The organism is Pseudomonas sp. 18173 (genome assembly GCF_050432945.1).
Lineage (GTDB): Bacteria > Pseudomonadota > Gammaproteobacteria > Pseudomonadales > Pseudomonadaceae > Aquipseudomonas.
Map to the genome: position 1 here is coordinate 1 of NZ_JBKFTN010000006.1, position 115343 is coordinate 115343.

Here is a 115343-nt window from a genome sequence, read left to right on the forward strand (position 1 = left end):
AATGCCCCCGGATGAATGCCGGAGCGAAGGAACGCCGAGCCCAGGCGAGGGGCCGTATGGGCGAAACCCTAAGTCGCCGTTACCGCAGAAACGGATATGTACACAGTCAGCAAAATGCCAACGCGCAACAACAGATCAAAGCTCGAAACGCAATTCCGGCCAGATCGGCGAAGTCCCACGCTTCTGCGACTCAAGAATGGCCCGACACAACGAACACAGCCGCTGATCCTGAAACACCCGGCGATCAACACTCGACCACCGAGGCTGCGCCGGCAACAGGCTGCCACACAAGGTGCGATCCGCCGAGCCACCGAGCTCCAGCTGACGGGTCACCAGATGCACCCGCACTTCCTGGCAGGCGAACAGATCCAGCTGTTCGTCAGGCTCGATCAGTTGATAGGCAAAGAGTGACCAGGCGGGACGCGGCATCGGGGGCTCCAAATCGGGGGCGCCACCTTAGCCGAAAGCCTGCGTCTAGAAAAGTGTCATAACAGCGGTTTTAGGGTAGGCCAGACATTTTCCAGCAACTTGCTCTGGGCCCCGGCCGCCGGGTGTATGCCGTCTGCCTGCATCAAGTCCGGATGACCGCCCACGCCGTCGAGGAAAAACGGCACCAGCGGGATCTTTTTCTCATCGGCCAGGTTGCTGTAGACCTCGGCAAACGCCTTTGTGTAACGCGCACCGTAATTGGGGGGCAATTGCATGCCGAGCAGCAACACCCTGGCACCACTGGCCCGGGAGCTGTCGATCATCGACGCAAGATTTTGTTGCAATTGAGTTGGCTGCAATCCGCGCAGGCCGTCATTGCCGCCCAACTCGAGGATCACCAGTTCCGGTTTATGCTCTACAAGCAGCGCAGGCAGGCGCGCCTGGCCTCCGGCGCTGGTGTCGCCACTGATCGACGCATTGATCACCTTGTCGTCGAAACCTTCGCTCCTGAGCCGTTGCTCAAGCAGCGACACCCACCCCAGCCGGGTATCCAGCCCGAAACCGGCGCTGATACTATCGCCAACGATCAGGACAGTACCCGCCGCTGCGTTTTGGGCCATGCACAACAGGGCCAGGCCAGCACTCAAAAACCAGACACGCATCGGACTCTCCATGGGCGCAAGCATTCTCATCGCGAAGGACCTTAGCAAAGTGGTTCCCAGCGCGGAAGGTGAACTGACCATCCTGCACGAACTCAGCCTGGAACTGAACAAGGGCGACAGCCTGGCCATCGTCGGCGCTTCGGGTTCCGGCAAGTCCACCCTGCTGGGCCTGCTCGCCGGCCTCGACCTGCCGAGCAGCGGCGAAGTCACTCTCGCCGGGCAAGGCCTGAGCAACCTCGATGAAGACCAGCGCGCGCGCATCCGCGCCGAGCACGTGGGTTTTGTGTTCCAGTCATTCCAGTTGCTCGACAGCCTCAATGCCCTGGAAAACGTCATGCTGCCGCTGGAACTCGATGGCCGCAAGGACGCCCGCGAGCGCGCCACCCAATTACTGCAACGCGTGGGACTGGGCCAGCGCCTGACCCACTCGCCGCGCCAGCTTTCGGGGGGCGAGCAACAACGCGTAGCGATTGCCCGCGCATTTGCCGCCGAGCCCGACGTGCTGTTCGCCGATGAACCGACCGGCAACCTCGACAGCCACACCGGCGAGCGCATCAGCGACTTGCTGTTCGAGCTCAACAAGGAACGCGGCACGACCCTGGTGCTGGTGACTCACGATGAACGCCTGGCCCATCGCTGCCGGCGCCTGATCCGTCTTGAAGCCGGCCTGCTGGTCGCCCCTCTGGAGCCTTGATGGCACGTCTGCCGCTGTTGCGTCTGTTCAGTCTCGCCATCCGCCAATTGCTGCGCGACGCCCGCGCCGGTGAATTGCGCGTTTTGTTTTTCGCCTTGCTGGTGGCCGTGGCCGCCAGCACCGCCATCGGTTACTTTGGTGCGCGCCTGAACGGCGCCATGATGCTGCGCGCCACCGAATTCCTCGGTGCCGACCTGCTGCTCGAAGGCAGCTCGCCTGCGCGTCCCGAGCAAATGAAAAGCGGCATCGAACTGGGTCTTGAACACGCTCAAGTAGTGGAGTTTTCCAGCGTTATCGCCACCGACAACGGCATCCAGCTGTCCAGCATCAAGGCGGCCGATGACACCTACCCGCTACGTGGTGAACTGAAAAGCGCACCCGCGCCCTTTGCCGTGGAGGAACCCGGTGGAGGACCGAAACCCGGCGAAGCCTGGGTTGAGGCACGCCTGCTGACCGCCCTGGACCTGAAGATCGGCGACAGCATCGATGTCGGCATGAAAACCCTGAAACTGACGCGGGTGCTGACGTACGAACCCGACCGCGCCGGCAATTTCTACAGCCTGACGCCGCGAGTGCTGATCAATCTCGTCGACCTTGCGGCCACCGGTGTAGTGCAGCCCGGCAGCCGGGTCAGCTATCGGGAGTTGTGGCGCGGCGATGCCAAGGCGCTGGAATCCTATCGGCAACTGATAAAACCGGGCCTCGCCGCCAATCAGCGCCTGCAGGACGCCCGCGACGGCAACCGGCAGATCGGTGGCGCCCTGGGCAAAGCCGAACGCTACCTGAACATGGCCAGCCTGGTGGCGGTGTTGCTGTCCGGCGTGGCGGTGGCGCTGTCGGCCAACCGTTTCGCCAGCCGTCGATTCGATGCCAGTGCGCTGCTGCGTTGCCTCGGGCTGTCGCGCCGGGAAACCCTGGTGTTGTTCAGCCTGCAACTGAGCGTCCTCGGACTGCTGGCCAGCATCAGCGGCGCCCTCCTCGGCTGGTTCGCACAGTTGGGATTGTTTGCCCTGCTGCATGACTTGCTGCCAACCGACGTGCCTGCCGGCGGGCTGTTTCCGGCCGTTGCCGGGATCGGCACCGGGCTGGTTGCGCTGGCCGGTTTCGCCTTGCCGCCGCTGGCGGCTCTTGGCCGGGTTCCGCCATTGCGCGTATTGCGTCGGGACATGCTGCCCATCCCTTCCAGCACCTGGATGGTCTACGGTGCAGCACTGGGCGCCCTCGGCCTGATCATGTGGCGCCTGAGCCTGGACCTGCTGCTGACCTTTGCCCTGCTCGGCGGCGGCGTGATTGCAGCGCTGGTGCTGGGTGGATTGTTGCTGCTGCTGTTGAAGAGCCTGCGACGCATGCTCGCCCGTGCGTCCCTGCCCTGGCGCCTGGGACTCGGGCAATTGCTGCGCCACCCCCTCGCTGCCGCGGGCCAGTCCCTGGCGTTCGGCCTGATTCTGCTGTCGATGGCGCTGATTGCGCTGCTGCGCGGCGAGTTGCTGGATACCTGGCAAAACCAGTTGCCGAAAAACGCCCCCAATTACTTCGCCTTGAACATCTTGCCCGCGGATAAACAGGCCTTCACCGATCACCTGATCGCCGTGTCGGCGCAATCGGCACCGTTGTATCCGGTGGTGCCGGGGCGCTTGATCAGCATCAACGGCGAACCGGTGCAGCAGATCGTCACCAAGGAGTCGGCGGGCGATCGGGCAATCCAGCGCGACCTCAGCCTGACCTGGGCCGCGGACCTGCCAGCGGGCAACAAAATCACGAGCGGCCATTGGTGGAACGAACAGACGCCGGACGGCGTTCCCGGCGTATCGGTGGAAGGCAAGGTCGCTGAAAGCCTGAAAATCAAGCTCGGCGACCAACTGGTTTTCAGCGTTGGCGGGGTCAATCGCGAGGCGAAAGTCACCAGCCTGCGGGAGATCAACTGGGACAACTTCCAGCCGAACTTCTTCATGATCTTCCAGCCCGGCACCCTGAAGGATCTGCCGGCGACTTACCTGACCAGCTTCTATCTGGCACCGGGCCATGACCAACAGATCGTCGACCTGTCCCGTGCCTTCCCGGCGGTAACGATCCTGCAGGTCGAAGCCTTGCTGGAACAACTGCGCAGCATTCTCGCCCAGGTCACCCTGGCGGTGGAGTACGTGTTGCTGTTCGTATTGGCGGCGGGCATGGCGGTGCTGTTTTCCGGCCTGCAGGCGACGCTCGACGAACGCATTCGCCAGGGCGCATTGCTGCGAGCGCTGGGGGCCGAACGGCAATTGCTGGTCAAGGCGCGGCGCATCGAGTTCGGCTTGCTCGGTGCAGTCAGTGGTTTGCTGGCGACACTGGGATCGGAACTGGTGAGCCTGGTGCTCTACCGCTACGCCTTCGACCTGCCATGGCATCCGCATCCATGGCTGTTGCTGCTGCCACTGGCGGGTGGCGTGCTGATCGGTGGTGCCGGGGTGTTCGGCACCCGTCGGGCATTGAACGCCAGCCCGCTGACAGTCCTGCGCGAGGGTTGATAGACTCCTGCCATCCACACCACAAGAAGCTGTCATGAGCCGTTATCGCCCTCCCCGCACCGCCGGCACCGCGCTGATCACCCCCGAGGGTGAAGCGCGGATGCGTGCCGAGTTCCATGAACTGTGGCATGTACGCCGGCCCCAGGTCACCCAGGCTGTCAGCGAAGCCGCGGCCCAGGGTGATCGTTCGGAGAACGCCGAGTACACCTACGGCAAAAAGATGCTGCGAGAAATCGACAGCCGCGTGCGTTTTCTCACCAAGCGCCTGGAAGCGCTCAAGGTCGTCAGCGAAAAACCCAGCGATCCGAACAAGGTCTATTTCGGCGCCTGGGTCACGATCGAGGACGAGGACGGCAAGGAGTCGCGCTACCGCATTGTCGGGCCGGATGAACTGGACCTCAAACAAGGCCTGATCAGCATTGATTCGCCGCTGGCCCGCGCCCTGATCGGCAAGGCACTGGACGCCGAAGTTCGAGTCCAGACACCAACCGGTGAGCAGTGTGTTTATATCGTGGCGATCGATTACCCGTAAAACTCAACGGCGGGTGATCAGCCCTTGCCGGGCAACGCGGGTCAGTTGCCTGATCACTTCCGGCGCGTCTTCAGGGCTGGGGGATTGAATCACTGCCAGATCGAAACTGTCGTCGGCGAAACGAGCAAGCGACTCACCGTCTTCGACAAACTGGATCAGGAAGGCAGCGGGACCGCCGGTACGACGTGGCCAGCCATCGAGATAACGCAAGAGCGTCGGCTGATGTTTGCCGCCAAGCAGGATTTTTGGATTGCGCTGGGTGAGATGTGCCGTGATCGGCGCCGGACGTACAACGGGGTTTAGTGCATTCATTGTGTCGTGTCTCTGCCTCAAAAGTCTGCATGGCAGGTGAGAGGCAACACCGAACCAGCGCTTTAGCGGTATTTCGAAGCCTGTTCCGGCTTCTATCGGCAACTGGATGAGTCACCTGGCGCCCCGCAAGTAGCTGTTTAAATCGGCGCATGAGCAACATCCTAGAGAAGCTGACTGGACAGTGTCAAGAATGACGCTCAACAAAAAAGGCCCGCGCAATGCGGGCCTTTTCGTTGAGCCAGAGCGGTCAACCGGCGATGGCACGGTCCGCCGAGAGTTTGCCCGCACCTTCGATCAATACCGCGATACTGCCACCGAACAACACCAGGGCGAATTCATAACCATTGTTGGCCATGAACAGACCGTTGCCGATGTGCACCGTGAGAATCGCGACCAGCGACAGCAATGCCAGACCAAGTGCGGCCGGGCGAGCCAGCAAGCCGATGATCAGGGCCAGGCCGGCGAAGAATTCGATACCGCCGGCCATTGCCGCCATCAGGTAACCCGGCGTCAGCCCGACGCTTTCCATGTACTGCGCGGTTCCCGCCAGGCCATAACCACCGAATGCGCCGAAGAGTTTCTGCGAACCGTGAGCGGCGAAGACAACACCGACAACGATGCGCAGAACCGTCAGGCCGTAGCCTGCGCGGGTAGAAAGTACCTTGTTGATCAGAGTGCTCATGCTGTTTCATTCCTTGTTGGTCAGTGTTGGATGGCCGCTATATTAATCAACAATACATATGTTAAAAGCGCAAAAAACCCACCATACCAATCAGATTAGCTGATCATTTGCGTGAGACAATCTTTTGTCCCTGGGGCTCCAACGACTCCCGCTCCCGGTCGAACGCCAAGTAATACTTGTTCACGCTATTAACATAGCTGACCGGCCCCATACCCACTTGCTCCATGGCAATGCGTTCGACCTGGAAGAACCATTGGTTGGGATTCAACCCTCGCCGCCGGGCTTCGGCGCGCATGCCCTGAACCCGCTCCGGCCCGATGTTGTAGGCTGCCAGCACAAACGCCATGCGTTCGCGCTCGTTGAGTTTCGGGCTGGCAAAAAACTTGCGCCGGATCATCGCCAGGTACTTGGCCCCGGCCTGCACATTGCCGTCTACATCCTGAATATTGTTGACCCCCACCCGCTGCGCCGCAGACGGCGTGATCTGCATCAGGCCGGTCGGGCCACCGCCACTTCCGGCCGCAGGCTGCAGCGCTGATTCCTTGAACGCCAATGCCGCCAGGTTCAGCCAGTCCATGCCCTGGGCGTCGGCGTGTTTTTGCAGCACCGGGCGAAGTTTTTCCAGACGCTGCCGATCCGCCTTGGCCAGTGGGTAGTGCACTTGATAGAGACGCCGATAGATCCGCAGGAACGCGGCATCCTGATCCGACGGTTTTTTGTAACCGGTGAGGAAGCGATCGATGCTGGCCCGCAACATCGAGGCATCACGGCGCACGAACCAGAACTCCTCTCCCGGATCACTGATGAGTACCTGTTTGTCGAAACGCAGTTTGGGCAGGATCTTGCCCCAGCGTTCGGCGATCGGCTGTTCAACGATGGTCAGGTGGAAGATCCCGCCCTGCACCATCTCCAGCACATCCTCGACGGCAAGGCTCGGATCGACCCATTCGATTTTGACTGGTGGCAGTTTGTGCAAGGCGAGCTTTTGATTGATCTGGCTGACAGCATCCCCGGCGGCGCTGCCGGCAGGCAAGGCCAGGGTCTTGCCGGAGAGCTGTTCAAGCCGGGTGTAGCGGCGTTCGCCCTTGATACCCACCAGGACCAACGGGATGTTGCTGGCAATCGGCTCACTGGTGCTGACGGCGAAACCCGCTTGCAGGTCGAGCAACTCGCCTGGCGCCACCAGATCACCCTCCCCGCGCTGCAATGCGCCGAGCAGTTGATCCTTGGCCTTGGGAATGATCTTGAGGGTGATTTCCTGACCGTCACGGGCGTGGCCGTTGAGGTACTGCTCGAACGCCCTGAGGCGATGGTATTCGACCCCGATCGCCTGCCCCTGGACTTCGCCGGAACTGTTGCGGCTCTGGTTGACCAATACCCGCAGCACGCGGCTGCTGCGGATTTCCGCCAGATCGCGCACCTTGCTGGCCGGTACGGCTTGCAGCGGCCCGGGCAGACGCGCGACCGCCGACATCGGCAGTAGCAGCGAACAACACAGCAGTAGCAAAACCGAGGGACGAATCATCCACTCTCCGGAAAGAATATGAGGCCCGCTTCAATGACGAAAATCATCAAGCGCGGCGACAAAAACAGAGCGCCCAAGGCGCTGGCAAAGTGCGAAAGACTGGCACAATGATGGCAAAACTACCAACCCAGCTTGGTCCACGGCTCAAGAGACAGCGCTAACTCGTTGTAGTTCTTGGCTTTTCTTATAAATCCACGGCTCTGATATGCTTTCCGGCCTTTGGGCCGAGGTAGCACCATGCAACTCATCGATATCGGCGTCAACCTGACCAACGCCAGTTTTGCCGACAAACACCAGGCCGTACTCGATCGCGCCTACGCGGCCGGCGTGTGCCAACTGGTGCTGACCGGCACCAGCGTCGAGGGCAGTGAACAGGCCCTCGAACTGTGCCGGCAACTGGACGAAAGTGCCCTGCGCCTGTTCGCCACCGCCGGTATTCACCCTCACTGCGCCAGCGACTGGAACGCCGACAGCGCCCGGCGTTTGCGCAGCTTGCTCAAGGAGCCGAATGTGGTGGCCGTGGGCGAATGCGGGCTGGACTTCAACCGTGACTTCTCGCCACGTCCGCAGCAGGAAAAGGTCCTCGAAGAACATCTGGCCATGGCCGTTGAATTGCAACTGCCGGTCTTTCTGCACGAACGCGATGCCAGCCAGCGTTTGCTGGAAATCCTGCGCGACTTCCGCGACCGGCTGCCGGCTGCCGTGGTTCATTGTTTCACTGGCGAACAGAAGGCACTGTTCAGCTATCTCGACCTGGACTTGCACATCGGCATTACCGGCTGGATCTGCGACGAACGCCGGGGCACGCATTTGCATCCACTGGTCAAGGAGATCAAGCGCGGGCGCCTGATGCTCGAAAGCGATGCACCTTACCTGCTGCCGCGCAGCCTGCGCCCCAAGCCGAAAAACGGGCGAAACGAGCCGGCGTACCTGACCGAAGTATTGCGCGAAGTGGCGCTGCATCGCGGGGAAAGCCAGGAAGATCTGGCGGCGCACACGACAGCCTGTGCACGAGCGTTTTATAGGCTGCCCACCATCGCCCTGTAAACACTGCCCCTTGTGGGAGCGGGCTTGCTCGCGAAGGGGGACTATCAAACACCATTGATGTCGACTGATACCCTGCCTTCGCGAGCAAGCCCGCTCCCACATTGACCTGCATCAAAATCCGGATTCTGCATGACGGCACAATGCTGGCACCTTGCCAAAACTGTTTCCGCTATCAGAGAAGACCTCCATGGGTGCCTGGCTTAGCAATATCTCGCTGAAATACAAATTCTGGGCGGTCAACGCTGTCGCCTTCATCACCACGCTTTTGCTGGTGCTGTACGCCGTGCAGCTCGAACAACAGGCCCGCAGTCATGCATCCCGGGCTTCGGCTCAGTCACAGGCGCGATTGCTTGGCGCCTGGCCCGCCGGTCAACCCCTGCCCAAGACCGATAACCTGCTGACGTTCAATCGCGGGCAGGCGCCGACGCTGAATGGCCAGCCCGTGCTCGAACTTGCCGATGCAAACGGCTGGGTCGAGATCAACTCAATGCCGCTGCTGGGTGACAATCCGTTGATGGGTGCCGAAGTGTTCGCACGCGCCGACGACCAGCAGGTCGCCGTGATTGCCTACGGTCCAAGCCTGAGCCAGGTGTTCAACGAGCGCTTCACCAACTATGCGTTGGCGGTGTTCATCCTGATGCTGGCAATGCTCGGCGCATCGCAGTTATTGATCCGCTTCCTGCTCAGCCAGCTCAACACCTTGAAAGACGTCATGCTGCACGTAGAGAAAACCGGCGACCTGTCAGCTCGCGTGCCACTGGCCTGCAGCGACGAAGTCGGGCAAATGGCCAACGCCTTCAACGCCATGCAGGCCGGTTATCAACGGGTGGTCAATACCGTCGCCAGCACCGCCCGGCAACTGGACGTCGGTGCCGCACGGCTGGCAGCCAGCATGAATGAAGTGCGCCACGGCATGCTCGGTCAGCAAAGCGAAACCGATCAGGCCGCCACGGCGATCAATGAAATGACCGCAACGGTCTATCACATTGCTCAACATGCGGGTGCCACCCGTGACCTTTCGCAATCGGCCGATACCCTGGCCGGCAGCGGGCAGGAGGTCGTGACGCGGGTACAGCGCTCGATTGCCGGACTGTCCACCGGCGTCCAGCAGACCGCCGAGATGATTCAACGCCTGGCCGAGGACAGTCAGAAGATAAACGGCGTGGTCAACGTGATTCACAGCATCGCCGAACAGACCAATCTGTTGGCACTCAACGCCGCCATCGAAGCGGCCCGGGCCGGCGAGATGGGTCGCGGTTTTGCCGTGGTCGCCGATGAAGTGCGCAACCTTGCCAAACGCGTGCAGAGCTCTACGGACGAAATCACGCTCATGGTGTCAGCGTTGCAGGCCGGAACCCGTGACGCCGTGGATTTCATGCAGGAGAGCTCGTTCAAGGCCGACGATTGCGTGCAACAGGCGCAAGAGGCTGGTGTGGCACTGGCAGAGATTACCGGTGCGGTGGCGCAGATGCGTGAAAGCAATACACAGATCGCGGTGGCGGCCGAGCAGCAGAGCCAGGTGGCGGAAGAGATGAACCGGGCGGTGGTGAGCATCCGTGACGTGACCGAGAACACCGTGCAGCAGACGGTGACGTCGGCGACGACCAGCAATGAGCTGGCGGCATTGGCCGGGGAGTTGAGCAAGGCTATCGGTCAGCTCAAACTGTAAGGGCCCCATCGCGAGCAGGCTCGCTCCCACATTGGATTTTCAGTGGTCATCAGGTTGGGGTAAACACAGATCTACTGTGGGAGCGAGCCTGCTCGCGATAGCGTCAGAGCGGATAACATCAAATCCAGTCATGACACCTATCAAGCCAATAGCCAGCCTTGATTCGCCGCCAGCATTGACCGGGCCTATTCTTGATTACATGTACTCAACATGGATCGAGGATCAGCATCATGGGCAAACGTCACCCCAACCTTCCCGCCTGGCAATGGCGAGCGTACCCGGACAATCATCAGCACCCGACCAACCTGGTGTTGCACCTGATCGCGGTGCCGCTGTTCATCGTGGCGTTCCTGTTGATCGTGTCCGGGGTGTTCAGCCTGAGCCTGGCGAACATCGCCATTGGTGTGATCGGTGTGTTTGCCGCGCTGGCCTTGCAACGTCACGGCCACAGCCTGGAGACGCAAGCCGCCGAACCCTTCAGTGACCGCAAGGACGCGATATCGCGCTTGATGGTCGAGCAGTTCCTGACGTTTCCGCGGTTCTTCCTCAGCGGTGGCTGGTGGCGCGCCTGGCGGGAGCGCCACCGCCGTCACTGATCAGGCAAACACCGTCACTGTCTGCCGGCTCATGGCGATCAACCGACCATCCGCGCTCCACATTTTCGCGGCGGCGTGCCCGTAGCCGTCGGTGGCGTGCTCGGTTTCGACAAGGTATTTGCACCACTCCAGGGTGTTCAGTTCCAGCGACGGTTGCACGAATTCGATAGTCCAGGTCAATGTGCTGCCCATCGCCGGTTTCTTCAGAAATGGCATCAGGGCCGGCGGCCAGGCGTCCACCAGTGCCAGGATATGCGCCTCACTGACGGCCTCTTCTTTCACGTCGCCGCGCAAACGCACCCAGCCGCCCATTTGCCGGGACGTGCTACCGCTGAACGGCAGCCCGCCGACACTCCAGCGCATCGCCAGATGCCGCATGAATTCCGGGATGACGCCTTCGACAAAAGGCAATTCCTGGCACTCGTCCCAGTGCTTCATTTCAGGTGCCGGATCTGCGGCCACCGCCACTTCCGAAGGGCGTGAGGCACCAAAACTGCCCTGGATCAACGTCACCACCTGCCCCTTCTGCATCACCCGGCCCAACACCTGGCTGACCGCCTTGCCTTCGCGCAACACGTCGACTTCAAAACTGACCGGAACCTCGGGTTCAACCGGGCCGACAAAGGTGATTGCCAGCGAGCGCACCGGACGGTCCACCGGCACCCGGGCACGCATGGCTTCGTACTGCAAGGCGGCCACCAGTCCGCCGAAGCTGGCGCGCCCCTGGGCCCAGGAGGCCGGGATAGACAGCCCCAGCGGCTGGCTACGGACAGCGTCGAGCAGTTCGGAAAAACGCATGAAAACCTCAAGGATCGAAAAAAAGACAAAGGGATCTTAACCAGCTGGCGAAGGCTGCACAGTACCCATTCCGGCCAAATTGACTGACAGATAAGCCGCACAAGGCTCATGCCGAACATATAACCCTGTAGGAGCGAGCTTGCTCGCGATAGCGGTGTAACAGTCGCGATGTTGCCGAATGTTAATCCGTCATCGCGAGCAAGCTCGCTCCTACAGTTTGTCTCCGATAGTGATCTCAGGGTTTGAAACAGGCCTTGCTGAGTTTTTCCAGCACCCGGTCTGCACGGCTTTCGGCCTCGGCCATGGTGGCGGTCCAGACCGCAACACAGGGTTGCAAATCCGCTTCCTGTTCGGCCATGGCCAACCATTGCACGCAATCGTGCCAGTCACCCAGCGCGCCCTGGGCCGATTTCAACCGGGGCATGGCTGCTTTCGGCAAACGGTCCAGTTCGGGATAAGCGTCGATGCCATAGCGCACGCGCTTGATCAGCAAGCGCAAACGATGACGGTCGTGGGCCGGGTCATGCAGCGCCTCGTCGAGTATTTTCCACTGTTTGCCCAGGCGCTTTTCGATACGCTTGCGCAGGCCCTTGAGCAATCCCTGACGCTGGGCGGCCCGCAGAAAACGCGGAAACGCATCGAGGACGATCAACAATTGCGCGAGCTCCGGGCTGGCCGCCACGGCCGGATAGGCCTCGGTCATTTGCGCCATGCGCCACTGTGCGGCCTGGGGTTGATGGTGCTGTAGCAGGTACGCCGCCAGCACTTCGCGATCACGCAAGGGTGTGGTCAGCTCGCCCATCCGGGAGGCTGCCGCTTCCAGTTGCTCGACACCGGGCAGCCCGCGCAAGGGCCGCAACAGGCTGCGTAGCCGACGCATGGTGGTGCGCAGATCGTGTAACGCTTCAGGGTCAGTACGTTCTTTCAAGCGGGCCTGACAGGCCAGCAGACGAATTTCCAGGCCCAGAACCTGAGCCACCAACCGATCGATCATGGGGGTTTACTCCGTAAACAGCGCCAGGCTCCAGGCTACGAATTGCAAGCCCGATGAGTCTTGCAGTTGGTAGCTTAGAGCCTGACGCTGCTTTTTGCCTTCAACGCCCCGCGCGCGACTCGCGAATATAGAAACGGGCCTTCTCGGCCTTGTGGCTGCAGCCTTCGAACCCCTCGAATTGCTGCTGGGTCTTGGCCGCGGTCAACAGCGACAAGGCCTTGGAGTAGCTGACGGTCCCGGCGAAACCTTCGGCCTTGGCCAGGTCCAGCTCATGCCACGCGGCATCGAGCTGGCTGCCACAGCTGTCGCGGTAGGCGGTTTTGCCGGCACAGCCGGCGAGCGCCAGGGCAATCAATGGCACGCAGATCCAGGCTTTCATTACTCACTCCTCAAAAATAGGTCAACAGTCGTGCAGGTAAGACGGTGTGGCACCTGAAAAGTGCCGTTGGTCCACTGTGCAAACTATAGCGCCGGGGAGAATAACCATGTGCCGCCATGGAGTGTCGAAAATACGACGCTACTGCCTCATCGAACGACCATGGCGATTGAAGCATGACCCTCGATGGGTGCATTGTTGAACCATTCAAACGAGGGCGATTCATGAAAAAGCGTGTCGCACTGGTATTGGGCTCGGGTGGAGCCCGGGGTTATGCGCATATTGGGGTCATTGAAGAGATCGAACGGCGTGGCTATGACATCGCCTGTGTCGCCGGTTGCTCCATGGGCGCGGTGGTGGGCGGGATCTACGCCGCCGGCAAACTCAATGATTACCGCGACTGGATCGAGAGCCTGGACTATCTCGACGTGTTGCGTCTGGTGGATGTCAGTTTTCGTCTGGGGGCGATTCGTGGCGAGAAAGTCTTCGGGCAAATCCGCAAGATCGTCGGCGAAATCAACATCGAAGATTTGCGTATCCCCTACACGGCCGTTGCCGCCGACCTGACCAACCAGCAGGAGATCTGGTTCCAGGAAGGTTGCCTGCATCAGGCCATGCGCGCCTCGGCGGCGATCCCCAGCCTGTTTACCCCGGTGATGCAAGGCAACCGCATGCTGGTGGATGGCGGCATACTCAACCCGTTGCCGATCGTGCCGGTGGTGTCGAGCCATTGCGATCTGATCATCGCGGTCAACCTCAACTCCACCAACCAGCGCCACTATCAATTGCCGGTCATCCAGCGTCCCGCCGCCTTCAGGACCCGCTTCGACAGCCTGATCAACTCCCTCGGCTCGAAGCTGCCGTTCCGCCGCAAGCAGGCCGAGCAACTGTTGATCCTCGAACAGGAGGCCTTGAAGGCCGAAGGTGCGGACCTCAACTCGTGGATCGAATCCGCCGAGCCCGAGGGGCAGCAACCCGCGGCCGCTCCGGAAACCAGTGGTGCGCCCCGCTCCGCCACCGGCTCGTTCATCATCGACAACGTAGGACCGGCGTCCTTGCTGGATTTGATCAACCAGAGTTTCGAGGTGATGCAGACGTCGCTGGCACAGTACAAGATTGCCGGGTATCCGCCGGACATCCTGATCAACGTGCCTAAACGCGTGTGCCGGTTTTTCGAGTTCTACAAGGCGCCGGAGCTGATCGCGCTGGGACGGGAAATTGCGCGGGATACGCTGGATCGTTATGAGAATGAGCAGAACTGATCGTCTGAAAATTCTCGGGTGACTATCAGGGCCTCTTCGCGGGCAAGCCCGCTCCCACAGTGAATTTTTGGCGTTCACAAAATGTGTGTCTGACCTGGATCCCATGTAGGAGCGAGCCTGCTCGCGATGGGGCCAGATCAGTCACCACAAAATTTCAAAACTACTCACTCAACAACCGATACCCCACCCCCGCCTCGGTCACGATGAACCTGGGCCGGGTCGGGTCATCCGCCAGTTTCTGGCGCAAGTGCCCGACCACGATGCGCAGGTAATGAGTGTCTTCGGTGTGCGTCGGCCCCCAGATGTCCTTGAGCAATTGCTGCTGGGTGATCACCCGCCCGGGATGCCGCGCCAGTTGCGCCAGCACAGCGTATTCCTTGCGCGTCAGCGCGACCTCGATACCGTCGAGCAGCACCCGGCGATACGCCAGGTCGACCGTCAATGGACCGAAGGTGAGCGCCGCTTGCTGCACCTCGCCGACGGGTGCCTGGCGCAACAACGCGCGAATCCGCGCCAGGAATTCCTGAATGCCGAACGGCTTGGTCACGTAGTCATTGGCGCCGCCATCGAGGGCCTCGACTTTCTGCCCTTCACCGGCACGCACGGAAAGTACCAGCACGGGCACCGTCGACCACTCGCGAAATTCGCGTAATACCTGTTGGCCATCCATGTCCGGCAAGCCGAGGTCGAGCACCAGCAAGTCCGGTTTGTTCAACGCAGCCTGTGCCAATCCGTCATTGCCGGTGCCGGCCTCGAGCACCTTATAGCCCTGGGAGGCGAGGCTGATGCGCAGGAATTTGCGGATCTGCGGTTCGTCGTCGATGACCAAGATGGTCGCGGTCTGGCTCATGAATTCACATCAACACAATGAAGTGGCAAGAGAGTAGCGCAAGCACGATCAGGCTTCACTCTCGTATCCCGGTTGAGCCTGCAACGGCAAGTGCAAGGTGATGCAGGTGCCGCGCCCCTCGATGCCATCGGCAACGCTGATGCGCCCGCCATGGGCACCGACCATGCCCTGACAAATCGCCAGCCCCAGCCCGGTCCCCTGCCCGCCACGATCACCCCGCGCCGCGGTGTAGAACATGTCGAAAATCTTCGCCCGCTCCTCCTCCGGAATCCCCGGCCCCTCGTCGCTGACCGAGAAAAACAGCTCACTGTCATCCGCCCCGGCGCGCAATTGCAAACGCCCGTGGGACGGCGAAAACCGCGCGGCGTTTTCCAGCACGTTGACCAGTGCCTGTTCGATCAGCGCAGCATGCACGAACAGCAACGGTAACTCGGCCGGTACGTCGGTGCTGACCTGCAACGGCGCAAGGACTGCCCGCAGGCGGTTGAGCGCACTGCCGACGATGTCTGCCGGCGATACCCAGTCCCGCGCCAGCTTCAGGGCACCGTGGCCGAGACGGGTCATGTCGAGCAGGTTTTGAATGTAGCGGTCCAGGCGCTCGGCTTCATCGCGGGTGCCTTCGAGCAGTTCCCGTCGATCCTCCAGCGGGATCGCTTCACCCAGGGCCAGCAGGCTATCGATACTGCCGCGCATGGACGTCAACGGTGTGCGTAGATCGTGGGACACCGAAGCCAGCAAGGCACTGCGCAACTGCTCGGTTTCGCCGTGCAACCGCGCCGCTTCCAGATCGTCGGCCAGTTGCGCCCGGGCCAGCGCCTGGGCCAACGGTTGGGTCAGCGCGGTCAACAAGCGTCGGCGCTGGCCGCTCAGGGTCTGGCCTTCCCTGGCGCATACGCCGAGCAACGCCAGCGGGCCGTCCTCCACTGATAACGGCCACCACCACCAGCGTCCGAACGGCAAGGTACCGGTGCCCGCACCCGCCGGTTGATCGTGTTGCCAGGCCCAATCGGCGGCGGCGCGCTCGGCTTCGGTGAACGCCAGCGGGCCACCGGTTTCGATTTTCCATTCGCTTTGCCCGTCGCGATTGAGCAGGCACAGTTGCACATCGCTCCAACCGTTGAGGTGCTGGGCGGCCGCGCTGACCACCGCCTGGCGGTCGGTGGCGGCGGTCAGCTTGCGTGACAGGTCGAGCAATTCAGTGGTCTCTTCCTGAGTGTCGCGCAGTGCCTGCAATTGCCGACGCTGGCGCGCCGCGAGGTTACCGGTGAGGGCCGCCATCAACAGGAAGAACAGCAAGGTCAGCACGTCTTCTTCGCGCTGGATGCTGAAAGAAAAATTCGGTGGAATGAACAGAAAGTCGTAGGTCAGAAACGACAGAGCCGCACAGGCCAGGGCCGGCCCGAGACTGCTGCGCACCGCCACCAGCAACACGGCGGCGAGGAACACCAGTGAAATATTGGGCAGTGGCAATACACTCGCCACGGCCCAGGCCAGGGCACTGGCCAGAACCGTCGCGACCACAGCCAACGCGTAGTCGAACCAGACCAGTGAATGCATCGACCGCTGATGGGGTTGATGCGGTTGGTGATCGCTGTCGAGAACGTTGATTTCCAGTCCGCGGGCATTGCGCAGCAGCCGCGCTGCCAGCCCGCCACCGAACAGACGTCGGCGCAAACGCGGCCGGGACTGGCCGACCAGCACCAGGCTGGCACGGCGTTCGGCAGCGTGCTGGATCAAGGTCTTCGCCACCTCACCGGCCCGCAGCAGCACCACTTCGCCCCCCAGCCGTTCGGCCAGTTGCTGGGCGTTTTGCAGGCGCAGGCGCGACTGTTCGTCCCGCACGCGGCCGTTGTCCACGTGCACCAGGCTCCAGGGCAGGTGCCGCCGTTGGGCCACGCGACTGGCATGCCGTACCAGACGCTCAGCCTGGGCATCGCCGTCGACCCCTACCAGCAAACGCCCGCGTACCGCTGGCGCCGCTTGACCGAGTTGACGATAGCCTTGGGCCAGATCGTTATCGACCTGGGCCGCAGCAGTTTGCATCGCCAGTTCGCGCAGGGCCGTCAGGTTGGTCTGGGAAAAGAACGCGTCGATGGCCGCCCGCGCCTGCTCCGGTACATAGACCTTGCCGTCACGCAAGCGCTCCAGCAATTCCCGTGGCGGCAAGTCGATCAGCAGCAGTTCGTAGGCCTCCTGCAATACCCAGTCCGGCAGGGTTTCACGGACCTGCACGCCGGTAATGCCGCGCACCTGATCGTTGAGGCTTTCCAGATGCTGGACGTTGACCGTGGTGTACACGTCAATGCCGGCGGCGAGCAGTTCCTGAATGTCCTGCCAGCGCTTTTCGTGGCGGCTGCCGGGGGCGTTGGTGTGCGCCAGTTCGTCGACCAGCACCAGTTTCGGCTTGGCGACCAGCAGACCGTCGAGGTCCATTTCCTCAAGCAATACGCCACGGTATTCCGAGCGCAGCAACGGCTGCTGCGGCAAGCCGCCAAGCAGTGCTTCGGTTTCGGCCCGGCCGTGGGTTTCGACGACGCCGGCAATGACTTTCACCCCTTGGCGTAACTGGGTGTGGGCTGCCTGCAACATGGCGTAGGTCTTGCCCACCCCCGGCGCGGCGCCGAGAAATACCTTGAGCCGGCCACGGCCATCGCGGGGCAGGTCTGCTAACAGTGCATCGGCGCGGCCGGAGTTGCTCATGCCAGTGGGTCTCATTTTTCAGATGTTCATGTGGTGATGCCAAGGTGGTCTTCGCGAGCAGGCTCGCTCCCACAGAGGCATGCATTCCCATGTGGGAGCGAGCCTGTTCGCGAATGGCTGCGCCACCGATCTACAGTTTTTCCAGCGCCAGATTCAATTCCAGCACATTCACCACCGGCGGGCCTACCAATGGCTGCTCGATGTGGGCGTCCAGCAGTTGTTGCAGTGTCGCCACCGGCAGATTGCGCGCTGCCGCAACACGCGCCAGTTGATAGGCAATCGCCGCCGGTGGCAAGTGTGGATCCAGACCGCTGCCGGAGGTAGTGACCAGCGCCAATGGCACCGGCCCCTGGCCTGGTACCAACTGCTTGTTGGCGTCGTCGATCACACGAGTGGCCAAGGCCGGGTTGCTCGGTGACAGGTTGCTGGCACTGCTCGACACGGTAGCAAAGGCACCGGCCGATGGGCGCGGGTGAAACCAGGCGTCACCGACGAAATCCTGGGCGATCAGCGAGGAACCGCGGACCTTGCCCTCGGCATCACGCACCAGGCTGCCGTTGGCTTGATCCGGGAACGCGACCTGGGCCACGCCGGTGACCACCAGTGGATAGGCGACGCCGGTGATCAGCGTCATCAGGACCAGCAGGCTCAGGGCCGGGCGTATCAATGTGGACATTTCAAAATCCTCGAATTGCAGGAGCGAGCTCGCGATGTACCGCAGGGCACTGCGTTCATCCAGACAGAGCGCGTTATCGTTATCGCCCATCGCTGGCAAGCTGGCTCCTACAGTGGGTGTGGGGGTGTTCAGTCAAACCAGATGCAACGCCGTCAACAGCATGTCGATCGCCTTGATGCCCACGAACGGCACCAGGATCCCGCCCAGTCCATAGATCAGCAGATTGCGTCGCAACAACGCCGCCGCACTCGCCGCCTGCACGCGCACACCGCGCAATGCCAGCGGGATCAGCACCACGATGATCAGGGCGTTGAATACGATCGCCGAGAGAATCGCGCTCTGCGGACTGCTCAGGTGCATCACGTTGAGCACGCCCAGTTGCGGGTAGATCGCGGCGAACAGCGCCGGCAGGATCGCGAAGTACTTGGCCACGTCGTTGGCGATGGAAAAGGTCGTCAGCGCACCGCGGGTCACCAGCAACTCCTTGCCGATCTGCACCACGTCCAGCAGCTTGGTCGGGTCGCTGTCGAGGTCGACCATGTTGGCCGCTTCACGTGCCGCTTGCGTGCCGTCGTTCATCGCCATGCCGACATCCGCCTGGGCCAGTGCCGGGGCGTCGTTGGCGCCGTCGCCGCACATGGCGACCAGACGACCGTCGTTTTGCTCGTGACGAATGCGCGCCAATTTTTTCTCAGGCGTAGCTTCCGCCAGCACGTCATCCACACCCGCTTCGGCGGCGATGGCGGCGGCGGTCAACGGGTTGTCGCCGGTGACCATGACGGTGCGAATGCCCAGCTTGCGCAGTTCGGCGAAACGTTCGCGGATGCCGGGCTTGACCACGTCCTTGAGGTGGATTGCACCGAGCAGCTTGCCGTCGGCACACACCAGCAACGGCGTGCCGCCGCTTTGAGCGATCCTGTCGATCTCACGGGACAACGGCGAAGTCAGATCAGCCCGCTTGAGGTCCACGAACGCCAGCAACGAATCCACCGCGCCTTTGCGAAACACGCGCCCCTGATAGTCGACACCGGACAAGCGGGTTTCGGCACTGAATGGCACGGCGGTCAGCACATCGGCGGATGGCTCCGGCTGCGGATGAGTGCCACGCAGGTATTCGACGATCGACTTGCCTTCAGCGGTGTCGTCGGCCAGCGAAGCCAGCAATGCGCCTTCGGCCAGTTCCCTGGCGGTCACACCCGGGGCGGCATACACCGCCGAGCAACGACGGTTGCCGAAGGTGATGGTGCCGGTCTTGTCCAGCAGCAGGACGTGCACGTCGCCCGCCGCCTCCACCGCACGACCGGACTTGGCGATCACGTTCAGGCGTACCAGCCGGTCCATGCCGGCGATACCGATGGCCGACAGCAACCCGCCGATGGTGGTCGGAATCAACGTGACCAATAACGCCACCAGGAACACCAGCGGCAGGCTGCCATTGGCGAAGTGGGCGAACGGTTGCAGGGTCACGACCACCATCAGGAAGATCAGTGTCAGGCCGATCAGCAGGATGTCCAGCGCCACTTCGTTCGGGGTTTTCTGGCGTTTGGCGCCTTCGACCAGGGCGATCATGCGGTCCAGGGTCGACTCGCCAGGGTTGGCGGTGATCTTCACCAGCAACCAGTCGGACACCAGCCTTGTATTGCCGGTGACGGCCGAGCGGTCGCCACCGGACTCGCGGATCACCGGCGCCGATTCACCGGTAATCGCCGCTTCGTTGACCGCCGCGATGCCTTCGATCACTTCGCCGTCACCAGGGATCATCTCCCCTGCTTCGACGCGCACCACATCGCCCTTGCGCAGGCTGGTGGCCGGCACCACCTGGAAGGTGCCGTTGCTGGTCTTGCGCCGGGCGCTGAGACCTTCGCTACCGGCCTTGAGGCTGTCGGCACGGGCCTTGCCGCGACCTTCTGCCAGGGCTTCGGCGAAGTTGGCGAACAGCACGGTGAACCACAGCCACACCGCGATCTGCGCGGCGACGAAGGTCGGCACCGCCGTGTCCGGCACGAAGCACAGCACGGTGGTCAGGATCGCCGTCAGTTCGACCACCAGCATGACCGGCGCACGTTGCAATTGCCGTGGGTCGAGCTTGACGAAAGCTTGCACCAGCGCCGGACGCCACAGGGCCGAGATTGCGGTTTTCGGTTGTTCCGGCGCCTTGGCGGCGACGGTTTTAGTTACGGGCATATTCATCATTGATTCCTCAGAATCCCATGCTCAGGTGTTCGGCAATCGGACCCAACGCCAGCGTCGGCAAGAAGGTCAAACCACCCACCAGCAAAATGGTCACGGTCAGCAGGGTCACGAACAGCGGGCCGTGGGTCGGAAAGCTGTTCTGGCCGATCGGTGCGGTTTTCTTCATCGCCAGGCTGCCGGCCAGGGCCAGGACCGGGAGGATGTAACCGAAACGACCGATCAACATGCCCAGACCCAGCATCAAGTTGTGGAATGGGGTGTTGGCGCCAAAGCCACCAAAAGCGGAGCCGTTGTTGGCGCTGGCCGAGGTGTAGGCGTAGAGCAGTTGACTGAAACCGTGGGCGCCAGGGTTGCTCACGGCAGCCACCGGGCCTGGCAGGCTGGCGGCGATCGCGCCGAGCACCAGTACGCCGATTGGCATGACCATCAGGGTCACCACCAGCAATTGCACTTCTCTGGCCTGCAATTTCTTGCCGAGGTATTCCGGAGTACGGCCGATCATCAGGCCGGCGAGGAACACCGCGATCAACACGTTGAGCAACATGCCGTAGAGCCCGGCACCGACGCCGCCGAAGATCACTTCGCCGACCATCATGTTGACCAGCGCCACCATGCCGCTCAACGGGTTGAGGCTGTCGTGCATGCCGTTCACCGAACCGTTGGACGCGGCCGTGGTGGTCACCGACCACAGCACGGTAGCGGTGGTGCCAAAGCGTGCTTCCTTGCCTTCCAGCGGCGCGGCCTGTTCGACGGCGACATTGTTCAACGCCGGGTTCGGTTGGTATTCAGCCCACAGCGAGGTCGCGCCACCGATCAGGAACAGCGCCAGCATGCAGGCAATGATCGCGCGACTCTGACGCAGGTCCTTCACGTAGTGGCCGAAGGTAAACACCAGCGCCACCGGGATCAGGATGATCGATGCCATCTCGAACAGGTTGGACCAGGCGGTCGGGTTCTCGAACGGATGCGCCGAGTTCACGCCGAAGAAACCGCCACCGTTGGTGCCCAATTGCTTGATCGCAATCTGGCTGGCGGCCGGGCCCAGCGGGATCACTTGATCAGCGCCCTGCACGGTCAGCGCATTCACGTATTGCGCGAAGGTTTGTGGCACGCCCTGCCAGACCAGATACAGCGCCAGCAGCAGGCACAGCGGCAACAATCCGTAGAGGGTGGCGCGGGTCATGTCGACCCAGAAGTTGCCAAGCGATGAAGTGGATTTGCGACCGATGCCGCGGCACAACGCGACCAGAACGGCCAGGCCGGTGGCGGCGCTGACAAAGTTCTGCACGGTGAGGCCGACCATCTGGCTCAGATAGCTCAAGGACGCTTCGCCGCTGTAGGCCTGCCAGTTGGTGTTGGTCATGAAACTGACGGCGGTGTTGAACGCCAGCGTCCACTCCTGGCCCGGCAGGTTTTGCGGGTTCAGCGGCAAGTGGTCCTGGAACAACAGGATCGCGAACAGCAGCAGGAAACCCCCCAGGTTGAACGCAAGCAGAGCCAGCGTGTACTTCTGCCAGCTCTGTTCGGCCTGCGGATCGACGCCGGCCAGACGATAACAACCGCGTTCGACCGGGCCGAGAATCGGCGTCAGCCAGGTACGCTGCCCTTCCATCACCTTGTAGTAGAAGCGCCCGAGAAACGGTGCCGGGACCAATACCACCGCGAAAAACGCGAGGATCAGCCAATAATCATAACTGTGCATAGCCGCTCCTAGTTCCGGTCCGCGCGCAACAGCGCAACCAACAGATAAATGAACAGCCCCACTGCCAGCAGCAGTGACACCCCGTCCAGAACGCTCATGGAAGTTCTCCGTGTTACGGCTTATTGCCGCGTGTGGAGTCATTGTCGGAAAGGAGGCTGTAAAGGAACGAGACCGAGGGTGCGCGCAGGGCATAAAGAAAGCGTAAAGAGTGGGTTTACGCTGGGGTTACAGGGTGCGGGAAGGCGTTCCAGTACGGAGAAAAACGGGCGTATTGTGCTCAGTGCGCTAAATTGAACGCGAACCGGACAGAGCCCCCCCCAGAAGAAACGTTCTAAACCGGCTTGCGCAAAACCGTTCAACGGTATCTGGACATCATGCAATGGTGTCGCCGTGTTCAAGATGGCAGCTATCAGGGCGTACGCCTCAGTGCCATCAATTCCTGGGAGTTGCTGGCATGAACAAAGGCATCGTTTTGGCGGGTGGCTCGGGCACACGCCTGCATCCGATTACCCTCGGAGTGTCGAAACAGCTGTTGCCGGTCTACGACAAGCCGATGATCTACTATCCGATCTCGGTGCTGATGCTGGCCGGCATCAAGGATATTCTGCTGATCTCCACCCCGCAGGATCTACCTCAGTATCGCGATCTACTGGGTGACGGCAGCCAGTTCGGGGTGAACTTCAGCTTTGCCGAGCAGCCATCACCGGATGGCCTGGCCCAGGCTTTTCTGATTGGCGAAGCGTTCATTGGCAATGACCCGGTGTGCCTGATCCTGGGTGACAATATCTTTCATGGTCACCGCTTTGGCGAACAATTGCAGAACGCGGTAAAACGCGCCTCCGGTGCCACCGTGTTCGGTTACTGGGTCAAAGATCCCGAGCGCTTCGGTGTCATCGATTTCGACAGCAAAGGGCGTGCGCTTTCGATCGAAGAAAAACCGAAAAAGCCGAAGTCCGGTTATGCCGTTACCGGCCTGTACTTCTACGACAACGACGTGATCGAGATCGCCAGGTCAGTGAAGCCTTCGCCACGCGGCGAACTGGAGATCACCGACGTCAACAATGCCTATCTGCAACGTGGCGATCTGCAGGTCGAGCGTTTTGGTCGAGGTTTCGCCTGGCTCGACACCGGCACCCACGAAAGCTTGCTCGAAGCCTCTCAGTACGTGCAAACCATCGAACACCGCCAAGGCCTGAAGGTGGCGTGTCTGGAGGAAATCGCCTATGAAATTGGCTGGATCGATCGCGACCGGTTACTGGAACGTGCCCGGTACTTTGGCAACACCGGCTATGGCCGGTACCTGGCCAAAGTGGCGGGGGAACAGCAATGAGCCTGACGGCGGCAGGTTTCGTGTACTTCATGCTGACCGGACATTGAACGCGTTCGGGTGAACCTTCAACAACAGGCATAGAATGGGGGTGATAGCGATGGAACTGCGATGAAACCCCATCACTCAAAGTGATATGCACGAACGGTTGGCGAACCCTTGCCGACTGTCTGTTTTCAAGGAGAATCCTATGCCCTGGTATGCCTGGTTGATTCTGGTCGTTGCCATCGGCTCGATCGTTGGTGGTCTGATGATGCTGCGAGACACCGCCAACAAGGTCGAGCTGACCGAGGAGCAACGCAAGCGCGTCGCCGAACGCAATGCGGAAATGGATGCCAAGGAAGCCCAGGACCGCTGACTGAAAAACCCCGCCTTGATCGGCGGGGTTTGTTTTTGCGTGAAAGTCCCTGAAATCACACCGCTTTGTACCCAAATCGAAGCAACTGCATGCTTTTTAGAAATAGAAGTACAGTCACCATGCAATTTTCATTGGTTAATATGTGCCGCATTGATGCGGAGATATCAGATGCGTTACTCGCAGGACCATAAAGCCCAGACCCACCAACGCATAATCAAGGAAGCTTCAGCGCGATTTCGACGCGACGGTATCGGCGCGACCGGGCTACAACCCCTGATGAAAGCACTGGGCTTGACCCACGGTGGCTTTTACTCGCACTTCAAGTCCAAGGACGAACTGGTAGAGAAAGCCTTGCAGGAAGCTGGCGACCAAGTCGACGAGTTGTGCGCGCAAATCTTCGCCGAAGAGCACCCGCTCGAAACCTTCATCGACACCTACCTGTCCGAATGGCATCAAACCTCGCCTCACGAGGGTTGCCCGCTGCTGACCATTTCTTCGGAACTGGGGCTGCGTGGACAACCGAGCCCCACCAGCGACGTCGTGCTCCAGGCGCGACTCGATCAGATCCAGCACACCCTTGACGGAGAGCACACCGCTGAGCGCAGCATTGTCATAATGTCCACGCTGGTCGGCGCCTTGCTGCTATCGCGCAGCGTCGCCGACGCCGAGTTTGCCCAACGGATTCTCGACGTCGCGCGCGAACACCTCAAACGCTCACAGGATTAACCCTGCCAACGCTTGAACAGCACACTGGCATTGACCCCGCCAAAGCCGAAACCGTTGGACAACGCATAGTCGATGGCCATCGGCCGTGCGCTGCCATGAACGATATCCACACCTTCAGCGGCAGGGTCCGGGCTCTCGAAATTGAGCGTCGCTGGCACAATCTGGTCGCGAATCGCCAACAATGTAAAGATCGCTTCGAGTCCACCCGCTGCACCGAGTAAATGCCCGGTTGCCGATTTGGTTGATGTCACAGCGATGCCATTTTCTGCCCCGAACAATGCCTTGATTGCCGCCAGCTCACCCAGATCCCCCACCGGAGTCGAGGTTGCATGAGCATTCAGATGTTGAACCTGAGCCGGCAACACACCTGCCTGTGCCAATGCCAACGACATCGCTCGCCGCGCACCGCTGCCATCCTCGGGGCCGGCTGTCAGGTGATAGGCATCGGCACTGGTGCCATAGCCGACCAGTTCTGCCAGGGGCTGGGCGCCCCGGGCCAGCGCATGGTCCAGAGACTCGACCACCAGCAGCCCGGCGCCTTCTCCCATGACAAAGCCATCGCGACCACTGTCAAAAGGTCGAGAAGCACGCTCAGGCGTTTCGTTGTAAGCGCTGGACAAGGCGCGAGCAGCCGCAAACCCGGCAAGGCTGACCCGATCGATTGCCGCTTCCGCACCGCCGCATACCGCGATATCCGCCTCACCCGCGCGAATCAGCCGCGCTGCGTCGCCAATCGCCTGGACCCCGGCCGCGCATGCCGTGACTGGCGCGCCCAAGGGCCCCTTGAAGCCATGCTGGATCGACACATGACCTGCCGCGAGGTTGACCAGAAATGAAGGGATCGTGAAGGGAGACAAACGCCTCGGACCTCGGCTATCGGTGGTTCGCACCGCGTCGGCAATCGCACCGAAACCGCCCACACCAGAACCGATGATGGTGGCTGTGCGTTCCTGGGCATTGGCGTCCAGTGCTTGCCAGCCGGCTTGCTCCAGTGCCTGACGCGCCGCTTCCATGGCGAACAGAATAAAGCGGTCCATCTTCTTCTGTTCCTTGGGTGGCGTTGCCAGGTCCGGATCGAACCCCGCCTGCGGATCATCAGCCAGCGAAGGTACCGCACCTCCAACCTTGGCCGGCAGGTCGGCAACCACTTCCTGCGGCAGGTTGCGCAGTCCGGAACGTCCGGCCAGCAAACGCTCCCAGACCACCTCGACACCGCTTCCCAGCGGCGATACCAGGCCCATACCTGTTACTACCACGCGACGATCACTCATACCGCACACACCTCAAGCCGATTGATGACGCTTACCGATAACGGGCAGCGGCCTTGCTTTTGGAAAGGTTAGGCGCCATCACAAGACGCGCCGCCACGAACGCATCCCAATCGCCCGCATCCGGTAACGAAGGAATGGTGACCAACTCACCCTGGTCCAGACCCGACAATGCAGCATCGACCATCTCACCCGCCTCCATCACCATTTCCGCAGGAATCTGTGACGCATCGATTCCAGAGCGCTCCCAGATCTCGGTTCGTGTGACACCGGGCAGCACCGCCTGGACCTTCACCCCGGTGCCATTGAGTTCGGCATTCAACGATTGAGTCAGGCTCAATACATAGGCCTTGCTGGCGCTGTACGTCGCGTTGAAACGTTCGGGAAACAATGCCACCACCGATGCAATATTGATAATGGTGCCACGCCCCACTTTGGTAAAACTGGCCGCAGCCGCCGAGGCCAATCGCGTGACCGCGGTAATGTTCAACTGAATCATTCGCTCCAGTTGATCGGTATCGGCATTGGCCAATAGCCCGTCTGCCGCCACGCCGGCGTTATTGAGCAACAGGCTGATGCTCGAATCGCTGCGTAACCGCTGTTCAAGCTGCAGCACGTCTCCTTTTTGGGTCAGATCCGCCTTCAGCACTTCGACCTTGATCCCGTGCGCCGAGCGCAGCTTGCCAGCCGCCGCCTCCAGCCGCTGCTCGTCGCGAGCCACCAGCAACAAATCAAAACCACGGGCTGCCAACCGCTCAGCGTAAACCGCCCCGATACCGGAAGAAGCACCAGTGACGAGAGCCGTACCTTGTGACTGAACCGAATTCATGATTGCGCTCCTGAAGGATGCCGAGGGATGCCTGACGCCAAAGCACTGCGGCGCAGACGATTTATATTATAGGCATAATTCAAATTCAATATGATAGCCGTAATTTTTTATCCCCGAGGAACGGTCGGTTCTCGTCGGTAGTCCAGCCAGAATCAGAGTAGACCCGCAATGAACGTGAAACTGCGCTAAACCGCTGCGATGGAATGAACGGTCATGCCAATCGCCATCCCGTGTCCTGGAGCACGATAACCCTACAGCTCAGGCGAGTTTCCTGCGCCAGAGGCGGCGCAGACGAGCATGCGTTTTCGAAGGGCGACGGCTTCAACGACATCATCGACCGTTTCGGTGCCAGCGCCGATCAATCTGTTTTCCTCGGCGTCAGCAGTAACGGCGGTCAAGTCTTACTACAGAAAAAAGCCGATCAAATGATCGGCCTTTATCGTTCAATCACACCCTTAGTTAACCTCGATCCTTTCGCGGTTTTTATCCAGAATCGCTTTGCCGATACCCTTCACCTCCAGCAATTCGTCAATTGACGCAAACGCACCATTACTTTCACGATAAGCAACAATCGCCTTGGCTTTTTCCTCGCCCACTCCAGCCAGCTCACGTTGCAGCGTAGCTGCATCAGCGCTATTGAGATGGACTTTGCCGGATTGCACCTTGGTGGCCACATCCTGCACCAGCGGCGCACTGGTCGCCTCAGTTGCGTTGCCTGGCGCCGCGTTTGCTGCAAGAGAGAGACTGCCGAGAAGGGCGAAAACCAGAGAATGGAAACTGCTTGTACGCATTAGTGAATGCTCCATGCCATCGTTTGAGAAAGCAGCTTCTCCGAAGCTGCTCTCCAAACTTAGGCTATGCCACTGAGCTGTCAAAAATGTGTACGTTACTGGATATGAAACAATCAGGGCTCAAGGCGACGCTGCTGGTAGATCCAGTCGACAATCTCGCCGTCCGGGGTATAGCCGCTGACGGTGTCGCGCAACAGCTGGCGGACGCGCGTATAGTCGTCCTGATCCACCGCGCCAAGCAACTCGGTCAACTTGCCCTTCAACAAATCCCAGGGCAGGTGATCCTCGTTGGCCGTCATGATCATCGGGTGCTGTGTGGCCGCCACGTTGTCACCGATCAGTAGCTCTTCGTAAAGCTTCTCGCCCGGACGCAACCCGGTGAACTCGATGGCGATGTCGCCATGCAGGTTTCTTTCCGAGCGAACGCTCAGGCCGGACAAATGGATCATCTTCTCGGCCAGCTCGACGATTCTCACCGGCTCCCCCATGTCCAGGACAAAAACATCACCGCCCTGCCCCATGGAGCCCGCCTGGATCACCAGCTGCGCCGCTTCAGGGATGGTCATGAAGTATCGAGTGATCTTCGGATGCGTGACAGTCAGCGGACCGCCCGACTTGATCTGTTTGTGAAACAACGGAATGACCGAACCTGACGATCCCAGGACGTTACCAAACCGTACCATCGTGAAGCGCGTTTTGTTCACGCGCGAAACATTGCTCGTATCACCGAACAATACCGGAGCCAACTCACGACTCAGCGCTTGCAACGTCAGCTCGGCAAGGCGCTTGGTACTGCCCATGACATTGGTAGGTCGCACGGCCTTGTCCGTCGAAATCAACACGAAGTTGGCCACTCCCGCCTGGAGCGCAGCCTGGGCAGTATTGAGCGTGCCGATCACATTGTTGAGCACACCTTCGGCGATGTTATGTTCGACCATGGGGACATGCTTGTAGGCGGCAGCGTGATAAACCGTATCTACTCGCCAGGTTTTCATGACATCCAGCAACTTGTTCGGGTTGCGAACCGATCCAAGAATCGGCAAAAGGCGGATGGACAGAGACTCTCGAGCGACCCGCTGCTCCAGTTCGGACAAGATGGAGTAGAGATTGAACTCACTGTGCTCAAACAGCAGAAGCGTTGTCGGGCGCAGCGCCAGGATCTGCCGGCAAAGCTCGGAGCCAATGGAGCCCCCCGCCCCCGTGACCAACACGGACTGACCCTTGATGCAATGTTCGAGCAAGTCAGCCTGGGCCGGGACTGCGTCACGCCCAAGAAGATCGGCAATGTCCACTTCCTGGATATCGTCGACCTTGACCCGGCCGCTGGCCAGGTCCATGAAACCCGGGACACTTCGTACGTGCAACGGAAAGCCTTCGAGAAACCCGAGAATCTCTCGGCGGCGTCCACGGTTGGACGATGGGATGGCGAGGAGAATTTCCTGAGCCCCCGTGTTGTCGATCATCTGCTGGATGTGCTCGGGCTTATACACCTGCAATCCGGAGATCACCCTGTCGGCGATTCCGCTATCGTCGTCGATAAAAGCAACAGGCCGCATGACGCGCCCCATCCGCAAGGCGGCGACGAGTTGGTTACCTGCCGCCCCCGCGCCGTAAATAGCCACTTTCGGCAGACCATCGTCCCGGCTGGTGAACGGGACGTGCTGGGCAGCGCTGAACCAGTCCCCCATAAAGTACTGACGCATGGCCAGGCGCAGCCCGCCGATCATGATCAGGCTCAACCACCAATAGTTGAAAATGATCGAGCGAGGAACGACGTTTTGATGATTGCTGTACCAGTACACCACAACGCCAAGTATCAGGGAGGACAGTGTCACTGCCTTGATAATGGCAATGAGCGCGTCATTTCCAAAGTAGCGCATCACCGCACGGTACATGCCAAAGCGGATGAAAAGAGGAATGGCGATGACAGGTGCACTGACAAAAAGCCAGACGTGCTGAGTGAACGGGTTGATTAACTCGTCCAGTCCAAGGCGCACAACGAACGCCATCCACAGCGCAAACCAGACCAATGAAATATCAGTCAGAACCTGCAGAATGCGTTTATGTCGTCTTGGCAGACTTAACAACATTGCCCGAATCTTATCCATAACCCCTCTAAACACCTCTCGAAGCTCCTAGCATTGATACAGCAACTACAGCTGTCGGTAACTCACTTACCGACAAAGCAATACTCAAAAACCAATGCGTCCATCATGCCTTGCCAGCGATTTCCAACTCGCCTGCGTGAAACTTGATGGCCAGCAACACCAGAGGCACGTAGGCCAGGACCAATCCTGCCGCGCCATCGAGATATTGCATGACGATCAATATAGCCACTGGTACTAACCACAACAAATTGATCGCAGCTATTGCCAGGGTGACCGCCCGATGGCTGCCATATTTTCGTGAGGCAAACTGGTATCCGTGGCTGCGATGGGCCTCATAAACCTTATCCCCTCGCAACAGCCGACGAATGAGGGTAAAGGTGGCATCAACAATAAAGACGCCCAATAAAACGAGCCAGGCCCAGAGAAAAAGTGGATTGGTCCATGCCGCGTAAAGCGACATCACCGCCAATACGATGCCCAGAAAACCACTGCCTGCATCACCCATGAAAATTTTCGCTGGCGGGAAATTCCAGACAAGGAAGCCCAGTACGGCCATCGCCAGTACAAGTGGCGCAATGGCAAGGCTGGCATGGCCGGTGATCCAGTAGACCAGGCAGGCACCGACACAGGCACAAATCGCCTCGACGCTGGCCAGGCCATCAATACCATCCATGAAGTTGTAGAGGTTGAGCATCCAGACCAGATAGAACGCTCCGATAACATAACCGAACCAGCCGAGACTGAACTCGTGACCGAAGAGATTGATCGGTGCCATCCCGCCAATCCACGTCAACGCCCAGATGGCCCCCGCGAAATGCGCAAGCAGACGCCATCGCGCGGCAATATGTCCATGGTCGTCGAGAAAACCAATGATCGCGATCCAGCCGCCAGCCCCCAGCAGAGCCAGCGCCATGGGCCAGGCGATGGCATCTGTCCAGGCCAGGACAGGCAGCGCAAGCAGAAAACTCAGGACGATAGCCACACCACCACCCCGAGGAGTCGGGACCGAATGTGAACTACGCGCATTAGGAACATCAATCAGGCTGCGTGCCAACGCGTATTTGCGCAATGCACCAGTGCCCAAGAATGAAACACCCACCACCAACGCCAACAACCAAATTGTGTTCAAAGGTCAACTTCCTGAAACAGCCAAAATCAATCCGCAATTGAACCGACACTGACACAAGCCAGCTTAGCGCTGCCTTTCCTTGTAGTAGTTGGCAGCCGATACAAGCGCCTCATCGACGCTGACTGGAGGAGTCCAGCCCAGCAATTCCCGAGTTTTGCTTATATCGACTTGCAACGAGCCACACAGTCGTTGCGACAAGGCCCGCTTGCCCAGAAGCTGCGCCCCCCGCTCGAGCAATACGCTCGGCACAGGCAGCAAGCGTGCGGGTTTACCCAACGCCTGCGCCATCCGCGTCAACAATTGTGTCGTGGACAAATCTTCGCCATCACTGACGAGGAACGTCTGATTGGCGGCGGCCGGATGGCGGATGCAGGTCACGATCAAATCAGAAAGATTATCGAGCGCGACCAGGCTGCGCCGATTATGGATAGCCCCGAATGGCAGGGGAATTCCCTTGTCCAGCCAACGCATCATGCTCAGAAAATTGGCTCTCACACCCGGCCCGTATACCAGCACCGGACGGATGATCACCACTTCCATCCCGGTAACCTTCGCAATTTCGCGCAGCCCTTGCTCGGCCTCCATTTTCGAAATGCCATACGGATCGCCAGGTGCGGGGGTTGCATCGGCGAAGTAAGGCTGATTGAGCGGCGTACCTTCGCCATTCACCTTTATGGAACTGATGAACACAAAGCGCCGAACACCCAATGAGGCTGCTTGCCGAGCGAGACTTAGCGTGCCCTCGACATTCACCTTGCGAAACGCTTCCAGCGGATCGGACTCGGTGTCATTCATGACGTGAACGCGAGCCGCGCCATGAATGACAACCTCCACCTGGCCCAGCGCCTGCGACCAATCGGTATCAGCACTGAGCCCGGCAGTTCGAACGGTAGTAACGCGCGACGGACAATCAGGCAGGGCGTGCCCACGGATGGCTGCCACCGGTTCCAGATCGTCAGAGGCCGCCAAACGACCCAATACTGCGCGACCAACGAAACCTGTAGCGCCTGTCAATAAAACACGCATTTTTCAAACCTCGACGACGCTCAGGATTTCGACCAGACGGTACGATTGATGTAGTCGGTATAACTCAATACGACCCGAACTACCTGCTTCGACACAGGACCTGCCTGGTAATCCCTCACGACCGGGATAACGCGCTGACTACGGTCATGTTGGCTGGTTACCACACGTACGGCATCCAGAACGCCCTCCACTTTCAGGCCACTCATGATGAGCGTGCCCTCATCCATCCCTTCTGGACGCTCGTGCGCATTACGAATGGTAATGGCGGGCAAGTTCAGTAGAGAGGCTTCCTCGGTGATGGTGCCGCTATCGGACAGCACGCAAAACGCCGACATCTGCAACTTGATGTAGTCGAGCAGGCCGAATGGCTTCGAGAAACGAATCAGAGGATGGTCCAGTGATTCACCTGTCGCTTCCAGGCGCTTGCGGGTACGAGGATGCGTGGAAACGATAATCGGGTACTGGTATTTGTCGGCCAGGGCTCGCAGCGTTTTGAGCAAGTCGCGGAGGTTGTCCGGCGTATCGACGTTTTCCTCACGGTGGGCGCTGATGATGAAGAACTTGTCCTGCTCCAGGCCTTCACGCGCGAGCACGTCGGAATTGAGGATTTTCGGCATGTAATAGTCGAGCACCTCCTCCATGTGCGATCCGGTCTTGATAATGGTTTCAGGACGAATCCCTTCAGCGATCAGGTAACGCCGGGCATGCTCGGTCAGGACCATATTGATATCGCTGAGGTGATCGAGCACCTTGCGATTCAGTTCTTCAGGGACGCGCTGATCGAAACAGCGGTTGCCGGCTTCCATGTGGAATACCGGAATCTTGCGGCGCTTGGCGGCAATGACGGCCAGACAGGTATTGGTATCGCCGTAGAGCAGAAGTGCATCAGGCTTTTCGGCCTCAAATACTTCGTCCGCCTTTGAAATCACTTCCGCGATGGTCTTGGCTGCGGTATCGCCAGCGGCACCCAGGAAGTAATCAGGCTTGCGAATCTCAAGCTCATCGAAAAAAACCTGATTCAATTCGAAGTCGTAGTTTTGGCCTGAGTGAACCAACACATGATTGACCTGCTTATCAAGCTCGGCAATGACACGGCTCATCTTGATAAGTTCTGGTCGCGTACCAACCAGCGTCATGACCTTAAGCATCAAGTTGCTCCTGAATGTAATCCAGATTCAAAAGAACTTTCTTCACGCCTTCTACATCGAGTCGCTCTGTATTGTGGGATGTGTAGTCGTCGAGATCGGATATCACTTGCTCCCCCTCAACAAAAAACTTCTTGTAGTTAAGGTCGCGATTGTCCGAAGGAATACGGTAGTAGCGGCCCATGTCTTCGGCCTTGGCCATTTCTTCACGGGAAATCAGCGACTCGTAAAGTTTTTCGCCGTGGCGAGTACCGATGACCTTGACGGCATTGTCGCGAGCAAACAGTTCCTTGAGCGCTTGTGCCAGGTCCGCCACTGTCGAGGCAGGTGCCTTCTGGACGAAAATATCACCTTGCTTGGCATGCTCGAACGCATGCAGAACCAGATCGACAGAATCCTCGAGCGACATCAGGAAACGTGTCATGTTCGGGTCGGTGACAGTCAGCGGCTCGCCGCTCTGCAGCTGATTGATGAACAACGGGATCACCGAACCGCGCGATGCCATGACGTTACCGTAGCGGGTTGCGCAAATCACCGGGCCTGTTGCCGGAATCATCCGCGATTTGGCAACCATCAGCTTCTCAGCCATGGCTTTGGAAATACCCATGGCATTGATCGGGTAAACAGCTTTGTCGGTACTGAGGACAACAACGCGTTGCACACCCGAAGCAATGGCCGCATTCAACACGTTTTCGGTACCCATGACGTTGGTACGCACGGCTTCCATCGGGTAAAACTCGCACGATGGCACCTGTTTCAGCGCGGCGGCGTGGAAAATGTAATCGACTCCCACCATGGCCTGATCGAGGCTATCGCGATCGCGTACGTCTCCGATATAGAACTTCACTTTGTCATTCGACAAAGCAATGCGCATATCTTCCTGTTTTTTTTCGTCACGGCTGAATACGCGAATTTCCTTTACATCGGTATCCAGAAAACGCTTCAACACCGTATGGCCAAACGAGCCCGTACCACCCGTGATCATCAAAATCTTATTATCGAACATAACTACCTTCCAAAACCTGATTGAATTTAATGATCAACGCAACGCGCGCATCGATTTAACCAATTCCAACCACGAAGGTGGAACGTAACCAGTTGCTGCCTGAAACTTCGATGAGTTCAGTGAGCGATCTATGGCTACTTGACCATCCGCGATGATATCGATTTCCTTTTCGTAAACTTTCGCTACCAGCTTCAGAAGAGACAGCTTGTCGATCGGCGCCACCGAGACGTGATACAGGCCGTGTAGCTGTGGATTGGGGATCACGTAGTCTCGAATGACACGTGCCAGTTCCACGGTTGGAAGCCCGGAAAAAATGGCCTTTTCATAACCCTTGACCGATCCGTTCTGCGACAGGAACCAGTCCACCAGCGAATACTGGCTTCCCAGTTCGTGACCGATGATCGAGGTTCGTAGCGTGACGGCATTCAAGTCCGAGTGAAGCTCACCGATGTACTTGGACTTACCGTAGAGATCCTCTGCATCGGAGATATCCTCCTCGATGTACATGCCTTTACGCCCGGAAAACACGCAATCGGTGCTGATATGAATCAAGCGAGAAGCGGACAATTCGCACAACCTCGCAATACGATGCGGCAACATGGCATTGATAGGGAGCGCGGAAAGGGGGTCCTTGGCATCGGCCAATTGTTTGATCAGCCCGACGCAGTTGATGACGACATCCGGCTTGACCCGTGCCAGGACCGAAACCAGTGAGTCCTGGTCGAGCACGTCGACATTACTGATCAACGAACTGTGCATGCCTTCAGAAAAGTATTTGGCGCCACCCGGATTGCGCAAAGTGCCCCACACCTCGAAGTGCGGGTTTCCATGGAATTGCCTGAACACTGTGCTACCCAGCATTCCGGTGACCCCTAACACAAGAACCTTCATTTTGAGCTACCTTCCAATTCATTGATCCTGCTACCGAGGATTTCGACCAGGCGCCGGCTTTGCCGCTCCATCTCGAAATGCTCAAGGTAGTACGCCCGACCCGCCTGCCCCAACGATTCCCGCTCATCCGGAGTCATGCGGAAAAGTTGCTCAATACAGTTGGCCATACCTTCGGCATCTTGCGCCGCAGTGGTGAGACCGGCTCCCGCCTCTTGAATGACTCGCGCGCCCTCCCCGTCCAGCGCGGCGATGATCGGCCTACCCGCTGCCAGGTAAGCCTGGACTTTACTAGGGATGGTATAGGAGAACGTCTCATTCTGCTTCAACGTCACCAACAAACCCTTGGCCCGGCTGAAAAAGTGCGGCATTTCTGTGGCCGCAAAGCGTCCGGCAAGAATAAGGTTGTCCAATTCCCGGGTTTTCTTCTGGGCTTCAATCCAGCCCAACATACTGCCGCTTCCGACCAGAACGATCCTGAGTTCTGACAAATGGCGAAGCTTGCCAGCTACTTCAACGAGGGTTTCGACCGATTGCGCGGTCCCCAGGTTGCCGGCAAAAACAAGACAGAAATGGTCGTCGAGTTCTGCGAGCAAGGGCGCTGGAATCCGGGTCTCGTCGACACTCGGTGGTACGTCCTGAAAGGAGTTGGGGTAATACACGACTTTGCCGGAACTGGCATAACGGGCAACCGGCTCACGGAATGCCCGCGATTGAACGAGAAGCGTATCGGCGAAAGCGTAAATGCCCTTAACCAGCCAGCCCACAGTGCCCAATATTGCTTTGTTCTTTACGAATCCAGTTGCACTCAAGCTCTCCGGCCAGAGATCCTGAACCCATACGGCCAAGTGGCTCTTGAGTTTCCACTTCAAGTAAATTGCAGGAATTACCGAGGTAATAGGTGAAGGCGCAAACACAAAAATCGCGTCAAAATGCTCACCTTTTACGGCTCTCGGATAAAATTTAATGCCATTTAAAATAAACGACGAATAGTTCAACACAAGATTTTTTGCACCGGAAACACCACGAGGCCTGAGTGGCGCACGGCAAACACTGACACAAGACTCGAATTTTTCTTCCTGATATCCAGAAGCAGTGTAACCGCTAAAAACAACGCCATCGGGGTAGTTTGGCTTACCAGTAAGAACCTTGATGTCATGCCCTTGAGCCGTCAAAGCCTTGACCAAATCATTGATAATGAAAGACTCAGGCCAGAAATATTGTGTAACTACCAGGATTCTCATGTAGCAACCACCTTCTCTTGAGCGTTTGGCCAACGCCAGCAACTTGAAACAGGTCTTTCGAGGTATTTTCCAAATCGATTTTGTCACTCTGCACATCAGCTGCACAGGACAACCCTCTCGACAACCCGGGAATTGAAGCATCCCGGTCAGCACATCCCCCACACAACCAGCAAAAAATATTATGTAACAGGTGCGAAACCATCTGAATACAAAAATATATTAACAAGAAAATCCAACCCTTTGTACCCAAAATACAGCAACGTAAAAACCACCGGAACATTAATACCGCGTTTACTCTGGAGCCCGTAATACATAAATACAAAATACGAAAAAATCACCACCCGCTCGGCGCCAATATAATACGAAGCCAACACCATAGGAAGCGATGCAAGGACAGCCTCCACCTTGCGTGATCGTGCATAGCACATGGAAAGCGCGGTAAAAATGAGAGGCTTCAACATAGCCTCCAACCCACCCCACGTCCCGGCGTAGAACATTAACTTTGATTCAATATGCTCTTTAAGCAGCACCACAACGAGCAGAATTCCGACCATCAATAAAAACAACGAAATGAAACCAACCCCTATTTTCCCCACAAACAGACGGCGAACAATATGTAAAACCTCGCGGACTTGCGCAACAACGACCAACATTAGTGTTTGCACATGTGTCAATGTTGAAAATGCGTAAAGCGCATACCGAATCACCCCGGAACTGCAAGCCCCCATCAAGAATAGCAGCAACGAGAGCTTTAATCTTTCAGCGGAAAACGCCAAAACAAGGATATAAAAATTCAAATAAACCAGGGGAAAAAGCAATCGACTGACACCATTACGTATCAGCCACAAAAAAACATTATATGCAAACAAATAGTTAACAATAGAAAAAAGTATATCTTTATTAAAGTATGGCGCAAATATAAACGAAAACAGAAAATAGCCTGGCTCACTTGTACCTAAAGCGCCTCTGTAAAACTGGAATGCTTCAACCAGCGACAGGCCTACGACACCAGTATAAAAATTCCGGTAGAACTCCTGATCACCCAGCAGCGCATATGGAAAAATCAGAAGACTACCCAAAAAAAATGGAAGCCCCCAAAGAAGCGCCTGATATTTTTCCCGACTTATTTTCATTTATTATTGTACATAAAAATTTACTCTCGGCATCGATCGTACTAAAAAATCAACTACACTTTAAGCCAGGGTCCCCTGATCCCTTCGCCCAATGAACTCCTTATCAAAGCCAAGTTTATATTTTACTGCACACTTTACGAATGACAACCCAGCAAAAAAATTACTGTATTTTTCCGCTCGAAACAACTCAAGGTCCATCACACCTTCTTCAAGCTTTATAAACCCGTTTGCGGTATGCTCAATAGAGAATTCCTGCGCCTTGAATTTGCAAGAACTCGCAGCAAGCTGCCACTCCTCACTACTATTTATAATCGAAAGCAACTTATCGAGGATGAAATAAGTACTTTGATTCGCAGCTAACTCATTGTAAGAAAAGCCTTCAATATCACCTAAAAATCCATAGGTAACTGGATCAGGCGTCGACTCAATCCCAATGATCGATGGCAGGCCTAACGCAGACGACTCAACAATCGCAGTTCCACTTCCTACGAAGGCCAATCCACCTTTCAGTACATTTGGGATCTCTTCATATGCAATAGCCCCTTTGAAAATCACAGATGATTCGAGACCAAGCGAAGAAACGAGCTTTAATAACTCCGACTTGTAGGGTCCAGTACCGTAAATTTCATATATTAGATTTGGTCTGACTTTCTTAAGCTCAGGTAACAAACTTATGACATGCCGATTGTAAGCCTTGAATATGTGTAAATTACCTATAGAAATCAATCGATCAGAATCTGGATCCCCCAACAATCCAGTTTGCCTCTTTGGAATTTCGATACCGATGGGGACAAGAGTCGACCCGGAAAAGCTTTTATCATAGAAAGCCTGGTATGACTCAATGTTCTTCTCATTGAAAAATACTACACTTTCAGCAGGCAGCAACGAGAACAACTTTTTGGCCTTATTGGCAAAGTAATACTGAACACTATCGAACATAATTTCATTTTGATGATACACACCAAAAGAAACTTTAAATCTGAAATCAACAAGCGCACACAAGCGCTTTATGAACAACAAACCAAAAACACCCATGACATGAGCATGAGAGCCATACAACTCAATCAGTTTAATCAACTCAGCTTTATCGAGAGGAAGAAAACCACCTAAAGGCAACCTGAAGCCGGAAGATAATTTACGGCTAGAATAATCCTTTAAGTAATAGATATCAGCATACTGGCGAATTTTGCTCTCCAGGCCTTTATCTATAACATCAGACATCACCAACACGCCCAACTTTGCTTTTCTCTCGTTAAACTCACGGGCCAACCTTAGAATAAAAGTTGTACCTCCGTTCAACTCTAAAACATTAGCAATGAATAGCATGGGCTTTCTCACGCGCAGATATCAGCTTAAGATAAGTACAAAACGCAGCAACTGCAAAAACAAAATACACAATATAAGAAATCATATACCCGACCATAACTCCCTTTTCGCCAGGATAAGCCTTCAACATTACCACAGCACAACTCAGGAAAAGCACGTTCTGAAGCAATTCAGCGGCTATATACACCTTGGTTGCGGCCTTTGCAACCGCGACAAACCCCATCACATAAGAAGCAACTTTGAAAAAGTCACCTACCAGCTGATAAACAATCAAATCATCCAGTGATTTAAAGCTCGACGAAAGGATGAGCGGAATAAAAAAATCTCTGCCGCTATAAAGTATGCCCGCACCGACACCGAACGCCAGCATCATCATAGCCATGAATTTTAACGTTAGCAGTCCAATGTCCCTCCCCGTTATAAGACGGGAAATCATCGGCATAAAATAATATGCAAGGAAAACAGAGAAAAAACCCAAGTAGGCACTGGATAACTTAATCGCACCTTGCCAGACACCCGCCGCACTAAACCCCGCAGAGTCGATTAACATCTGCCGAATGATAATTTCTACAACGGGAAATGTTACCGCTGTAGTCAGCAACATCACGGTAAAGGACGACAATGAGGTTAGTTCTTTCCTCTTCAACCTGACAAATGCCACTCGAAATCTGAAATTAGATTTAAAGTAATAGTACAATGCCGGAACAAAAGGGCTTGCGTACATGGCAACTATCGACAGCGCAGCACCTACAATCCCAATTTTTGCAGTTAGCACCCACATCACGGGTAGAGCCAAAACGCTTCCAAGCACTTGAATTTTTGAGTAGATATGCGTTTGCATCAAGCCATTGCTAACACCTACCACCAAGTTCACAAAAGCAAACAACATTTGGACTACGGCCAATACGATAATGACCCAGTACAAGCCCGGATCTTTAAAAACCAGGGACGCAATGTACTTTGAGCCCAGCACGCCGACAAACATTATTACTGTGCTAAAAGCTGCGGAGTAGGTAGTTGACGCCGAAACAAAGCGCAGGAGCAGTCGAGGCTGCTTCGAATATTCGGCTGCATACTTTATCACAGCGTTTATCACCCCTCCTCCGGCAACCATATAAACCATCGTTGAGACACTCATAAAGTGTCCCACCGCCCCCATACCTTCGGCACCTAGATAATAGGCTATTATCTTCAACAGGATGAAGCCCATTACAATTCTAGAGAGATGAGCGCACCCCGTTAAGATGGCACCGCTTAATACTTTCATTCTTGGTTATATTCTTTCCAGTACAGAAATTACCGACTTAATAACTTGGTCGCGTTCTTCATTCGGCATTCCATACCAAATAGGCAATCGAACAAGCCTTTCGCTTTCGCTAGTAGTAAATTTGTCGCTTGCATGCATGCGGCCAAACACCTTGCCACAAGGAGACGAATGTAAAGGGACGTAATGAAAAACAGACATGACGTTATTTTCTTTAAGCCCGGCAATAAACTTCGTGCGACTCTCAAGCCCGTCAAGCTTCAGATAGAACATATGCGCATTGTGTTGGCACTCCTGCGGAACAAAAGGCAACCCGATCTTGCTTGAAAGGTCACCGAATGCCTTATGGTACTCATTCCAGGTATTAAGGCGATTAGCATTTATGTCGTCGGCAACCATCAATTGCCCATACAAATAGGCAGCCTGCAATTCGGATGGGAGATAACTACTGCCGATATCAACCCAGGTATACTTATCCACCATGCCACGCCAGAATTGACTTCGGTTGGTGCCTTTCTCTCTAATTATCTCAGCCCTACTGACAAATGCTTCTTCATTTATCAGCAGAAGCCCACCTTCACCGCCACTTGTATAGTTTTTCGTCTCATGAAAACTATAAGCGCCGAAGTGACCAATCGTTCCCAGAGGACGCCCCTTGTAAGTCGACATCATCCCTTGAGCTGCATCTTCTATGACATAAAGCTTATGCCGAGCCGCGATGTCCATGATCACGTCCATTTCACATGCCACTCCGGCATAATGAACAGGAACGATAGCTTTTGTCCTGGCGGTAATAGCTGCCTCTATCAGGGATTCATCTATATTCATCGTGTCCGGTCGAATATCGACAAATACAATCTTTGCTCCACGCAACACGAACGCATTTGCGGTACTGACAAAGGTATAGCTCGGCATGATAACTTCGTCACCAGGCTCAATGCCTACCAGCAACGCTGCCATTTCCAACGCTTGAGTACATGATGGTGTCAGCAAGGCTTTTTTGCAGGATAGCTTGGCTTCGAACCAGGTTTGGCAACGAACTGTGAAATCGCCATCCCCGGACATTTTTGCACTTCGCATGGCAGCAGTAACAAATTGATCTTCATTACCGGTGTAAGGCGGCCTATTAAATGGAATCATAATTTTGCTCCTCAAGAAATTTTGCTTCCAACTCCAAGAGATCCTTCTTCCTGTCTTTAATACGCTTGGCCGGGACGCCTGCATAGATTCCCCAGGACTCGGTACTTTTCGTCAATAGAGCCATGGCACCAATGGAACAACCCTCCTCGATCGTTACTCCAGGAAGTACAACAGACCCTGCCCCAACAATCACATGACGCTTAAAAAAAACCGAAGCAAACTTTTCATTTTTGAATTTCTTAGGCAGTAACGAATTGGTTAATGTCTCACCACTATAATCATCCGACTGCGAAAATACTTTTACTCCATATGCCAAAGTACAAAAATCTTCAAAGATAATGCCTGGGGTCCCACCTGCAACCAGGCACATCGGTGTAATATGATTATACTTACCCAGCGTTATCTTTCCCGACAGAACACAAAAATCATCAATTCGAGAGTAGTCACCGATCTCTATCTGATCGGCATTGTAAATACTGGCTTTATCGCTAACTTTAACTTCTCTACCGATTTTTTTGAAACCAGCTTCTTTAAGTTGCATTTCAGTTAAATAGGCCATTTTACTCACCCAAATTTTTCGTACCAGGGCACTGGTAGCCACACCAGCCATCACGGCTCAGTATCGGCCTATCTTACGACACGCAGAAAATATTGACCATTGCCGTTTTTTATTATTTTATTACACACTTTTAGCACCAGTCCCCCTGCCGAACAGCCTGATACCGTCACTACTGAGATGGTTTTTTATCAACGCGACCAGCACACCGAAAATCAGCCCCACCATCAAACCTATCAACACGTACAGGGACTTCAGAGGTTTGATCGGACTGTCCGGCAACTCTACCACCCCATCAGTTCTATATACTTTTACATCAAGAATACTGGATTCCAGGCTATTATAAAAATCGTATCTGGTCTGAAGCGTACGCAGCTTTTTGATAAATGGGTCATCAGAACTTCTGGATTCAAGGTTCTCAATCTCAGCTTTTAATGCCTTGGTACCACGCATATAAATAAGCTGCCCATCCAGATTCCCTGCAACCTCTACCGTTGAACTCCCGCTAATAATTGGAGGCCTTTCCAGTCCAATGGCTTCTGCGACCATCAAGGCTTCGCGCAGTTTGATTATTGAGTCTTCGCGATCCTTCAACCCTACATCCCTGAGCGATGCAATTTGCTGATGAATATTTCGCGCCAGAACCTGCGCCTCACTTCTTATATCATTCTTTATTTCTTTTTTTGCCAACTCACTTGCGCGCTCGATGTATTTATTAACTAACTCAACCCCTTTTTCCGCACTCTCGTCCTGCACTGCCACCATATATCTGTCCGACGACTCTTTGCTCACCAAAGAAACCATCAGTAACTTCGAGAACTCAGCGTACAATTTATCCTGCGAGCCGCTTCTTTCGCTCTCGGTGAGACTTGGCAAGTAGTAGCTATTAAAAAATTCGTGCTTCAAGGATTCAGCAGTGAGGTTCCTCGTAAAAACACTATAAACCTCTTTGACAGTATAAGGAGTTAGTTCGTTCTCAACCGTTCGACCATAATTATAATTGGCGATGTCATTTTGTGTGGGCGGAATTATGGACACCTTGGCTTCATAAATCGGTTTACTCACAAAAGCGAACAACACTGCCAGAATAGTCACCACCACTGCAATAGCAACAATAACAAATCGCTGACGCCAAAGAGCGAGTACCAAAACCTTCAAATCTATCTCATCAGTTCCAGTTGGCAAGCTTGATGTTTCCTGCATATGCATATGACCTTATCACTCTATTCAAATATCGCCCCATCTTGAATTACAACTGACAGGTTCCGATACTAAATTAACCTTTTGCTGCTTTGCACCACCCCATTTTGGCTCGCACAATTACAAACGCATCTATTTGATTCAAAAAAACCAGAAGAGTTTCAAGCATTGAATTTTAACAAACAACATTCCACCCTCAATCAGCCACCCCTTCATTTATCAAACAGCTGAAACCCGACTGTCGTTGCATGCGAATACCACAAGCATAGCCTTAAGGAGACTTTTTGATTTTAAAGATCGTAATTTTCTTCAAAGTCGTAACACTCACCGCAATCAAGGAAATCCACGCTAGCAGGCACAATGCCTCACAGGGTATAGCCTTGCGGCGAGCGCTCAACTCAGACATGCGACAAAACGCGTGATAGTCGCCAATGAACCTGAAGAAACAGGTAACCATTTGACGTAGAGCAGACATCGACACTGCGCTACTGACCGCTGAAGCCTTCACGCAATATCAACCTTTCAGGGACGATCAAGCGCACCGACGAGCACTGATTATTCATGAATCATACCTTGCGCTGGAGCTCGATTGCGCCGTACCCGGGGTCGCCTCACAAACCAACCAAGAACAGGCCCGATTGTCATACCTATGAGAAGTGTGAGCACCAGAACCAATGATAAAGGCAGAACCGGGCTAACCCACCCCAGGAACAAAAGCGAAACCGATTGCTGGTTTTCAAGAACGAACGCAAGTACTACCAAAACCAGCAGCAAGAGAAATACGGCAATTATTGCGCGCTTGAAGTTGCGCATGAGCGCCCTCCTTTGAATGCGGCGCTAGTCAAAGTCCATCCTCCTCATCCTCGTTTACACGATCACGCAATTCTTTGCCTGGCTTGAAATGCGGAACGAACTTGCCGTCGAGGCTGACAGACTGACCAGTTTTCGGATTACGGCCTACACGTGGTGCGCGGTAGTGCAGAGAGAAGCTGCCAAACCCCCGGATTTCGATACGATCTCCAGTAGCCAGACATTGGGACATTTGCTCAAGCATGGTCTTGATGGCCAGCTCCACATCCTTGGATGAGAGCAGCCCTTGATGGGTGACAATTCGTTCGATCAACTCCGACTTCGTCATATTTTTCCCTTCTTTTTCAAGCAGCTAGATCAGCGCTCCAAAGGTTTTAGCACGGCCGCATGATTTTGAACAGCCCGAGTTTTTCCATCTATTCCCCCCACCCCAGAATGATTGCCCACCCCCGGAAGACGGACGACCTCTGAACGGCTACCACCTCATCGGCAAATCACCAACAGAGTGCGCATCACGAACCCTGCCGGGTTGAATCCGAAGGGGGCCGTCCTCCTTTCCCTTGAACGCATCAGACCTCGCCACAACCTTGTAGCCTTTGTAGCCCACCCCCTTGCATTCTTTCGTCGCGCACTTGTAGCACTTATCCCATTGCGAACCGAGCCCCGAACAATCGACCTCAATGCCGCCAACCCCGCGCACCGCATCAGTTCTGGCATTAGTGGTACACCCCGCTAGCGCCAATACCGCTACTGCGACAATTAGCTTGCTCATCCACGCCCTTTTGCCAGAAAGCCCAGTGGGCGATCATTAGCCTCAGGCTAAAGACTAGCCGCAAATAAGCGCTTGATCCGACTAAACAATCAGACATTTTTTCGGCATCTTTGGTTCACGACTCGAGCAGCTAAGGCCGGGGACAACTCAGCAAATTCCAGACACAAAAAAGGGCGACCGAAGTCGCCCTTTTTTACAGAAAGTCAGAACTTAGTTCTGCTTTTCCATTTGTGCACGCAGCAGGTCACCCAGAGTGGTGGCCACAGGAGCATCAGTAGCTACTGGCTTGTCGCGCAGGCTCTGGATTGCTTCTTTCTCGTCTTCAACGTCTTTCGACTTGATCGAGAGCTGAATTACACGGCTCTTGCGGTCAACGCTGATGATCTTGGCTTCTACTTCTTCGCCTTCTTTCAGAACGTTGCGCGCGTCTTCAACGCGGTCACGGCTGATTTCGGAGGCTTTCAGAGTCGCTTCGATATCGTCGGCCAGAGTGATGATGGCGCCTTTAGCGTCAACTTCCTTCACGATGCCTTTAACGATGGCGCCTTTGTCGTTCTCTTGAACGTACTCGGAGAACGGATCGCTTTCCAGTTGCTTGATACCCAGGGAGATGCGCTCACGCTCTGGGTCAACCGACAGGATAACGGTGTCCAGCTCGTCGCCCTTCTTGAAGCGGCGTACGGCTTCTTCGCCCACTTCGTTCCAGGAGATGTCGGACAGGTGAACCAGACCGTCGATGCCGCCGTCCAGACCAATGAAGATACCGAAATCGGTGATCGACTTGATGGTGCCGGAGATTTTATCGCCCTTGTTGAACTGGCCAGAGAAATCTTCCCATGGGTTAGATTTGCACTGCTTGATGCCCAGGGAGATACGACGACGCTCTTCGTCGATGTCCAGAACCATAACTTCCACTTCGTCGCCGACTTGTACGACTTTCGAAGGGTGGATGTTCTTGTTGGTCCAGTCCATTTCGGAAACGTGTACCAGACCTTCAACGCCTTCTTCCAGCTCAGCGAAGCAGCCGTAGTCGGTCAGGTTGGTTACACGAGCGGTAACGCGAGTGCTTTCCGGGTAACGGGCTTTGATAGCAACCCATGGATCTTCGCCCAGTTGCTTCAGGCCCAGGGAAACACGATTGCGCTCGCGATCGTACTTCAGAACCTTGACATCGATCTCGTCGCCAACGTTGACGATTTCGGAAGGATGCTTGATACGCTTCCAGGCCATGTCGGTAATGTGCAGCAGGCCATCGACGCCACCCAGATCGACGAATGCGCCGTAATCGGTGAGGTTCTTGACGATACCTTTGACTTGTTGGCCTTCCTGCAGGGATTCCAGCAGAGCTTCGCGCTCGGCGGAGTTCTCGGCTTCCAGGACGCTGCGACGGGAAACAACAACGTTGTTGCGTTTCTGGTCCAGCTTGATGACCTTGAATTCCAGCTCTTTGCCTTCCAGGTGCGTGGTGTCGCGCACTGGACGGACGTCAACCAGAGAACCTGGCAGGAACGCACGGATGCCGTTAACGTCGACAGTGAAGCCGCCTTTAACCTTACCGTTGATAACGCCCTTGACCACTTCTTCGGCTGCGAAGGCTGCTTCCAGAACGATCCAGCATTCAGCGCGCTTGGCTTTTTCACGGGACAGCTTGGTTTCACCGAAACCGTCTTCAACCGAGTCCAGAGCAACGTGAACTTCGTCACCGACGTTGATGTTCAGTTCGCCAGCGTCGTTGTAGAACTGCTCCAGCGGGATCAGTGCTTCGGACTTCAGGCCAGCGTGAACGGTTACCCAGCGAGCCTGGTAATCGATATCAACGATAACACCGGTGATGATGGAGCCTGCCTGAAGGTTCAGGGTCTTTAGGCTTTCTTCAAAGAGTTCCGCAAAGCTTTCGCTCATTTTAATTCCTGTTGATGAGGGCGAAGAATACGCCCATCTCCACACCCCAGACGGTGTGGGTTAGTTTCATTTAAAAGAAGCCACCGCAGGACTATGACTGGTCCCCTGCGGCCTTCTTGGTCACCCGGCGATATCGCGAATGGCGATCTCGCTCATGATGCGTTCCAGCACCTGGTCGATGGACAATTCCGTGGAATCCAGCTGTATGGCGTCAGCCGCCGGTTTGAGCGGGGCTACCGCTCGCTGGGTGTCACGCTCATCGCGCGCACGTATCTCATCTAGCAGACTCGACAGACTAACACCCTCGACCTTGCCCTTCAACTGCAAATATCGGCGGCGCGCCCGCTCCTCGGCACTGGCGGTCAGAAAAATCTTCAGCGGCGCATCCGGAAACACCACCGTACCCATGTCGCGACCATCGGCCACAAGACCCGGTGCTTCCTGAAAAGCTCGTTGGCGCTGCAGCAGCGCCTCGCGCACAGCGGGCAGCGCAGCCACCTGGGAAGCGCCGGAACCGACGCTTTCGGTACGAATGACATCGCTGACTTCATCACCCTCCAGGATGATGCGTTGCAACTGACCGTCCGTCGCCGCGATGAACTGCACATCCAGATGAGCGGCCAGTTTCTTCAGCAGTTCTTCATTGGTCAGGTCGACACCATGGTTATGTGCGGCGAAGGCCAGCAATCGGTACAACGCACCGGAATCCAGCAGGTTCCAGCCCAGGCGTTTCGCCAGAATCCCGGCTACCGTGCCCTTGCCCGAACCGCTTGGCCCATCGATGGTGATGACCGGTGCAATGTTGTTCACGACTGAGCCTCTTGTGCCACGCGAATACCGACCTGTGCGCACAGCGCCAGGAAGTTCGGGAACGACGTCGCGACGTTGGCGCAATCGTGGATGCGGATCGGGGCACTGGCGCGCAGCGAAGCAACGCTGAACGCCATGGCGATACGGTGATCACCATGACCATGCACTTCACCGCCGCCGATCTGGCCGCCGTCGATGATGATGCCGTCCGGGGTTGGTTCGCACTTGACGCCCAGCGCCAGCAAACCATCCGCCATGACCTGGATGCGATCAGACTCCTTGACCCGCAGCTCTTCAGCGCCGGTCAACACAGTGCGCCCTTCGGCGCAGGCCGCTGCCACGAACAGCACCGGGAATTCATCGATGGCCAATGGAACCAGCGCCTCAGGAATCTCGATACCTTTGAGTTTAGCTGCACGTACGCGCAAGTCTGCTACCGGCTCGCCGCCCACTTCACGCTGGTTTTCCAGGGTGATGTCGGCGCCCATCAGGCGCAGGATGTCGATCACGCCGGTACGGGTCGGGTTGATACCGACGTGTTCAAGCACCAGCTCCGAACCTTCAGCGATCGATGCGGCCACCAGGAAGAATGCCGAGGACGAAATGTCACCCGGGACTTCGATGTGGGTCGCGGTCAGCTTGCCGCCGGACTCGACCGATGCGGTCGCACCGTTGACCGCTACCGGGTAGCCGAAGCCACGGAGCATGCGCTCGGTATGGTCACGCGTCGGAGCAGGCTCGGTCACCGTGGTCTTGCCTTCGGCATACAGGCCGGCCAACAGCAGGCAGGACTTAACCTGGGCACTGGCCATCGGCATGGTGTAGGTCAGCCCCTTGAGCTTGTTGCCACCCCGAATGGTCATCGGCGGACGACCTTCGGCGGCGGTTTCGATCACCGCGCCCATTTCACGCAGCGGATTGGCCACGCGGTTCATCGGGCGCTTGGACAGCGAAGCGTCGCCGGTCAGGGTGCTGTCGAAATCCTGCGCAGCCAGCAGGCCGGACAGCAGGCGCATCGAAGTACCGGAGTTACCCAGATAGATCGGGCCCGGCGCCGGCTTCAGACCATGCAGGCCAACGCCGTGAATGGTCACGCGACCGTGGTGCGGGCCTTCGATGACCACGCCCATGTCACGGAAAGCCTGCAGGGTCGCCAGGGCATCTTCACCCTCGAGGAAACCTTCGACTTCGGTGACACCTTCAGCGAGGGAACCGAGCATGATCGAACGGTGGGAAATCGACTTGTCACCTGGTACGCGAATCCGACCGGACAGGCGGCCACCAGGTTGAGCCAGGAAAATCAGATCGTTGGAATTCATAGCGTCCACATAGGCCCTGCGGGCCAGGATTTTACTGAAATGCTCGCGGGCAACCCGGGCGCGAGTGAAAACGCCCAACAATTGGTGCCCATCCCCTGCATCGACCGCGTCGCGCAAGGCGTCGAGATCGCTGCGAAATGTATCGAGTGTGCGCAGGACAGCTTCGCGGTTGGCGAGGAAGATGTCGTGCCACATGACCGGGTCGCTACCGGCGATTCTTGTGAAATCGCGGAAACCGCCCGCAGCGTAACGGAAGATCTCAAGATTTTCATTGCGCTTGGCCAGTGAATCAACCAAGCCGAACGCCAGCAAATGCGGCAGATGACTGGTCGCGGCCAATACTTCGTCGTGACGCTCGACCTGCATGTGCTCGACATCGGCGCCCAATTCGCGCCACAGACGGTCGACCACCGCCAGGGCTGCCGGATCGGTTTGCTCCAGCGGCGTGAGGATCACCTTGTGGCGACGGAACAGCTCGGCGTTGGAGGCTTCCACGCCGCTCTGCTCAGAACCGGCAATCGGATGCCCCGGCACGAAGCAGCATGGCATGCTGCCAAACGCTTCAGTGGCAGCGCGCACCACATTGCCCTTGGCGCTGCCGACATCGGTCAGGATTGCCTGCCCCAGATCCATGCCGGCCAGACGCGCGAGCACTTTCTCCATGGCCAGGATCGGCACCGCCAGCTGAATGACATCGGCGTCCTGACAAGCAACGCCCAGATCTTCCTCGCAGCGATCGACCACACCCAACTCGACCGCGAGTTTGCGCGATTGCGGATCGAGATCGACCCCGACCACTTCGCGGCATATGCCGCTTTCACGCAAACCCTTGGCAAACGAACCGCCGATCAACCCAAGACCGACCACCACCAGGCGACCGATCATAGGTTCAGCAGATTGCAGAGCAGTGACATCAACCACGAGCCAGAACCTTGGTCAGCGCTTCGAGGAAGCGGCTGTTTTCTGCCGGCAGACCAATGGTGATGCGCAGGTGATTCGGCATGCCGTAGTTGGCTACCGGACGCACGATCACGCCTTCACGCAACAAGCCCTGGAATACCGGGGCCGCGACCTGACCGAGATCGACACAAATGAAGTTGCCCCTGGACGGAATCCAGCTCAGCCCCAGTTCGCGGAAACCGGCTTCCAGTTGCTGCATGCCGGACTCGTTCAACTGACGGCTTTGCGCCAGATACTCTTCGTCCTTCAACGCGGCACAAGCAGCGGCCAGGGCCAGGCTGTTGACGTTGAACGGCTGGCGAACGCGGTTCAGCACATCGGCAACGACCGGCGTCGACAAGCCATAACCCACGCGCAGTGCCGCCAGGCCATAGGCCTTGGAGAAGGTGCGGGAAACCAGCAGGTTCGGATAAGCCGCCAGGAAGTCCAGGCCATCGGGCATGTCGCTGCCTTCGGCGTACTCGATGTAAGCCTCGTCCAGCACCACCAGCACATGCTCAGGAACATCCTGCAGGAATTCGTCCAGCGCCTCGGCGTCGAACCAGGTCCCGGTCGGGTTGTTCGGATTGGCGATGAACACCACGCGGGTGTTGGCGTCGATGGCTGCCAGCATGGCCGGCAGGTCATGCCCCCAGTCCTTGGCCGGGACCACCTTGGCCTGTGCGCCGACGGCCTGAGTGGCAATCGGGTAGACCGCGAACGCATGTTCGCTGAACACGGCATTCAGGCCCGGTGCCAGATAAGCACGGGCCACCAGCTCAAGAATGTCGTTGGAGCCATTGCCCAGCGTCACTTGATTGAGCTCGACACGACACTGTTCGGCCAGCAGGGTCTTGAGTGCAAAACCGTTGCCGTCCGGATAGCGGGTCAGCTCGGCCAGCGCATCACGGATGGCCGCCAGCGCCTTGGGACCGGCGCCCAGCGGGTTTTCATTGCTCGCCAGCTTGACGATGCTGGCCGGATCGAGATCCAGCTCACGCGCCAGTTCGTCCACGGGCTTGCCCGGAACGTAAGGCGAAAGTTGTTGCACGCCCGGCTGTGCCAGAGCGAGGAAATTGCCACTCATTTGCTACCGCCCCTTAGAGAACTGCTTTCGGGTAGGAACCCAGCACCTTGAGTGCCACTGCTTCCTGACTGATCTTTTCCAGCACACCTTTGACCAGCGGATCACGGTGGTGGCCGACAAAGTCGATGAAGAACACGTAGGTCCATTTGCCACTGCGCGACGGACGGGTCTCGATTCGTGTCAGGTCGATGCCGTTGTCGTGGAACGGCACCAGCAACTCATGCAGCGCACCCGGTTTGTTGCTCATCGAAACGATGATGGATGTCTTGTCGTCGCCGGTCGGCGGCACTTCCTGATTGCCGATCATGAGGAAGCGCGTGGAGTTGTCCGGGCGATCCTCGATCTTCTCGGCCAGGCGGGTCAACCCGTACAGGCCGGCCGCCATGTCGCCGGCAATCGCCGCCGAATTCCACTCACCCTTGACCCGCTTGGCCGCTTCAGCGTTGCTGGACACCGCCACGCGTTCGACATTCGGGTAATGGGCGTCCAGCCACTTGCGGCACTGGGCCAGTGACTGGGCGTGGGAGTAAATGCGGCTGATGCTGTCGGTCTTGGTGTTTTCACCAACCAGCAGGTGATGGTGGATACGCAGCTCGACTTCGCCGCAGATCACCATGTCATGCTCGAGGAAGCTGTCGAGGGTGTGGTTGACCGCGCCCTCGGTGGAGTTTTCCACCGGCACCACGCCAAAATTCACCGCACCCGCCGCCACTTCACGGAACACTTCGTCGATCGCCGCCATCGGCTTGCTGATCACGGCGTGGCCGAAGTGCTTCATGGCCGCCGCCTGGGTGAAGGTGCCTTCAGGGCCCAGGTAAGCCACTTTCAGCGGCTGCTCGAGCGCCAGACAGGAAGACATGATTTCACGGAACAACCGCGCCATCTCTTCATTGCCCAGCGGCCCCTGGTTACGCTCCATGACACGCTTGAGCACCTGAGCTTCACGCTCGGGACGATAGAACACCGGCACTTCGCCTTCGGCCAGCGAGGCCATCTTTACTCGCGCGACTTCCTGGGCGCAGCGCGCACGCTCACTGATCAGCTCCAGGACCTTTTCGTCCAGGGCATCAATGCGCAGGCGCAGTGCCTTGAGTTCTTGCTCAGACATTAGCCGTGTTCCTTCTCGAACTCTGCCATGTACGAAACCAGCGCATTGACGGCGTTGATGTCGACGGCGTTATAGATGGAGGCGCGCATGCCGCCCACGGAACGGTGCCCCTTGAGGTTCAACAGGCCACGCTCGTCGGCACCGGCCAGGAAAGGCTTGTCCAGACGATCATCAGCCAGGCGGAACGGCACGTTCATCCACGAGCGGTCCGACTTGTTGATCGGGTTGCTGTACAGGCCGCTGGCATCGATGAAGCCATACAGCGTGCGCTGCTTGACTTCGTTGAGCTTGCCGATGGCCTCGACGCCACCCTGCTCTTTCAGCCACTCGAACACCAGGCCGGACAAATACCACGCCAGGGTCGGCGGGGTGTTGTACATCGAACCGTTATCGGCCGCGACCTTGTAGTTGAGCATGGTCGGGCACAGGGAACGAGCCTTGCCCAGCAGGTCTTCGCGAACGATGTTGACGACGATACCGCTCGGGCCGATATTTTTCTGGGCGCCGGCGTAGATCATGCCGAAACGCGAAACATCCACCGGGCGCGACAGGATGTCCGAAGACATGTCGGCCACCAGCGGCACGTCACCAGTCTCCGGAATCCACTGGAACTCCAGGCCGCCGATGGTTTCGTTCGGCGCGTAGTGGACGTAGGCCGCGTCCTTCGACAACTTCCACTCGTTCTGACCGGGAATGGCGAAATAGTCGTACGGCTTGGCGGTGCCGGCAACGTTGACGTGGCCGTAGCGCGAAGCTTCTTCGATGGCTTTCTGCGACCAGATACCGGTGTCGATATAGTCGGCCGAGCCGTTTTCCGGCAACAGGTTCAGCGGAATCTGGGCAAATTGCTGGCTGGCGCCACCTTGCAGAAACAGCACTTTATAGTTCGACGGGATATTCAGCAGATCACGCAGATCCTGCTCGGCCTTGGTGGCAATGGACACGAACTCATCGCTGCGATGGCTCATTTCCATCACCGACAGACCCTTGCCGTGCCAGTCGAGGAGTTCACCCTGGGCGCGCTGCAGGACAGCTTCGGGAAGCGCCGCAGGACCGGCACAGAAGTTATAGGCTCTCTTGCTCACATCCAATCTCGCTCTGATTTGGTGGTAACACGCGATAAATCACAATATCAATCGACACAGGATCCCTGCTGACGCAGACAACCTGTGGGAGCGAGCCTGCTCGCGAATGCATCGCCGCGGTGTTTCAGAGGTACCGCGGCGCCTGCTTCGCGAGCAGGCTCGCTCCCACGGGGGATATCCATGGGTGTCGAAATTTTCCGTTCGGACAAACAACAAGGGGGCGAATTTTCATCCGCCCCCTCATATCCACTTACTCTTGTGGCTCTTCGTCAGCAGCGGCGTCGAGTTGCTGGTCTTCGGCAACGTCGTCAATCACGACCTCACCGACGAACCCTTCACCCTCTTCGCCTTCCAGCTCTTCACCTTCGACTTCCGACGGCTCCTGAACCCGCTCCAGCCCGACCAGCGTTTCGTCGTTGGCCAGTTTGATCAGGGTCACGCCCTGGGTGTTACGACCCAGGCTGGACACTTCGTCGACACGGGTACGCACCAGGGTACCCTGGTCGGAAATCAACATGATTTCCTCGCCGTCGAGCACCTGAACCGCACCGACCAGACGGCCGTTACGCTCGTTGCTGACCATGGCAATAACGCCCTGACCGCCACGCTTGTACTCAGGGAACTCGGTGATCGCCGTGCGCTTGCCAAAACCACGCTCGGAAGCGGTGAGGATCTGGCTGCCTTCTTCAGGGATCAGCATGGAAATCAGCTTCTGGCCTTCCGGCAGGCGCATGCCGCGCACACCGCGGGCGGTACGACCCATGGCGCGAACGTCGGACTCTTTGAAGCGAGTCACCTTGCCGCCATCAGAGAACAGCATCACTTCACGCTCGCCATCGGTGATGGCTGCGGAAATCAGCACGTCACCTTCGTCCAGCTCCAGCGCGATCAAACCAACGCTGCGTTGACGGCTGAAGGATTCCAGCGGGGTCTTCTTCACGGTGCCGTTGGCGGTGGCCATGAAGATGTAGTGACCCTCGGTGTATTCCTCGACCGGCAGCATGGTGGTGATGTACTCACCGTCGTCCAGCGGCAGCAGGTTGACCAGCGGACGGCCACGGGCAGCGCGGGAAGCCTCGGGGATTTCGTAGGTTTTCAGCCAGTACACCTTGCCCTTGCTGGAGAACAGCAACAGCGTGGTGTGGCTGTTGGCAACCAGCAGGTGAGCGATGTAGTCCTCATCCTTGACGCCGGTCGCCGACTTGCCTTTACCGCCACGACGCTGGGCCTGGTACGCAGCCAATGGCTGGGTCTTGGCGTAGCCGCCGTGGGAAATGGTCACGACGCGCTCTTCTTCCGGGATCATGTCACCCAGGGTCAGGTCGAGTCGGGCGTCGAGGATCTCGGTACGACGCACGTCGCCGTATTCGGCGCGGATCACTTCCAGCTCTTCGCGGATCACTTCCATCAGGCGCGTGGCGCTGTTGAGGATGCGGATCAGCTCGCCGATCTGGTTGAGGATCTCTTGATACTCGGCCAGCAGTTTTTCGTGTTCCAGACCGGTCAGGCGGTGCAGACGCAGTTCCAGAATGGCTTGCGCCTGTTCTGGCGACAGGAAGTACTTGCCATCGCGCAGGCCGTATTGCGGATCGAGGTTTTCCGGACGGCACGAATCAGCACCGGCCCGCTCGACCATCGCCACCACAGCCGAGGACTCCCAAGGGGTGCTGACCAGCGCTTCCTTGGCTTCCGACGGGGTTGGCGAGGCCTTGATCAGGGCGATGACCGGGTCGATGTTCGACAGGGCTACCGCTTGACCTTCAAGGATGTGACCACGCTCGCGCGCCTTGCGCAGCTCGAACACGGTACGACGGGTAACCACTTCGCGACGGTGACGGACGAAGGCTTCCAGCAGGTCCTTGAGGTTCAGGATCCGCGGACGGCCGTCGATCAGCGCGACGATGTTGATACCGAACACCGCTTGCAGCTGGGTCTGGGCGTAGAGGTTGTTGAGGATGACCTCAGGCACTTCGCCGCGACGCAGCTCGATCACGACGCGCATACCGTCCTTGTCGGATTCGTCGCGCAGTTCGGTGATGCCTTCGAGCTTCTTCTCCTTGACCAGCTCGGCGATCTTCTCGATCAGACGCGCCTTGTTCAGCTGGTAAGGGAGTTCGGTGATGACGATCTGCTGACGGCCACCGACCTTGTCGATGTCTTCGATGATCGAGCGGGCGCGCATGTAAATGCGCCCGCGACCGGTGCGGTAGGCTTCGATGATGCCGGCGCGACCGTTGATGATCGCGGCGGTCGGGAAGTCCGGACCCGGGATGTATTGCATCAGTTCATCGACGGTCAGCTCGGGATTGTCGATGAGTGCCAGGCAACCGTCGATGACTTCACCGAGGTTGTGCGGCGGAATGTTGGTCGCCATGCCCACGGCGATACCGCTGGAACCGTTGACCAGCAGGTTGGGAATACGGGTCGGCATGACCGCCGGGATCATTTCGGTGCCGTCGTAGTTCGGCACCCAGTCCACGGTTTCCTTGTGCAGGTCGGCCAGCAGCTCGTGCGCCAGCTTGGTCATGCGCACTTCGGTGTATCGCATGGCCGCGGCGTTGTCGCCGTCCACCGAACCGAAGTTGCCCTGGCCGTCTACCAGCAGGTAGCGCAGGGAGAATGGCTGCGCCATCCGAACGATGGTGTCGTACACCGCGGTATCACCATGCGGGTGATACTTACCGATCACGTCACCGACAACACGGGCAGATTTCTTGTACGGCTTGTTGAAGTCGTTGCCCAGCTCGCTCATCGCGAACAGCACGCGCCGGTGCACGGGCTTCAAGCCATCGCGCGCATCCGGCAGTGCCCGCCCGACAATTACGCTCATCGCGTAGTCGAGGTAGGACTGCTTCAGCTCGTCTTCGATATTGACCGGGAGGATTTCTTTGGCCAGTTCGCCCATGAGAAGCCTGATTCCTTTTTCTGGTGAAACTTCGTCAGGACCAACGAAGCTCGTCGATACAGGCTTAGTGCCATGCACCGACTTACGACAAATCAACGAGTTATGCCATGGATCTGCGCAGTACGGGCTACCACTTCGGGCAACCCTGGAAACCGCCGGATGTTATCACAAGAGCCGCCACGCACCTATCCCCCAGATGCGCATGGAGAGTAGTTAGTTGACCGATGACAGGCTTGAGGGGGACGAGAGGGGCTTAGAGCTGTATTGAATGAAAAATTTGCGACTGATTCGGGCTGATTTGTTGGCTTTTAGGGCCTCTTCGCGGGCAAGCCCGCTCCCACAGGGTTCTGTGGCGCTCACAAAACCTGTGGGAGCGGGCAAGCCCGCGATAGCCATCTATCAGGCGCTAGAAATCATCAATGCAAACGCTTGCGGCACATCAACTGCGCCATCTTCACCGTATCCGGACGCTCGACGATGCCTTTTTCGGTGACGATCGCATCGATCAGGTCCGCTGGCGTCACATCGAACACCGGGTTGAAGGCCTCGACGTCGGCCCCGACGCGCTTGCCACCGACCTCCAGCAACTCGCGACCGTCACGTTCCTCGATCGGAATGTCATCGCCACTGGCCAGGTTCATGTCGATGGTCGAACTCGGCGCCACCACCATGAAGCGCACGCCGTGGTGCATGGCGTTGACGGCCAGTTGATAGGTGCCGATCTTGTTGGCCACGTCGCCATTGGCGGTGATCCGGTCAGCGCCGACGATGACCCAGGTAGGGCCCTTGGTCTTCATGATATGCGCCGCGGCGGAATCGACATTGAGGGTCACGGGGATGCCTTCATTGGCCAGTTCCCACGCGGTCAGCCGCGAGCCCTGCAGCCATGGGCGGGTTTCGTCGACATACACCTGCTCGACCATGCCCTCGATGAATGCACCGCGAATCACCCCCAGCGCCGTGCCGAAGCCACCCGTGGCCAGCGCACCCGTGTTGCAGTGGGTCAGGATCGCCTGGGCATTGCCCTGATGCTTGCGGATCAGGTCGACACCCAGTTGCGCCATGGTCAGGTTGGCTTCGCGATCACTTTCGTGAATGGCGATGGCTTCGGCCTCCAGCACTTCCAGCGGGTCGGCATTGTCTTTCAGGCGATCAAGCCGATCATGCATGCGCCCCAGCGCCCAGAACAGGTTGACCGCTGTGGGACGGGAGTCGGCCAGCAGCGCAAAATCCTCTTCCAGTGCCGCATACCAGTCGCCACCTTCGGCAATCCGGGCACGGGCCGCGAGCACGATGCCATAGGCGGCACTGATGCCGATGGCCGGTGCGCCACGCACCACCATCGAGCGAATGGCTTCGGCCACACCGGCTGCGCTGGTGTAGGCGATCCAGGTTTCCTCGAATGGCAAAATACGCTGATCCAGCAGATGGAGAGCGCCATCACGCCAATCGATGGCCTTTACCTTTTCCGCAGCCAACAGTCGATCGCGCATCCCTCACCCCGCACTCATGAACAAAAGCCGCCGATTATAGCGATCCCACCGCGAAGACGCTCGGGTATACTTCGCCATCCTTTACAAAAGCACTGGAACCGACCCTCGATGCCGAACACTGCCGCTGCGCTCGACCTGTTATTGCTGCCGACCTGGCTGGTACCCGTCGAACCCGCTGGTGTTGTCCTCAAGGAACATGGCGTGGGCATCCGTGATGGACGCATCGTGTTTATCGGTCCACGTTCCGCCGCACTGAAGCTTAACGCAACCGAAACCCGCGAATTGCCCGACGTGTTGCTCAGCCCCGGCCTGATCAATGCCCACGGACACGCGGCGATGACCCTGTTCCGTGGCCTGGCCGATGACCTGCCCTTGATGACCTGGCTGGAGAACCACATCTGGCCCGCCGAAGCCAAGTGGGTCGACGAGGACTTCGTGCGCGACGGCACCGACCTTGCCATCGCCGAGCAGATCAAAGGCGGCATCACCTGTTTCTCTGACATGTATTTCTTCCCGAAGGTTGCCAGCGAGCGCGTGCACAACAGCGGCATTCGCGCACAGATCGCGATTCCGATCCTCGACTTCCCCATTCCGGGCGCCGCTACCGCGGACGAAGCCATTCGTCAGGGCGTTGAACTGTTTGGCGATCTCAAGCACCACGAGCGCATCAAAATCACCTTTGGCCCCCATGCACCCTACACCGTAGGCGACGAAAACCTGGAAAAAATCCGGGTGATCGCCGAAGAGCTCGACGCTTCGATCCACATGCACGTGCATGAAACCGCTTTTGAAGTGCAGCAATCGGTCGAGCAGCGCGGTGAACGCCCATTGGCTCGCCTGGCGCGCCTGGGCCTGCTTGGGCCGCGCTTCCAGGCGGTTCACATGACCCAGGTCAGCGATGAGGACCTGGCACTGCTGGTAGAAAGCAACAGCAATGTGATTCATTGCCCGGAGTCGAACCTGAAGCTGGCCAGCGGGTTCTGCCCGGTCGAGCGCTTGTGGCAGGCCGGGGTCAATGTCGCGGTCGGCACCGATGGTGCGGCGAGCAACAATGACCTGGACCTGCTCGGCGAAACCCGCACCGCGGCCCTGTTGGCCAAGGCTGTCGCCGGCTCGGCCACCGCACTGGATGCTCATCGCGCCCTGCGCATGGCCACCCTCAACGGCGCCCGGGCACTGGGCATCGAGGCCCAGGTCGGCTCGCTGGAAATCGGCAAGGCGGCGGACATGGTGGCTTTCGACCTCTCCGGCCTGGCCCAGCAACCGGTCTACGACCCGGTTTCGCAGCTTATATACGCCACCGGCCGCGACTGCGTGAAACACCTTTGGGTTGCCGGCAAGCAGTTGCTCGACGACCGTCGCCTGACACGCCTTGATGAACAACAGCTAGGCACTGTTGCGAAGGCCTGGGGCCAGCGCATCAGCGGCCATACCGAATCGTAAGCACCCTGGAGCACAATCCGGGGCAACAGGAATTTTCAAGTTTTTCGAGGACTTAAACCATGAGCAACGTCGACTACGCCGAAATCGCCAAATTCGAAGCCCTGGCCCATCGCTGGTGGGACCGTGAAAGCGAATTCAAACCGCTGCACGACATCAACCCGCTACGAGTCAACTGGATTGACGAACGGGTCAATCTGGCCGGTAAAAAGGTCCTCGACATCGGTTGCGGCGGCGGCATCCTCAGCGAAGCCATGGCCCAGCGCGGCGCGACCGTGATGGGGATCGACATGGGTGAAGCACCCTTGGCGGTTGCCCAGTTGCATCAGCTGGAATCGGGCGTGAACGTCGAATACCGGCAGATCACCGCCGAAGCCCTGGCCGAGGAAATGCCCGAGCAATTCGACGTGGTCACCTGCCTGGAAATGCTCGAACACGTACCGGATCCGTCGTCGGTCATCCGCGCCTGCTTCCGCATGGTCAAGCCCGGCGGCCAGGTGTTCCTCTCCACCATCAACCGCAACCCGAAGGCGTACCTGTTCGCCATCGTCGGCGCCGAATACATCATGAAGCTGCTGCCGCGCGGCACCCACGACTTCAAGAAATTCATCCGCCCTTCCGAACTCGGCGCCTGGAGCCGCATGGCCGGCCTGACCGTCAAGGACATCATCGGCCTGACCTACAACCCGTTGACCAAGCACTACAAGCTGGCCGCCGACGTGGACGTCAACTACATGATCCAGACCCTGCGCGAGGAGTAAGCCGATGCCTATCAGAGCAGTTCTTTTCGACATGGACGGCACCCTGCTCGACACCGCGCCGGACTTCATTGCGATCTGTCAGGCGATGCGTGCCGACCGCGGCCTGCCACCGATGAACGACAAACACATCCGCGACGAGATTTCCGGCGGTGCCAGGGCAATGGTCGCAGTGACCTTCGCCATGGACCCGGAATCGCCGGGTTTCGAGGAGTTGCGCCAGGAGTTCCTGGAGCGCTACCTCGTGGGTTGCGCCGTTCACAGCAAGCTGTTCGACGGCATGCCTGAATTGCTCGCCGATATCGAGAAAGCGAACCTGATCTGGGGCGTGGTCACCAACAAGCCGCTGCGTTTCGCCGAACCGATCATGCAACAGCTGGGACTGGCCGAGCGGTCGGCGCTACTGATCTGCCCGGATCACGTGAAGAACAGCAAACCGGATCCAGAGCCATTGATCCTCGCTTGCAAGATGCTCGACCTCGACCCGGCCAGCGTGTTGTTCGTGGGGGATGACCTGCGGGATATCGAGTCGGGTCGGGATGCCGGCACCAGGACTGCGGCGGTGACCTTCGGCTATATCCACCCGGATGACAACCCGCGAAATTGGGGTGCGGACGTGGTGGTCGATCATCCGCTGGAGCTGCGCAAGGTTTTGGATAGCGCCCTCTGTAGCTGCTGAGACCCGGTTTCGGGTTTTGGGAATACGGCGTGAATGCTGACGCCTTCGCGGGCAAGCCCGCTCCCACAGGGTTTGTTGGTGGATACAAAATGAATGAACACCTTCAATCCTTGTGGGAGCGGGCTTGCCCGCGATTGGCAGCGCCGCGATCTGTATCTGTTTTGTGAGGTTTTTTATGTTCGATTATTCCGCCCGCCCTGAACTGCTCAAGGATAGGGTCATCCTGGTCACCGGCGCCGGTCGCGGCATCGGTGCCGCCGCAGCAAAAGCCTACGCAGCCCACGGCGCAACCGTACTGCTGCTGGGCAAGACCGAAGCCAACCTGAGCCAGGTCTACGACGAAATCGAAGCCGCCGGCCATCCACAACCGGCGGTCATCCCGTTCAACCTGGAAACCGCCCTGCCCCATCAATACGATGAGCTGGCAGCGATGATCGAAAACGAATTCGGCCATCTCGACGGTTTGTTGCACAACGCTTCGATCATCGGCCCGCGCACGCCGATCGAACAGTTGTCCGGCGAAAACTTCATGCGCGTCATGCAAGTCAACGTCAATGCCATGTTCATGCTCACCAGCACATTGCTGCCGCTGCTCAAGCTGTCGCAGGATGCCTCGGTGGTGTTCACTTCCAGCAGCGTCGGGCGCAAGGGACGTGCGTATTGGGGCGCCTACGGCGTTTCCAAATTTGCCACTGAAGGCCTGATGCAAACCCTGGCTGACGAAGTCGATACCGTGGCCCCGGTACGCTCCAACAGCATCAATCCGGGCGCTACCCGCACCAGCATGCGTGCCCAGGCCTACCCGGGTGAAAACCCGCTGAACAACCCGACGCCCGAGGAGATCATGCCGGTCTACCTTTACCTGATGGGCCCGGACAGCGCCGGTATCAATGGCCAGGCGTTCAACGCCCAGTAACGACCGTACGTCGCTTTTTGCTGCCGCGCCGGCTTCCCGCCGCGGCTCGCGAAGGCTTTCAAATTCAGGCCAGGCACCTGTCAAACAAACGTCACACGCAGCGCCCTGCAGGTTGAAGACGAACACCAACCAATTGATTTAATACATATTTTATTCGGATGAACCGAATGGCACGACTTTCGCTCTAAGTTTGCTCAAACACGTAATGTGAAAGCAGACACGGGTGAAGCTTGAGTGCAGCAGTTACTCATCTTCTACAAAGCGGATTAAACTTGTACGAAATGTCCTACGGGACTGACGGACCAGTACGACGCGCAGCCCTAAGCCGCTCTCACCCTGCTTGTAAGACAGCCTTACTGCTTAGGGGCGCACGCCTTATGAAACCACCTTCCCAGACCAACGCAATTGACTTCGATAGCGCCAAATTGCAGCGCCTGGGCTTTGGTCAGCAGCCGCCTCTTCTGGAAAGGCCTGTCAGTCTTGCGCAAATGCGCCAGCAACTGAGCCTGCAGCTGCAAACCAGTCTGGAGCCGCAACGCATTCTCGGCACGTTCTATCGCGAGATTCAGCGCCTGGTGCCGCTGGATGCCTTGTGCTACCAACACAAGAGCAGCGACCTGCGCCTTGAGTTCGGCCAGCGCGGCCACCACTCCCTCAGTTACAGCCTCAGCCACGAAGGCGAACACCTGGGTGAGCTGGTTTTCCGCCGCAATCAGCGCTTCAGCGAAGCGGAACAGGGCAATCTCGAATCACTGCTGGCCGCGCTGCTTTTCCCGATGCGCAATGCGCTGCTTTACCGTACCGCCACCCAAAGCGCACTGCGCGACCCGCTGACGGGCACCGGTAACCGCATCGCCATGGACCAGACGCTGCAAAGGGAAATCGAGCTGTCCCGGCGCCATCTGCAACCGTTGTCGGTGCTGATGCTGGACATCGATCACTTCAAGCAAGTCAACGACACCCATGGCCACAGCTCCGGCGATGATGTGCTCAAGGCAGTCGCTGCCTCGATCAAAAACCAGCTGCGCAACGTGGACATGGTGTTCCGCTATGGCGGTGAAGAGTTCCTGATCCTGCTCTCGAACACCAGCCGCGAGGCCGCGGCCATGGTCGGTGAACGACTGCGTTTTGCAGTGCAATCTGAAGAATACCTTGGCGATGCTCATACGATCTTGCTGACGGTCAGCCTCGGCTGTTCGACCCTGTTGCCCGGGGAGTCCGCAGAGAGCCTGTTGCGACGGGCAGACAGCGCATTGTATGTGGCCAAGCGTGAAGGCCGTAACCGGCTGGAGATGGCGGGCTGATTTTTCAGCCACAACACAAAACAATGTGGGAGCGACGGTGCGACGATTCGACCTGCTCGCGATGACGTGCTTTCATTCAACACTTCTGGTGAATGTCAGGCAGCTATCGCGAGCAAGCTCGCTCCCACAGTTGTTTTTCAAGCAGACGCTGAATCAGCCTTCAGCCAATGCCATCCGCTCACGAACCACCGGCGCCCGCTCGGCGTGCTCCAGTTGCATGCAACGCTCGAGAAACAGGTACATGTAGTCGTAACTTTTGCAGACAGCCTGACGCAATTCCACCTGCAGGGATTTGCTTGGGTTGGTGCCCGCCAGGGTGCAAATGATTTCCAGCGCTTCCCATGGATGGGCATCGTCGTACTGGGCGTGCATCTTCAGCCACTTCATCGCCCGCTTGCGATCTTCCTCGGGGAACGAGGCGGCGTAGATACCGCTGGAACAAACGACCGCCGACCATTCACCGGTCGCCCCTTCGATGGCGTAGTTGGTGGCGGCAATCGCCACGATCAGCGAGTCGGCTGAACTGGTGTGCCAACACCAATGGCTCAGGGCATGAAGCTCCGGCGGCACCTGCTGTGCCTGCAGGTCTTCCAGGCTGACACCGTGCGCGCGGCTCCAGTGCACCCAGTAATCGGCGTGGTTCAATTCGACGCGGATATTACGCATCAGCCAGCGACGTGCCATGTCTTCGCCGGGATGACGGGCAAAGCGGGTCTTGGTCAGGTTTTGTGCCATATATAACGCGAACTGTTCGACCACCGGCCAGCCACCGATCAGGTACTGGCGCATGGTCTTCGCACTGAGTCTGTTGTCTCGCATGCGCTGGTACAGTTCGTGTTCGACAACCCGGCGCTTGCTCTCGCTGCAATCCTGGATCAGGCGCTGGGCCCAGGCAGGATAACTTGCAGCTTCCATGAGCGGTCCGGTTCGGTTGAATGTGTCGATCACTGTCGAGCTCCTTTTGATTGTGATTGTAAGACCGGCAGGAATTTCAACGGAACGTGCCAGGCGCCTTGAACAACAGCGGTTGGGGCCTGGCGGGACGACTCAGCAAGGTATCGCTGGTAAACAGATGCGGGCGTTCAATCACATACCCTTGAGCGTAATCCACCCCGATCTCGAGCAATGCCTGCTCGATCTGAGGCGTTTCGACAAACTCGGCAATCGTGCGCTTACCCATGACATGGCCGATGTGATTGATCACTTCGACCATGGCGCGGTTAATCGGGTCGTCCAGCATATCCTTTACGAAACTCCCGTCGATCTTCAGGAAGTCTACAGGCAAATGTTTCAGATACGCGAATGAGGACATTCCGGCACAAAAGTCATCCAGTGAAAAATGGCAACCTAAGCCTTTGAGTTCATTAATGAATCGAATGGCACTGCCAAGATTTGAAATAGCACTGGTCTCAGTAATTTCAAAACAAATCATTTCAGGCGGAATCGAATACGTCACAAACTGTTCGCGCAGGAAGTCCAGGAACGCCTCATCCCCGATCGTCGTGCCTGACAGATTGATCGCACACATGGCCAGCGGCCCGTGGCCTTGCTCGGCCCGGCACTGGGCAATGATCTTGAACACGTTCTGTACAACCCAGCGATCAAGCGAGCTCATCAGGCCATAACGCTCGGCCGCCGGAATGAAGCTGTCGGGCAAGATCATCCGCCCGGCTTCATCATGCAAACGCAGCAGGATTTCAATGTGCCCGCCGTCCTTTTCGATATGGCCCAAGGGGGCGATTTCCTGGGCGTACAGGCAAAAGCGGTCCTCCTCGAGCGCCATGTGCAAACGCTGCACCCAGGCCATTTCGCCGAAACGCAGGGACAATTCCGAGTCATCCGGATGATAGACCTGCACCCGGTTCCGGCCCTTTTCCTTGGCCATGTAGCACGCCATGTCGGCAGCACGCAGCGAGGCTTCGAGCGTCGTCGGATTCTGTGCGACATGGACCAACCCGATGCTCACCGTGGTGACGAAAGGCCGGCCCTTCCAGACAAAATGCAGATTCTGCACAGTCTGGCGCAGGCTCTCGGCAATTTTCTCCGCTGCTTCCGGTGCGCAGTTCTCCAGCAGGATGCCGAACTCGTCACCGCCAAGGCGCGCCAGGGTATCGCCTTCGCGCAGTCCCGACTGCAACAAGGCACAGATATGCCGCAACAGTTCATCGCCTGCCGCGTGGCCACAGGTATCGTTGACCAGTTTGAATTGATCCAGATCGAGGAACATCAGGGCATGGCGCCCCGTGTAACGGGTCAGGTTGTGCAGCGCCTGCTCCAGGCGATATTCGAATTCGCGGCGGTTGGCGAGGCCGGTCAAGGCATCGTGGGTCGCCTGCCATGACAGATTGGCAATGTATTGCCGCTCCTGGGTCATGTCATGCAGCACCAGTACCGTCCCGCTGACTTTGCCGGCATTGCGGATTGGCGCGCCGACCAGCGTGACCGACACCGTGCTGCCGTCCAGGCGTTGAATCAGCTTGGAGTGTTCACTGCCGCCACTGAGCTGGCCACTGAGAATATGCTCGATCAGGGTGAAACCATCGGTCTGCGCGTTTTCATCCAGCAGATTGAACAGCGCCGCCAGCGGCAATCCTGTCGCCTGCTCGGCCTTCCAGTGGGTCAGCGCCTCGGCCGCCGGATTCATGTAGGCAATCGCACCGGAAACGTCCGTGGTGATCACACCGTCGCCAATGGATTGCAGGGTGATCTGCGCCCGTTCCTTCTCCAGTTGCAACGCATCGGCGAAGGCATGGCGCTGCTTGAGCAGCTTGTGAGTGCGCATCAAGGCCAATGCAATCAGGCCCAGGGCGGTGGCCAGGTTCGTCACCAACAACAGACGCAGAATCACCCGCGAACCTTCACCCAAGGCATCGCTGAAGGCTTTCGCCGCCGGTGTCACACCGTCGTTGATGGCAAAAATCTGCTCCTTCCAGCGTTGCACATCCGCACGGGAGGCCGGGCCGGAGGCGATGTGCTGATGCATGTCCCGCGCAACGCCATCGAGCTGGACCAGATAGGCATCACCCACGGTCCAGAGGTTGATGGCCTTTTCGAGGTAACTGAAGTGACGAAAGTTGAGGTACAGCCAGATCAGGCTGGACACGTCGTCCGGATGGTTGCCGCCCTTGAGGATCGCCACACGTGCGGCCTCGATGTTCGGCGGCTGATGGTCCAGCGCCACACGCAACTCATGCCCGCCCTGGGGCACGGAGATGGCGTTCTGGTATTTATGAAAAATCGCTTCGTCGCCGCTGTCGGCATAGAGATTGAGGTAATAGATGGCGTCTTTCTGGCCCTTGGACCAGAGGCTTTCGCCGGCAACATAGCCGCGAACCGCCGACAGCACATATAGGCTAACGCCGCCCAACAAGGCTTGAAACAACACAACGGCGATAAATGGCCAGACGATGCCCAACAACCGTGGCGTTCCGAGAGTCCGCGTTTGATTCATGAGGTCCCTTGCATTAGCACTGCTTGCTCGTCTTCCGGACGAAATCGCTGTAGCTAGACTAGGTTGCGATTCCGATCCCGGCAAGCGACAAGCTATGCCCGGAGGCCGTATCGCGACCATTGAATCCGGTCGCGATGATGTTTTTTATAATTTTGAAGTGGCGCCCTGCAACCTTGATGTCGTCTCGCTACAACCGCTGCAAATGCCCATACAGCTTGGCGTACAAACCACCATCGGCAATCAGCTGCTGGTGGTCGCCATCTTCGGCAATTTGCCCGCCATCGAATACCAGCACCCGGTCGGCCTGCTTCACGGCTGACAAGCGGTGAGCAATGATCAACGTGGTGCGGTTGCTCAGGAACCGTGCCAGTGCCTGGTGCAGGTTGTACTCGGTGGCGGCATCCAGCGCCGAAGTCGCTTCGTCGAGGATCACCACTTTCGGTTCGGCCAGCACCATCCGCGCAATGGCCAGGCGCTGGCGCTGCCCACCGGACAAACGCACGCCGGAGCGCCCGACGATGCTGTCCAGGCCATTGGGCAAATCGCGGACCGTGTTGTGCAGCTGGGCGATTTCCAGCGCCTGCCAGCAGGCCTGGTCACTGCGTTCACGGCCCATGGTCAGGTTGGCGCGGATGGTGTCGTTGAACAGGGCCGGATGCTGCAGGACCACGGCGACATTTTCCCGCACGGTCTCCAGGCCGATCTCTTGCTGGGTCGAACCACCGAAACGAATGGTGCCGGCCAATGGCGTGTACATGCCCAGCAGCAGTTGCACCAGCGTGCTCTTGCCACCGCCGCTGGCACCGACGATCGCGACTTTTTCGCCCGGCGCGATGGAGAGATTCATCTGGCTCAGCACCAGTTCGTCACCGTAGCCGAAGCTCAAGCCCTGAACCTCGATCCCGACGGTTTCGCGACCGGTGAACGGGTCGACTCCGCCCGGGTACTCGGGTTCGTCGGCGCGCGACAGCAGTTCGTTGATCCGCGACAGCGCACCGCCGGCAGCGTAGTAGGCATATTGCAGGTTCAGCAGTTGTTCCACCGGGCCGATCATGAACCACAGGTAGCTGAACACCGCGAGCATCTGGCCGATGGACAGGTCGGAGAACAACACCGTGAGCATGGCCGCGGCCCGGAAAATATCGATGCCGAACTGGAACAGCAATCCGCTGGCCCGGTTCGAAGCGTCGGTTTTCCACTGCGAGTTCACCGCGTAATCGCGCACATCCCGGGCACGCTGGCCCAGGCGCCCGAGGAAAAAACCCTGGCGGTTGCCGGCGCGAACTTCCTGGATGGCATCCAGCGTTTCGGTCAGCGCCTGGGTAAAGCGCGAAGTGCTGTCGTTCTCGAGCTTCTTGAGGTGCTTGACCCGCTTGCCCAACTGCACGGTGGCGTAGATCACCAACGGGTTGAACAACAGAATCAGCAGCGCCAGCTTCCAGTGCATCCACATCAGGATGCCGGCAGTGCCGACCAGGGTCAGCATGGCCACGAGGAAACGGCTGAGGGTTTCACCGACGAATTTGTCCAGCGTGTCGAGGTCGGTGACCAGATGCGTGGCCACCGTGCCGCTGCCCAGGCTTTCGTATTCACCCAGCGAGATACGCTTGAGCCGTTCGATCAGGCGGATGCGTATGCGGTAGACGATATCCTTGGCCAACCCGGCGAACAATTTCGCCTGCACCACGTTGAACAGCAACGCCGTGCAACGCAGGGTCAAGGTCACCAGCAACATCAGGCCGATGTAGCCCGCGGCTTTCTGCCAGCCTTCGGGCAGCGCGTGGTTCATGATCTTCAGCGCGGCATCACCGTGCCCCAGCAATACCTCGTCCACCAGCAACGGCAGCAGCAAGGGAATCGGCACGCTGCACAGGGTCGCCAGCACGGCCACGCCGTTGGCGATCCACAGGGATTTCTTGTGATGCAGGGCCAGGCGACGGATTTCCGCCCAACTCAGGCGGTCGACACGTTTAACGGTAGCGACATCATCGGGCAGGTCATGCACAGGCGGCACGCTCCAGCCAGCGGCCAAGCAGCGGGGACAACTCGCCCAAAGGCTGATAGCCGTTGGTCAGCAACGCCAGTTGGCCGTTACGCTCAGCCAGCAGGGTGGGGAAACCGGCAATGCCCAGGTCCTGGACCCAGGTGAAGTCGGCAGCGGTGGCCGCGTGCATGTCGGCCCGGTCGAACGCACCGGCGAACTCGATGCGTGGCAAACCGGCTTGTTCCGCCAAATCCACCAACACGCAGGCCTGCGTGACGTCGCGACCCTGGGCATAGAACGCGTGCTGAATCAGCCCGAGCAGTTTCCACGCGCAATCCGGTGCCAGGCTGCGGGCCGTCACCAATGCCCGGCAGGCAGGTTCGGTGTCATAGACAAAGCCGTCGGGCAGCGCGCCTTCGAGCTTGAACGGCTGCCCGGTGGCCTCGGTAACTGCCTGCCAATGCTCAAGGATATAGCGCCGGGTAGACGGCTCCAGCGCTGAACCGCTGCCAGTGCGCAAACCTCCGACGATCAGGTGCACATCCACGCCTGCGGCTTGCGCCTGCTCGACCAGTGCGTTGGCCACCGGGGCAAACCCCCAGCACCAGGAACACATCGGGTCCATCACATAGAGCAGGCGCGCAGACATGGTTCAGGCCTCGGAGGATGCTTGCTTATAGTTGTAGCCGATCGGGTGAGGCTGGTTACGAGCCTTGGCCAGTTCGATCTGCTTCTGCCGGTCGATGGCGCTGCGACGGGTCTTCTCGCTCAGCTTATCCCAGCAATGCGGGCAACTGATGCCGGCCACGTAGTGCTCGGACGCGCGGTCTTCCACGCTGACCGGCGTGCGGCAGGCATGACATTGGTCGTAGTCGCCTTCGCTCAGGTCATGGCGAACCGTCACGCGGTTGTCGAACACAAAGCAGTCGCCCTGCCATTTGGTCTCTTCCTGCGGCACCTCTTCGAGGTACTTCAGGATGCCGCCCTTGAGGTGGTAGACCTCGTCAAAACCCTCGCTGAGCATGTAGCTCGAGGCTTTCTCGCAGCGGATGCCGCCGGTGCAGAACATCGCGACCTTCTTGTGCACGGCCGGGTCGAAGTTGGCTTTGATGTAGTCGGGGAATTCACGAAAACTGGTGGTTTTCGGGTCGATGGCGCCTTCGAAGGTACCGATCGAGACTTCGTAATCGTTTCGGGTGTCGATCAACAGCACTTGCGGGTCGCTGATCAGCGCGTTCCAGTCTTGCGGATCGACGTAGGTGCCAACCTTCTTGTTCGGGTCCACGCCTTCTACGCCAAGGGTGACGATTTCTTTCTTGAGTTTGACCTTGGTGCGGTAGAACGGCTGCTCGTCGCAGTACGACTCCTTGTGGTCGATGTCGTCCATGCGCGGGTCGTTCTTGAGCCAGGCCATCAGCCCGTCAATGCCTTCGCGGCTACCGGACACGGTGCCGTTGATGCCTTCTTCGGCAATCAGCAGCGTGCCTTTGATGCCGTTGTCGACCATCGCTTGCAGCAGTGGCTCGCGCAGGGCGACGTAATCTTCCAGGGTGACGAACTTATACAGTGCCGCCACGACAATCTGTTGTGTCATGGGTGAATCTCCAGGTGGCTACCCTCGTAAGGGGTGAACCGGATGCGAAAAAAAACGCGCCGGGTTAGCGGCGCGTTGGGCATTCTAACAAAAAACCGGGGTTTAGTGCTTGCTGCCACCGGCACAGGTCGGCGAGGCCGGAGCCGCGTCGATCCCGGCCCATTCCTGCGGCGTGTAGGTATGCAGCGCCAACGCATGGAACTCGCCCATCAGCTCGCCGAGCGTGGCGTAGACTTTCTGGTGGCGCTTGACCCGGTTCAGGCCTTCGAACTGTGTGCTGACGACCACAGCCTTGAAGTGGGTCTGTAACCCTCGGCTGTGCATGTGGCTCTCGTCCAGCACTTGCAGATGCTCCGGCTGAAGCAAGGCCAGCGTCGATTCGATGCGTTGTTGCATGGTCATACCGAACTCCGCTTAAGGCTTTTTCTTGGCTGGAGCGGCCGCGTCTTTCGGCGTCAGCTCGGCGGTCATGTCAGCCAGCAGCTTGTTGACCACAGGCACCGCGCTTTCCAGCTTGGCCTGGGTCATCTGGGCCGATTGCTGGGTCAGCTGGGGCATTTTTTCCAGGACTTTCTTGCCCAGTGGCGACTGATAGAACGCAACCAGGTCCTTGAGCTCGGATTCGGTGAAGTTGCTGGTGTAGAGCTTGACCATGTCCGGCTTCAGCTTGTTCCAGCCAATGGCCTGGTCCAGAGCGGCATTGGCCTTGGCCTGGTAGGTTTCCAGCACGGCTTTTTTCGACTCAGGGGCTTTGGTCTGTTCGAAACGCTGGGCAAACATCTGCTGTACTTGCATGTACACAGGGGTGCCCAGTTTGTCAGCGTGCGCCATGGTCAGGAAAGCCTCGGCACTGGCGTTATGGCTGGCGGTGTCGGCAAAAACCTGGCCGCTGGCGCAGACCAAAGCAACCGCGGTACAGATGGCACGAAGACGAGTCATCGAGTTTCCTTTTCTAGCTGGCGAGGTAAGACCCCAAGGGCGTCCATTCTGCGCCTAAAAAAGTGTGTCGCTCAACCCCAAGCCTTGTCGCGCCTGATTTAGAGGGGTTGAATGGTCAAATCCAGACTGATGGAACCACGGTCGTCGAGCACGGCCTAAACTGCGCAATCGGACCTACAGGAGTGAGCAAGATGAGCCGTATCGAAACCGACAGCCTCGGCGAGGTTGAAGTCCCGGATGAAGCCTATTGGGGCGCTCAGACGCAACGCTCGCTGATCAACTTCGCCATAGGCAACGAACGCATGCCGCTGGCCGTGTTGCATGCCCTGGCGCTGATCAAGAAAGCCGCGGCACGGGTCAATGATCGCAACGGCGACATACCCGCCGATATCGCCCGTCTGATCGAGCAGGCGGCCGACGAAGTGCTCGCGGGCGACCACGACGACCAGTTTCCGCTGGTGGTCTGGCAAACCGGCAGCGGCACCCAGAGCAACATGAACGTCAACGAAGTGATCGCCGGTCGCGCCAACGAGCTGGCCGGCAACCCGCGCGGCGGCAAGTCCCCGGTGCACCCCAACGATCACGTCAATCGCTCCCAGAGCTCCAACGACTGCTTCCCCACCGCCATGCACATCGCGGCCGTCCAGGCCGTGCAACAGCATTTGCTGCCGGCGATCAGCGAACTGTCCGGCGGTCTGGCCGAGTTGGCCGCCCGGCATATGAAACTGGTCAAGACCGGCCGTACCCACATGATGGATGCGACGCCGATCAGCTTCGGCCAGGAAGTCTCGGCCTTCATCGCGCAACTCGATTACGCCGAGCGGGCGATCCGCAGCGCACTGCCCGCGGTCTGCGAGCTGGCCCAGGGCGGAACGGCCGTCGGCACGGGGCTCAATTCCCCCCATGGCTTCGGTGAGGCCATCGCCGCAGAATTGGCCGCCCTCTCCGGCTTGCCGTTTATCACCGCACCGAACAAGTTCGCTGCGCTGGCCGGCCATGAGCCTTTGACCACGCTGTCCGGCGCGCTGAAAACCCTCGCCGTGACCCTGATGAAAATCGCCAACGATCTGCGCCTGCTGGGTTCCGGCCCGCGCGCCGGCTTCGCCGAAGTCAGGCTGCCGGCCAATGAGCCGGGGAGCTCGATCATGCCGGGCAAGGTCAACCCGACCCAGTGCGAAGCCTTGTCGATGCTGGCCTGCCAGGTACTGGGCAACGACGTCGCCATCGGCTTTGCCGCCAGTCAGGGCCACTTGCAGCTGAACGTGTTCAAACCGGTGATCATCCATAACCTGCTGCAATCGATCCGTTTGCTGGGTGATGGCTGCAGCAACTTCCAGCAGCATTGCGTGGCCGGCCTGGAGCCGGATGCGGAAAAAATGGCTGAACACCTGGAACGCGGCCTGATGCTGGTAACCGCGCTCAACCCGCACATTGGCTATGACAAATCGGCGGAGATCGCCAAGAAGGCCTACAGCGAAGGACTGACCTTACGCGAGGCGGCGTTGCAGCTCGGGTACCTGACCGACGAAGAGTTCGATGCGTGGGTAAGGCCGGAGAACATGCTGGAGGCTGGGGCCAAGGGCTGAGTTTTGTAGCGTCTGACAGTCAGCCTTCGCGAGCAAGCCCGCTCCCACATTGGATCTCTGTGGGAGCGAGCCTGCTCGCGAAGGGCGCGATGAAGATTTTCAGCCAGCGACCATTTTGGCTTTTCTGGCCCGCAACCCGGCAATCAACGACGGCCCCAACGCCACCAGCGCCGACCCCAGCACCACCAGCACCGCGCCGCCGTAACCCAGACCATTGATCGTCTCGGCATGCACATAGTCGGGCCACAGCCATGCAGCCATGGCGACCGCCGCAAAGGTCACCAACGGCGTGATGGCCAGTGTCGCGCTGACCCGGGAAGCTTCCCAATGGGCCAGGGCCTCGGCAAACGCGCCATAGGCAATCAGGGTGTTGAGGCAACACGCCAGCAGCAACCAACCCTGCAACGGGTTCAATTGCAACGCTTCGAGCGGATGCACCCACGGCGTTAGCAGCAGCGCGCAAAACAGGTAGATCACCATCATCACCTGCAGCGAATTCCACACCGTCAGCAATTGCTTCTGCCCCAGGGCATAGAAGGTCCAGACCGTGGACGCCAGCAGCACCAGCAGCACGCCGGCGGTGTAATCGGTCAACGATGTGAGCAGTTCGCTCAAGCGCTGGTTGAAAAACAGCGCAAAGCCGACCAGCAGCACCAGCAGGCCTATCCCCTGCCCCAGGCTGAAACGTTCCTTGAACACAAACACGCTGGCAATCAGCAACATGATCGGCCCCATCTGCACCACCAGTTGCGCCGTGCCGGCGCTGAGCAGGTTGAGCCCCATCAGGTACAACACGTAATTGCCCACCAGGCCAAGCACCGCCATCAGCACCAGCCAGCCCCCACGCGGGCCAAGCGCTTTGCGGCTGGGCAGGCGTTTCGTCGCAGCCAGGTAAATGAACAGACAGCCGCCGGACACCATCAGACGAAACCAGGTCACCGTCACCGGGTCCATCACCAGCAATACCTGCTTGAGCTTGATCGGCAGGATTCCCCACAACAACGCGGTCAACAAGGCCAGGAACAGACCGTAGACCCAGCGACCCGATGAAATGTGCATGCGAACCCCAATGCCAAAGTGCAGGAGCCGTCATTCTAGGCCTGGAGCGGTGGCGTACACAGGGACAGTTTCGCTCTGGCCGCGAATGAAACTGTGCGGGTCGTAAAGTGAAAGACCGCGGCGCCTGCATTCGCGAGCAAGCCCGCTCCCACAGTGTTCAGTTGCGATCACAAATGTTGTGTACGCCACCAAACCTGTGGGAGCGGGCTTGCTCGCGAAAGCTATCTGGCAGACAACACAAAAAACGGAGGCTTACCGCACCGCCTCAAACAGCCCGGTAGCCCCCATCCCGCCCCCCACGCACATGGTGACGATGCCGTAACGCAGATTGCGTCGCTGCAACTCACGAACCAGATGCCCGACCTGGCGCGATCCGGTCATGCCGAACGGGTGACCGATGGAAATCGAGCCGCCGTTGACGTTGTAGCGCGCGTTGTCGATTTCCAGTCGATTGCGGCTGTACAGGCACTGCGAGGCGAACGCTTCGTTGAGTTCCCACAGGTCGATGTCGTCAATCCGCAAGCCCTTGGCCTTGAGCAGCTTCGGTACCGAAAACACCGGGCCGATGCCCATCTCGTCCGGCGCGCAACCGGCCACGGTAAAACCGCGGAAAAACGCTTTCGGCTTGAGCCCCAGTTCCAGGGCTTTCTCCAGGCTCATCACCAGGGTCATGGACGCGCCGTCAGACAGCTGCGAGGAGTTGCCGGCCGTCACCGAGCCATCGTCGGCAAACACCGGCTTCAACCCGGCCAGGCTTTCCAGGGTGGTATCAGGGCGATTGCAGTCGTCGCGATCGACAACGCCGTCGAGAATCTGCACCTGGCCGGTGGCCTTGTCCTCGACCTGGTATTTCACCGCCATCGGCACGATTTCATCGCTGAACAGGCCGGCGGCTTGCGCCTGGGCAGTACGCTGCTGGCTTTGCAGGGCGTACAGATCCTGTTCTTCGCGGCTGACGTTGTAGCGACGGGCAACGACCTCGGCGGTCTGGCCCATCGGGAAGTAGATGCCTGGCACCTGCTCCTTGAGCAGCGGGTTGATCAGGTTATCGGTGTTGACGCTTTTCATGGTCAGGCTGATGGACTCGACGCCACCGGCGACGATGATATCGCTGCAACCGGAGGCGATCTGGTTCGCGGCGATGGCAATCGCCTGCAAGCCCGAGGAACAGAAACGATTGAGAGTCATGCCGGCCGTGCCGATGCCCAGGCGCGACAGCACCGCGACGTTGCGACCGATGTTGAAGCCCTGGGCACCTTCGTTGGAACCGGCGCCAACGATGCAGTCCTCGACGCTGGCAGGGTCGATACCGGTGCGCGCCAACAGCGCGTTCACACAATGGGCCGCCATGTCGTCCGGGCGGGTCATGTTGAATTTACCGCGAAAGGATTTGGCCAGGCCGGTCCGCACGCTGTCGACGATCACCACTTCACGCATGGCATACCTCATTGTTGTTATCGGTTGAGAGTGGACCGAGCATAAGCCCACCCAATTACCGATCGCGACAATCATTCACCCCGCGTATGCGCAACCATCGCCTCAATCCTTGTCCCTGTGCTTCTTGCGCTCCTGCCGGTCGGACTTTTCGAAAGCCTCCTCCAGCGCATGGTTGATGGTGCGCAAGACTTTGACCCGCGCCCAGCGCTTGTCGTTGGCCTCTACCAGGGTCCATGGTGAAATCTCGGTGCTGGTACGGTCGACCATGTCACCGACCGCCGCACGATAGTCATCCCATTTTTCACGGTTGCGCCAGTCGTCTTCAGTGATCTTGAAGCGCTTGAAGGGAATTTCCTCGCGTTCCTGGAAGCGCTCCAGTTGCGTCTGTTTGTCGATGGCCAGCCAGAACTTGACCACGATCACCCTGGCGTCGGTGAGCTGTTCTTCGAAGTCGTTGATTTCACCGTAGGCACGCAGCCAGTCCGCCGGGCTGCAAAAACCTTCGATGCGCTCCACCAACACCCGGCCATACCAGGAGCGGTCGAACACGGTGAATTTGCCCCGGGCCGGAAGGTGCCGCCAGAAGCGCCACAGATACGGTTGCGCCCGTTCTTCTTCGGTGGGCGCAGCAATCGGCACGATGCTGTACTGGCGCGGATCAAGCGCTGCCGCTACCCGGCGGATCGCCCCGCCCTTGCCGGCCGCATCGTTGCCCTCGAACACCGCCACCAGAGCATGGCGGCGCATGCGCTTGTCACGCATCAACCCGGAAAACCGCGCCTGCTCAGTGATCAGTTGCTCTTCGTAATCGTCTTTGTCCAGCTGCTGGGTCAGGTCCAGGCTGTCAAGCAGGTTCACTTGATCGACACTGGGGAACACTGGCGCGGCACTGACTTTTTCCGGATGGATCGTCGGCCGCTGCAATGCGCCGCGCAACCCCTCCAGCAGAATCCGCCCCACGGCCAGGCTGCGATAATGAGCATCCGCCCCGGCGATCACATGCCAGGGTGCATAGTCGCGGCTGGTGCGGCGCAGGACGCGCTCGCCGTACTTCACGAATTTGTCGTAGGTTTGCGACTGCTGCCAGTCCAGCGGGCTGATGCGCCAGCTGTGCAGCGGATCGTCGGCCAACGCCTTGAGGCGTGCTTTCATCTGCTTCTTGGAAAGGTGAAACCAGAACTTGAAGATCAGTGCACCTTCATCGCACAGCATCTTTTCCAGGCGCTCGGCGGCATTGATCGCCTGGTCGAGTCGTGGATCCTTGAACTCGCCATGGACCCGTCCCTGCAGCATCTGGCTGTACCAGTTGCCGAAGAAAATCCCCATGCGCCCCTTGGCCGGGAGCATCCGCCAATAGCGCCAGGCCGGAGGCCGCGCCAGCTCTTCGTCGGTTTGCTGATCGAACGTGCGAACCTCGATCAGGCGCGGGTCCATCCACTCGTTGAGAACCTTGATCGTCTCGCCCTTGCCAGCGCCTTCGATGCCGTTGATCAAAATGATCACCGGAAACCGGCGTTGCTGCTGCAATTCGAATTGCGCTTCGAGCAATGCTTCGCGCAGGGCCGGTACTTCGGCGTCAAAGGTATCTTTGTCGATGGCGTGATCGATTTCGGCAGATTCAAACATGGGGCGACTCCCTTCCAGATCTGAGCAAGCCTAGCGGATTGAACTGAAGGCAAGCAGAGATTTTCCTGAGGGTCCCTGATTACTGTGGCGAGGGGGCTTGCCCCCGTTGGGTCGCGAAGCGGCCCTGAAATCAGCCAACCGAGTCTGTCAGGTAAATCCGGTTGGCTGGTTTTACGACTGCTTCGCAGCCGAACGGGGCGGTGCGGCGTTCCGACAAGCCCCCTCGCCACAAAGAGCTTGAACAGGCTGTCGATCGGCTAGAATGGCGACCTTGCCGTTGCCGAGCCTGCCATGAAACCTGTATTGCCCCACGCCCAACTCGACTGGGACGACCAAGGTCGCCCGTATTCGCGAGTGTTCGACGATGTGTATTTCTCCGACCAGTCGGGGCTGGACGAAACCCGTTATGTCTTTATCGAGCAAAACCGTTTGGCCGAGCGCTTTGCGGCCTTGCCCGAGGGCGGGCGGCTGGTCATCGGTGAAACGGGGTTCGGCACCGGGCTGAATTTCCTCTGCGCCTGGCAGGTGTTCGAGCAACACGCGGCGGCCGGGGCTCGGCTGCATTTTGTCAGTGTCGAAAAGTACCCGTTGAGCCCGGCCGACCTGCAACGTGCCCTGGCGCTGTGGCCGGAACTCAAGGTGTTTGCCGATCAGTTGCTGGCGCAGTACGTGGCGATCCATCAGGGTTTCCAGCGCCTGACGCTGGACAACGGCCGCGTCACCCTGACCCTGCTGATCGGCGACGCGCTGGAACAACTGCCGCAACTGGATGCCCGCATCGACGCCTGGTTCCTCGACGGTTTCGCGCCGGCGAAAAACCCCGACATGTGGACCGCCGAACTGTTTGCCGAGCTGGCACGGCTGTCGGCTCCCGACGCGACCATCAGCACGTTCACCAGCACCGGCTGGGTACGGCGCCTGCTCAATGCTGCAGGTTTCAAGATGAAACGCACACCGGGTATCGGCCACAAATGGGAAATCCTGCGGGGCACGTTTACTGGCTGGCCTGAAGGAGTGCCGATACCGGCCATCGCCAAGCCTTGGTTTGCACGTCCGGCGCCGTTGAACGGCGAGCGTCAGGCTCTGGTGGTCGGCGCCGGTCTGGCCGGGTGCGCAACGGCAGCCAGCCTGGCCGCACGGGGTTGGCAGGTCATGCTGCTGGAACGTCACGACGCGCTGGCGCAGGAGGCCTCGGGCAATCCCCAGGGCGTGCTCTACCTCAAGCTATCGGCCCACGGCACGACACTGTCGCAAATGATTGTCAGCGGTTTCGGTTACACCCGACGATTGCTCGAGCATTTGCAACGCGGCACGGACTGGGACGATTGCGGGGTCCTGCAACTGGCGTTCAACGACAAGGAAGCCGAACGTCAGGCGCAACTGGCCGCGGCGTTTCCCGAAGACTTGCTGCACACACTCGATCAAGCGCACGCCGAAGCTCGCGCGGGTATCTCGCTGCCAGCGGGCGGTCTGTTTTACCCCGAGGGCGGCTGGGTGCATCCTCCTGCACTGTGCCAATGGCAGGCTGCGCAAACAAACATCGAGCTGCTGACGCATCACGATGTATTGGAACTGCGCCGTGCGAACGATCGATGGCAAGCATGGGATGGCGACAGGTTACTGGCCGATGCGCCCGTCGTGGTGTTGGCCGGTGCCGCTGAAATCAAGCGCTTCCCGTACAGCAGCGAGATGCCGCTCAAACGCATTCGAGGACAGATTACTCGCCTGCCACAGACACCCGAGAGCCAAAGCCTGAACACCGTCGTCTGCGCCGAAGGCTATGTCGCACCGGCACGGTTGGGGGAACATACGCTGGGGGCCAGTTTTGACTTCAACAATGATGACCTGACACCAACAGTTACCGAGCATGCCGGCAACTTGCAAATGCTTGAGGAAATCTCGCTGGATCTGGTCGCCCGACTCGGCGCGGACACCTTGCAACCCGAGGCGCTTGCAGGTCGCGTGGCGTTTCGTTGCACCAGCCCGGACTACTTGCCGATTGTCGGCCCCTTGGCCGACAGTCGTGCATTTACCGACGCCTACAGTGTCCTGGCAAAGGATGCCCGGCAGACACCGGACATCCCGTGTCCCTGGCTCGATGGCTTGTACGTCAACAGTGGCCACGGTTCACGCGGCCTGATCACCGCACCATTGTCAGGCGAATTGATCGCCGCGTGGCTGGATGACGAGCCGCTGCCATTGCCCAGAGCCGTGGCCGACGCCTGCCATCCGAACCGTTTCGCCTTGCGCCGCTTGATACGGGGCAAGGCCTGAGGCGCTCAATCCAGTGCAAAGCAGGTTTTTGACTCGTCAGCCTGGATGGCCGCCTCGGTCAGACGGGTCAACAAAGCTGCCTCAGCCGTGTTCAAATCCTCTGCTATGCGGTCGACCTCGTTGCGATAACCTGCCCCAAGCGAGGCCTGGTTTTCAAAGGTCGTCTGCATCCGCTCGTGAAAAGGCGCAACCAGGTCGGCGAACTGTTGGTCGTGATGCTGTCGTAGAAAATCCTCCCAAAACGAGCAGTTGCTCACGAAAGTCGTAAGCTCCGGGGAGCCCTCTGCAGCAACCACCCTGTTGTAGGCAATATCCAGGTCCTTTGATGTCACGCTGGAAAGTGATGCATAACGCATATGCCGGGGCTGGCCGACCAGTTCGAGTCGCTCGGCCAGCCCGGTGCGATAGGCCAGTTCCACCTCTACCGGATCAAGCGCAGGATTGGCCTGTGCCTGTTCCCGAGCGATCCGGGAGAGGCGATCCAGGCGGAACTGTCGTCGTCCCAGGCCCAATAGCCGCGCGGCCTGATCATGGGCATTGGCGGACTGCCGCACCACCCTGTCGATATCCACGGCCACCTCAAGATTACTGAAGATCGTCGCGGCAGAGTCGGCGCAATTGGCTTTCACTGCCAACGACAGCAACTGATCGCGCAACACCGGGTCGGTCTGAGTCGCCTTGATGACATCCCAGACCCGGCGTGTCATGTCTTCGTGCAAAAAACGGTTATCCCCCGTGCTTCCAACCTCTGCCAGCAAATCAAAAAAACCTTTCGATCCCGGTTCGTTTTTCAACGCGATCCAGGTACGGTTGTGACTGGCATACGTGGCCTCGGCCGGTTCAGGCATCCACAAGTCCCGAGCCCTTTGATCATTGATAACCGCGGTATCATTGCTCAGGAACCCCATGCCGATTCCTGTCCTGGCCCTATAGGTTTCAAGCTGCGTGCTGCTGGCGATTGATAAAGGGTTGTGCCGCAGATTGATCGTTTCGGCGAACCGTCTCGGGGCATTGAACAGCCAGGACGGCAACTCGCGAATTTCGTTGCCACGCAGGTCTACAAAATCCAGATACGGCAAGCCGCAAAGCCCGACGGGCAGTTCCGTGGCATGGGTATCGCGCAAAGTCAGGGTTTGCAGATGCAGCATTTTACTGACATCGACCGTAGCCCCCAGCCGATTGCCGCTGAGCCCCAGCGTGCGCAGATTGCGCATCTCGGCCAGCTTGCGCAGCGTGTGTTCGGTCAGCTGTATCCGATTATCGTCCAGCCTCAAGTGCTCAAGCCTGGGCATGTGCGACAACACCTCGGGCAGCCGTGTGAGTTGATTGCGGTCCAGTTCAAGACTGACCAGCTCTTTGAACGGCCGCAGGAAATACGCCAACTCATCCCCGCCCTGCATGTCCTTGATGGACAGACTGCGCACATGGGCGACATCCTGCTCGGTCAGGACAGGCAACGGGCCCGCCGGGTTACGCTCCAGCGTGAGCGTTGAAGCGGGCTGATTGTGCCGTGTGATCCGCCGCCAGCTGTTTTCGATGGTCTCGGCAACCTGACGACGGTTGGCACGGATATCGCTGGGTTGCCCCGGTTGCGCCTTCATTTGTACTTCATCGTCACGCCAGGTGTGCAGCACCTCGCGCAACCTCTTCAACTGCTGCCTCAACTCATCGATGCGTACCGCCCGCTCCCACTGGGTACTGCCGGCTCTATCGAGAAACGACGCAACCTGGGCATCGGTAAACAGCGGGTAGAGCTTTTTGACCTTGCGGATCAAGCCTCTCGCATACGAACTCGCTGTGGGGGGATCGGCCTGGACGCAGGCGGAAAGGTGTTTGGGTGTATCGATGCGTTCGCCCTGCAGCAACCGCCGGGTATGCACCGGGTCGACACTGGCAGCCTTCGACAGACGCGATCGCAGTGTCGTGATATCCATTGCATCGTTGCCAGTGAGGCCCATCCGGGTACGCTGGCTGGCGGGCAATACATCAAGAATCGACTGAAGCCGCGTTGTACTGGTAAGCGTTGAAGACTCATTGCCATTGCTTTGGGTGACCTGATAGCCACCGGACGTCCTGACGATGACTCCACGCGCCTGCGCATCAGCTTCGCCCACGCTGTCCAGCAGGGTGCCGGTTACCGACCCTTCTCGCACTTCAAGTCGATAGCCGTCATCCCAACCTTGCAGTCGATCCAGGAGCCCGAGCGCCAGTTTGTCGGTATCGGCATTGGCCAGTTGCGGCAGATGCAACCCCATGAGGGCACGGTTCTGCCTTATCGTGGCCTGCGCCTCGCTGACTTGCCGGGCGAGATCCACTCCGAGGATCTTGCGGTCACGCAGAAAACTGCGGTCTCTGCCAGAGGCGTTATCCAGCACCTCCTGCCCCACGCGCACGGGAAGGTCGGGGGCGTGCTCGCGCAGTGTCGCCATGTCGCCGGAGGCGGTGCCGTCATAGGTTTTATGGAGCCACTCATGCAGCGGCTGGCGATTGTTCTTGAGGCTTGTTGCGATCTTTGTTGCCAGCAGTCGGGATTTCGATTCGGTTGTGGTGGGGCCGATGATGCTCTCGACCTCATTCGGCTTGAGGCCACTGATGACGGTATCGAGCAGTTGTCCTGCTTCAAGTTGCTGCTGCGAAACATGCACACAGTCGATCTCGTCATCTATCGCCGTTTCGGGGAAACGCGCGACGACTACGTCTTCCGCATCGACCACTGTAATAAAACGCTCCACAGGCCAGCCGGGCAGTCCCGGCAGTGCATGCAGTTGCTCTTGGATAAAATCCGTATTCGTAGTCTCCCCCCGCTCCATCGCCTCGACCAGTGCGGTGATGCGCCGGTCGAACCTGAAGTGCTCGACACAGTCCTTCAACCGCGCTGGCAATTTGAGGTGGCTTTCATGCAAGTGATGTAACTTCTCAGGCGTCATGCCGGTAATGTCGGCAATCGTTTGCAGATCACCGCCGAGATCCTTTAGACGCTGATCCGTGCGTCCCAACGCATAAGCAGCGTCGCGCCACTCTCCGGCGTGCTCATGAACATGCCGCCAGCCACCTTCCGTGTTTCGCTCAATGGCAGGCTGGAAGGCATCAGATCGAACAGGATGGTTGATGGTCCATGGCGCCTGCGCGGCGTTGCGGGTGACCTCATAGGATGTCCCATCCAGAACGATCGAAGTCTGTCCGGCATGCCGGTAGAGCCCTTGCGAATCAGGTTGCAGATGAGTTGGCAGTGGCGTGGACTGTTTATAGGGTTCAAGGTCGGGTTTCCATAATCTTGCTTTGCCATCAGCGCGGGTAACAGCCTCAAAACCGTCGAAAAATGCCGCCTGCTCTTTCACCCCTCTGCTGAAGGCTGAAGAGATAATTTTGCCGCCTGCCGCAAACGCCGCCATTTGCGCAAGATTTTCCACAACGCTCAGCAAATGGGAGAGCGCCTCGGTACGCTCGCCGTGTGTCCAGTCAATCACACCTTCGTACACCTCGCTGACGATGTCGACGACAGCCACCGCCAACATCAACTGGCCGATCACGGGTACGAAAAAAGAGGCCGCGTTCAACAGCAACAGACCGCCATCGAGCAATACCTGAAGGGTTTTTTCCCGTTGCTGCTCATCGACGTCTGCAGTCGGCACCGCAAGAATTCGCGCATCTTCCCGGGTCTTGCTGACAAAACTGCTGAAGAAAAAATCGGCAAGACAGGTGTCGGCAGGAGTGGCAGCAAGAGTGCCCAGAGTCCTGTCCTTGTCAAACCGGCTAAAGAACTCGGTTTTGTCGTGTCCGGGCAGGTACTGTCCAACGAAAAACTTCCTGTAGCTCGTGCTTTGCAGATGAAGAGAGAGGTAGGCCTTGAAATCGTCCAGCGAGGCGTACTCATACACTGGCCGTCGCGGCTCGTTCGGCATGTAAACCACGCATCTGGCGTTCGGCGCGGTATCGATGGACGCCTTGGTAAATACCAATACTCCACAGATACAGGCGTCATGAATCGTCAGACCCTGCCAAAGTACAGGTGCACCATCAAACAATGCGCCCCGGGCTTGAGCGGCAGGGACATCCTGTTCGAGCACACTCAGCAGCAGCCTGTGGGTGGCCTGGGTGATGTTCTTTTTCAGGTAGGCAATGTGGAGGGCGACTTGCATGTCCAGCACCTTCAAGCGCCGGATGTCAGCGACGGAGGCCCGATCGTCGACCGACACTTTGTTTGCAGGTTTTGCCGGTAGCGCCAAGGCTTCACTGATATGCCGTTGATAGCGGTTACCCAGGTCGAGTTCACGACAGAACGCCGCGAATTTTACAGCGGTGATCTCAGGTCCCGATTGAACCTGCTTGTCGATTCGTATAACGGAGCCGTCTTCAAATCCGCCACTGCGCGCTTGCTCGGGCGTGAAGTTTTCCATGGCCCCCTGAAGCAGGCTGCATGAGGTGACGCTTTCCTGGACCAGGTAGCCCAGAGGAGTCAGTCCCGTTGATGTGTACAGGGTTTTCTTGATGTCCAGCATGTCGCGCTCGACATCGAAATCGATGGTCCATTTACCCTTGAGGAAGGCTGTCAGTTGCTCTTTGCAAAATACGTCCAGCGGCTTGAGCGCTTCGAGCGCGGTTTTCACTTTGCCTTGAGCAAGAAAAGACTGTTCGAACGCGCTTCTCAGAGCCTGCACCACTTGCAGATCGGCATTGACCAACCAGTCCGGAACGGTCGCTTGCAGTACTTTCGCCTTGTCCAGATCGCCTGTGTGTTCCAACAAAGCCTCGAGACGTTGCGCGGGTGTCATTGGCACAGCCGTGGAGGCCGTACTGGATGTCGTGGGTAGCATGAGCAATATCCTTATCGCGTTGAGAGACGCTCAGTTTATGAAGCTCAGCCAGCCATGAATAATTCGAATACCGGGTCAGACTAAAGCGCTTCCAAGCAGGTACTCCCATGTATCCCATCAATAATTACCACCACGGTGAAACGCATTTCTGCCCGGCTCGCCGCTCGACGGTTAATTTCGACTTATAACGCATCGGTCTAAAACTCCCCTTACCGAGGTGGGTCAGTTTCTGAGTACCCACCCTTTCGGCGTGGTATCGATTGACCCTCCCCAACGGAAAAACCGGTAAGGAATTTATGTGCGGATTAGCTGGCGAGTTACGTTTTGATCATCAACCTGCAGACCTTGCAGCCGTTGAGCGAATCACCCATCACCTGGCCCCTCGCGGCCCCGACGCCTGGGGCTTTCACAGTCAGGGACCGGTTGCGCTGGGCCATCGACGCCTGAAAATCATGGACCTGTCGGACGGCTCGGCGCAGCCGATGATCGACCCGCAATTGGGCTTGTCCCTGGCCTTCAACGGCGCGATCTACAACTTTCCCGAACTGCGCACCGAGCTTGAAAGCCTCGGCTACACCTTCTATTCCGGCGGCGACACCGAAGTGTTGCTCAAGGGTTATCACGCCTGGGGCGAAGCCTTGCTGCCGAAACTCAATGGCATGTTTGCCTTTGCTGTCTGGGAGCGCGATGCCCAACGCCTGTTCATCGCCCGCGACCGTCTCGGCGTGAAACCGTTGTACCTGTCTCGCACCGGCCAACGCCTGCGCTTTGCTTCCGCGCTGCCGGCATTGCTCAAGGGCGGTGACATCAGTCCGGTTCTCGATCCGGTAGCGCTCAATCATTATCTGAATTTCCACGCTGTGGTCCCGGCACCACGCACCCTGCTGGCGGGCATTGAAAAACTGCCGCCGGCCACCTGGATGCGCATCGAAGCCGATGGTCGCACCGAGCAGAAAACCTGGTGGACCCTGCCCTACGGCCCGCATGCCGATGAAATGGACCTGACCCTCGAAGACTGGCGCGACCGCGTGCTCGACAGCACCCGTGAAGCGGTGGCGATTCGTCAGCGTGCGGCAGTGGATGTCGGCGTGCTGCTGTCCGGCGGTGTCGATTCAAGCCTGCTGGTGGGCCTGCTACGGGAAGTCGGCATGGACAATCTGTCGACCTTCTCCATCGGCTTCCAGAATGCCGGTGGCGAGCGCGGTGACGAGTTCCAGTATTCGGACCTGATCGCCAAGCACTACGGCACCCGGCACCACCAATTGCGCATCGATGAAAAACAGATCATCGAACAACTGCCCGCCGCGTTCCGGGCCATGAGCGAACCGATGGTCAGCCATGACTGCATCGCCTTCTACCTGTTGTCACGGGAGGTAGCCAAACATTGCAAGGTGGTCCAGAGCGGCCAGGGCGCGGATGAACTGTTCGCCGGCTACCACTGGTATCCGCAAGTGGACGGTGCGAGTGATCCGTATGCCGCCTATCGCGAAGCGTTTTTCGACCGCAGTTACGACGACTATGCCGCCACCGTGCAACCGAAATGGTTGACCGCGAATGACGCCGCCGGTGACTTCGTCAAGGCCCATTTCGCCCAGCCCGGGGCCAATGCGGCGGTGGACAAGGCCTTGCGCCTGGACAGCACGGTGATGCTGGTGGACGACCCGGTCAAGCGCGTCGACAACATGACCATGGCCTGGGGTCTGGAAGCACGCACGCCGTTTCTCGACTACCGCCTGGTGGAGTTGTCGGCACGGATTCCGGGGCGCTTCAAACTGCCGGACGGCGGCAAGCAGGTCTTGAAAGAGGCGGCGCGACAAGTGATTCCCAGTGAAGTGATCGACCGCAAGAAAGGTTACTTCCCGGTGCCGGGCCTCAAGCATCTGCAGGGCGATACGCTGGATTGGGTGCGTGAATTGCTGCTAGACCCCAGCCAGGATCGCGGCCTGTTCAACCCGGCGATGCTCGACCGTCTGCTGACGGATCCACAGGGGCAATTGACGCCGTTGCGCGGCTCGAAACTGTGGCAACTGGCGGCCCTCAACCTGTGGCTCAGCGAACAAGGAATCTGACCGATGAAACCTCATGCCACGGCTTTCAGCCAACGCCTGTTGCGCGGCCAGTCGCCTTCCTATGAACGCCTGCAGGCTCGTCTGGCCGAAGATGGCAGTGAACTCGGCGGGGCGCCGATCGCCGTGCATTGCGGCTGGGGCCGCCTGCTGATCGGCCACACCTTTGCCGATGCCGCGAGCCTCGCCAGGGAGTTGCTCAAAGAACAGCCCGGCGAGCGGGACATTGCGCTGTACGTCGCCGCGCCCCAGCAAGTGCTGGGGCTGGAGCCGACACAACTGTTTCTCGACCCGTCCGATACCTTGCGTCTGTGGTTCAGCGATTACCGTCAAGCGACCCGGGTATTTCGCGGGTTCCGCATTCGACGCGCGCAAAGCGAGGCCGACTGGATGGCAATCAATCAGCTGTATCAGGCGCGCGGCATGCTGCCGATCGACCCCTCCCTGCTCACTGCGCGTCATCTGGGTGGCCCGGTGTACTGGCTCGCCGAAGACGAGGACAGCGGCGCGGTCATCGGCAGCGTCATGGGCCTCAACCACCACAAGGCTTTCAACGACCCGGAAAACGGCAGCAGCCTGTGGTGCCTGGCGGTCGACCCGCATTGTGCGCGGCCGGGTGTCGGTGAAGTGCTGGTGCGGCATCTGATCGAGCACTTCATGAGTCGCGGGCTCGCTTGCCTCGACCTGTCCGTGCTGCACGACAACCGCCAGGCAAAAAACCTTTACGCCAAGCTCGGCTTTCGCAACCTGACGACTTTCGCCATCAAGCGCAAGAACGGCATCAATCAACCGCTGTTTCTCGGGCCCGGTCCGGAGGCCGCGTTCAACCCGTACGCGCGGATCATTGTCGAGGAAGCACACCGTCGTGGCATTGATGTGCAAGTCGATGACGCCGACGCCGGGATGTTCACCCTCAGTCATGGCGGGCGCCGGGTACGCTGCCGTGAATCACTGAGCGACCTGACCAGCGCCATCAGCATGAGCCTGTGCCAGGACAAAAGCCTGACCCACAAAGTGCTCAAGGCTGCCGGGTTGAACCTGCCGGCGCAGCAACTGGCCGGTACCGCCGATGACAACCTGGCGTTCCTCGATGAGCACCAAAGAGTGGTGGTCAAACCGCTGGACGGCGAACAGGGCCAAGGGGTGGCAGTGGATTTGCAGACCATCGAAGAAGTGCAGCAAGCCATCGAGGCAGCCCGCCACTTCGACAGCCGCGTGCTGCTGGAAAGCTTTCACCAGGGCCTCGACCTGCGGATCCTGGTGATCGGTTTTGAAGTGGTCGCGGCGGCCATTCGCCGGCCGGCCGAGGTGGTCGGCGACGGCCACCACTCCATCGGCACCTTGATCGAAGCCCAGAGCCGTCGGCGACAAGCGGCCACAGGCGGTGAAAGCAAGATCCCTCTGGATCACGAGACCCGGCGCACCTTGAACGCAGCCGGTCATGACTACGACAGCATTCTGCCGGCCGGCAAGCATCTGTTCGTACGACGTACGGCGAATCTGCATACCGGCGGGACACTCGAGGACGTCACCGCAATTGTGCATCCGACGCTGGCAGATGCCGCCATCCGCGCTGCGCGGGCGCTGGACATACCCGTGGTCGGCCTGGATTTGATGGTGCCCGCTGCCGATCAGCCCGACTACGTGTTCATCGAAGCCAACGAGCGCGCCGGTCTGGCCAATCACGAACCGCAGCCAACGGCGGAGCGGTTTGTGGATTTGTTGTTTCCGCACAGTCAGCCGGTGGTCTTTTAGTGATGCATTGCCTGGGCTGGCCCCTTCGCGAGCAAGCCCGCTCCCACAGGGGAATGCGATCTAATGTGGGAGCGGGCTTGCTCGCGAAGGCGGACTGACAGGCAGCACAAATCCCCTCATCGAAACCATCGATGGCCACAACTCATCAGGAGTTTCCATGACCAGCAAAATCCCCGAACCGGACCTTGGTTACCTGCAAAAAGTACTGCTGGAAATGCTCGCCATTCCCAGCCCCACCGGGTTCACCGACACCATCGTGCGCTACGTCGCCGAACGCCTTGAAGAACTGGGCATACCCTTCGAAATGACCCGGCGCGGCACCATTCGCGCCACGCTCAAGGGCAAGAAGAACAGCCCTGACCGCGCCGTTTCCGCCCACCTGGACACCATCGGCGCGGCGGTGCGTGCGGTGAAGGACAACGGCCGACTGACCCTCGCGCCAGTCGGCTGCTGGTCCAGCCGCTTTGCCGAAGGCAGTCGGGTCAGCCTGTTTACCGACAACGGCGTGATCCGCGGCAGCGTCTTGCCGCTGATGGCGTCCGGGCACGCGTTCAATACCGCCGTGGATGAGCTGCCGATCAGTTGGGATCACATCGAACTACGTCTGGACGCCTACTGCGCCACCCGTGCCGACTGCGAGTCGCTGGGCATCAGCGTCGGCGATTTCGTCGCCTTCGACCCGCTGCCGGAATTCACCGAAAGCGGCCACATCAGCGCCCGCCATCTTGACGACAAGGCCGGGGTGGCCGCGCTGCTGGCGGCACTCAAAGCCATCGTCGACAGTGGCCAGGACCTGATGATCGACTGTCATCCGCTGTTCACCATCACCGAAGAAACCGGCAGTGGCGCCGCGGCGGCATTGCCTTGGGACGTCAGTGAATTCGTCGGCATCGACATCGCACCGGTCGCACCTGGCCAACACTCCAGCGAGCACGCGGTGAGCATCGCGATGCAGGACTCCGGCGGGCCGTATGACTATCACCTGTCGCGCCACCTCCTGCGCCTGGCCAGCGACAACGAGCTGCCGGCACGCCGGGACCTGTTCCGGTATTACTTCAGCGACGCACATTCGGCGGTTACCGCCGGCCACGACATTCGCACCGCCCTGCTCGCCTTCGGTTGCGACGCCACCCACGGTTACGAACGCACCCATATCGACAGCCTCGCGGCCCTGAGTCGCCTGCTCGGTGCGTACATCCTCAGCCCGCCAGTGTTTGCCAGCGATGCGCAACCGGCCACGGGATCACTGGACCGCTTCAGCCATCAGCTCGAGCACGACACCCAGATGGAAAGCGATACGCGGGTGCCGTCGGTGGACAGCCTGGTGGGGCAGCGGTCGGAGAGTTGAGTTGCAACGCCGAGATATTTGGTGTCTGACAGATCGCCTTCGCGAGCAAGCCCGCTCCCACAGTTGACCGCATACACCGTTCAATGTGGGAGCGGGCTTGCTCGCGAAGGCGGCAGATCAGACAACACCGGATCCCAGGCTAGCCGATACCGGACATTCGCCGTAGCATCGCGCCATTGATTGAACCGAGGTACCTATGCTGATCCCCTACGACCAACTTCAAGTCGACACCCTCACCCGCCTGATCGAGGATTTCGTGACCCGTGACGGCACGGACAATGGTGACGACACGCCACTGGAAACCCGCGTACTGCGCGTGCGCCAGGCCCTGACCAAGGGGCAGGCACTGATTGTCTTCGACCCGGAAAGCGAGCAATGCCAACTGATGCTCAAGCACGACGTGCCCAAGCACCTGTTTGACTGAAGCCTTCAGCGTTCCTTGGTTTTCGCCAGTTTGTTCTGGATCCGTTGGTAGATTTCGCAGCGGTACACACTGACGTCCTGAGGTGCTTCGACGCCAAAGCGGACGTTGTTTCCGTTGATCGCGAGAACCCGCACGGAAATGTTTTCACCGATGGAAATGGTTTCGCCCACAACGCGGGTGAGTACGAGCATGAGGAGTGTCCTTCAGGGGTTACCGGCCCTTGAAGATGCCCAGCCCGCGGTACACCTACAATGCTCCGACAGCAAACCAGACCGGACTGACAGCCATGACACGCCGTGCTTACGGAAAGGTCTGACAAGCCGGTGGATTGTAGGGTTGATCTGTCAGGACGCGGAAAATCGTGGCCCGAACAGGATGATGCTCGCCCCGAGGACACACAACGCCACGCCCAGCCAGTCCGAACCCAGCGGACGAATCCGCTCGACCACGGCCAGCCAGCCGATGGATGCAATGATGTAGATGCCACCATAAGCGGCATAGGCGCGCCCGGCGTAGGTGGCTTCAATACGGGTCAGCAGCAGGGCGAACAGGGTCAGGCTGAGGAGCGCCGGCACCACCCACCACACGCTTTTACCCTGGCGCAGCCACATCCAGAAGGCGAAGCAACCGGCAATTTCGAACAGCGCGGCGAGTAAAAACCACAGGTAATTGAGCATGCAAACGTCTCGCGAGGATGGCCGATGGCGGCCACCCTAACCACAGCGTTGCCTGCGAGCAAGATCAGCTTGCGGATTGCCTGGCCTTGGCGCGCATTTTATCGGCCATGACCGTCATTTCGTTGTAGAGCAGTTGCGGGTTCTTCTGCTTGAGCGCCCACGCCATGCGCCCCTGTTCGTGGGGCAGGATCATGAACTCGCCGGCAGCGACCTGCCGATAGATATAGTCGGCGATGTCGGCGGCGCTGATCGGCGAGCTCTCCAGCAACTTGCCGACCTGGGCCTTCATGGCCGGTGTCGGGCCGCGAAAGGAGTCCAGCAGGTTGGTCTGGAAGAACGACGGACACACCACATGCACGCCGACTTCCTGATGCGCCAGCTCGATCAGCAGGCTTTCGGACAACGCCACCACGCCCGCCTTGGCCACGTTGTAGTTGCTCATCGCCGGGCCTTGCATCAGCGCGGCCATGGACGCGATGTTGATGATCTTGCCTTTGCTTTTTTCCAGCAGCGGCAGGAAAGCCTTGCAGCCCTTGACCACGCCCATCAGGTTGATTGCGATCTGCCAGTCCCAGTCCTCCAGGGACAATTCGCTGAAGAAGCCGCCGGACGCCACACCCGCATTATTGACGATGACATCGATGCCGCCGAGCTTGACTTCGCAGGCCTGGGCGAACGCCGTCAACTGGCTGTAATCGCGCACGTCGCAGCGTTGGACAAAACCATCGCCGCCCGCTTCGCGGACCAGCTTGAGGGTTTCCTGCAAGCCGGGCTCGCTGACGTCCGACAAGGCCAGTTGCCAACCTTCGCGCGCCCAGCGCAGCGCGATTTCGCGACCCAGGCCAGAGCCTGCACCAGTGATCATCATGCGATTTTGCATAGCAAACAGCCTTGTTGTTCTCGGAAGATGCATCGAGTGTAGCGAAGGAAATTGCCCGACCCACGCTCCATCAGATTGCTGAATGGCCCGAGCAAACCGCCGGAGCATCCGAGGTAATTAATGCAACAACTAAAAGTTGGAGCCCTGTTCGAAATACTTGAAAAAAACTGGAATTTTCCCGCGCGCGTGAGAGTCGGACCTTTTAAGCAGCTCGAATTTACTTTATTCCCGCTGAACTTGATTGGCATGGTCAATCCACTGCATTTTCGACAAGGAAATAGACATGGGCACAATACTGATCATCATTCTGATCCTGTTACTGATCGGCGGTTTACCGGTCTTCCCGCACTCCAGAAGTTGGGGTTATGGCCCATCCGGAATCCTCGGCGTGGTGTTGGTGGTACTGTTGATCCTGCTTTTGCTCGGGCGAATATGAAAATTCGCCAGGCAAAAAAAAGAGGCCCTTGAAGGGCCTCTTTTCCATTGCGTCACAACTTACTGCGGTGTGCCGTGAACGACACCGGCGGTGTTGTCCAGCAGGCTCTTGGTCGCGGTTTGCAGGAACGCTTCGAGCTTGAGTTTCAACTCCGCGGTACGCGGTGCATCGTCAATGATCTCGGCGTGCGCCGTAGCGCCCATTTCATACTGGTACAACTTGGGCGCCATGTCCTTTTCCTTCGGCAACACCAGGATCTGGTCGTCGCTGAGGATGGCCGTGGTCTGCTCGTTACCCGAAGGTTTGATCACACCGAAACCCTTGTCGCCCTCAGGCAGGTTGAGCAGGTCGCGGCCCCAGCATTGCTGGCGGGTTTCGCCGCCCAGGCGGCCCATGATGGTCGGTACGATGTCGATCTGGGTGCCCACGGTGTGGTCACGCTGGCCGAACTTCTCCTGGATGCCCGGTGCGATCATCAGCATCGGGATGTTGAAGCGGCCCAGGTCCATTTCGGTGATCTGCTGTTCGTTGCCAAAACCGTGGTCACCGACAACGATGAACAGGGTTTCCTTGAAGTACGGCTCCTTGCGGGCCTTTTCAAAGAACTGGCCCAGCGCCCAGTCCGCATAACGCATGGCGGTCAAGTGCTCGTTCAGCGTGCCGCGATTGGTCACGCGCTCGACCGGCAATGGCGTCGGCAAGGCATATGGCGTGTGGTTGGACAGGGTCTGCAGCAACGCATAGAACGGCTTGCCGTTTTCCCGCGCCTTGAGTTCTTGCAGGCTGCGATCGAACATATCCTGGTCGGACACGCCCCAGGTCGGGTCGGAGAACACCGGGTTGACGAAGTCGTTACGGCCGATGAAGTTGGTCATGCCCTGGTTGCTGAAGAACCCCGACTGGTTGTCCCAGGCAAAATCGCCGTTGTAGACGTACACGTCGTCATAGTGACGGGCACTGAGCAATTGCGGCAGGCCAGACAGCTTGTGGCTGCCTTCCGGGGTCTGCATCAGGTATTCGAAACCCGGCAGGTTCGGGAAGCAACCCATGGTGGCGAACATACCCTGGTGGGTATGGGTACCGTTGGAGAAGAAGCGGTCGAACAGCAGGCCTTCCTTCGACAGTTTGTCGAGGTACGGCGTGATGTTGTCCGGGCCACCCAACGCACCGACCGAGTGACCGGCCATGCTTTCCATCAGGATCACCACGACGTTCTTGATCGGCAGCGTCTTGTCGGCCGGCGGCGTGTAGTCGCGACGTACGGCGGCGATGTCGGCCTCGACCAGTTTTTCGTCCGGCAGCACCAACATGTCACGCACGATTTGCTGGGCTTGCTCCTGCGGCAAGGTGGCCTTCCAGATATTGTCGCGCTCCTCGGACATCCGGCTCTTGGCAGCCGCGACCAATTGCAGGGTACCGTTGAGGCCCAACTGGTTGGCGAAAATCGAGTTGGTGGTGTAGACGTCACCCCAACGCAATGGCGGACCCTGGCGCAGGGTGCCACGTGCGGCAACCACGCAGATCAGCAGGCACACCACGAATACCGCGATGCGCGCATACCATGGGGCAACCTGGCGCGTGCCGATGCTGCCGCCACTGAACGGGCCACGGGGACGGGTCGCACGGTCGGCGCCCTTGAAGGCCAGGCTCAGGATCCAGGTGCCCACGGCCCATGCCAGCAGGTAGCGAACCACCGGGAAGCCGTACCAGAGCATGCTCATCACGGTTTTCGGGTCTTCCTTGACGTACTGGAAGACCAGGCCGTTGAGGCGCTGGTGGAATTCACGGTAGAAGTCCATTTCCATCAGGCCCAGGAACAGCGCGATGCTGGAGACGACCGTCAGCCAGAGACGGAACAGCCCGCGTGCGGCCATGGCCCGGGCGCTGAACAGTGCCAGCAGCAACGGAATGCTCAGATAGACCACCAGACGCAGGTCGAAACGCAGACCGTTGGCGAATGCCTCGAGGAAAGTCGAGGCCGGTGTGTCGAGGATCATCGAGCGGTTGTAAACCAGCAGCGCGACGCGCAGCAGGCTGAACATGACCATCATGACCAGGGCACACAACAGCGTGTAGGCCAGATGCGATTTGACGGTCGGTTGCAGCAGGCGACTAGAGGCTCGCTGCTGATTCAGGGCGTCCGGGATTGCCATGTCGTTTTAGGACCCATTGGAAGTTTAAGTTTCGAAAATACAGCTGCGCCTTGCCCTCTTTTCGGCCCGTACCAGGCCCGGGGTTTGCGCGGTGCGCAAATGTTGCACGATCAACGACTGTATTGCCATTGATTACTACCCTCATCCCGACTCTTTCATCCTGCATTCAGGACGACGCTGCTTGTCGCGGGAGAGCCGGCGAATTGTCTTGGAGACTTGGTGAAAATTTCGTGCAACGCATATTCGGAAACAAATTAAAGCGCCCGCCTCCCGCCAAAAATGCAAACGCCCCGAACCGGTCGGGGCGCTACGAAGTCACCTTGAAGGAACGACAGCGTTACTTCTCGGCGCGCGCCTTGAGGGCTTTCAAGGTGTTGAACGGGGCATCCACCACGAACTTGTTGGCCACCATCGACGGCACGCTACCGCCCGGTTCGGTGTGCACCTGATAGGTCACTTCGATCTGGTCGCCCTTGGGTACGAACTTCCAGAAACCGTCGACCTTGGCGACCCGCACGAAGCCCTTTTCTTCAGGAAGGTATTTAGGTACGCCTTCGAGCTTGCGGGTCAGGCTGCCATCGGCGCCTTCGGTGGTGGTGACGTGCAGCACCGAATCACGCGGAGTAACCGGCCACGGGGTGTTGAACTGAGTGTAGGTCCAGCTCTGGTCACCTTCGTGCTTGAGCAGCTTCTGGGTTTTGCACTCGTGAATCCAGGCGCAGGCTCCGGACACGTCGTCCTGCAACGCACGCAGCTTGGCCACGGTGGTCTTCATCAGCGTGACGCCCTGGTAGGCCTTGTAGTCGGACCCGGCCACTTCACTCAGGGAGACCTTGATGCCGTCTTCGTTTTTCGCGACTTTCCAGTCTTCGGCCTGGGCCGCCGAGGTAGCCAGCACAACCGTCAAACCACACAGCACAGCAATACGATGCAACGAACCCATAGTCTTGTTCCTTATTGTTGAAGTTCCGTTCGTAGAACACATCACGCCGCCGTCATTTGCTCCCACCAGCCGATCAGCCGAATGGCTTCTTCGCTGCTGCTTCCGCACACCTCGGGGTCGGCCTCGAAGGCTGAACACACCGCCGGCCGTTCCGGTTGGCCGAAAATACGGCACAGGTTATCCGCGGAAAGCTGCAGGCAACGCTGCCCCGCCGCTTTGCCATTGGGCATACCGGGAATCGGTGAACTGATGGAAGGGGCAATGCAACACGCGCCACAGCCCTCACGGCATTTCATGACGACAAGCTCCTCGCGACGAGCAATGTGTTAAAGGACGGGGCACAGAGTACCCGCTAAAACAGTTGTTTTAAATTACCTGCGAGCGGGTTTTTCAACGCAAACGCGCGTGACCGGCCAGTCTCCGACAAAGCGTCTGCCCTGCGGCTCACCGATCCTTGAGACGTTACTGCTTGAACTCGAAGTCCAGTGCCGCGCCTTCGACCTCGCGACGCTCTTCATTGCGCAGCTGCAGCTGCATTTCATTGGTGAGCAGACGGCCGTTGAGCTGGAACGGGCTGCTACTGCCGCTCTTGTCACCGAACATCTGGGGCAACAGCGGTTCACGCCTGGTCAACGGCACCGTTCCGACCGGCTTCAGCTCTTGAACCATATCCTTGGGCAAGCTCAGGTCCAGCTTGGCGGATGGAAGCTCAGTCGTTACCACTTCGCTAGCCGATTTCGATTTGGCGGCAACGGGTGGATGCTTTTTCGCGGGCGTCGCCGTTTTTTTGGCCGACGAGGCTTTTTTTGCAGGTTCGGCTTTTACCGGTGCAACGTGAAAACTGCCGGTAGCCTGTTCCTGCTCGGTGGCGGCAACGACGGATGCCGGCTGAATACTCGCAAACAGACAGAGCAATAGCCCGGCGGCAGGAAAAATCGGTTTCATGTATCCCACGGTGGGTGCAAACGGCAGAGGTGCATATGCTCGCCTGTTGCAGCCCACAAGACAAGCACAGTAGCAGCCTGTTACAAACCGCCCGCCATCTCCTGGCAAAGTTGGGTGGCCAACATGCCCAGGGTCATCAACGCGCGCTCGGCTTCACGGTTCCATGGCGTGCCGCAATTGAGGCGAATGCAGTGATTGAATTGCTCGGTATTACTGAAGATCAGTCCCGGCGCAATACTGATGCCCTGCTGCAAGGCCCGCACGTGCAGCTCCTGGGTATTGACCCGCCCCGGCAGGCTGACCCACAGAATGAAGCCACCGGTAGGCCGGGTCATCTGCGTGCCTTCCGGGAAATACTGCTGCACCGCCAGCTGGAAGGCGCTGAGGTTCTTGCGGTATTCCTGACGGATGAAGCGCAAATGCCGATCGTATCCGCCATTTTCCAGGTAAGCGGCGATACCCATCTGGGTGACGCTGCACGCTGAATGCGTACTGAACGTCTGCAAGCGCTGGATTTCCTGCTGATACTTGCCGGCAATCATCCAGCCGATCCGCACGCCCGGCGACAGGGTTTTGGAGAAGCTTGAGCAATAGATCACCCGGTCCAGCCGATCGTAGGCCTTGAGGGACTTGGTGCGCCCCTGCTCGAACATCAGCTCACCGTAGATATCGTCTTCGACAATCTGGATATCGAAGTCCGACGCCAGGCGCAGCAGTTGTTTCTGCCGCTCTTCAGGCATGGTGCCGCCCAATGGATTACTCAGCCGGGTGGTCAGCACCAATGCCTTGATCGACCATTGGTTGGCCGCCAGTTGCAGGGCTTCCAGGCTCATGCCCGTGGCTGGATCACTGGGGATCTCGATGACCTTGAGGCCCAACAGGTCGGCCAGTTGCAGCAACCCGTAATAGGTCGGCGACTCGGCCGCAATCAGGTCGCCCGGACGGGTCAGCACGCGTAATGACATCTGCAGCGCATCGACACAGCCGTGGGTGATCACCACTTCCGAGGGATCGACCACCACGCCGGCATCGCGCATGCGGATCGCCACCTGTCGGCGCAATGGCTCGAAACCAGGGCTGAACATGTAACTGAAGGCCCGCGGGCTATGAAAACGGGTGACTTTGGCCAATTGCTGATGCAGTGCCCGCACCGGCAGATAGTCGACACTCGGCACGGCAGCACCCAACGGGAACACGCCTTCACGACGGGATTCGACCAAAACTTGTTGAATGATGCTGCTGCGGGTGACCAGGCCGGGGCGCTCGACCCGGGCGATGTCCGGCGTCGGTGCGGTGAGTGCCGGCGTCTGGTGCACGTAGTAACCCGACTGCGGCCGGGCGCGGATCAGCCCCTGATCTTCGAGATTGGCATACGCCTGCAATACCGTCGCATGGCTGACATTGAGCTGCGAGCTCATCTTGCGCACCGAAGGCACGCGCTCTCCCGGTTGATAGACCCCACGGCGGATGTCTTCGGCCAGTTGTTGAGCAATACGTTGATAGAGCAAAAGATTGGTCATGACGCAGCACTCGATTTCACGGGCATTTTATTCTTGTGTGAAACAATACCGGAACAGTTTAGAAGTGTACGGGGACAGTTGCCACAATAGTCGACCGTACAGTGCAGTGTCAGCAAAATCTGTACTGTTTTGTGCGGTAATCGGCAGGCACAAAAAAACCCGGCGCTGCATGGCAGGCCGGGCTTTCCAGTAACGCAACCCCTAGCGGGCAGCGCCGAGCTGGCCCTTTTCGTCGGAAAACACAATTTCTACCCGACGGTTCTGCGCTCGTCCCCGTTCCGACGCGTTCGCGTCCACCGGATATTCGTCGCCATAACCTTCGACCTGGATGCGCTTGTCGTCGATGCCCAGGTCCATCAGCACGTCAGCCACCGATTGTGCGCGGTCGCGGGACAGCTTGAGGTTTTCCTGCTTGCCCCCGGTACTGTCGGTATAACCTTCGATCCGCACCACACGCTTGGGGTTGAGTTGCAGGAACTGCACGATCTTCAACACCACGCGGTTGGCCGAGGGTTTCAATTCCGCTTCACCGGTGTCGAACAGCATGTCACCCAATGTCATCACCAGGCCACGGTCGGTCTGGGTGGTCGTCAATGCCAGGATCTGCTCTTCGAGCCATTTGCCTTGCTGCTGCACACTGAACAGTTTGGATTCACGCAACGCCAGTTGCAGGCGCTGGCGTTCCAGTTCGAGTTTTGCCGCTTGCTCTTCGTTAAGCGCCTGATTGGTGTGTTCCCGGGCAATGGCACTGTAGCGCTGGCTCAGGTAGGCGTAATGCACCACGTCCGAACCGCTGCCCCAATAGCTGGACAGACGATCGGCGCGGGCCAGGGACTCACCGGCGCGAATCACGTCCTTGGGAGCGATTCGCAGCACATTGGAGTCTTCCTTGACCTTCTGAAAATCGGCTCCAGCCTGCTGCAGCGCGGTCTCGCTGTGCTGGCTGGCGCAACCGGACAGCGCAGCCAAGCCTGCCAGGATCAAACCGCCGAGGGTTTTGCTCTTGAGGCTCATTCGGCATCTCCCAATTGCTTGCGCAGACGGGCAATGCGGGCATTAAGCACGTTCAACTGTTCCTCGCTCTTGGCCGTCAACACCTTGGCTTCGGCCAGGCGCGCATCGAGCTCGGCCTGTTCGGCCCGCATGCGTGCGTTTTTGAAGGATTGGTCAGTCATGTTGCCCTTGGCGCGGTTGAACTTGTCTTCGGCCAGTTTCATTTCCGGCACATCGTCGGCGGTGGCGCCCACGGCCTTGGCCTGTTCAAGTGCCTGTTCGGTCAGGCGAATCTGTTCATTTGGCGCAGGATCAGTTGCACAACCCGCCAGGACCACAAGGGCCACGGCAGCGAAAAGAGGTCGAATACTCACTAAATATCCCTACTGTTTTGGGGTACTGACGGGTTGTTGCGAGGGTTGTTGCGGTTGTGAGCGTTGTGCCTTCCAACGTTCGATATTGCGCATCAGCACGGCTTCCGTCAGACCGGACGCGGGCAATTCTGTCATCTTTTTGGCCAACTGTCCGCGCAACCACGGATCGTTGCAGGCCGAGTCATGGGAAATCGCCAGGTACAGGCCCGGCTGGTCGACCGGTTGTGAGCGAGCGAGCAAATCACCGGCCATGCCCAGTGTCTGTGCGGTCGCCATGCCCGAGTAACGTCCTGCCAGTACGAATTCGACCTCGCCCAGCAGCAGTTTCTGAAAGGCCTGGGTCAGGCTGGACGTGCGAGCGAGGGTTAATTGCTGTGCGGCAAAGGTGCTGAATTGCGCAGTCAATCGGGCCTTTTCCGAAATGGCACCGGGATGGCCGTGCAGGTCCTGTGCTTCGTCATAGACCAGCGTCGAGTCCTTGCGCGTCCACACCAGATAGTCGTTTTCCAGCAAGGGTGGATGGATGTAATCCAGGGTTTCCAGCTCGCTGACCGTCAACGCGGCGTCCGCCAGCATGTCCATGCGCCCGCTGCGCACTTCGTCCAGGGCCTGGGCGCGCTTGCCGGCATAAAGCAGTTCGACCTTGAGCCCCAGCTCCCCCGCCACTTGCTGCAGCAAGTCGGCGCTGGCACCGATCAGGTGCTTGGGATTCTGCGGGTCTTGCCACAGGTACGGTGGCGCGTCCGGGCTGCCGGTTACCACAAGGCGTTCGCATTTGCCGGCGGCGAACGACAGCGCCGGCAATAGCGTCAATCCCAGCAAACTCCACACAAGGCGCAGATCCATGGCGACACACTCCACTCATACCTGGTGATGCCCCCCTGTAGGAGCGAGCTTGCTAGCGATGGATTCAAAGACACCGCGTTTATCCAGGCTCAACTCGTCATCGTTAACGTCCATCGCGAGCGAGCTCGCTCCTACAGGTAAACGAAGGGCAAAAAAAAGCCCGGCCAAAAGGCCGGGCTCTTTATAAGTGAAGCAGCCGGATTAGACCAGCTTCTCCAGCTCAGGGATGGCTTCGAACAGGTCTGCCACCAGGCCGTAATCGGCCACCTGGAAGATCGGCGCTTCTTCGTCCTTGTTGATCGCAACGATCACTTTGGAGTCTTTCATGCCGGCCAGGTGCTGGATCGCGCCGGAGATACCGACGGCGATGTACAGCTGAGGAGCAACGATCTTGCCGGTCTGACCAACCTGCATGTCGTTCGGTACAAAACCTGCGTCGACTGCGGCGCGCGAAGCACCGACGGCAGCGCCCAGCTTGTCGGCCAGGGCGTACAGGTGTTTGAAGTTGTCGCCGTTCTGCATGCCGCGACCGCCGGAAACGACGATCTTGGCAGCGGTCAGTTCCGGACGATCGGACTTGGCCAGCTCTTCGCCAACGAAGCTGGAGATGCCAGCGTCGTGGGCAGCGCCAACGGCTTCAACGGCAGCCGAACCACCTTCGGCGGCAACCGGGTCGAAACCGGTGGCACGCACGGTGATCACTTTGACCGCAGCGTTCGATTGAACGGTAGCGATGGCGTTACCGGCATAGATAGGACGCTTGAAGGTGTCAGCGCTTTCTACCGAAATGATCTCGGAGATCTGGTCAACATCCAGTGCAGCGGCAACGCGCGGCAGGATGTTTTTGCCGTTGGAAGTGGCGGCAGCCAGGATGTGGCTGTAGCCCTTGCCCAACTCTGCAACCAGGGGAGCGACGTTTTCCGGCAGCTGGTGAGCATAGGCGGCGTTGTCGGCCACCAGCACTTTAGCCACGCCAGCCACTTTCGCAGCGGCTTCAGCCACGGCGCCAGCGCCCTGGCCTGCAACCAGAACGTGGATGTCGCCACCGATTTTGGCGGCAGCAGCAACGGTGTTCAGCGTGGCCGGGGCCAGCACTTTGTTGTCGTGTTCAGCAATAACCAAGATAGTCATTTAGATTACCTTCGCTTCGTTTTTCAGTTTCTCGACCAGTTCAGCCACCGACTTGACCTTGATACCCGCGCTGCGTGCAGCAGGCGCTTCGACTTTCAAGGTCTTGTTGGTGGAGGCGGTGGAAACGCCCAAAGCGTCCGGAGTCAGCGTCTCGAGAGGCTTCTTCTTGGCTTTCATGATGTTTGGCAGAGACGCGTAGCGCGGCTCGTTCAAACGCAGGTCGGTGGTGACGATGGCCGGCAGCTTCAGGGAAACTGTCTGCGCGCCACCGTCGATTTCGCGAGTCACGGCAACGCTGTCGCCGCTGATTTCGACTTTCGAAGCGAACGTGCCCTGACCGTAGCCGCTCAATGCAGCGAGCATCTGGCCGGTCTGGTTGTTGTCGCTGTCGATGGCTTGTTTGCCAAGGATCACCAGCTGAGGCTGTTCCTTGTCGACAACGGCCTTCAGCAGCTTGGCAACGGCCAGCGAAGTCAGGTCTTCGGCGGACTCGACGAGGATGGCGCGGTCGGCACCCAGAGCCAGCGCAGTGCGCAGTTGCTCTTGAGCGGTGGACGGGCCGACGGAGACGACGACGATTTCAGTCGCAACACCCTTCTCTTTCAGGCGTACGGCTTCTTCCACGGCGATCTCGCAGAACGGGTTCATCGACATCTTGACGTTGGCAAGATCGACGCCGGAATTGTCCGCCTTGACGCGAACCTTGACGTTGTAATCCACAACGCGTTTGACAGCTACAAGAACCTTCATGGATTCCTCGTTACTCTCCGGTGAAAAGAAAGTCGCCTAGGCGAACCTGGCGGTTGATGCTCATCGGGCGCAAGGGCACCTCCAAAAACGCCGGCCAAGGTGTCAAGTGACCATCGCTCATGCTGTGGATGACCGTTCGTCAGTGGTGACTGACGAGTCATTCAACATCGCGGCGTGTAAACTGCGCAGCAAACCCGCGCGGCGCATCACTCTCTACTGCCATCGCCCTGTCTTTAGAGGTGCTCTTGAAACCAACAGTCAGCCTACGGCGAGCGCAAAACCGCCCGTATCTTGACCGGAACGCCTATTCCGGTCAATACGCCAAAACAGCCGTTCATAAGGCGCGTGACTTTGATTTCTCTGGCTTTGAGCCAATTCAAACAAACGTTTGTATTGGACGCTGAGAGTGGTGTAGATATAATGCGCCACCCAAAGAGAAAGGTGGTCAATCGATTGTCCGCTTTCGGCGTTGCGCCGGAATTCATGGATGCGACACCCAACCTCCAAATTAGAAAAAAAACTGTTGAGCCTTGAGTAGGAGATAACCTGTGGAACGCGAATACATGGAATTCGACGTGGTCATCGTCGGTGCCGGCCCCGCTGGTCTTTCCGCCGCCTGCCGCTTGAAGCAGAAGGCCGCCGAAGCCGGTAAGGAAATCAGCGTCTGCGTGGTCGAAAAAGGCTCCGAAGTCGGTGCTCACATTCTGTCCGGTGCCGTGTTCGAACCACGCGCCCTGAACGAACTGTTCCCGGACTGGAAAGAACTCGGCGCGCCGCTGAACACCCCCGTCACCCGCGACGACATCTTCGTGCTGAAGAACGCTGAAAGCGCGCAGAAAGTTCCAGACTTCTTTGTGCCCAAGACCATGCACAACGAAGGCAACTACATCATCTCCCTGGGCAACCTGTGCCGCTGGCTGGCCCAGCAGGCCGAGAACCTGGGCGTGGAAATCTACCCGGGCTTCGCCGCTCAGGAAGCGCTGTTCGACGAAAACGGCGTGGTGCGCGGGATCATCACCGGTGACCTGGGCGTCGACCGCGAAGGAAATCCGAAGGAAGGCCTGTACACCCCGGGCATGGAACTGCGTGGCAAATACACGCTGTTCGCCGAAGGTTGCCGCGGCCACATCGGCAAGCAACTGATCAAGCGCTTCAACCTCGACAGCGATGCCGACGCCCAGCACTACGGCATCGGCCTGAAGGAAATCTGGGAAGTCGACCCGGCCAAACACCAGCCAGGCCTGGTGGTCCACACCGCCGGTTGGCCGATGGACATCATGGGCACCGAGAACACCGGCGGCTCGTTCCTCTATCACCTGGAAAACAACCAGGTGGTCGTCGGCCTGATCGTCGACCTGTCCTACAGCAACACCTACCTGTCGCCGTTCGACGAGTTCCAGCGCCTCAAGCATCACCCGGTGCTCAAGCAGTACCTGGAAGGCGGCAAGCGCATCAGCTACGGCGCCCGCGCCATCTGCAAGGGCGGCTTGAACTCGCTGCCGAAAATGGTCTTCAAGGGCGGCGCGCTGATCGGTTGCGACCTCGGCACCCTGAACTTCGCCAAGATCAAAGGCAGCCACACCGCGATGAAGTCCGGCATGCTCGCCGCTGAATCCGTGGCCGAGGCACTGTTCGCCGACAAAGACGGCACTGAAGAACTGACCACCTACGTGGACGCGTTCAAGAAGAGCTGGCTCTACGACGAACTGTTCGCCAGCCGCAACTTCGGCCCGGCGATCCACAAGTTCGGCGCGATCGTTGGCGGTGGTTTCAACTGGCTGGACCAGAACATCTTCGGCGGCAAACTGCCATTCACCCTGCACGACACCAAGCCGGATTACGCATGCCTGAAACTGGCCGCCGACTGCAAGAAGATCGACTACCCGAAACCGGACGGCAAGATCAGCTTCGACAAATTGAGCTCGGTGTTCATCTCCGGTACCAACCATGAAGAAGAGCAGCCGTGCCACCTGAAGCTGGCCGACGCGAGCATTCCGCTGGCGAAGAACCTGCCGCTGTATGACGAACCTGCCCAGCGTTACTGCCCGGCCGGCGTGTACGAGGTGGTGACCAAGGAAGACGGCGAGAAGCGCTTCCAGATCAACGCCCAGAACTGTGTTCACTGCAAGACCTGCGACATCAAGGACCCTGCACAGAACATCACCTGGGTGGCGCCGGAAGGTGCCGGCGGCCCGACTTACCCGAACATGTAAGCCGAACGCCTGAACAACGAGGCTCCCGAAACGGGGGCCTTTTTGTTGCCTGCAATTGCGGGCATTACATCATTGCCTGTAGGAGCGAGCTTGCTCGCGAAAAACTCCAATACACCGCGTGCATTCAGACAATACGCGTTGGCGTTATCGGCCATCGCGAGCAAGCTCGCTCCTACAACCGAGCTCCGCCGACAGCCGTGCCGTAACCCCTTTGATCAACGGAATCAGCTCGGCCATTTTTTCCAGCGGCATGTAAGGCACGGTGCTGGCGATGCTGATGCCGGCGACGATGCGCTTGCTGGCATCGCGGACTGGCGCCGCCACGCAACGGATCGACGGCTCGTTATCTTCCAGGTCGAAGGCGTAACCGCCCGCCACGTACTCGACCATGCGCTGCTCGAACTGTTCCCAGGATTGCTCCGGGTGCTGCGGCCAGAACTGGTTCTTGCCACCCACCGGCAGGCTGACTTCGTACAGGCGCTGCCACTCTTGCGGTGAATCATCGAGCATCAGCGCCTTGCCGATCCCGGTGCGCGCCAGCGGCATGCGATGGCCGACCCGCGAACGCATTTCCGGGCCATTGCGCCCGGGGTTCTTGTGCAGGTACAGCACTTCGTCGCCTTCACGAATCGCCAGGTGAACGGTGTCGCCGGTCAACGCCGACAACTCATCCAGATAAGGCCCGGCCAGGGTCACCAACGGCAGCTCTTCACGGGCCTGAAAGCCCAATTCGATCAGTTTCGGCCCCAGCAGGTAACCGACTTGCGGCACCACCCGCAGATAACGCTCGTCCACCAGGCAACTGGCCAGGCGATGGGTGGTGCTGCGCGTAGTGCCGATCAGCCGGGCGATTTCCTTGAGATCGCGGGCGCCGCTGGCCACGGCCTGGACCACACCCAACCCGCGAAGCAGGGTCTGGGTGCCGGTCGGCGCGGCGTCCTTGGCGATTTTTGGGGCGTCTTCCTGCATATCCAGCCTTTACCGTTGAGCGAGGGAACGGGCGGCATTATGGTCGCCCGCGTGCCACGACTACAACTTGATACGCTCGACCTTGCCCACCAGCAGGATGTAGGACAGTGCGCCGATCAATGCCAGCACCGAGATGTAGGTGATCGCCGGGGCAAAGGAGTCACCCGTAGCCAGAAAACCGATCACGATGGGCGTGGCAATCGCCGACAGGTTGCCGATGAAGTTGAACACCCCGCCGGTCAGCCCGAGCAAGCGCGCCGGGGCGAGCGTCGACACCAGCGACCAGGTGATCGAAGCCAGCCCGTTGCCGAAGAAGGCCAAGGCGAGGAAGGCGATCACCAGCGGCGTCGACTCGACAAAGTTGGCACCGATGATCGAGGTGGAAATCAGCAAGCCACTGATGATCGGCAACTTACGCGCGAACCCCACCGTGCAGCCGCGACGGATCAAGAAGTCCGAGAAGAAGCCGGAACACAGCACCCCGATAAACGCGGCGAGAAACGGCAGCGACGCCAACAGGCCGGACTTTATGAAGTCCATGCCGCGGTACTTCACCAGGTAGGTCGGGAACCAGGTGAGAAAGAACCACAGCGTCGAGTTGAGGCAGAACTGCCCGAGGTAGATGCCCCAGAGCTTGCGTTTGGTCAGGACAATCCCCAGGTCGGTCCAGCTGAATCTGGCCTTGACCCTGGCCTGCTCGGCCTGGATGTCCACCAACCCGCCGCCCTCGCGGATCAAATCGATTTCCGCATCATTGGCGCCTTTGAAATCCCGTGGCTCGCGATACACCGCGTACCAGATCACCGCCCACACAATGCCCACCGCGCCGGTGGCGACAAACACCATGTGCCAGCCGAATTCGTGCTGGAGCCAGGCCAGCACCGGCGTCAGGAATGCCAGGCCGACGAACTGCCCGGAAGTATAGAAACCAATGGCCGTGGCGCGCTCACGCTCGGGGAACCAGGTGGTGACCACGCGACTGTTGATTGGATAGGCCGGCGCTTCCAGGGCACCGACCGCCATGCGCAACACGAACAGCGCGATGAAGCTGGCAGCGAAGCCGAGCATCACCGTGGCCACCGACCACAGCAGCAAGGCAACGCTGTACAGAATCCGTGGCGGCACACGGTCCACCAGCCAGCCACCGGGGATTTGCATCGCCGCGTAGGTCCAGCCGAACGCAGAGAAGATCAGGCCGACGTGGATCGGATCGATGCCCAGGTCACTGGTCAATGCCGGGGCGGCAATCGACAGGTTGCTGCGGTCCAGGTAGTTGATCACCACGGTGATGAACAACAGCACCATGATGAAAAAACGCTTGCGGCTGGGCGTCACCAACGACGCCTGCCCGGTGAGGGTTTGCGGTTGCATGGGGGGGCCTCTTCTTATGGTTATTGAGGTCAATCAGAAAACCGGGGGGAACGCAGATCCCTCTATCCATGGAGATCCAGTGTGGGAGCGGGCTTGCTCGCGAAGACGGCGGCACATCCAACATTGATGTGACTGACAGGACGCTTTCGCGAGCAAGCCCGCTCCCACAGGGGACGGCGGTGTGTCAGTGACTCACCACTCGGCAAAACTGCCGTCGGCATGGCGCCAGATCGGGTTGCGCCAGCGGTGACCGATGGCCGCACGTTCGATCACGTATTCTTCATTGATCTCGATACCCAGGCCCGGGCCGTTCGGGATCTTCACGAAGCCCTGGTCGTAGTCGAATACCCGTGGGTCTTTCACGTAGTCGAGCAGGTCGTTGCTCTCGTTGTAATGGATGCCCAGGCTCTGCTCCTGGATGAACGCGTTGTAGCAAGCGGCGTCCAGTTGCAGGCAGGCGGCCAGGGCAATCGGGCCCAGCGGGCAATGCAGCGCCAGCGCCACGTCGTAGGCTTCGGCCATGTTGGCGATCTTGCGCGTCTCGGTGATGCCGCCGGCGTGGGAGGCATCCGGCTGGATGATGTCGACATAACCTTCGCTGAGCACGCGCTTGAAATCCCAGCGCGAGAACAGCCGCTCACCGAGGGCAATCGGCGTGCTGGTCAACGGAGCCAGTTCCTTCAGCGCTTCGTAGTTTTCGCTGAGTACCGGCTCTTCGATGAACATCAGCTTGTACGGATCGAGCTCCTTCATCAGTACCTTGGCCATGGGCTTGTGCACCCGGCCATGGAAGTCCACGCCGATACCCACGTTCGGACCGACCGCATCGCGCACGGCAGCGACGTTGGCCAGGGCCTGATCGACTTTGTCGAACGTGTCGAGGAACTGCAGTTCTTCGGTGCCGTTCATTTTCACCGCAGTGAATCCACGCTCGACCGCTTCTTTCGCCGCACGCGCCGTGTCTGCCGGGCGGTCGCCGCCGATCCACGAATACACCCGGATCTTGTCTCGCACCTGACCACCCAGCAGATCGCTGACCGACACGCCCAGCGCCTTGCCCTTGATGTCCCACAAGGCCTGGTCGATACCGGCCAGGGCACTCATGTGGATCGCGCCACCACGGTAGAAGCCGCCGCGATAGAGCACGGTCCAGATGTCTTCGATGTTGCGGGGGTCTTTGCCGATCAGGTAGTCGGACAATTCTTCAACGGCAGCGGCAACGGTGTGGGCACGACCTTCGACCACAGGCTCGCCCCAACCGGTGACGCCTTCGTCGGTTTCGACCTTGAGGAAGCACCAGCGCGGCGGAACGATGAAGGTGGTCAGTTTGGTAATTTTCATCTGTCGGTCTCTCTTATTGGATGCAGCGCTCGCAGCGCCAAAAAGTCTTAGCGAAGGGCTTTCCAGGCAGCGACGTAAGCCTTGGCATTGGCCGCCACTTGCGCAGGCGTCATGCCCGGTTTGAACAGGCCGGAACCGAGGCCGAAACCTTTGACGCCAGCGTCGATAAACGCCTGCATGTTGTCCGGGGTGATCCCGCCGACCGGCGCCAGAAGCGTTCCCGCCGGCAATACCGCAAGCCAGGCCTTGACGACTGCCGGTCCCATCTGCTCGGCCGGAAACATCTTCAGTACATCCGCGCCTTCGGCCAGTGCCGCGAAGGCCTCGGTCGGCGTGGCGACACCCGGAGACAGGTACAAACCGGCCGCCTTCGCCGCGCGCAGCACCTTGGGATCGCTGTGGGGCATGACGATCACCTGGCCGCCCGCGGCTTTCACTTGCCCGACCTGCTCCGGCGTCAACACGGTGCCGGCACCGATCAGGCAATCGGCCGGCAAGGTACTGCGCAGAATGCGGATACTGTCGTACGGTTCAGGGGAATTGAGCGGCACTTCGATGACGCGAAATCCGGCGGCGTACAGGACTTCGCCGATGGCGGCGGCTTCCTGTGGACGCAGGCCGCGCAGGATCGCGATCAGGCCGTTTTGCGCCAGCGCTTGTTTGAGCATGTCAGACCTCCAGGCAGGATTAACGGGATGCGGTGGACGTGACCAGGCCGGCGGCGCGCGCCAGTTGCCACAATCCGCGTTCGGTGGCCTGTTCGGCCAGGGTCACCCGGGCAAAACCGCAGGCGGCGAGCGCACAGCTATAGCGGGCGCAGAGTTGGGTATTGCCGATGAGGATGATCGACGGCAGGTGCACGCTGTTGCGCCGACGCCGCTGGGCACTGGCCAGGGCCGCCAACTCGTGGCCGATCAGCAGGCCCGACAGATAGTCCGCCTGGGCGGTGGCGCTCAATTCGCCCGTCAGGCCCAGGCTACGGGCGCTGAACATCGTCGACAACGGACCGGTTTCACCGTCCGCCGACAACGCGACCTGCACGCCGCGATCAAACGCGTCGCCATCGAAGGACCCGCCACGCTGCTGGGTGCGTCCGAGAATGCTGTGCTCGCTGAGCACGGCGAAGACTTCGCCGGTCATGAACGTATCGAAATGCACGATGCAGCCATCGGCCACTTCCACCCATTTCGAATGACTGCCCGGAAGGCCGATCAACAGGTCGGCGCCCGCCTCGCTTGCCAGGTTTTGCAGTACACCGAGCACCTGGGTTTCTTCGCCGCGCATCACGTTCGGCAAACGCGAGCGCTGGATGACGCCAGGCACAATGTGCACATCGACGCCGCGCAGGCTGCGCACGGTTTGCAAGGAAGTACCGAGATTGGCGACGTTCGCCGGTGTGTCGCGGTAAGCCGCTTCACGCCAGCCCTGGGCGCTGCCGACCATGCCGCAGGCAATCACCGGTAATTGCGGCTGCGCATCGAGCCAATCGCCGCAAGCCTCGTCGAAGGCCAGTTCGAAACCATCGGTGCATTCGCGGCCGCCAATGATTCGTGGCGCCTTCGGCAGTTGCATGATCCCCGATGACAGCGACCGCTGTTCGAGCACCTGCCCGCCTTCAGCCAGTTTGTAAGCACGTAATGAGGTCGTCCCCCAGTCGAGCGCGATCAATTGCGCCTGCATCGCTTCACCTGTTTTGGTTTTTGGCAGTGAGTGAGCAGGACTATAAACCTCAGCCGGGATAAATCTCAATATATAAATATCAATCCCACATAGTGAGACAAAGCAAAAAAAAAGCAGCCCGAAGGCTGCGATCTTTCAAAAGTGATCAGTTACCCGCTGCGAAATCCCGCAGCACAGCCCCGTCCATCCGATACCGAACCCACTCTTCCTGCGGTTGCGCGCCCAGGGATTTGTAGAATTCGATGGCCGGAGTATTCCACTCCAGCACACTCCACTCGAAACGGCCGCAGTCGTTGGCGCAGGCGATTTTCGCCAGATGCCGCAGCAGGGTCTTGCCCGCACCGCCGCCGCGCTGTTCCGGGGTGATGTAGAGGTCTTCGAGGTACAGGCAGTTGCTGCCAAGCCAGGTGGAATAGCTGAAGAAGAACACCGCGAAACCGATGGGTGCACCGTCGCGCAGGCAGATCAGGCCATGGGCAGTGGCGCCTTCGCTGAACAGGCTGCGCTCGATGTCGGCAACGCTGGCGATGACTTCATGGCGGGCACGTTCGTAGTCGGCCAGTTCAGTGATGAACGCGAGGATTTGCGGTGCGTCACTGGGGGTCGCCGGGCGGATTTCGATCGTCATGGACGTGCCTTGTCAAAAATGGAAAACGCCATACTAAGTCGGCGCGGTATTTGTGGCGAGGGGGCTGTCCCGACACCTGTAGGAGCGAGCTCGCTCGCGATGGTCGTTAACGATAACGCGTGCTTTCTGGATACGCGCGGTGTTCTCGGGTTCATCGCGAGCGAGCTCGCTCCTACAAAGGGTGTTTACTCCGGCCTGCACTAATCCTGGAATCGAAAAACTCGGACCTGACATTCGGGCAGTGCGTGGTTAGATAGACGCGCTGCCCATTTATCCGGTCAAGGAACCGCGTCATGTCTACCGCAACACCCCCTGTCTCAAGCAAGTTGTTCGGCCTGTTTTGCCTCGCCAGCTACCTGCTTTCGTTGTCCTACGGCTCGACGTTCCTGCTGTCGCTGCTGATTGGTTCTCGCGGCGGTAACGAACACGACGCCGGAAGCGTGATTTCGGCAGCGATGCTCAGCACCTTTGCGGCGGTGATTGTTTCCGGTCATTTGTCCGACGTGCTCGGTGCCGCCCGATCCGTGGCGCTGTTCGGCGTATTGCTGGTGGCGGCCAGCCTGGGCTTCGCCCTGACCCCGGGCTTTGGCCATCTGCTGTTGTTTTTCGGGTTGCTGCTGGGGTTGGGCTGGGGCGTGTTCTACACCCTCGGGCCGATCATCGTGGCGGGCCTGGTGACACCCGCACAGCGCGCCAGGTACTTCGCCCTGCTGTCGGGCAGCATGATGACCGGGATCGGCAGCGGCCCGTTGCTCGGTCGTGCGGCGAGCGCCCTGGGCTATCCGGTGACCGCGGCGTTTTACCTGGCGGCACTGGCCAGCCTGATCGGCGTATTGCTGTTCTGGCACCTAGGTCGACAACTGCAACCGGCGCCCGCGCAATCGAACAGCGTGTCGCGGATTTCCTGGCGTGCAGCCGGTCAGGTGCTGTCGTCCAGGGCCGTTTTCCCGATCATCATGGTCGGTCTCGGCGGCTGCGTGTTTGGCGGTCTGTCGAGCTTTCAAACCAGTTATGCCGCAGCGCGTTCGCTTGACTATTCACTGTTCTTCCTCGGCTTCATGAGTGCGGCGATCAGTGGTCGCATGCTGGTTGCCGGCTTCGTGGTCAAGCGCGATCCATTGCGTGCATCGTGCCTGCTTTCGGGGCTGATGCTGGCATCGATCATGATGTTCGGTTTTGTCGTCGACAGCAGCTTCAGCTATGTGCTCGCAGCGGTGATGCTCGGGATCGGTTACGGCCTGACCTACTCGGTGATCAACGGCCTGGCCGCCAATGAAGCGCCGAACGGCACCACCGCGCAATCCTTGCTGCTGTTCAGCCTGTCGTACTTCATCGGCGTGTTCGGCTTTCCCCTGCTGGCCGGGAAAATCATCGTCGAGCAAGGCATGGCCAGCCTGTTGCTCACGGTGCTGACGGTCGCCGTGCTCAACTGGATGATCACCGTGGGCCGGTTGATCTGGCGAAGAGTTGCAGCGGTCAGGGTATTGGAGCAAGCCTGAGCCGTTCGTCGCTGATAATGCACCCATTCAGATCGAGTGTGGACTAATCAGGTAAGGACTCTACTCGTTGGAGACAACACCATGATCCTGTCCAGGTTGATCGCCCTCGTTCTCGTGGCCCTTTTTTCGACTGCCACCTTCGCCGCGGCCCTCGGTTCCAGCACCGGCCCGACCAACCCGGTGGAAAAACCCAGGGCGCCCGCCATCCAGAGTGCCCCCGGCATGAACACCGATGGCACCACGATCGACCACAACCTGCCACCGTCCACCGGCACCGACCCGCGGGTTCAAGGCAATGATACGGGGCGCCAGGGCGGTATGAGTTTGCCAGGCAGCAAAACGCCCGCCAGCGGCGGACTGGGCTCGACCACTAGCGGTGACTCGGCTGACGACGAAGGCGACAGCCAATAGTCTCCGGCTTGAGGACATGGCAATGGATCAGGCGCCGAAGGACCGCCTGATCCATTCATCCACTTCAGCCGTCCCCGGCGAAGTCGCCGGCCCCCAACGGGTGACCGCCAGCGCCGCCGCGGCATTGGCCCGCTGCGCCGCCTCGAATGCCGGCAAACCTCGCGCCAGCCCCGCCACAAACACACCGGCATGGGCATCGCCGGCACCATTGCTGTCCACGGCGTCGACCTTGAACCCCGGCACATGCCGACACTCGCCGCCCTGGCTGATCCAGCAGCCCTTGGGCCCGTCGCGCACCACTATCAGCGCCTTTGCCGACAGGTGCCCGGCCAGGCAGTCCAGCGCCTCGGTGATGTCCGACGCGCCGGTAAATTTCCGCGCTTCCACAGCATTGCTGGTCCACACATCGATGCGCGAGAGCAAGGCTTGCATCATGGGTTCGTCCGGCGAATCCACCAGCGGTCCCGGATCGAACACCACCTTGACTGTGCTCGGAAGCGCCAGCGTCCAGTCCACCAGCGCTTGCGCCTTGCCGACGTGCAGCAGGCTGTAGCCGCTGACGTACGCATAATCACCCGCCTCAACCGGCACGCTGGCCAGATCCTGCGTGCTCAACTCGCCTTCGGCGCCGATGTAGGAGACGAAACTGCGCTCGGCCGAAGCGTCGGTGATGGCCACGCACAGCCCGGTATCGCGCCCGGCGCGGTCAGCAATGCCGATGCGGATGCCTTCGGCGTTCATCGCGTCACGGGCCAGGTCACCGAATCGTCCGGTACCGTGACGACCAAGGTAGACCACCGGCAGCCCATTGCGTTGTGCGGCCGCCATCACATTGAAGCCGCCGCCGGCCTCGAAACTGGCGGACTGCGCCAGCACGTCGCCGCCCTTCTCGGGCAGTTTGTCCACGGCCATGACCAGGTCGATGATGACCTGGCCGGTGTGCAGCATTCTAGGCATGAGCATTCTCGACCAGCGCGGCACGACGATCCTTCGCCCCGCCGAGTATCCAATAGATTCCGCCAGCCACCACGAAGGTCACGATCCAGCCGAGGCCGTTGTGGCCCAGCCAGGAGTCCGACAGAAAGCCCTTGAACCAGACATTTTCGGCGGTGGTGCCGATGGTGGTGAAACTGAAGCCCAGCACGATCGCGACCGCCCAGGCACCGAAGGCACGCCATTCGACACCGCCGCGATACCAGTAGGCACTGCTCGGGCTGACGTCCAGCAGGTCCTTGGGGCTGTAGTAGTGGCGATGAATCAGGTCGACCACGAAGATCCCGACCCACGCGGTGATCGGCACCGCCAGCAGCGAGATGAAGGTAATGAACGGACCGTAGAAGCTGTCGGCGATCAGCATGAAGTAGATCGAACCGGCGAAGATCGCGACGATGTCCACCACCACGGCATAGACACGCTTGACCTTCAAACCCAGGGTCAGCGTGGTCAAGCCCGCGGAGTACACCGACAGGTTATTCGACAGCAACAGGCCGCCGAAGGCAGTGATCAGGTACGGCACGGCCATCCAGGTCGGCAGCATGTCGCGGATCGCGATGATCGGGTCGGTGGCTTGCGCCAGATCGTTGTTGCCCACCGACAGCAGGCCGCCGAGCGTGATCAGCAGCACCAGGGGAATCCCCGCACCGAACGCCGCCGAGGCCACCAGGCGCACCGCCTTGACGTTGCGGTGCTGGTAGCGCGACATGTCCGCGCCGGCGTTGGCCCAACCGATCCCGGTGCCGGCGGCCATGGTGCCGACGCCGATGATCATCGCGCTGAGCGGCGCGGGGGTGGCGTTGAACACGGCGCTCCAGTCGATGGTGGCACAGAGGAAGCCGCCGACCAGAATGTTCAGCGCGCCGAACACGTACGTCGCCCACTTCTGAATCACCAACAAGGTCGCATGGCCGAGACCGGACACCGACAAGGTCAGCAGCACGAAAATCGCGATGAACACCAAGGTCAACACCGGCGCGCTCTTGGCCTCCACCGGCGAGCCGAACAGGATCGAACACAACGACAGCAAAACGAACGCAGCGGTGGTGGTGTTGACGGTTTCCCAGCCCAGGCGCGACATCAGCGAGACCAGCGTCGGGCCGATGTTGCCGCGCACACCGAAGATCGCTCGTGACAGGGTCAGGCTCGGCGCACGGCCACGGCGGCCGGCGATGGAGATGATCCCGACCACCGCAAAGGAACCGGCGGCACCGAGAATCGCGACGATGATCGCCTGCCAGATCGCCAACCCGCGAAAGGCCACGAGCGTCGCACCCAGCGGCAGGCCGAGGATGGAAATGTTGGCGGCGAACCAGACCCAGAACAGCTGCAGCGGATGCCCGTTGCACTCGGCTTCCGGCACCGGTTCGATGCCACGGGTTTCCAGTTGCCCGGCGCTTTGCCCGGCGTTGGTTGAACTCATGAAAATGCTCCTGTTGCCATTTGTTGTGGTTGTGGGCAATTCGGGAAATCGACACTACAGCCCGGCCATCCTGGCCGTGTTCATGCGCTCCATCGCGGGGGGTATCAAACTTTATTTGGCGGCGCGCCCATCGCGGGCAAGCCCGCTCCCACAGGTACAGCGTGAACTTGAGGCTTGCACTAAACCTGTGGGAGCGGGCTTGCCCGCGAAGGCGCCAGTCCAGTCAACGCAAAGCAAGAAGCCCTGTCACAAGGGGCTCAAGCTCCAGACCATTAACCACCTTGACCTTGTCGATCATCTCGACCGGCCAGCTCTCAAGACCCAGGCAGGCTCCGAGCATCGCGCCCAAAATCGCCGCGATGGTGTCCGTGTCGCCGCCCAGGCTGGCCGCCATGCACAACGCATCGAAGGCGTTCATTTCACCGATGGCCACTTGCTGGGCCAGGGCGAACGACACCACCACCGACTCCTGGGACGCCACCGAGGTGCCGATCACGTCGTACAGCAAATCGGCGAGCAGCCCTTTGTCACTGTCGACGCTGATGCTCCGTGCCCAACTGATGCGCGAGGCCATCCGCCCACCGGCGACCCAGTGGCCATGGCTTTCCGCCTGTTGGGCAATCTGTTGGCCGAGGTTCAAGGCTTCACCGAGATCCATGCCGTTGATACCGGCAGACACCACCGCCGCCACCGCCGCCGCACTGGAAATCCCCAGTGTGGTGTTGTGGGTGACCTGACAGGCCTGCACGACGGCTTCAATGAAACGCTGCGGATCGGCGACGTTCGCCGCGATCCCCACAGGCGTAATACGCATCGCCGCGCCGTTGGTGGTGCCATAGCGCCCCGCTTCTTCCGGCGAATGACCGGCGAGGATCATCTCGATGGCGCGTTTGGTCGAAGGGCCAAGCAAATCCTGCGAGCCCTTGGCCTGCATCACGGCTTCCCATTCGATCAGCCGCTGTGCAAGTACTGACGGCTCGATCTTGCCCTCGCCATCGATCAACAGCTGGCCGACCAGGATCGCCTGTTCGGTGTCGTCGGTGATCGAACCCTTGGGCATGTTGGCGGCGATCGGCTGATTGGGGCCGGCGTCTTCCAGGTCGGTGATTTCACCAAAGCGCGCCTGGATTTCAACTCGGCTCAAGGATTGGGTCGGCATGCCCAGGGCATCGCCCAGGGCCAGGCCATAGAACGCGCCCAGGGCACGATTGAGCGCGGTCATTTCGAGTTTCCAAATTGCAGGTGCAGGCGAAAGTGCACGGGATCGAGCAGGCTTTCGACCTGTTCCATGAAACGGTTCTGCCGGTCGTAGGTGGTGCGCAAGGCCTTGAGGAAAACCGTGCCCTCCGGGCGCCCCAGCAGTTCGGCGTCTTCGGCGTTCAGGGGCTCGGCACCAATCCACTGATCGCCGCGCTCGCCGATATAGCCATAAGCGGCCAGGGTAATAGTCAGGGAGTTGTCGATCAGGCCGACCCGCGGCAGGCTTTCCAGGCCTCCGCTGGCGGGCATCAATGAACGTTCGAGGGAGACCAGCGTACCGTCATTTGAGCGGCGGCGACGGTCGAGGGTGATGAACTGGTCGGTGCCGAAACGCGACAGCAGATCGGGACGGGTAACCGCCTCCAGCCGCAACACCTCGGTATTGACCAGCGCCCCGCTGTCAGCCAGCGCCTGCGCCCAACCGCTGCGCTGGTCGAGTACCACACCGTCATACGTGACGATGGAACCCACCCCGCTCTGCGTCGCGATGTAGTTGCGCCGTTTCAATTCGGCCAGCGCTTCACGCAAAGTGCCTCGGCTGACTTTGAATTCCTGAGCCAACTGATGCTCGCCCGGCAACTGAAAGCCGTCCTCCAGGAGGCCGCTTTCGATGCGCCGGATGAGTTCGTCGACCACCCGTTGTTTCTTGTCAAATCGTACCTGTCTAATCATGTACAAATTGATACCTGAAACGGGTAATCACGGGCAAGGAATATTTAAGGAACATGACGGAAGGAGTGCCGCGCCCTTTGTGGAAGCGAGCCTGCTCGCGAAGATGTCGGCACAGCCAACATCCAGCTGTCAGACCCACCGCTTTCGCGAGCAGGCTTGCTCCCACAGGGAATTACGGCGTTAGCGTTGCTTGAGACGGTCGATCACGACAGCCAGCAGCAAAATCGAACCCCGGATCACATACTGATAAAACGTATCGATGTTCTTCAGGTTCATCGCATTCTCGATGATCGCCAGGATCAACACCCCCGCAATCACATGCCGGATCATGCCGATCCCGCCACTCAACGACACCCCGCCCAGCACGCAGGCCGAGATCACCGTCAGCTCGAAGCCCTGGCCGATCATCGGCTGTCCCGAGGTCATGCGCGACGCCAGGATGACCCCGGCCAACGCCCCGATCACGCCATGCACGGCGAAGATGATGATCTTGGTCCGGTCGACATTCACCCCGGCCAGCAGCGCCGCTTCCTGGTTGCCGCCGATCGCCATGGTGTTGCGCCCGTAGGTGGTGTAGTTCAGCAGCCAGCCAAAAAACAGGAAGCAGACGATGGTGATCAGGATCGGTACCGGCACACCGAACAGCTGGCCATTACCGAAGACGAAAAACGATTCCTGAGACACACCCACCGCTTTGCCATTGGCAAAGATGTAGGCCAGGCCACGCACGATCTGCATGGTCGCCAAGGTGGTGATCAACGCGTTGACCCGCAGTTTGGCGATGACGATGCCGTTGATCAGCCCGACGATCAGCCCCATCACCAGCGCCGCACAGACACCGAGAAACACGCTGTCGGTGTCGCGCATCACCACCGCTGCGACCA

The 115343-nt window shown here is 59.0% G+C and carries 100 protein-coding genes and 2 pseudogenes (1 of these 102 running past the window's edge); 26 read left to right on the top strand and 76 right to left on the bottom strand.

Annotated elements, in window-relative coordinates; translation table 11 throughout:
* Positions 1–135: 135 nt before the first annotated feature.
* Both ACLD1X_RS08525 and ACLD1X_RS08530 read right to left on the bottom strand, forming a co-directional pair.
* Positions 136–429: a hypothetical protein gene (locus tag ACLD1X_RS08525; RefSeq protein WP_003226812.1), complete on the bottom strand. Its 294-nt coding sequence runs from the start codon at positions 427–429 to the stop codon at positions 136–138.
* Between the two features lie 56 nt (positions 430–485).
* The gene (locus ACLD1X_RS08530) at positions 486–1091 is read right to left on the bottom strand and encodes an arylesterase (RefSeq protein ID WP_429366932.1); all 606 of its coding nucleotides are present in this window, start codon (positions 1089–1091) and stop codon (positions 486–488) included.
* Between the two features lie 10 nt (positions 1092–1101).
* Here ACLD1X_RS08530 and ACLD1X_RS08535 point away from each other — a divergent pair, with 10 nt between their 5' ends.
* Genes ACLD1X_RS08535 through greB form a run of 3 tightly spaced genes read left to right on the top strand, consistent with a single transcriptional unit; the run spans position 1102 to position 4821 of the window.
* Positions 1102–1785, top strand: a complete 684-nt coding sequence (locus tag ACLD1X_RS08535) for an ABC transporter ATP-binding protein (RefSeq protein WP_007991765.1) — start codon at positions 1102–1104, stop codon at positions 1783–1785.
* The gene (locus tag ACLD1X_RS08540) at positions 1785–4289 is read left to right on the top strand and encodes an ABC transporter permease (protein WP_429366933.1); all 2505 of its coding nucleotides are present in this window, start codon (positions 1785–1787) and stop codon (positions 4287–4289) included. Before ACLD1X_RS08535 ends, ACLD1X_RS08540 begins: the two co-directional genes overlap by 1 nt.
* Before the next feature lie 34 nt (positions 4290–4323).
* A complete protein-coding gene (gene greB / locus ACLD1X_RS08545) occupies positions 4324–4821 on the top strand; it encodes a transcription elongation factor GreB (protein ID WP_007973570.1) in 498 nt (165 codons plus the stop codon).
* A 3-nt stretch (positions 4822–4824) separates the two neighbouring features.
* Here greB and ACLD1X_RS08550 read toward each other — a convergent pair whose 3' ends face one another.
* From ACLD1X_RS08550 to ACLD1X_RS08560, 3 genes are all read right to left on the bottom strand, one after another.
* A complete protein-coding gene (locus ACLD1X_RS08550) occupies positions 4825–5133 on the bottom strand; it encodes a class I SAM-dependent methyltransferase (protein ID WP_429366934.1) in 309 nt (102 codons plus the stop codon).
* A 247-nt stretch (positions 5134–5380) separates the two neighbouring features.
* The gene (locus ACLD1X_RS08555; RefSeq protein WP_429366935.1) at positions 5381–5815 is read right to left on the bottom strand and encodes a DoxX family protein; all 435 of its coding nucleotides are present in this window, start codon (positions 5813–5815) and stop codon (positions 5381–5383) included.
* Between the two features lie 103 nt (positions 5816–5918).
* Positions 5919–7340, bottom strand: coding sequence for a transglycosylase SLT domain-containing protein (locus ACLD1X_RS08560; protein ID WP_429366936.1), 1422 nt, complete (start codon positions 7338–7340; stop codon positions 5919–5921).
* A gap of 237 nt (positions 7341–7577) precedes the next feature.
* Here ACLD1X_RS08560 and ACLD1X_RS08565 point away from each other — a divergent pair, with 237 nt between their 5' ends.
* The 3 genes from ACLD1X_RS08565 to ACLD1X_RS08575 all read left to right on the top strand — a co-directional run bounded on the left by ACLD1X_RS08565 (position 7578) and on the right by ACLD1X_RS08575 (position 10652).
* On the top strand, positions 7578–8387 hold the full coding sequence (locus ACLD1X_RS08565) for a TatD family hydrolase (protein ID WP_429366937.1): 810 nt from the start codon (positions 7578–7580) through the stop codon (positions 8385–8387).
* Positions 8388–8574: 187 nt separating this feature from the next.
* Positions 8575–10056, top strand: a complete 1482-nt coding sequence (locus tag ACLD1X_RS08570) for a methyl-accepting chemotaxis protein (protein WP_429366938.1) — start codon at positions 8575–8577, stop codon at positions 10054–10056.
* A 230-nt stretch (positions 10057–10286) separates the two neighbouring features.
* Entirely contained in the window at positions 10287–10652 is a 366-nt protein-coding gene (locus ACLD1X_RS08575; protein ID WP_429366939.1) for an Mpo1-like protein, read from the top strand.
* On the opposite strand, the gene ACLD1X_RS08580 is transcribed toward ACLD1X_RS08575, so the two are convergent.
* The 3 genes from ACLD1X_RS08580 to ACLD1X_RS08590 form a co-directional block, all read right to left on the bottom strand.
* Entirely contained in the window at positions 10653–11450 is a 798-nt protein-coding gene (locus ACLD1X_RS08580; RefSeq protein ID WP_429366940.1) for an acyl-CoA thioesterase, read from the bottom strand.
* Positions 11451–11685: 235 nt separating this feature from the next.
* A complete protein-coding gene (locus ACLD1X_RS08585) occupies positions 11686–12444 on the bottom strand; it encodes a CHAD domain-containing protein (RefSeq protein WP_429366941.1) in 759 nt (252 codons plus the stop codon).
* Positions 12445–12544: 100 nt separating this feature from the next.
* Entirely contained in the window at positions 12545–12823 is a 279-nt protein-coding gene (locus ACLD1X_RS08590) for a hypothetical protein (RefSeq protein ID WP_008017838.1), read from the bottom strand.
* Positions 12824–13044: 221 nt separating this feature from the next.
* On the opposite strand from ACLD1X_RS08590, the gene ACLD1X_RS08595 reads away from it, so the two are divergent.
* Positions 13045–14082, top strand: coding sequence for a patatin-like phospholipase family protein (locus tag ACLD1X_RS08595; protein WP_429366942.1), 1038 nt, complete (start codon positions 13045–13047; stop codon positions 14080–14082).
* Positions 14083–14242: 160 nt separating this feature from the next.
* On the opposite strand, the gene ACLD1X_RS08600 is transcribed toward ACLD1X_RS08595, so the two are convergent.
* The 6 genes from ACLD1X_RS08600 to kdpF form a co-directional block, all read right to left on the bottom strand.
* Positions 14243–14932, bottom strand: coding sequence for a response regulator (locus tag ACLD1X_RS08600; RefSeq protein WP_429366943.1), 690 nt, complete (start codon positions 14930–14932; stop codon positions 14243–14245).
* Between the two features lie 48 nt (positions 14933–14980).
* Complete coding sequence (locus ACLD1X_RS08605) at positions 14981–17632, bottom strand: DUF4118 domain-containing protein (protein WP_429366944.1); 2652 nt, start codon at positions 17630–17632, stop codon at positions 14981–14983.
* Between the two features lie 130 nt (positions 17633–17762).
* On the bottom strand, positions 17763–18308 hold the full coding sequence (kdpC, locus tag ACLD1X_RS08610; RefSeq protein ID WP_429366945.1) for a potassium-transporting ATPase subunit KdpC: 546 nt from the start codon (positions 18306–18308) through the stop codon (positions 17763–17765).
* A 132-nt stretch (positions 18309–18440) separates the two neighbouring features.
* The gene (gene kdpB / locus ACLD1X_RS08615; protein ID WP_429366946.1) at positions 18441–20498 is read right to left on the bottom strand and encodes a potassium-transporting ATPase subunit KdpB; all 2058 of its coding nucleotides are present in this window, start codon (positions 20496–20498) and stop codon (positions 18441–18443) included.
* 10 nt (positions 20499–20508) lie between these two features.
* The gene (gene kdpA / locus ACLD1X_RS08620; RefSeq protein WP_429366947.1) at positions 20509–22203 is read right to left on the bottom strand and encodes a potassium-transporting ATPase subunit KdpA; all 1695 of its coding nucleotides are present in this window, start codon (positions 22201–22203) and stop codon (positions 20509–20511) included.
* A gap of 8 nt (positions 22204–22211) precedes the next feature.
* Entirely contained in the window at positions 22212–22301 is a 90-nt protein-coding gene (gene kdpF / locus ACLD1X_RS08625; RefSeq protein ID WP_007899818.1) for a K(+)-transporting ATPase subunit F, read from the bottom strand.
* Positions 22302–22520: 219 nt separating this feature from the next.
* Here kdpF and ACLD1X_RS08630 point away from each other — a divergent pair.
* From ACLD1X_RS08630 to ACLD1X_RS08645, 4 genes and pseudogenes are all read left to right on the top strand, one after another.
* A pseudogene (locus tag ACLD1X_RS08630) lies at positions 22521–22661 on the top strand (dTDP-glucose 4,6-dehydratase); the annotation flags it as partial.
* Positions 22658–23533: a glucose-1-phosphate thymidylyltransferase RfbA gene (gene rfbA, locus ACLD1X_RS08635; RefSeq protein ID WP_429366948.1), complete on the top strand. Its 876-nt coding sequence runs from the start codon at positions 22658–22660 to the stop codon at positions 23531–23533. The pseudogene ACLD1X_RS08630 and the gene rfbA, both read left to right, overlap by 4 nt.
* Positions 23534–23720: 187 nt before the next feature.
* The gene (locus ACLD1X_RS08640) at positions 23721–23888 is read left to right on the top strand and encodes a DUF2897 family protein (protein ID WP_079246726.1); all 168 of its coding nucleotides are present in this window, start codon (positions 23721–23723) and stop codon (positions 23886–23888) included.
* A gap of 168 nt (positions 23889–24056) precedes the next feature.
* Complete coding sequence (locus ACLD1X_RS08645; protein WP_429366949.1) at positions 24057–24614, top strand: TetR/AcrR family transcriptional regulator; 558 nt, start codon at positions 24057–24059, stop codon at positions 24612–24614.
* On the opposite strand, the gene fabF is transcribed toward ACLD1X_RS08645, so the two are convergent.
* The 27 genes and pseudogenes from fabF to mtnA all read right to left on the bottom strand — a co-directional run bounded on the left by fabF (position 24611) and on the right by mtnA (position 56897).
* Positions 24611–25885, bottom strand: coding sequence for a beta-ketoacyl-ACP synthase II (fabF, locus tag ACLD1X_RS08650; protein WP_429366950.1), 1275 nt, complete (start codon positions 25883–25885; stop codon positions 24611–24613). The genes ACLD1X_RS08645 and fabF overlap by 4 nt on opposite strands.
* Positions 25886–25916: 31 nt before the next feature.
* Positions 25917–26711, bottom strand: coding sequence for an SDR family NAD(P)-dependent oxidoreductase (locus tag ACLD1X_RS08655; RefSeq protein ID WP_429366951.1), 795 nt, complete (start codon positions 26709–26711; stop codon positions 25917–25919).
* Between the two features lie 455 nt (positions 26712–27166).
* A complete protein-coding gene (locus tag ACLD1X_RS08660; protein ID WP_429366952.1) occupies positions 27167–27502 on the bottom strand; it encodes a ComEA family DNA-binding protein in 336 nt (111 codons plus the stop codon).
* A gap of 113 nt (positions 27503–27615) precedes the next feature.
* Positions 27616–29610: a polysaccharide biosynthesis protein gene (locus tag ACLD1X_RS08665; RefSeq protein WP_429366953.1), complete on the bottom strand. Its 1995-nt coding sequence runs from the start codon at positions 29608–29610 to the stop codon at positions 27616–27618.
* 103 nt (positions 29611–29713) lie between these two features.
* A complete protein-coding gene (locus ACLD1X_RS08670) occupies positions 29714–30739 on the bottom strand; it encodes an MraY family glycosyltransferase (RefSeq protein WP_429366954.1) in 1026 nt (341 codons plus the stop codon).
* 63 nt (positions 30740–30802) lie between these two features.
* Positions 30803–31765, bottom strand: coding sequence for a UDP-glucose 4-epimerase family protein (locus ACLD1X_RS08675; protein ID WP_429366955.1), 963 nt, complete (start codon positions 31763–31765; stop codon positions 30803–30805).
* Positions 31766–31785: 20 nt separating this feature from the next.
* Positions 31786–32913: a non-hydrolyzing UDP-N-acetylglucosamine 2-epimerase gene (gene wecB, locus ACLD1X_RS08680; protein ID WP_429366956.1), complete on the bottom strand. Its 1128-nt coding sequence runs from the start codon at positions 32911–32913 to the stop codon at positions 31786–31788.
* The gene (locus ACLD1X_RS08685; protein WP_429366957.1) at positions 32906–33916 is read right to left on the bottom strand and encodes a polysaccharide biosynthesis protein; all 1011 of its coding nucleotides are present in this window, start codon (positions 33914–33916) and stop codon (positions 32906–32908) included. The genes wecB and ACLD1X_RS08685 overlap by 8 nt, the downstream gene beginning before the upstream one ends.
* A gap of 33 nt (positions 33917–33949) precedes the next feature.
* Positions 33950–34807, bottom strand: coding sequence for a dTDP-4-dehydrorhamnose reductase family protein (locus ACLD1X_RS08690; protein WP_429366958.1), 858 nt, complete (start codon positions 34805–34807; stop codon positions 33950–33952).
* Positions 34804–36048, bottom strand: a complete 1245-nt coding sequence (locus ACLD1X_RS08695) for a glycosyltransferase family 4 protein (RefSeq protein WP_429366959.1) — start codon at positions 36046–36048, stop codon at positions 34804–34806. Before ACLD1X_RS08695 ends, ACLD1X_RS08690 begins: the two co-directional genes overlap by 4 nt.
* 179 nt (positions 36049–36227) lie before the next feature.
* A complete protein-coding gene (locus tag ACLD1X_RS08700) occupies positions 36228–37181 on the bottom strand; it encodes a hypothetical protein (RefSeq protein ID WP_429366960.1) in 954 nt (317 codons plus the stop codon).
* A 60-nt stretch (positions 37182–37241) separates the two neighbouring features.
* A complete protein-coding gene (locus ACLD1X_RS08705; RefSeq protein WP_429366961.1) occupies positions 37242–38507 on the bottom strand; it encodes a glycosyltransferase family 4 protein in 1266 nt (421 codons plus the stop codon).
* Positions 38491–39774, bottom strand: coding sequence for an O-antigen translocase (locus tag ACLD1X_RS08710; RefSeq protein ID WP_429366962.1), 1284 nt, complete (start codon positions 39772–39774; stop codon positions 38491–38493). Before ACLD1X_RS08710 ends, ACLD1X_RS08705 begins: the two co-directional genes overlap by 17 nt.
* A 6-nt stretch (positions 39775–39780) precedes the next feature.
* Positions 39781–40911 carry a dTDP-4-amino-4,6-dideoxygalactose transaminase gene (gene rffA / locus ACLD1X_RS08715; protein WP_429366963.1) on the bottom strand — a complete coding sequence of 377 codons (1131 nt, stop codon included), beginning with the start codon at positions 40909–40911 and terminating at the stop codon, positions 39781–39783.
* Positions 40898–41470 (bottom strand): acyltransferase, encoded by a 573-nt coding sequence (locus tag ACLD1X_RS08720; RefSeq protein WP_429366964.1) that lies wholly within the window; start codon positions 41468–41470, stop codon positions 40898–40900. The genes rffA and ACLD1X_RS08720 overlap by 14 nt, the downstream gene beginning before the upstream one ends.
* 120 nt (positions 41471–41590) lie before the next feature.
* Complete coding sequence (locus ACLD1X_RS08725; protein ID WP_429366965.1) at positions 41591–42670, bottom strand: LPS O-antigen chain length determinant protein WzzB; 1080 nt, start codon at positions 42668–42670, stop codon at positions 41591–41593.
* Between the two features lie 552 nt (positions 42671–43222).
* Positions 43223–43480 carry a lipopolysaccharide assembly protein LapA domain-containing protein gene (locus ACLD1X_RS08730; protein ID WP_429366966.1) on the bottom strand — a complete coding sequence of 86 codons (258 nt, stop codon included), beginning with the start codon at positions 43478–43480 and terminating at the stop codon, positions 43223–43225.
* Between the two features lie 28 nt (positions 43481–43508).
* Positions 43509–43805, bottom strand: coding sequence for an integration host factor subunit beta (ihfB, locus tag ACLD1X_RS08735; protein ID WP_204934187.1), 297 nt, complete (start codon positions 43803–43805; stop codon positions 43509–43511).
* 155 nt (positions 43806–43960) lie between these two features.
* Positions 43961–44249, bottom strand: a pseudogene (locus tag ACLD1X_RS08740) (hypothetical protein).
* 210 nt (positions 44250–44459) lie between these two features.
* On the bottom strand, positions 44460–46151 hold the full coding sequence (rpsA, locus tag ACLD1X_RS08745; protein WP_007973639.1) for a 30S ribosomal protein S1: 1692 nt from the start codon (positions 46149–46151) through the stop codon (positions 44460–44462).
* 120 nt (positions 46152–46271) lie between these two features.
* The gene (gene cmk / locus ACLD1X_RS08750; RefSeq protein ID WP_007973641.1) at positions 46272–46961 is read right to left on the bottom strand and encodes a (d)CMP kinase; all 690 of its coding nucleotides are present in this window, start codon (positions 46959–46961) and stop codon (positions 46272–46274) included.
* Positions 46958–49165 (bottom strand): bifunctional prephenate dehydrogenase/3-phosphoshikimate 1-carboxyvinyltransferase, encoded by a 2208-nt coding sequence (locus tag ACLD1X_RS08755; RefSeq protein ID WP_429367137.1) that lies wholly within the window; start codon positions 49163–49165, stop codon positions 46958–46960. Before ACLD1X_RS08755 ends, cmk begins: the two co-directional genes overlap by 4 nt.
* A gap of 28 nt (positions 49166–49193) precedes the next feature.
* Positions 49194–50306 carry a histidinol-phosphate transaminase gene (gene hisC / locus ACLD1X_RS08760; protein ID WP_429366967.1) on the bottom strand — a complete coding sequence of 371 codons (1113 nt, stop codon included), beginning with the start codon at positions 50304–50306 and terminating at the stop codon, positions 49194–49196.
* 13 nt (positions 50307–50319) lie between these two features.
* A complete protein-coding gene (gene pheA / locus ACLD1X_RS08765; RefSeq protein ID WP_007939916.1) occupies positions 50320–51414 on the bottom strand; it encodes a prephenate dehydratase in 1095 nt (364 codons plus the stop codon).
* Complete coding sequence (serC, locus tag ACLD1X_RS08770) at positions 51414–52499, bottom strand: 3-phosphoserine/phosphohydroxythreonine transaminase (RefSeq protein ID WP_095944015.1); 1086 nt, start codon at positions 52497–52499, stop codon at positions 51414–51416. Before serC ends, pheA begins: the two co-directional genes overlap by 1 nt.
* A 250-nt stretch (positions 52500–52749) precedes the next feature.
* Entirely contained in the window at positions 52750–55404 is a 2655-nt protein-coding gene (gene gyrA / locus ACLD1X_RS08775) for a DNA gyrase subunit A (RefSeq protein ID WP_057400294.1), read from the bottom strand.
* 416 nt (positions 55405–55820) lie between these two features.
* The gene (gene mtnA, locus ACLD1X_RS08780; RefSeq protein WP_429366968.1) at positions 55821–56897 is read right to left on the bottom strand and encodes an S-methyl-5-thioribose-1-phosphate isomerase; all 1077 of its coding nucleotides are present in this window, start codon (positions 56895–56897) and stop codon (positions 55821–55823) included.
* Between the two features lie 108 nt (positions 56898–57005).
* Between mtnA and ACLD1X_RS08785 the strand changes: the two genes are divergently transcribed.
* The 5 genes from ACLD1X_RS08785 to ACLD1X_RS08805 all read left to right on the top strand — a co-directional run bounded on the left by ACLD1X_RS08785 (position 57006) and on the right by ACLD1X_RS08805 (position 61994).
* Positions 57006–58340: a TRZ/ATZ family hydrolase gene (locus ACLD1X_RS08785; RefSeq protein ID WP_429366969.1), complete on the top strand. Its 1335-nt coding sequence runs from the start codon at positions 57006–57008 to the stop codon at positions 58338–58340.
* 59 nt (positions 58341–58399) lie between these two features.
* Complete coding sequence (ubiG, locus tag ACLD1X_RS08790; RefSeq protein ID WP_157710867.1) at positions 58400–59098, top strand: bifunctional 2-polyprenyl-6-hydroxyphenol methylase/3-demethylubiquinol 3-O-methyltransferase UbiG; 699 nt, start codon at positions 58400–58402, stop codon at positions 59096–59098.
* Positions 59099–59102: 4 nt separating this feature from the next.
* Positions 59103–59774, top strand: a complete 672-nt coding sequence (gene mupP / locus ACLD1X_RS08795; RefSeq protein ID WP_429366970.1) for an N-acetylmuramic acid 6-phosphate phosphatase MupP — start codon at positions 59103–59105, stop codon at positions 59772–59774.
* Positions 59775–59949: 175 nt separating this feature from the next.
* Entirely contained in the window at positions 59950–60690 is a 741-nt protein-coding gene (locus tag ACLD1X_RS08800) for a YciK family oxidoreductase (RefSeq protein ID WP_429366971.1), read from the top strand.
* Between the two features lie 377 nt (positions 60691–61067).
* A complete protein-coding gene (locus tag ACLD1X_RS08805) occupies positions 61068–61994 on the top strand; it encodes a GGDEF domain-containing protein (protein WP_429366972.1) in 927 nt (308 codons plus the stop codon).
* A 153-nt stretch (positions 61995–62147) separates the two neighbouring features.
* Here the strand turns inward: ACLD1X_RS08805 and ACLD1X_RS08810 are convergent, their stop codons facing one another.
* The 7 genes from ACLD1X_RS08810 to ACLD1X_RS08840 form a co-directional block, all read right to left on the bottom strand.
* A complete protein-coding gene (locus tag ACLD1X_RS08810; RefSeq protein ID WP_429366973.1) occupies positions 62148–62909 on the bottom strand; it encodes a TenA family transcriptional regulator in 762 nt (253 codons plus the stop codon).
* Between the two features lie 76 nt (positions 62910–62985).
* Positions 62986–65445, bottom strand: a complete 2460-nt coding sequence (locus ACLD1X_RS08815) for an EAL domain-containing protein (protein ID WP_429366974.1) — start codon at positions 65443–65445, stop codon at positions 62986–62988.
* A gap of 187 nt (positions 65446–65632) precedes the next feature.
* A complete protein-coding gene (locus ACLD1X_RS08820) occupies positions 65633–67450 on the bottom strand; it encodes an ABC transporter ATP-binding protein (protein ID WP_429366975.1) in 1818 nt (605 codons plus the stop codon).
* Positions 67443–68045: a DsbA family protein gene (locus tag ACLD1X_RS08825; RefSeq protein WP_429367139.1), complete on the bottom strand. Its 603-nt coding sequence runs from the start codon at positions 68043–68045 to the stop codon at positions 67443–67445. Before ACLD1X_RS08825 ends, ACLD1X_RS08820 begins: the two co-directional genes overlap by 8 nt.
* Before the next feature lie 36 nt (positions 68046–68081).
* A complete protein-coding gene (locus ACLD1X_RS08830; RefSeq protein ID WP_429366976.1) occupies positions 68082–69023 on the bottom strand; it encodes a rhodanese-related sulfurtransferase in 942 nt (313 codons plus the stop codon).
* Between the two features lie 102 nt (positions 69024–69125).
* Positions 69126–69425: a BolA family protein gene (locus ACLD1X_RS08835; RefSeq protein ID WP_429366977.1), complete on the bottom strand. Its 300-nt coding sequence runs from the start codon at positions 69423–69425 to the stop codon at positions 69126–69128.
* Between the two features lie 12 nt (positions 69426–69437).
* Entirely contained in the window at positions 69438–69962 is a 525-nt protein-coding gene (locus tag ACLD1X_RS08840) for a DUF2059 domain-containing protein (protein WP_429366978.1), read from the bottom strand.
* Positions 69963–70153: 191 nt separating this feature from the next.
* Between ACLD1X_RS08840 and ACLD1X_RS08845 the strand changes: the two genes are divergently transcribed.
* Positions 70154–71548 (top strand): class II fumarate hydratase, encoded by a 1395-nt coding sequence (locus tag ACLD1X_RS08845; protein WP_429366979.1) that lies wholly within the window; start codon positions 70154–70156, stop codon positions 71546–71548.
* Positions 71549–71647: 99 nt separating this feature from the next.
* Here the strand turns inward: ACLD1X_RS08845 and ACLD1X_RS08850 are convergent, their stop codons facing one another.
* From ACLD1X_RS08850 to pap, 3 genes are all read right to left on the bottom strand, one after another.
* Entirely contained in the window at positions 71648–72607 is a 960-nt protein-coding gene (locus ACLD1X_RS08850) for a DMT family transporter (RefSeq protein WP_429366980.1), read from the bottom strand.
* 252 nt (positions 72608–72859) lie between these two features.
* The gene (locus ACLD1X_RS08855) at positions 72860–74044 is read right to left on the bottom strand and encodes a thiolase family protein (protein ID WP_322616220.1); all 1185 of its coding nucleotides are present in this window, start codon (positions 74042–74044) and stop codon (positions 72860–72862) included.
* A 102-nt stretch (positions 74045–74146) separates the two neighbouring features.
* On the bottom strand, positions 74147–75670 hold the full coding sequence (gene pap, locus ACLD1X_RS08860) for a polyphosphate:AMP phosphotransferase (protein ID WP_429366981.1): 1524 nt from the start codon (positions 75668–75670) through the stop codon (positions 74147–74149).
* Positions 75671–75961: 291 nt separating this feature from the next.
* Here pap and mnmC point away from each other — a divergent pair, with 291 nt between their 5' ends.
* Positions 75962–77944, top strand: a complete 1983-nt coding sequence (gene mnmC / locus ACLD1X_RS08865) for a bifunctional tRNA (5-methylaminomethyl-2-thiouridine)(34)-methyltransferase MnmD/FAD-dependent 5-carboxymethylaminomethyl-2-thiouridine(34) oxidoreductase MnmC (protein ID WP_429366982.1) — start codon at positions 75962–75964, stop codon at positions 77942–77944.
* 5 nt (positions 77945–77949) lie between these two features.
* Here mnmC and ACLD1X_RS08870 read toward each other — a convergent pair whose 3' ends face one another.
* Positions 77950–82758 carry an NEL-type E3 ubiquitin ligase domain-containing protein gene (locus ACLD1X_RS08870; RefSeq protein ID WP_429366983.1) on the bottom strand — a complete coding sequence of 1603 codons (4809 nt, stop codon included), beginning with the start codon at positions 82756–82758 and terminating at the stop codon, positions 77950–77952.
* A gap of 296 nt (positions 82759–83054) precedes the next feature.
* On the opposite strand from ACLD1X_RS08870, the gene ACLD1X_RS08875 reads away from it, so the two are divergent.
* The 4 genes from ACLD1X_RS08875 to ACLD1X_RS08890 all read left to right on the top strand — a co-directional run bounded on the left by ACLD1X_RS08875 (position 83055) and on the right by ACLD1X_RS08890 (position 88351).
* Entirely contained in the window at positions 83055–84827 is a 1773-nt protein-coding gene (locus ACLD1X_RS08875) for an N-acetylglutaminylglutamine amidotransferase (RefSeq protein ID WP_429366984.1), read from the top strand.
* A 3-nt stretch (positions 84828–84830) separates the two neighbouring features.
* A complete protein-coding gene (gene ngg, locus ACLD1X_RS08880; protein WP_429366985.1) occupies positions 84831–86579 on the top strand; it encodes an N-acetylglutaminylglutamine synthetase in 1749 nt (582 codons plus the stop codon).
* 157 nt (positions 86580–86736) lie between these two features.
* Positions 86737–87927, top strand: a complete 1191-nt coding sequence (locus tag ACLD1X_RS08885) for an osmoprotectant NAGGN system M42 family peptidase (RefSeq protein WP_429366986.1) — start codon at positions 86737–86739, stop codon at positions 87925–87927.
* Positions 87928–88123: 196 nt separating this feature from the next.
* Entirely contained in the window at positions 88124–88351 is a 228-nt protein-coding gene (locus tag ACLD1X_RS08890; protein WP_008017754.1) for a YheU family protein, read from the top strand.
* A gap of 5 nt (positions 88352–88356) precedes the next feature.
* Here ACLD1X_RS08890 and csrA read toward each other — a convergent pair whose 3' ends face one another.
* From csrA to ACLD1X_RS08905, 3 genes are all read right to left on the bottom strand, one after another.
* On the bottom strand, positions 88357–88542 hold the full coding sequence (gene csrA / locus ACLD1X_RS08895) for a carbon storage regulator CsrA (protein ID WP_429366987.1): 186 nt from the start codon (positions 88540–88542) through the stop codon (positions 88357–88359).
* Between the two features lie 153 nt (positions 88543–88695).
* Positions 88696–89028 (bottom strand): YnfA family protein, encoded by a 333-nt coding sequence (locus ACLD1X_RS08900; protein WP_429366988.1) that lies wholly within the window; start codon positions 89026–89028, stop codon positions 88696–88698.
* A gap of 64 nt (positions 89029–89092) precedes the next feature.
* Positions 89093–89908 (bottom strand): SDR family oxidoreductase, encoded by an 816-nt coding sequence (locus tag ACLD1X_RS08905; RefSeq protein ID WP_429366989.1) that lies wholly within the window; start codon positions 89906–89908, stop codon positions 89093–89095.
* A gap of 277 nt (positions 89909–90185) precedes the next feature.
* Here ACLD1X_RS08905 and ACLD1X_RS08910 point away from each other — a divergent pair, with 277 nt between their 5' ends.
* Positions 90186–90344, top strand: a complete 159-nt coding sequence (locus tag ACLD1X_RS08910) for a DUF3309 family protein (RefSeq protein WP_177318803.1) — start codon at positions 90186–90188, stop codon at positions 90342–90344.
* 59 nt (positions 90345–90403) lie between these two features.
* Here the strand turns inward: ACLD1X_RS08910 and ACLD1X_RS08915 are convergent, their stop codons facing one another.
* The 10 genes from ACLD1X_RS08915 to ACLD1X_RS08960 all read right to left on the bottom strand — a co-directional run bounded on the left by ACLD1X_RS08915 (position 90404) and on the right by ACLD1X_RS08960 (position 99999).
* Positions 90404–92497 (bottom strand): LTA synthase family protein, encoded by a 2094-nt coding sequence (locus tag ACLD1X_RS08915; RefSeq protein ID WP_429366990.1) that lies wholly within the window; start codon positions 92495–92497, stop codon positions 90404–90406.
* A gap of 337 nt (positions 92498–92834) precedes the next feature.
* Positions 92835–93440 carry an START domain-containing protein gene (locus ACLD1X_RS08920; RefSeq protein ID WP_429366991.1) on the bottom strand — a complete coding sequence of 202 codons (606 nt, stop codon included), beginning with the start codon at positions 93438–93440 and terminating at the stop codon, positions 92835–92837.
* A 41-nt stretch (positions 93441–93481) separates the two neighbouring features.
* Complete coding sequence (locus ACLD1X_RS08925; protein WP_429366992.1) at positions 93482–93736, bottom strand: YkgJ family cysteine cluster protein; 255 nt, start codon at positions 93734–93736, stop codon at positions 93482–93484.
* Between the two features lie 166 nt (positions 93737–93902).
* Positions 93903–94385 carry a translation initiation factor 2 gene (locus ACLD1X_RS08930; RefSeq protein WP_429366993.1) on the bottom strand — a complete coding sequence of 161 codons (483 nt, stop codon included), beginning with the start codon at positions 94383–94385 and terminating at the stop codon, positions 93903–93905.
* An 80-nt stretch (positions 94386–94465) separates the two neighbouring features.
* Complete coding sequence (locus ACLD1X_RS08935; protein WP_007973699.1) at positions 94466–95905, bottom strand: PLP-dependent aminotransferase family protein; 1440 nt, start codon at positions 95903–95905, stop codon at positions 94466–94468.
* A gap of 201 nt (positions 95906–96106) precedes the next feature.
* Entirely contained in the window at positions 96107–96919 is an 813-nt protein-coding gene (locus ACLD1X_RS08940; RefSeq protein ID WP_429366994.1) for an OmpA family protein, read from the bottom strand.
* On the bottom strand, positions 96916–97272 hold the full coding sequence (locus ACLD1X_RS08945) for a DUF4398 domain-containing protein (RefSeq protein WP_429366995.1): 357 nt from the start codon (positions 97270–97272) through the stop codon (positions 96916–96918). The genes ACLD1X_RS08940 and ACLD1X_RS08945 overlap by 4 nt, the downstream gene beginning before the upstream one ends.
* A gap of 9 nt (positions 97273–97281) precedes the next feature.
* Positions 97282–98118, bottom strand: a complete 837-nt coding sequence (locus tag ACLD1X_RS08950) for a substrate-binding periplasmic protein (protein ID WP_429366996.1) — start codon at positions 98116–98118, stop codon at positions 97282–97284.
* Between the two features lie 201 nt (positions 98119–98319).
* Positions 98320–99249 carry an electron transfer flavoprotein subunit alpha/FixB family protein gene (locus ACLD1X_RS08955; protein ID WP_008004325.1) on the bottom strand — a complete coding sequence of 310 codons (930 nt, stop codon included), beginning with the start codon at positions 99247–99249 and terminating at the stop codon, positions 98320–98322.
* Complete coding sequence (locus tag ACLD1X_RS08960) at positions 99250–99999, bottom strand: electron transfer flavoprotein subunit beta/FixA family protein (protein ID WP_060540843.1); 750 nt, start codon at positions 99997–99999, stop codon at positions 99250–99252.
* A 548-nt stretch (positions 100000–100547) separates the two neighbouring features.
* Between ACLD1X_RS08960 and ACLD1X_RS08965 the strand changes: the two genes are divergently transcribed.
* Entirely contained in the window at positions 100548–102212 is a 1665-nt protein-coding gene (locus ACLD1X_RS08965; RefSeq protein WP_429366997.1) for an electron transfer flavoprotein-ubiquinone oxidoreductase, read from the top strand.
* Between the two features lie 144 nt (positions 102213–102356).
* Here ACLD1X_RS08965 and ACLD1X_RS08970 read toward each other — a convergent pair whose 3' ends face one another.
* The 6 genes from ACLD1X_RS08970 to ACLD1X_RS08995 form a co-directional block, all read right to left on the bottom strand.
* Positions 102357–103181 carry an IclR family transcriptional regulator gene (locus ACLD1X_RS08970; protein ID WP_429366998.1) on the bottom strand — a complete coding sequence of 275 codons (825 nt, stop codon included), beginning with the start codon at positions 103179–103181 and terminating at the stop codon, positions 102357–102359.
* Between the two features lie 60 nt (positions 103182–103241).
* Positions 103242–104552: an MFS transporter gene (locus tag ACLD1X_RS08975; RefSeq protein ID WP_429366999.1), complete on the bottom strand. Its 1311-nt coding sequence runs from the start codon at positions 104550–104552 to the stop codon at positions 103242–103244.
* A gap of 192 nt (positions 104553–104744) precedes the next feature.
* Complete coding sequence (gene dgoD / locus ACLD1X_RS08980) at positions 104745–105893, bottom strand: galactonate dehydratase (protein ID WP_007977010.1); 1149 nt, start codon at positions 105891–105893, stop codon at positions 104745–104747.
* Between the two features lie 47 nt (positions 105894–105940).
* On the bottom strand, positions 105941–106561 hold the full coding sequence (locus ACLD1X_RS08985; RefSeq protein WP_429367000.1) for a 2-dehydro-3-deoxy-6-phosphogalactonate aldolase: 621 nt from the start codon (positions 106559–106561) through the stop codon (positions 105941–105943).
* A 19-nt stretch (positions 106562–106580) separates the two neighbouring features.
* Positions 106581–107573, bottom strand: a complete 993-nt coding sequence (locus ACLD1X_RS08990; RefSeq protein ID WP_429367001.1) for a 2-dehydro-3-deoxygalactonokinase — start codon at positions 107571–107573, stop codon at positions 106581–106583.
* 145 nt (positions 107574–107718) lie between these two features.
* A complete protein-coding gene (locus tag ACLD1X_RS08995) occupies positions 107719–108201 on the bottom strand; it encodes a GNAT family N-acetyltransferase (RefSeq protein ID WP_093216099.1) in 483 nt (160 codons plus the stop codon).
* Between the two features lie 293 nt (positions 108202–108494).
* Between ACLD1X_RS08995 and ACLD1X_RS09000 the strand changes: the two genes are divergently transcribed.
* The gene (locus tag ACLD1X_RS09000) at positions 108495–109700 is read left to right on the top strand and encodes an MFS transporter (RefSeq protein ID WP_429367002.1); all 1206 of its coding nucleotides are present in this window, start codon (positions 108495–108497) and stop codon (positions 109698–109700) included.
* An 81-nt stretch (positions 109701–109781) separates the two neighbouring features.
* Positions 109782–110111: a hypothetical protein gene (locus ACLD1X_RS09005; protein ID WP_429367003.1), complete on the top strand. Its 330-nt coding sequence runs from the start codon at positions 109782–109784 to the stop codon at positions 110109–110111.
* Positions 110112–110138: 27 nt separating this feature from the next.
* Here the strand turns inward: ACLD1X_RS09005 and ACLD1X_RS09010 are convergent, their stop codons facing one another.
* From ACLD1X_RS09010 to araH, 5 genes are all read right to left on the bottom strand, one after another.
* Positions 110139–111068, bottom strand: a complete 930-nt coding sequence (locus tag ACLD1X_RS09010; protein WP_429367004.1) for a PfkB family carbohydrate kinase — start codon at positions 111066–111068, stop codon at positions 110139–110141.
* Positions 111061–112527, bottom strand: a complete 1467-nt coding sequence (locus ACLD1X_RS09015; RefSeq protein ID WP_429367005.1) for a purine-cytosine permease family protein — start codon at positions 112525–112527, stop codon at positions 111061–111063. Before ACLD1X_RS09015 ends, ACLD1X_RS09010 begins: the two co-directional genes overlap by 8 nt.
* 223 nt (positions 112528–112750) lie before the next feature.
* Positions 112751–113749 carry an ADP-ribosylglycohydrolase family protein gene (locus ACLD1X_RS09020; protein ID WP_429367006.1) on the bottom strand — a complete coding sequence of 333 codons (999 nt, stop codon included), beginning with the start codon at positions 113747–113749 and terminating at the stop codon, positions 112751–112753.
* On the bottom strand, positions 113746–114459 hold the full coding sequence (locus ACLD1X_RS09025; protein ID WP_429367007.1) for a GntR family transcriptional regulator: 714 nt from the start codon (positions 114457–114459) through the stop codon (positions 113746–113748). Before ACLD1X_RS09025 ends, ACLD1X_RS09020 begins: the two co-directional genes overlap by 4 nt.
* A 180-nt stretch (positions 114460–114639) precedes the next feature.
* On the bottom strand, positions 114640–115343 hold the 3' portion of the coding sequence (gene araH / locus ACLD1X_RS09030) for an L-arabinose ABC transporter permease AraH (RefSeq protein WP_429367008.1). It continues 265 nt past the right edge of the window; the window shows 704 of its 969 coding nt (coding positions 266–969); the start codon falls outside the window, past its right edge; the stop codon is at positions 114640–114642.

What these genes read in the sequence shown, in the direction of transcription:
- ACLD1X_RS08525 (WP_003226812.1), bottom strand. Translation starts at nt 429, where the DNA reads ATGCCGCGTCCCGCCTGGTCACTCTTTGCCTATCAACTGATCGAGCCT.
- ACLD1X_RS08530 (WP_429366932.1), bottom strand. Translation starts at nt 1,091, where the DNA reads ATGCGTGTCTGGTTTTTGAGTGCTGGCCTGGCCCTGTTGTGCATGGCC.
- ACLD1X_RS08535 (WP_007991765.1), top strand. Translation starts at nt 1,102, where the DNA reads ATGGGCGCAAGCATTCTCATCGCGAAGGACCTTAGCAAAGTGGTTCCC.
- ACLD1X_RS08540 (WP_429366933.1), top strand. Translation starts at nt 1,785, where the DNA reads ATGGCACGTCTGCCGCTGTTGCGTCTGTTCAGTCTCGCCATCCGCCAA.
- greB (WP_007973570.1), top strand. Translation starts at nt 4,324, where the DNA reads ATGAGCCGTTATCGCCCTCCCCGCACCGCCGGCACCGCGCTGATCACC.
- ACLD1X_RS08550 (WP_429366934.1), bottom strand. Translation starts at nt 5,133, where the DNA reads ATGAATGCACTAAACCCCGTTGTACGTCCGGCGCCGATCACGGCACAT.
- ACLD1X_RS08555 (WP_429366935.1), bottom strand. Translation starts at nt 5,815, where the DNA reads ATGAGCACTCTGATCAACAAGGTACTTTCTACCCGCGCAGGCTACGGC.
- ACLD1X_RS08560 (WP_429366936.1), bottom strand. Translation starts at nt 7,340, where the DNA reads ATGATTCGTCCCTCGGTTTTGCTACTGCTGTGTTGTTCGCTGCTACTG.
- ACLD1X_RS08565 (WP_429366937.1), top strand. Translation starts at nt 7,578, where the DNA reads ATGCAACTCATCGATATCGGCGTCAACCTGACCAACGCCAGTTTTGCC.
- ACLD1X_RS08570 (WP_429366938.1), top strand. Translation starts at nt 8,575, where the DNA reads ATGGGTGCCTGGCTTAGCAATATCTCGCTGAAATACAAATTCTGGGCG.
- ACLD1X_RS08575 (WP_429366939.1), top strand. Translation starts at nt 10,287, where the DNA reads ATGGGCAAACGTCACCCCAACCTTCCCGCCTGGCAATGGCGAGCGTAC.
- ACLD1X_RS08580 (WP_429366940.1), bottom strand. Translation starts at nt 11,450, where the DNA reads ATGCGTTTTTCCGAACTGCTCGACGCTGTCCGTAGCCAGCCGCTGGGG.
- ACLD1X_RS08585 (WP_429366941.1), bottom strand. Translation starts at nt 12,444, where the DNA reads ATGATCGATCGGTTGGTGGCTCAGGTTCTGGGCCTGGAAATTCGTCTG.
- ACLD1X_RS08590 (WP_008017838.1), bottom strand. Translation starts at nt 12,823, where the DNA reads ATGAAAGCCTGGATCTGCGTGCCATTGATTGCCCTGGCGCTCGCCGGC.
- ACLD1X_RS08595 (WP_429366942.1), top strand. Translation starts at nt 13,045, where the DNA reads ATGAAAAAGCGTGTCGCACTGGTATTGGGCTCGGGTGGAGCCCGGGGT.
- ACLD1X_RS08600 (WP_429366943.1), bottom strand. Translation starts at nt 14,932, where the DNA reads ATGAGCCAGACCGCGACCATCTTGGTCATCGACGACGAACCGCAGATC.
- ACLD1X_RS08605 (WP_429366944.1), bottom strand. Translation starts at nt 17,632, where the DNA reads ATGAGCAACTCCGGCCGCGCCGATGCACTGTTAGCAGACCTGCCCCGC.
- kdpC (WP_429366945.1), bottom strand. Translation starts at nt 18,308, where the DNA reads ATGTCCACATTGATACGCCCGGCCCTGAGCCTGCTGGTCCTGATGACG.
- kdpB (WP_429366946.1), bottom strand. Translation starts at nt 20,498, where the DNA reads ATGAATATGCCCGTAACTAAAACCGTCGCCGCCAAGGCGCCGGAACAA.
- kdpA (WP_429366947.1), bottom strand. Translation starts at nt 22,203, where the DNA reads ATGCACAGTTATGATTATTGGCTGATCCTCGCGTTTTTCGCGGTGGTA.
- kdpF (WP_007899818.1), bottom strand. Translation starts at nt 22,301, where the DNA reads ATGAGCGTTCTGGACGGGGTGTCACTGCTGCTGGCAGTGGGGCTGTTC.
- rfbA (WP_429366948.1), top strand. Translation starts at nt 22,658, where the DNA reads ATGAACAAAGGCATCGTTTTGGCGGGTGGCTCGGGCACACGCCTGCAT.
- ACLD1X_RS08640 (WP_079246726.1), top strand. Translation starts at nt 23,721, where the DNA reads ATGCCCTGGTATGCCTGGTTGATTCTGGTCGTTGCCATCGGCTCGATC.
- ACLD1X_RS08645 (WP_429366949.1), top strand. Translation starts at nt 24,057, where the DNA reads ATGCGTTACTCGCAGGACCATAAAGCCCAGACCCACCAACGCATAATC.
- fabF (WP_429366950.1), bottom strand. Translation starts at nt 25,885, where the DNA reads ATGAGTGATCGTCGCGTGGTAGTAACAGGTATGGGCCTGGTATCGCCG.
- ACLD1X_RS08655 (WP_429366951.1), bottom strand. Translation starts at nt 26,711, where the DNA reads ATGAATTCGGTTCAGTCACAAGGTACGGCTCTCGTCACTGGTGCTTCT.
- ACLD1X_RS08660 (WP_429366952.1), bottom strand. Translation starts at nt 27,502, where the DNA reads ATGCGTACAAGCAGTTTCCATTCTCTGGTTTTCGCCCTTCTCGGCAGT.
- ACLD1X_RS08665 (WP_429366953.1), bottom strand. Translation starts at nt 29,610, where the DNA reads ATGGATAAGATTCGGGCAATGTTGTTAAGTCTGCCAAGACGACATAAA.
- ACLD1X_RS08675 (WP_429366955.1), bottom strand. Translation starts at nt 31,765, where the DNA reads ATGCGTGTTTTATTGACAGGCGCTACAGGTTTCGTTGGTCGCGCAGTA.
- wecB (WP_429366956.1), bottom strand. Translation starts at nt 32,913, where the DNA reads ATGCTTAAGGTCATGACGCTGGTTGGTACGCGACCAGAACTTATCAAG.
- ACLD1X_RS08685 (WP_429366957.1), bottom strand. Translation starts at nt 33,916, where the DNA reads ATGTTCGATAATAAGATTTTGATGATCACGGGTGGTACGGGCTCGTTT.
- ACLD1X_RS08690 (WP_429366958.1), bottom strand. Translation starts at nt 34,807, where the DNA reads ATGAAGGTTCTTGTGTTAGGGGTCACCGGAATGCTGGGTAGCACAGTG.
- ACLD1X_RS08695 (WP_429366959.1), bottom strand. Translation starts at nt 36,048, where the DNA reads ATGAGAATCCTGGTAGTTACACAATATTTCTGGCCTGAGTCTTTCATT.
- ACLD1X_RS08700 (WP_429366960.1), bottom strand. Translation starts at nt 37,181, where the DNA reads ATGAAAATAAGTCGGGAAAAATATCAGGCGCTTCTTTGGGGGCTTCCA.
- ACLD1X_RS08705 (WP_429366961.1), bottom strand. Translation starts at nt 38,507, where the DNA reads ATGCTATTCATTGCTAATGTTTTAGAGTTGAACGGAGGTACAACTTTT.
- ACLD1X_RS08710 (WP_429366962.1), bottom strand. Translation starts at nt 39,774, where the DNA reads ATGAAAGTATTAAGCGGTGCCATCTTAACGGGGTGCGCTCATCTCTCT.
- rffA (WP_429366963.1), bottom strand. Translation starts at nt 40,911, where the DNA reads ATGATTCCATTTAATAGGCCGCCTTACACCGGTAATGAAGATCAATTT.
- ACLD1X_RS08720 (WP_429366964.1), bottom strand. Translation starts at nt 41,470, where the DNA reads ATGGCCTATTTAACTGAAATGCAACTTAAAGAAGCTGGTTTCAAAAAA.
- ACLD1X_RS08725 (WP_429366965.1), bottom strand. Translation starts at nt 42,670, where the DNA reads ATGCAGGAAACATCAAGCTTGCCAACTGGAACTGATGAGATAGATTTG.
- ACLD1X_RS08730 (WP_429366966.1), bottom strand. Translation starts at nt 43,480, where the DNA reads ATGCGCAACTTCAAGCGCGCAATAATTGCCGTATTTCTCTTGCTGCTG.
- ihfB (WP_204934187.1), bottom strand. Translation starts at nt 43,805, where the DNA reads ATGACGAAGTCGGAGTTGATCGAACGAATTGTCACCCATCAAGGGCTG.
- rpsA (WP_007973639.1), bottom strand. Translation starts at nt 46,151, where the DNA reads ATGAGCGAAAGCTTTGCGGAACTCTTTGAAGAAAGCCTAAAGACCCTG.
- ACLD1X_RS08755 (WP_429367137.1), bottom strand. Translation starts at nt 49,165, where the DNA reads ATGATCGGTCGCCTGGTGGTGGTCGGTCTTGGGTTGATCGGCGGTTCG.
- hisC (WP_429366967.1), bottom strand. Translation starts at nt 50,306, where the DNA reads ATGAGTGGCAATTTCCTCGCTCTGGCACAGCCGGGCGTGCAACAACTT.
- pheA (WP_007939916.1), bottom strand. Translation starts at nt 51,414, where the DNA reads ATGTCTGAGCAAGAACTCAAGGCACTGCGCCTGCGCATTGATGCCCTG.
- gyrA (WP_057400294.1), bottom strand. Translation starts at nt 55,404, where the DNA reads ATGGGCGAACTGGCCAAAGAAATCCTCCCGGTCAATATCGAAGACGAG.
- mtnA (WP_429366968.1), bottom strand. Translation starts at nt 56,897, where the DNA reads ATGCGCGATCGACTGTTGGCTGCGGAAAAGGTAAAGGCCATCGATTGG.
- ACLD1X_RS08785 (WP_429366969.1), top strand. Translation starts at nt 57,006, where the DNA reads ATGCCGAACACTGCCGCTGCGCTCGACCTGTTATTGCTGCCGACCTGG.
- ubiG (WP_157710867.1), top strand. Translation starts at nt 58,400, where the DNA reads ATGAGCAACGTCGACTACGCCGAAATCGCCAAATTCGAAGCCCTGGCC.
- mupP (WP_429366970.1), top strand. Translation starts at nt 59,103, where the DNA reads ATGCCTATCAGAGCAGTTCTTTTCGACATGGACGGCACCCTGCTCGAC.
- ACLD1X_RS08800 (WP_429366971.1), top strand. Translation starts at nt 59,950, where the DNA reads ATGTTCGATTATTCCGCCCGCCCTGAACTGCTCAAGGATAGGGTCATC.
- ACLD1X_RS08805 (WP_429366972.1), top strand. Translation starts at nt 61,068, where the DNA reads ATGAAACCACCTTCCCAGACCAACGCAATTGACTTCGATAGCGCCAAA.
- ACLD1X_RS08810 (WP_429366973.1), bottom strand. Translation starts at nt 62,909, where the DNA reads ATGGAAGCTGCAAGTTATCCTGCCTGGGCCCAGCGCCTGATCCAGGAT.
- ACLD1X_RS08815 (WP_429366974.1), bottom strand. Translation starts at nt 65,445, where the DNA reads ATGAATCAAACGCGGACTCTCGGAACGCCACGGTTGTTGGGCATCGTC.
- ACLD1X_RS08825 (WP_429367139.1), bottom strand. Translation starts at nt 68,045, where the DNA reads ATGTGTTCCTGGTGCTGGGGGTTTGCCCCGGTGGCCAACGCACTGGTC.
- ACLD1X_RS08830 (WP_429366976.1), bottom strand. Translation starts at nt 69,023, where the DNA reads ATGACACAACAGATTGTCGTGGCGGCACTGTATAAGTTCGTCACCCTG.
- ACLD1X_RS08835 (WP_429366977.1), bottom strand. Translation starts at nt 69,425, where the DNA reads ATGACCATGCAACAACGCATCGAATCGACGCTGGCCTTGCTTCAGCCG.
- ACLD1X_RS08840 (WP_429366978.1), bottom strand. Translation starts at nt 69,962, where the DNA reads ATGACTCGTCTTCGTGCCATCTGTACCGCGGTTGCTTTGGTCTGCGCC.
- ACLD1X_RS08845 (WP_429366979.1), top strand. Translation starts at nt 70,154, where the DNA reads ATGAGCCGTATCGAAACCGACAGCCTCGGCGAGGTTGAAGTCCCGGAT.
- ACLD1X_RS08850 (WP_429366980.1), bottom strand. Translation starts at nt 72,607, where the DNA reads ATGCACATTTCATCGGGTCGCTGGGTCTACGGTCTGTTCCTGGCCTTG.
- ACLD1X_RS08855 (WP_322616220.1), bottom strand. Translation starts at nt 74,044, where the DNA reads ATGCGTGAAGTGGTGATCGTCGACAGCGTGCGGACCGGCCTGGCCAAA.
- pap (WP_429366981.1), bottom strand. Translation starts at nt 75,670, where the DNA reads ATGTTTGAATCTGCCGAAATCGATCACGCCATCGACAAAGATACCTTT.
- mnmC (WP_429366982.1), top strand. Translation starts at nt 75,962, where the DNA reads ATGAAACCTGTATTGCCCCACGCCCAACTCGACTGGGACGACCAAGGT.
- ACLD1X_RS08870 (WP_429366983.1), bottom strand. Translation starts at nt 82,758, where the DNA reads ATGCTACCCACGACATCCAGTACGGCCTCCACGGCTGTGCCAATGACA.
- ACLD1X_RS08875 (WP_429366984.1), top strand. Translation starts at nt 83,055, where the DNA reads ATGTGCGGATTAGCTGGCGAGTTACGTTTTGATCATCAACCTGCAGAC.
- ngg (WP_429366985.1), top strand. Translation starts at nt 84,831, where the DNA reads ATGAAACCTCATGCCACGGCTTTCAGCCAACGCCTGTTGCGCGGCCAG.
- ACLD1X_RS08885 (WP_429366986.1), top strand. Translation starts at nt 86,737, where the DNA reads ATGACCAGCAAAATCCCCGAACCGGACCTTGGTTACCTGCAAAAAGTA.
- ACLD1X_RS08890 (WP_008017754.1), top strand. Translation starts at nt 88,124, where the DNA reads ATGCTGATCCCCTACGACCAACTTCAAGTCGACACCCTCACCCGCCTG.
- csrA (WP_429366987.1), bottom strand. Translation starts at nt 88,542, where the DNA reads ATGCTCGTACTCACCCGCGTTGTGGGCGAAACCATTTCCATCGGTGAA.
- ACLD1X_RS08900 (WP_429366988.1), bottom strand. Translation starts at nt 89,028, where the DNA reads ATGCTCAATTACCTGTGGTTTTTACTCGCCGCGCTGTTCGAAATTGCC.
- ACLD1X_RS08905 (WP_429366989.1), bottom strand. Translation starts at nt 89,908, where the DNA reads ATGCAAAATCGCATGATGATCACTGGTGCAGGCTCTGGCCTGGGTCGC.
- ACLD1X_RS08915 (WP_429366990.1), bottom strand. Translation starts at nt 92,497, where the DNA reads ATGGCAATCCCGGACGCCCTGAATCAGCAGCGAGCCTCTAGTCGCCTG.
- ACLD1X_RS08920 (WP_429366991.1), bottom strand. Translation starts at nt 93,440, where the DNA reads ATGGGTTCGTTGCATCGTATTGCTGTGCTGTGTGGTTTGACGGTTGTG.
- ACLD1X_RS08925 (WP_429366992.1), bottom strand. Translation starts at nt 93,736, where the DNA reads ATGAAATGCCGTGAGGGCTGTGGCGCGTGTTGCATTGCCCCTTCCATC.
- ACLD1X_RS08930 (WP_429366993.1), bottom strand. Translation starts at nt 94,385, where the DNA reads ATGAAACCGATTTTTCCTGCCGCCGGGCTATTGCTCTGTCTGTTTGCG.
- ACLD1X_RS08935 (WP_007973699.1), bottom strand. Translation starts at nt 95,905, where the DNA reads ATGACCAATCTTTTGCTCTATCAACGTATTGCTCAACAACTGGCCGAA.
- ACLD1X_RS08940 (WP_429366994.1), bottom strand. Translation starts at nt 96,919, where the DNA reads ATGAGCCTCAAGAGCAAAACCCTCGGCGGTTTGATCCTGGCAGGCTTG.
- ACLD1X_RS08950 (WP_429366996.1), bottom strand. Translation starts at nt 98,118, where the DNA reads ATGGATCTGCGCCTTGTGTGGAGTTTGCTGGGATTGACGCTATTGCCG.
- ACLD1X_RS08955 (WP_008004325.1), bottom strand. Translation starts at nt 99,249, where the DNA reads ATGACTATCTTGGTTATTGCTGAACACGACAACAAAGTGCTGGCCCCG.
- ACLD1X_RS08960 (WP_060540843.1), bottom strand. Translation starts at nt 99,999, where the DNA reads ATGAAGGTTCTTGTAGCTGTCAAACGCGTTGTGGATTACAACGTCAAG.
- ACLD1X_RS08970 (WP_429366998.1), bottom strand. Translation starts at nt 103,181, where the DNA reads ATGCAGGAAGACGCCCCAAAAATCGCCAAGGACGCCGCGCCGACCGGC.
- ACLD1X_RS08975 (WP_429366999.1), bottom strand. Translation starts at nt 104,552, where the DNA reads ATGCAACCGCAAACCCTCACCGGGCAGGCGTCGTTGGTGACGCCCAGC.
- dgoD (WP_007977010.1), bottom strand. Translation starts at nt 105,893, where the DNA reads ATGAAAATTACCAAACTGACCACCTTCATCGTTCCGCCGCGCTGGTGC.
- ACLD1X_RS08985 (WP_429367000.1), bottom strand. Translation starts at nt 106,561, where the DNA reads ATGCTCAAACAAGCGCTGGCGCAAAACGGCCTGATCGCGATCCTGCGC.
- ACLD1X_RS08990 (WP_429367001.1), bottom strand. Translation starts at nt 107,573, where the DNA reads ATGCAGGCGCAATTGATCGCGCTCGACTGGGGGACGACCTCATTACGT.
- ACLD1X_RS08995 (WP_093216099.1), bottom strand. Translation starts at nt 108,201, where the DNA reads ATGACGATCGAAATCCGCCCGGCGACCCCCAGTGACGCACCGCAAATC.
- ACLD1X_RS09000 (WP_429367002.1), top strand. Translation starts at nt 108,495, where the DNA reads ATGTCTACCGCAACACCCCCTGTCTCAAGCAAGTTGTTCGGCCTGTTT.
- ACLD1X_RS09005 (WP_429367003.1), top strand. Translation starts at nt 109,782, where the DNA reads ATGATCCTGTCCAGGTTGATCGCCCTCGTTCTCGTGGCCCTTTTTTCG.
- ACLD1X_RS09010 (WP_429367004.1), bottom strand. Translation starts at nt 111,068, where the DNA reads ATGCCTAGAATGCTGCACACCGGCCAGGTCATCATCGACCTGGTCATG.
- ACLD1X_RS09015 (WP_429367005.1), bottom strand. Translation starts at nt 112,527, where the DNA reads ATGAGTTCAACCAACGCCGGGCAAAGCGCCGGGCAACTGGAAACCCGT.
- ACLD1X_RS09020 (WP_429367006.1), bottom strand. Translation starts at nt 113,749, where the DNA reads ATGACCGCGCTCAATCGTGCCCTGGGCGCGTTCTATGGCCTGGCCCTG.
- ACLD1X_RS09025 (WP_429367007.1), bottom strand. Translation starts at nt 114,459, where the DNA reads ATGATTAGACAGGTACGATTTGACAAGAAACAACGGGTGGTCGACGAA.